Genomic DNA, 114,660 nt, shown 5'->3' on the forward strand with positions numbered 1-114,660 from the left:
GCCCCTGGACCCGCGCACGGTGGCCGACGAGGCGACGGCCCGGAGACAGATCCTGAACCGGGACATCGACGGGGCACTGGTCATCGACCCGGCCGGGACGACCGACACGCTCCTGGTCGCGAGCGGCGGCGGCACCGTCCTCGCCACCACCCTGGAGAGGTACCTCACCGCCCTGGAGGCCCCCCAGAAGCGGAGCGTCAGGACGGTGGACGTGGCCCCGGCCTCGTCCCGGGACTTCGACGGACTGTCGGCCTTCTACCTGGTCGTCGGCTGGTGCGTCGGCGGCTATCTGTGCGCCTCGATCCTGGCGATCAGCACCGGCGCCCGGCCCGCCAACCCGCGCCGCGCGGTGATCCGGCTGATCGTGATGGCGCTGGTGTCGATCGTCGGCGGACTGGGCGGCGCGGTGATCGTGGGGCCGGTCCTGGACGCGCTGCCGGGCAGCGTGCTCGCCCTCTGGGGACTCGGCGCGCTGGTCACCTTCGCGGTGGGGGCGGCGACCCTCGCCCTCCAGGCGATCTTCGGGATCATCGGGATCGGCATCGCGATCCTGCTCGTGGTGATCGCGGGCAACCCGAGCGCGGGCGGGGCCTTCCCGCTGCCGATGCTGCCGCCGTTCTGGCAGGCGATCGGCCCGGCACTGCCACCGGGCGCGGGCACCTGGACGGCCCGCTCGATCGCCTACTTCAAGGGCAACGACACGACCGCCTCCCTGCTGGTGCTGTCGGCATGGGCGGCGGCCGGGATCGCGATCACGCTGGGGATGGCGTGGCTGCGGAGGAAGCGCGAGGGCGAACCGCCGCCGGCTCGGATGCCGTAGTACGTCCCGGCGGCCACCGGCAGGAGACCGCCACGGTCGAACCCGCAGCCGCCGAGGGCACTCCACCCCCACCAGGGCCACCCGCACCCGACCACGAAAAGAAGTCCCGCCCCCGGAGGGGCGGGACTCCGACGGACCACGAACCGTCAGCCGATCGACGTCCCCGTGGCCGACAGCGCCTCGGTCACCGGCTGGAAGAACGTCTCCCCACCGGAGGTGCAGTCACCGCTGCCGCCCGAGGTGAGCCCGATCGCGCTGCTCCCGGAGAACAGCGAGCCACCGCTGTCCCCGGGCTCCGCGCAGACGTCCGTCTGGATCAGCCCGTTGACGATGTCACCGTTCCCGTAGTTCACGGTCGCGTCCAGCCCCGTGACCTTCCCGGAGTGCACCTGCGTCGTGGAGCCGCTGCGCGTGACCGACTGCCCGACCGTCGCCGCCGCGGCCCCCGTGATCGCCTGCGAGGACCCGTTGTAGAGGTTCACCTCGCTCGGGTGATCGACCCCGGCGGCGTATTTGACCAGCCCGAAGTCGTTGTCCGGGAAGCTGGACACCTCGTTCGTGCCGATCCGGGTCCCGCTCGAGTCCGACCAGGTGGAGATGGACTCGGTGCAGTGCCCGGCGGTGAGGAAGTACGGCTCCCCGCCCTTGACCACGTTGAATCCGAGCGAGCACCGTCCGCTGCCCCCGGTGATCGCGTCACCGCCGGCGACGAAGGGCTTGAACTCCCCCTTCGTGCGCTGGAGTTCGGCCGTGCCGCCGAGTCCGTCGACGACCTTGGTGAGCGTGGCCCACTCCGCGTCGGAGACCGTGCGGTCGGCGGTGACGACCACCTTGTTGGTGGTCGGGTCGGTCGCCCAGGACGTACCCGGGATCGTCGCGTCCTGCTTGAGCGTCCCGCGGGCGCTCTTCAGCTCGGCGAGGGAGTTCGCCACGACCCGCGCCTTGGCGCCGGCCGCCTCGACGGTGTCGGCCGCGGTCTCGCTGAGGACGTTCACGACGAGGTTCTTGGCCTTCGCGTCGTAATACGTTCCCGCCGCCGCGGTTCCGAGATCCTTGCCGAGCGTCGAGGCAAGCTTTCCGGCCGCCGCGACCGACAGGGTCTCGGGTGCGGAGCTCTTCGTGGGCTCGCTGGCGTTCGCAGTCTGGAAGGTGATGCCCGCGGCGACCAGTGCGGCGATTCCCGCACCTGCCAGGGCTGCCCGCCGCTTGGGTATGCGTCGGTGCTGCAACTCGGGTCCTCCTGTGGGGGGTCGGCCCGGTCGGTTATGGGGACCTCGCGGGCCGGAAGGCTGGTTGACGAGCCCTTACTCTTTCGAACCCGGCGGGGAGCGCACAAGGTTGAGTTCCGGACGCGCGTAGAACGCGGTTGCACGCCCCTCCCTGATTGACCGTGGACAGTCACACCAGGCGGCTTCGCAGTGCAAACACTACGTGCGGGTAACCAATGACCAGCCTGTGAGGTCTAGTCCTGTCCTGAATTCGACCCCTCGGAGCCCGGATCCGGACGAGGCTGGGGCGACGGCAGTTGCTCCTGCACCGGTTGCTCCTCCACAGAACGCACCGGTTGCTGCGGTTGCTGCACCGGTGCGGGCGCCGGCGCCGCCCGCTCCAGGAACCGCAGCAGCTCGACGGGGAAGGGCAGCACCAGCGTCGAGTTCTTCTCGGCCGCCACCGCCACCACCGTCTGCAGCAGCCGCAGTTGCAGCGCGGCCGGCTGCTCGGACATCTCCTTGGCCGCCTCGGCGAGCTTCTTCGACGCCTGGAGTTCGGCGTCGGCGTTGATGACCCGGGCCCGCCGCTCCCGGTCGGCCTCGGCCTGCCGGGCCATGGAACGCTTCATGGTCTCGGGCAGGGAGACGTCCTTGATCTCGACCCGGTCGATGGTGACGCCCCACTCCACGGCCGGGCTGTCGATCATCAGCTCCAGGCCCTGGTTGAGCTTCTCGCGGTTGGACAGCAGATCGTCCAGCTCGCTCTTGCCGATAATGGACCGGAGCGAGGTCTGGGCCATCTGCGCGACCGCGAACCGGTAGTCCTCCACCCGGATGATCGCCTCGGCCGGCGCGGTCACCTTGAAGTAGACGACCGCGTCGACCCGCACCGTGACGTTGTCCCGGGTGATGCCCTCCTGCCCGGGCACCGGCATCGTCACGATCTGCATGTTGACCTTCCGGAGCTTGTCGATGCCCGGAACGATCATCGTGAACCCCGGCCCGCGCACTTCCGGGCGGAGCCTGCCGAGACGGAGGACCACACCCCGCTCGTACTGTTTGACGACCCGCGCGGCCGCCATCACGTACACCGCTCCGACGGAGGCGAGTGCCGCGCCCGCTGCCACCAGCTCCTCGACCATGACGGCCCCCCAGGGTCCGAATCAGGCGCTCAAGGTGTGTACTTCGACGGTAACTCCGCGATGTACACGATGGGGAGACGGAGGACACAGGTGCTCGACGGCATACAGACCCGCGACGGCAGGTGGCTGACGGTCGAGGAGTACGGCGACCGGGACGGCACACCCGTGGTGCTGCTGCACGGCACCCCGGGCTGCCGGTCCGGGGTCGTGCCCGAGGACGTGGTCAAGGCACACCCCTGGGTGCGGTTCATCGCCTACGACCGTCCCGGCTACGCCGACTCGGACCGGCACCCGGGACGCCGGGTCGCCGACGCGGCCCGGGACGTGGCCGATCTGGCCGACGCCCTCGGGCTGGAGAAGTTCTCCGTCCTCGGGCGGTCCGGCGGCGCCCCGCACGCCCTGGCCTGTGCGGCCCTGATGCCCGCGCGGGTACGGCGGGCGGCGGCGCTGGTGTCCCTCGCGCCACCGGACGCGGAGGGGCTGAGCTGGTTCGACGGCATGGCGGCCTCCAACGTCGAGGACTACACCCTGGCGCTGACCGACACCCTCGCCTTCGCGGAGCGGCTCGCCTCCCGGGCCGCCGCCGTCCGCCGGGACCCCGCCCAGCTGCTCGTGACCATCCGCGACGGGCTCACCGACGCCGACCGGCGGATCGTCTCCCAGCCGGCCGTCGGCGACATGCTGCTGCGCAACTACCGCGAGGCGCTGCGCACTTCGGCGTACGGCTGGCTCGACGACGCCCTCGCCCTGCTGAGCCACTGGGGCTTCGACCCGGCGGCCGTCACGCGGCCGGTCCTGCTGTGGCACGGCGCCCAGGACCGGTTCTCCCCGGTGGGCCACTTCGAGTGGCTCCTGGGCCGCGTCCCGCGCGCCCGTCCCGTCCTGGACCCGGACTCCGGTCACTTCGGGGCGATCGAGGCGCTGCCCGCCGTACTGGACTGGCTGTGCCCGGCGTCATGATCCGGGGCGCTCCATCCGGGCACCCCGCATCAGGTCCATGACCCGCTCGTGGCTGTCCCCCACGGCGTCGGTGACGCGCAGCCGCAGGCGCAGCTGGTCGATCTCGCCGACGAACCGACGGCCGTAGGCCCCCGCCCGCATCCCCCCGTTGCCCAGGGGGAACCCGGCGCCGGTCAGCCGCAGGTAGTAGTCCTTGCCCTGGACGAACCCCCGGTCGGCGAGCTCCTCCAGCACCCCGGCGTGGTCGGTCCACGCGGTGGGCTCCCCGCCGCGCGGGACGAGGCAGTAGTCCACCCGCTCCACCACCGAGTGCTGCGAACCGCCGTTCACCACTTCCACATGCCAGCCGGGCTCGTCCGGACCGAGGTCGCCGACCGTCCAGGAGGAACTCCAGCCCAGTGCGGGCCGTACCGTCCGCGCGTACTGGGCTCGCCCGAACACCGCGGCGAGCGCCACCGCGAGCAGCGCGCCCAGCGGGTTCATGTCCATGAGCCGCAGCCGCCAGGGCCACTGCCGGGCCAGGTCGCCGGTGATGTTCGACCGCACGATCTCCCACAGCAGCACCAGCGTCAGCAGGATCAGCAGCACCAGCGGCGCCACGAACAACAACGGACTGCGCCGCACCTGCCGTTGCCGGTCGTCGAACTCCAACCCCTGGTCCTCTCGCCCGTGTTGACGGCGACAATAGCGAGCCCCCGCACGACAGGCGTGTGCGGGGGCTCACCACAGGTGCTGCTGCGATTCAGGCCGTTCCGGGACCTAGAAGACGCTGACGCCGTACGCGCTCAGGGCCTCGGTGACGGGCTGGAAGAAGGTCGTGCCGCCGGAGGAGCAGTTGCCGCTGCCGCCGGAGGTCAGACCGTAGGCGACGGTGCCGCCGTACAGCGGGCCGCCGGAGTCGCCGGGCTCGGCGCAGACCGTGGTCTGGATCATGCCGTACACGACGTCGCCGCCACCGTAGTTGACGGTCGCGTTGAGGGCGGTGACCCGGCCGCTGTGCGTGCCGGTGGTGGAGCCGCGGCGGTACACCGTGGTGCCGACGGAGGGCGTGGCGGCACTGGTGATGTCCTGGCTGCCCACGGTGCCCGAGATCGAGGACACGGGGTAGTTGGACGAGTACCGGACGATGCCGTAGTCGTTGGTCGGGAAGCTGGAGCCGGCGGTCGCGCCGAGCAGCGACGTACGACCGGAGTTGGACCACCAGTTGCCCGCACCGTCGGTGCAGTGACCGGCGGTCAGGAAGTAGTAGGTGCTGCCGCTGCGGACGTTGAAGCCCAGGGAGCAACGCCAGCTACTCGCATAGATTGCGTCGCCGCCGGAGATCAGCTTGTTGAACTTGCCCGGGGTCCGCTTGATCGTCAGCGCGTCGGCGTTGGCGCCGGCCTGCCGCTTGATCTTCGCGATCTCCGCCTTGGAGACCGTGCTGTCGACGGTGACGACGACACGGTTGGTCTTGCTGTCGACGGCCCAGGCGGTGCCGGGGACATCGGCCTTGAGCACCGAACTGTTGGCACTCTTCAGCTCGTTGGCGCTGAAGGTGGTCACGTCCGAGGCGTTCGCGTTGGGGATCGCGATCGCGGCGGCGGCCACGAGTCCGGTGGATACGGCGATCAGCCGGGTCCGTCTCGTAATGCCGCTGCGGGGGGTGGTGCGCTTGATCCTCACTTTTCGTTCCCTCCCAGGGAGGTTGGGGGCCCGCGTGGGGTCGGGGCCCGTGAGGCGCAGCCAGAAGCCCGCATGTCCGGATTCCGAACACGCCGTGCCCCTGACAAGCGCTGAGGGGGAGTATTCGGCCGATCGACCGGTAGCCGCAAGGGCGCCTTTCGGCCGTCAAGCTTTGAACCACCCATGCGTTCCCCGTGAGCCGGCCGCTCCTCAGAGCAGGGTGCGCTCCCCCGCCTCGATGGCGATGCCCAGCGTATTGCCCGGCGGCGGGAAGGGGCAGATGAAGTGGTCGGCGAACGCACACGGCGGAAGCAGGGCGCGGTTGAAGTCGACCGTCGTGCGCCCCTCGGCATCGGGTGCGGCGGGCCGCAGGAACCGGAAGCGGTGGCTACCGGATCCGCTCGTCGCATCGCCGAAAACCGCCCACAGCGAACCGTCCGCCTCGACCGTCACCTGGAGCGTGAACTCCTGTCCGTCGAGGGTGAACGCCAGCTCTCCGCCGAGCCCGAGGCCGCGCCGCCGTCCGTCCGCGTTCTCCACGCGGACGCTGCGCGGCGCGTCGTACGGCGTGAAGCGCCCCGGCACCGACCAGCGCGGCTCGTAGGGCGTGGCCGCGATACCGCGGAACGCGCGCCGCGCCTCGGACCCCGGGTCGAAGTCCCGTACGCCCCACGCTCCCTCGCGCACCAGCACGACCAGCCGCCGCTCGCCGTGCGCGACCCGGCTCGCGCCCACCGGCCCGGGGTCGGCGCCGAGCCGTACCGCACCGCCGAAGGGCCGCCCGTCGACGGTCAGCCCGTCCTTCTCGGCGGCCCGGAGCAGCACCGCGTCGCCGTCGGCCGACCAGGTCCCGGGAGTGTCCGGAATCCGCCCTTCCGAAAAGTCCTCCAGCCAGTGCGTGCCGGTGAGCGAGAGCGGTCCGTAGGGCGCGGAGACCGTCTCGACGCGGTGTTCGTGCCACTTCTTCCACTCGTCGAACGCGTCCGACGTCATGTGATCAACCCTTCCATACCGGTTCGGAGAGCCCGAGGTGGGAGCGGAGCGTGGTGCCCTTGTACTCGGTACGGAACACCCCGCGCTCCTGGAGCAGCGGCACCACCCGGTCCACGAACTCGTCGAGTCCGGCCGGGGTGAGATGCGGGACGAGGATGAAGCCGTCGGCGGCATCGCGCTGCACGAACTCGTCGAGCTCGGCGGCGACCGCCTGCGGGGTTCCGACGAAGGACTGCCTGCCGCCCGCCTCGATCACGGTCTCCCGGATGGACAGCCCCTTCTCCCTCGACAGCGCCCGCCATCTCTCGGCGATCTCGAGGGTGTTCCCGCGCCGGGTCCGGCCCTCGGTGAGCGTCGGCTCGGCCACCGGGTCGATGTCGGGCAGCGGGCCGTCCGGGTCGTACGAGGAGAGGTCGACGCCCCAGATCTGCTCCAGCGTGAGGATCGCGGTCTGCGGGGAGGTCTGCTGGCGGCGGATCTCGGCGGCCCTCTCCTGCGCCTCCGCGGCGGTGTCGCCGAGGACGACACCGACCCCCGGCATGATCTTCAGGTCCTCGACGGTACGGCCGTACTTCGCCAGGCGCCCCTTCACATCGGCGTAGAAGGCGCGACCGCCCTCCAGTGAGGCCTGCCGTGTGAAGACCACGTCGGCCGTGGCGGCGGCGAACTCCCGCCCCTCGTCCGAGTCCCCGGCCTGGATGACGACCGGATGCCCCTGCGGGGAGCGCGGCACGGTGAACTCGCCCGCGATGTCGAAGTGCTGCCCGCGGTGGGCGAACGGCCGGGACAGCCCGTCCGGTGTCCAGGAGTCCCACAACTCCCGTGCGGTGGCGACGAACTCGGCCGCACGTGTGTACCGGTCGGCCCGGTCGAGGAAGCCGCCGCGCCGGAAGTTCTCCCCGGTGAAGGCGTCGGAGGAGGTCACCACGTTCCACGCGGCCCGGCCCCCGCTGAGGTGGTCCAACGTGGCGAGTCTGCGGGCGAGTTCGTACGGCTCGTTGAAGGTCGCGTTGACGGTGGCGGCGAGCCCCAGGTGCTCCGTGACGGCGGCGAGCGCGTTGAGCACGGTGATCGACTCCGGGCGCCCCACCACGTCCAGGTCGTGGATGCGGCCCTTGTGCTCGCGCAGCCGCAGCCCCTCGGCGAGGAAGAAGAAGTCGAACAGGCCGCGTTCGGCCGTGCGGGCCAGGTGCTCGAAGGAGGAGAACTCGATCTGGGACCGCGAGCGCGGGTCGGCCCAGACGGTGGTGTTGTTGACGCCCGGGAAGTGCGCCGCGAGACGGATCTGTTTGAGCGGTCGTTCGGTCATGACGCTTCCCCCGCGTATTGGTTGACGGGCCGGGCCAGACCCAGGTGCTCCCGGAGCGTGCTGCCCGGGTAGAAGGTGCGGAACAGTCCGCGGTGCTGGAGGAGCGCCACCGTGCCGTTGACGAGCCGCTCCAGGTCGCGGCGTGGCTCGGCGGGCGTGAGGTGGAAGCCGTCGACGGCGCCCTCCCCGTGCCAGGAGGCGATCAGGTCCGCGAGGTCGACGGGGCCGCCGCGGTACAGCGGGCCCTGCGCGGTCTGCCGGGGGCCGCCCCCGCCGTGGCCCGGCTCGGCCGCGTGCTCCCCGTCGCCGAGGTCGACGACGAGGGCGGCGAGGACCCGCAGTGCGTCGGGGTCGCGCCCGAACCTCGCCGCGGCGGCGCGCAGTTGATCCCGTACGGCACGGGTCTGCGCGGCGCTCACGGACCGTACGAGGGCCACGTCCGCGTACCGGGCGGCGATGTCCCGGGCCTGCCCCTCGGAGGCGTCGACCACCCGGACCGGATGGCCCTGCGGAGGGCGCGGCACGATCGAGGGGCCCCGCACCGAGAACTCCGTGCCGTGGAAGTCGACATGGTGCAGCTTGTCCCGGTCGATGAAACGGCCGGTCGGCTCGTCCCGTATCTCGGCGTCGTCCTCCCAGCTGTCCCACAACTTCGCGGCCACGTCGGCCACTTCACCGGCCTCCCGCCACAGCGCCTCGGCGGGGGCGGCGTGCCGGCGGCCGAAGAGGCGGGCCTCGCCCTCGGTGGTCGACACGTCGAGCCGCCAGCCCGCCCGGCCCCGGCTGACCCAGTCGAGGGTCGCGACGGCCGCCTGGACGTGGAAGGGCTCGGTGTGGGTGGTCGTGACGGTCGGCACGAGACCGATCCGGCCGGTGGCCGGGGCCACCCGGGACAGGACGGCGAGCGCGTCGAGCCCGGGGCGGGCGAAGGTGTCGTCCAGGGTCACGAAGTCGAGGACACCGTGTTCGGCGAGCCGGGCCAGTTCGACATAGGAGCCGGCGTCGTATGCCGACGGTTGATCGACGGCGGCGGAGAGATGCAACATCACAGCACCTTCGGGAGAAAGCTCTTGGAGGTAGGGGTTGTCTTGCGGGGCCGGCGGTATCTCAGGCAGCCGCGCGGCCGGTGAGGGCGGCGAGGAACTCCAGGGCCGCCCTGGCCGTGGCGTCGTTCTGCCGGAACGCCGGGCCGCCGGTGCGGGGCCGGGTGAAGGCGCCGGAGGTACGGGCGTCGGTGAAGGGCCCGAGCGCGAAGCGCCGGGGATGCGGCCGGCCGGCCACGTCCAGGATCCGCCCGTCGCCGGGGTCCACCCGGAGCAGCCCGTCCGGGGTCTCGGCGGCCCCGTCCTCCCGCAGCTCGCGCAACAGGGCGTCCCGGGCCCGACCGACCGTCGGCTCGGGCAACCGCGCCTCGACCAGCGCGCGCGTCTCGACGAAGAACCCGGGCAGACTCGCGCTCGTGGCCCGGAAGACACCGTCCTGGGCCTCCACCGAGACGTCCGCGCCGAGAAACCTGACGACACCGGCCCGCGAGAGGGCCTGCAGCTGCCGCAGCCGTGGTCCGGGCGGGCCGGAGGCGAGATAGCTGAAGAAGCCGTGCCACCAGGGCCCGGTGCCCCCGAGCCGGACCAGCTGGCCGTAGACGGACAGCAGCCCGAGGAAGACCGACAGGTCCTGGCTGTACGAAGGGTCGTGCCGTCGGCTCAGATCCTGCTCGACATACCCGCGCAGCCCCTCCTGGAGCTCCTCGAACGACCCGTACCGCACCCCCTCCAGCGGCCTGTCCAACGCGCCCAGGTCCAGCCGGTCGGCCGGGTCGGGCACGGCGGCCTCCACGAGGGCCTCGACGTCCGCGCGGTCGCCGACCGCGAACTTCTCCTCGAAGTCGGCCCAGGGCATCGCGGTCCGCTCCCCGTGCACCGTGAACAACCGGTGGTAGTGCGCGAACCCCAACTCCTTCTCCACCAGCGGCCACACGTCTTGCCGGAAGTCGAACCCCGCCGGCCGGGCGAGCAGTTCGTCGACCTCGGCGGGCCCGAAGAACCGGGGCAGCGGCGGCCGTTCACCGGTCCAGTCGTAGCCGATCTTCGAGTGGTACGGCACTCCGCGCCGCGAGCCGACGTACAGCACCGGCTCGCGTCCGGACGGTAGGTAGGTGTCGCCCTCGTACCGTCCGCCCCGCCCCTCGGTCAGCAGCACCATCAGATCGACGAAGGCCAGCCCGAAGCCCCGGACGATGACGTGCGAGCCGGGCGTGAGCGCGGACAGGTCACTGTCGGCGGTGAAGTCGGGCGGGAGGTGGACGAGGCCGTGCTCCGCCGCGTAGGCCGCCAACGACTCTTGTTCGTCGTCGAGTTCGGCGTCGAGGTGGCCGAGCGCGAGGACGACCAGGTCGGCGAGGAGCGGGCCCGGGCGGCCCTCCAGCCACACCTGCTGGCGCCCCTCGCGCGACCCGCCGACCCGCAGGGCGCGCCGCGGATGGTGGTGCACCCGCACCGACGGAGGCAGCGCGGCCACCGCCTGCTCGTGCACCCACCGCAGATACCCGCCCTGGAGCTGCCGGTCCGCGAAGGTGGTGCCGTCGATGCCGGCCCACTCGTGCAGCGTGGGTCCGGGACGCACCGGTCCGGCCATGTCCACCGTCTCGTCGGTGAACATGGTGACGTCCTCGGCGTGCGAGTTCATCCACAGCAGCGGCGACTGCGCCTCGCGCCAGATGCGCCCGGCGCCCGGCACATGCGGGTCGACGAGATGGATGTCGAGGCCCGAGCCGTCGTGCAGCTCGGGCGCGTTGGCCGCGATCCGTTCGATCAGACCGGCCCCTCGCGGCCCGGCGCCGACGATCACCAGCGAGTGCCGGGTCATCGGAGGTGCCACTGACGAGGGTGCCGGTCAGCCGGGTCCCGGCGGGCGGCGGTTGGGGAGAGGGTGTCGGAGGACATGTGAAGGCTCCGTGGCAGCGAGTCGTTCGAACTCGGACGGGTGCCTTCACACAAGCGCGCCGCGCGGCGCGGATCGCGGCCGAGCCCCTCAGCAGGGCCGCCCCTTGAGACTACGGGGGCGTTTCCCCTCACTGTCAAGGCTGTCCATACTGTGAGCCGTACGTCTCAAGTCGGTTGACGCACAACCGGATGCCTGTTCCACTTACCCCATGCATCCACAGCAGTGGCTGGTCAAGCGCTCCCACATCGACTTCGGTCGCGTGTGGTCCTCTTCCTGTTGAGCTGACCCCCTGCGCGCCCTGATTCCCGGGCGCCCTTTCACGTTCTCCTCCCCCGCCTTCACACGCGCCTCCCCTCACCTCGCGTTGTCACAACCCCCTTCGCCCTACGGCGAATCAGCAGTCACACCCGCAGTCGCACCCGTCGCAGCAGTTCCCGCAGCAGTTCCCGCAACAGTCACAGCAGCTGCAGCAGTCACTGCACCCGCTGCAGTCGCACTGGTTGCACAGACCTTCCCGACGCTGCCCGCTCCAGGGGTCCTCGAACTCCCCGCAACACATCTGGCACGTACAGGCCAGCCCCATCCACACCGCGCACCCCGCGAGCAGTCCACGCCGGTCCCGGCGCGGCGGCTCCGGGGGCGGCGGAACTCCCGGACCGCCCGGCCCGGGAGGCGCATAGGGGTGCGACAACCCGGCCGACCCGGCCCCGTGCCCGCAGGACGACGAACCGAAGACCCGGTCCACGGACGTCCGCAGCTCATGCACGAGCAGCACATGCGCCAGCTTCTGGTCGCCGAACTCGGCTTCCCGCAGCGCGAGCCGTATTCCGTGCACCGCGTCGTCCGCGAGCCGCCGCGCCTCCTCAAGGGGCGTCCCGGTGGCCGTCAGCGGGTTCCACGCCCCGGACGCGGCGTCGGTCTCGCGGTCCTCCACGGCGTCCAGCAGATGCGCGAGCCGCCCGAAGAGCCGTCCCGCCTCGGCGAGCGGCTCGGCGTTGCCCGGCCGCCCGGCGAGGACCGCGGTGTGCGCGAAGGCCGCCGCGGTGGCCGTCTCGGTCGGCTCGGTGACGGTCAGGATCGGCGTCCCGGGCCCGGCGAGGGTCTCGATGCCGAGCTGGCGGTCCACCGCGTCGACGAGCACGGCGGTGTCGAACCCGACAGCGGACCCGCTACGGGCCCCGGCCGCGCCCCAGCTCGACGCGACCCGACGGGCGGCGAGCGCCACCGGCCTGCGGGCCAGCAGTCCGTCCCCGTCGGCGACATGGTCACGGACCTTGGCGGAGGCGAGCACCAACGAGACGGCAGCCGACAGTCGCGCGCCCTCGCCGTCGGCGACGGAGGCGGTGCGCATTCCGCGCAGCGGGCACGGTCCCGCCGTACGACGCCCCGAAGCCCCCGGCTCGGCCTGAGCCTCCGTCAGAACGGATATGAGCAAGCCGTCGTAGTTGGTGACGATGCGAGCGAACTGCCCGTGATCCTTGCGCAGCGCGAGACACAGCCCGCACAAATGCGCCATCCACTGGGTCTTGAGACTTTCACCGAGCCGATGGCGGCAGGGCCTGACGATTCCGAACACGACGATCCCCCGTGGTCAGTGCGACATTGAGCGGCGGCATCGTATCGGCCCTGCCGTTCACCCGTACGCCCCGGTCGTCACCCATACGCCGCGAAGAATCATATTTCACTCACAGTCAGCAGCCGTATGGGGAACGGCCCTTGTGAAACCCGGGCTCTCGACGAATGCGCTGTGCACCAGTACCGTCACAAACCCCCCGCGCGGCGTCTATCCACATGGCGCGTCATCCGCATCATGGATGACGATAGGGATACGTAATAGCGAGAAAGACCGCTGTGAGAGGAGGCGTCCATGGGATCGGTGCGCAAGGCGAGTGCCTGGCTGGGCCTCGTTGACGACAACGATGACGAGCGTTACTACGACGACGACGGCTACTCCGAAGGAACCGAGCCCGGGGATGCCTGGGTCACCGACCCGCGGGTCAAGGTGGCCTCGGACGTCGCCGAGGAGAAGGGCCGTCGCATCGGCACGGTCACTCCGGACAGCTTCCGGGACGCGCGCGCCATCGGCGAGCTCTTCCGGGACGGGGTGCCCGTCATCATGAACCTCACCGCCATGGAGGCAGGCGACGCCAAGCGGGTCGTCGACTTCGCCGCGGGCCTGATCTTCGGGCTGCGCGGTTCGATCGAGCGCGTGTCCACACGCGTGTTCCTGCTGACCCCCGCCAACACGGAGATCGTGAACGGCGACCCGGCCGCGCACCGCACGGACGGCTTCTTCAACCAGAGCTGAGGCAGGGCCGCTCACCGGCCCTGCCCCCGCGCAGGGTTTTCACCGGAAGGCGTCGAGCCCGGTGAGCGCCTTGCCCAGTACCAGCTGATGCATTTCGACGGTGCCCTCGTAGGTGAGCACCGACTCCAGGTTGGTCGCGTGCCGCATGACGGGATATTCGAGGGAGATCCCGTTGGCCCCGAGGATGGTGCGCGACGTACGGCAGATCTCGATCGCCTCCCGGACGTTGTTCAGCTTGCCGAAGCTGACCTGCTCGGGACGCAGACGCCCTGCGTCCATGCGCCGCCCCAGATGGTGGGCGAGCAGAATCCCCTTGTGCAGTTCGACCGCCATGTCGGCGAGTTTGGCCTGGGTGAGCTGGAAGCCCCCGATGGGCCGCCCGAACTGCTCCCGCGACTTCGCGTAGTCGACGGCCGCCTCGAAGCAGGACCGCGCCGCCCCCATCGCACCCCAGACGATGCCGTAGCGGGCGTGCGACAGACAGCTGAGCGGCCCCTTGAGCCCGACGACCTCCGGCAGCACCGCGTCCGCGGGCAGCCGTACGTCGTCGAGGACGAGTTCGCTGGTGACGGAGGCGCGCAGCGACCACTTGTGCTTGATCTCGGGCGCCGAGAAGCCGGCCGCGTCGGTCGGTACGACGAACCCGCGGATCCCCTCGTCGGTCTGCGCCCACACGACGGCGACTCCGGCGACGGACCCGTTGGTGATCCACATCTTGCGCCCGTTGAGCACCCAGTCCGTGCCGTCCCGCTTGGCGAAGGTCCGCATCGCGGCGGGGTCGGACCCGTGGTCGGGCTCGGTCAGTCCGAAGCACCCGATGACCTCGCCGGCGGCCATCCGCGGCAGCCAGGTCTGCTTCTGCTCCTCGGAGCCGAACCGGTGGACGGCGTACATGGCGAGAGAGCCCTGCACGGAGACGAGGGAGCGGATCCCGGAGTCGGCGGCCTCCAGCTCCAGACAGGCGAGCCCGTACTGCACGGCGCTGGCCCCGGCGCACCCGTACCCGTCGAGGGACATCCCGAGCGCCCCGATCCCGCCCAGCTCACGGGCGAGTTCACGGATGCCGGGCAGTTCGCCGCTCTCGTACCACCCGGCGATGTGGGGCAGCACCCGGTCCGCCGCCCACGACCGCACGGTGTCCCGGACGGCGAGGTCCTCCGGGTCCAGCAGGTCGTCGAGGCCGAGCGGGTCGGCCGGGTCGAACGGGGGCAGCTTCACGGACGCGGACATGGGGCACCCTCCGGCAACTGAAAACTAGCAGCGCTAGTTACGACTCTCCGGCCGACGTTACGGGTGCAGTGTCGCGCACGTCCAGTACCTCAGGCGGAGACGCGGGCCTCGGCGACTTCCCGGGGCGCGGGCACCTCGACCGCCATCGGCTCGCACTGCATGGTCCGCGGCAGCCGCAGCGCCATCACCGCGCCGAGCAGCAGCAGACCCGCGCTGACCAGCAGCGTCATATGCAGCCCGTGCACGAAGCAGTCCCGCGCGGTACGGCGCAGGGCCTCCCCGGCCGGGCCGCCGAGCCGGTCGGCGATCTCGTAGGCCTCGCCCAGCGAATGTCCCGCCGCGGCCGAGTCGGAGGCCGGAACTCCCCGCACCGACGACAGGCCGGGCGCGTACGCCGCGTTCATCACGCTGCCGAGGAGTGCGATGCCGATGCCGGCGCCCAGCTGGTACGAGGTCTCGCCGATCGCCGCCGCCCCGCCCGCCTGCTCCGGCGGTGCCTCGCTCAGCATCGACTCGTACGCCCCGAAGAGCGTGGTCTCCAGGCCGAAGCCCAGCAGGACGAAGCCGAAGAGCAGCAGCGGCGCGTTGTCCTCGCCGCCCATCGCCGTGAGGGTCAGTACGGCGACCGCCGTCAGCACGAACCCGAAGCAGACCATCCGACGCGGTCCGAAGCGCCGCAGCATCCGGGCGCCGGCGAGCCCGGAGGCCATCGCCGCGATGGTGAGCGGCAGCAGTCGCAGCCCGGTCTCCAGCGGGGAGAGCCCCAGCACCAGTTGCAGATACTGCGCCGCGATCAGCTCCAGGCCCACCAGCGCGAGCATGGCCAGCACGATGCAGCCGACGGAGGTGCTGAAGGCGGGGCGCGAGAACATCCGCAGGTCGACGAGCGGATGTGTGCGGCGCCTTTGCCGTCGTACGAAGAGCACCAGCAGTGCGGCGCCCACGGCCAGCGGCAGCACCGTGATCCCGTCGAGTTCCCCGCTGCCGAGCCGCTTCACGCCGAGGACCAGGCCGAACAGGGCGGCCGCGGCCATCAGCGCGCCGACCACGTCCCAGGGACCGTCGGCGGTGCCCTTCGACTCGGGCAGCAGGAGGCGGCCCACCGGCAGGCTGACCAGCATCAGCGGGATGTTGACGAGGAAGACCGAGCCCCACCAGAAGTGCTCGAGGAGGAAGCCGCCGAGCAGCGGCCCGACCGCGGCGCCCACAGCGGCCACCGCGCTCCAGATGCCGATGGCGAGGGCGCGTTCACGCCGGTCGGGGAAGACCTGGCGGAGGATCGAGAGCGTGGCGGGCATGATCATCGCGCCGCCGACGCCGAGCAGGGCCCGCGCCACGATCAGCACCTGGGCGGTGTCCGCGAGGGCTGCCATGCCGGAGGCGACGCCGAACAGGGCGTAGCCGAGAAGGAGGACCCGTCTGCGGCCGACGCGGTCGCCGAGCGTGCCGAACAGGATCAGCAGCGAGGCGCAGACGAGGGGGTAGACATCGACGATCCAGAGCAGTTCTATCGCGCCGGGCTTGAGGTCCTCGGTGACGGCGGGGACCGCCACGTGCAGCACGGTCGCGTCGACCGCGACCAGCAGCAGGCTCACACAGAGGACGACGAGGACGACCCAGCGGTTGGCACCGGCCCCGGTCGCCCGACGGCGCAGCGCAGCGGCGGCCGTGGTCGTCCCGGACATGCACGTACCTCCCAGATGTTCCCTCGCGGTCGGCGGGCACACGGGGTGGGGACTCCCCGTGATCTCGGCCGGAGAGGAGCGGTGATCTCCGGCCCGCGCAACGAAGGCGAGTGACACGTCAGCGTACGCGAGTTCACGTCTCGGCCAAGTGGTGGACCTCTCACACTCCGCGCGGAACACGTGTGGCGTACGCCACGCCCCCCGCTCCGCCGTTCTCTCCGCCGTCCTCTCGCCCGGACGCCCCCGGCGGACCGTCCGGTTCGCGGCGCGGTCGATAATCGGACCCGTGACCGATCTTGAGACGCGCCCGGCGCCACCCGGAAACGCGTTGCGCCGCGCGGCCCCGGCCCTGCTCGGGTACGCGGCCGTCCGCGCCCTGGGCCTGCTCGCCCTGGTCGTGTGGAGCTCCGCGCGCGACAAGAGCGCGTACACGCTGCTGACGGCCCGCTGGGACTCCCTCTGGTACACGAGGGTCGCCGAGCTGGGATACGGCTACGAGGTGCGGCTGCCCAACGGGGACGTCCACTCGAACCTGGCCTTCTTCCCGCTGCTGCCGTGGCTGGAGCGGGGCATCGCGGCGGTGACGCCCCTGTCCCACGCCGACGCGGGCTTCGCCGTCAGCCTGCTCGCCTCGCTCGCGGCGGCCTGGGGCGTCTTCGCGGTGGCGGACCATGTGTACGGCCGTAGAGCCGGGGTCTGCGCGGTGCTGGTCTGGGCGGTGCTGCCGGTCGGGATCGTGCAGTCGATGGCGTACAGCGAGTCGCTGTTCACGGCCCTCGCCGCGTGGTCGCTGTACGCGGTGCTGACGGGCCGCTGGGTGACGGCGGGCGTTCTGGCGTCCCTCGCGGGCCTGACCCGGCCGGTGGGACTCGCGGTGGTCGCGGCGGTGTGGGTGGCGGCGATCGTCGCGTTCAGCCGGGACCGGGCGGCCGCGGGCGGTCCCTCGTCCGAGCGGGAACGAAGCACGGCGCGGACGGACGGCGCGGGCGCCGGGGAGCGCGCCCCGGAACCGGCGACCGGCGCGCACCTCATGCCCCGCGCCCTCGCCCTGCTCATCGCTCCCCTCGGCGCCGCCGCCTACGTCCTGTGGGTCGGCCATCACACCGGCAAGGGCCCCCTCGGATATCTCGACGTCCAGGCCGGCTGGCGCAACGGGTTCGACGGGGGCTACGCCTTCGCCCGGTTCGTCGGCGAGAAGTTCACGTCGTTCCCGTCGGCGCTCGCCGGGGCGGGGCTGATCGTCGGGGTCGGGCTCGTGCTGTGGCTGTACGTCGTCGGCGTACGGCAGCGCCAGCCGCTGCCGCTTCTGGTGTACACGGGTGTCGTCACCGCGCTCGCCCTGTGCGCGTCGAGCTACTTCGGCTCGAAACCGCGCCTGCTGCTGCCCGCCTTCCCCCTTCTGTTCCCCCTCGCCCTGGCCCTGGCGAGGCTGCGGACGCCGAGGTCAGTGCTGGTGGTGTGCGCTGTCGCCCTCGGGTCGGCCACGTACGGGGCGTTCTGGCTGAACGGCTCAGGACCGCCATGATCGACTCGGGGCCCCGATGAGCACCCGGAGAATTCCGCCCCATGATTCGGTGAACGCATTCATAAGCGGCTATAAACCGGAAAGCGGAATGATCAAAGCAATTGAAGGGGGCAACCGGGCCGGATAGTGGATTCCTCGGAAATAAACGCCTCCCTGAGAGGAATCCCACATCACATCGTCATCACAAAGCCGTGGATTCGACGGGCACCGGACCTCACTCGCTGTAACGTCGATTGAGTGCGTACCGAACGAAACCTCACCCGTCTGGACCGGGTGTTCGCGAGGCTGGACCGTGAGCCGGAACGACCGGCTCACATCGACGTGCCCAGGATGTCCCGGCACCGGGTCGCCCTGATCGCCGGAGGCCTCGCCTTCTACCTGGCGATCGTGTGGCTCGTGGTCGACACATCGTGGCTGGTCCGTCTGGACTGGCAGGTCATGTTCTTCCGGCCGTACCAGCAGTGGGCGGAGATCCACTGGTTCGTGGACTACTACGTGGTGCTCGGCCAGCGCGGCCCGACCGCGGTGATGGTCGCGGCCTGGCTGGGCTGGCGCTCCTGGCGACAGCACACCCTGCGCCCGCTGCTCACCCTGGGCGCCGTGCTGCTCCTGCTGAACATCACCGTGGGCGCCGCCAAGCTCGGCATGGGCCGGCTCGGCCCGCACTACGCGACCACCATCGGCGCGAACGAGATGGGCCTGGGCGGCGATATATTTCCCAGCGGCCACACCGCGAACGCCGTGGTGACCTGGGGCATCCTGGCCTACCTGGCCTCCACGCCGAGAGCCCGCAGATGGCTGTCCGCCATCTCCGCCGTGACCTCGCTCGGCGTCGGCCTCGCCACCGTCTACCTCGGTACGCACTGGCTGAGCGACGTCGTCCTCGGCTGGGTCGCGGGGCTGCTGGTCCTGCTGGCGCTGCCGTGGTGCGAGCCGCTGATCGCCCGCACCGAGACCGCCGTCTTCGACCTGCGCGACCGCTGGCGGGCCCGCCGCAGCACACCCGCGGCCGTCAAGCCCGTCGAGGTCCCGATGCCGCTCAAGCCCCGCACCCCCGCCAGCCAGAACGAGCCCGCGGCCCGCTCGGCCCGGACGCCCGCCTATCTGGCACCGGGCCCGCACACGACCCGCTCGGAGCGCACCCCGGTCACCCCGGCCGGCCCTCGCCGGCCACCCCACCCGGACCGCGTCGCACGCGGCACCACCTCGGCGGCCCGCCCCCTGACAGGCGGCTAGCCGGCGGACAGCGGGGACGGTACGCACCCACTCACCCCGCCACGACGGCCCCGGTTCCTGCACAGGAACCGGGGCCGTCGTCGTGTTCCGGGACGGGCGTCAGCCCTTCCAGGCGCGGGCCACGCGGCCGTCCTTCACCTCGAAGTTCAGCCGCCCCGCGCGGTACTCCATCGTGATGATCGCCCCCGGTGGCAGCGAGCGCACGCTCGACCAGCCCTTCTCGCGGGCGAGTCGCTCAGCCCTGGCGGACTCCAGACCGACGTACGCGTCGGGGCTGTCGTGGGGTTCGGCGGGTGGTGTCGGTATCGGTGCCATACGGCCACGCTAGGCCCTGTCCGCGGGATGGGGCCAGGAACCAGGACACTGTGGGTCACTGATCCCTCTCCGGTCACGCTTCTGTCACAGGATGCCGACAGCCGTTTCCGTCGAACTCCGTCACACGTACGGGCGGTTCCGTAGGCCTTCCGCGCGCAATCAAACGGAATTCCCGCGTGTCGGAGCGGCTCATCCAATAAACGGACGGAAAGTTCCGGAAGACCTGCCGTCGGAGCCTTTGCATTCCGATTCGGTGGGGGGTCGCGGGAGCTGACACCGCGTAGGAAGAACACGGATCCGACACAGAATCCCCGTACGCCCCCTGTCGCGGTACGCGACGACGCGAGCATCATGACGGCGGACCCGGGACGCGACGAGCGAAGGGGCGAGCGAGCGATGGGGACCGAGACCGTGCAGACGACGGTGCGACCCGTGCGGAGCAAGAGCCACGGCCGGGTGATCGTCGACTGGCTGACCACCACCGACCACAAGAAGATCGGGCATCTCTACCTGATCACGTCGTTCGTGTTCTTCCTGACCGGCGGCCTCATGGCGCTGCTGATGCGCGCCGAACTCGCCCGGCCAGGGATGCAGATCATCGACAACCAGCAGTTCAACCAGATGTTCACGATGCACGGCACGATCATGCTGCTGCTCTTCGCGACCCCGAGCTTCGCGGGCTTCGCCAACGAGCTGATGCCGTTGCAGATCGGCGCCCCCGACGTGGCCTTCCCACGGCTGAACATGCTGTCGTACTGGCTGTTCCTGTTCGGCGGTCTGATCGTGCTGGGCTCGCTGCTCGTGCCGTCCGGGCCCGCGGCCTTCGGCTGGTTCGCCTACGCGCCGCTCAACAGCATGGAACGCTCACCCGGCATCGGCGCGGATCTGTGGATCATGGGTCTCGCGCTGGCCGGCTTCGGCACGATCCTCGGTGCGGTCAACTTCGTCACCACGATCATCGGGATGCGCGCCCCCGGCATGACGATGTTCCGGATGCCGATCTTCACCTGGAACACCCTGTTCACGTCGATCCTGATCCTGATGGCGTTCCCGGTGCTCGCGGCCGCCCTGCTCTGTCTCGAGGCGGACCGCCGGTTCGGCTCCCAGGTGTTCGCCTCGGCCAACGGCGGAGCGCTGCTGTGGCAGCACCTGTTCTGGTTCTTCGGCCATCCCGAGGTGTACATCATCGCGCTGCCGTTCTTCGGCATCATCACCGAGATCCTCCCGGTCTTCAGCCGCAAGCCGCTCTTCGGCTATCTGACGCTGGTCGGGGCGACGATGGCGATCACCGGGCTGTCCGTGGTCGTGTGGGCGCACCACATGTTCGTGACGGGGGCGGTGCTGCTCCCCTTCTTCTCGTTCATGAGCTTCCTGATCGCGGTGCCGACCGGCGTGAAGTTCTTCAACTGGACCGGGACCATGCTCAAGGGCTCGCTGTCCTTCGAGACGCCGATGCTGTGGGCGACCGGCTTCCTGGTGACCTTCCTGTTCGGCGGTCTGACCGGGGTGATCCTGGCGTCGCCGCCGCTGGACTTCCATGTTTCCGACTCGTACTTCGTCGTCGCGCACTTCCACTACGTCGTGTTCGGCACGGTCGTGTTCGCGATCTTCGGCGGCTTCTACTTCTGGTGGCCCAAGTTCACCGGGAAGATGCTCGACGAGCGGCTCGGCAAGATCCAGTTCTGGACGCTGTTCGTCGGCTTCCACACCACGTTCCTGGTGCAGCACTGGCTGGGCGCGGAGGGCATGCCGCGCCGGTACGCCGACTATCTGGCCGCCGACGGGTTCACCGCGCTCAACACGATCTCGACGATCGGCGCGTTCGTGCTGGGCATCTCGACGCTGCCGTTCCTCTACAACGTCTGGAAGACCGCCAAGTACGGCGAGAAGGTCGAGGTCGACGACCCCTGGGGCTACGGCCGTTCCCTGGAGTGGGCGACCTCCTGCCCGCCCCCGCGGCACAACTTCACGACGCTGCCGCGGATCCGCTCCGAGTCCCCGGCGTTCGATCTGCACCATCCCGAGTACGCGGCGGTGACGTCTCAGCCCGAGCCAAAGAGCGAGCAAGCCGGTCCCGAGCGGTCCTGATCGCCTCGGTCAGCTCGGCGGGCTCCAGCACCTCGAACTCGAAGCCCATCAGCATCACATGGATCACCATCACATCGAGGCTCGCGGCTCCGGTGCGCAGGATGCAGGCGTCCGGTCCGTCGGCCTCCAGCTGCCCGGCGCTCGGTGAGACCTTCTCGCTCGCCACCTCGATGGGCACCAGGAGCCGTACGACGGCCTGCGCCGCGTACGCGCGCGTGGAGACGCCCCGGGAGACGAACGCGGCCAGGTCCTCGGCCGGGGGTGTGCGCGGGGTGAAGCGGGGACCGTGCGGCGGCTTGGGGGTGATGCGGTCGACGCGGAAGGTCCGCCAGTCGTCGCGGTCGAGGTCCCAGGCGACCAGGTACCAGCGACGCTCGGTGCAGACCAGGCGGTGCGGCTCGACGGTACGGCGGGTGGAGTCGCCGTTGTGGCTGCGGTACGCGAAGCGCAGGCGCTCGGCGTCCCGGCAGAGGTGGGCGAGCTCGGTCAGCACGGCCGGGTCCACGGCGGAGGGCTGGGGGCCGCGCAGCATCGGCACGGTGAAGGCGTTCAGTGCGCCCACGCGACGGCGCAGCCGGCTCGGCAGGACCTGCTCCAGCTTGGCGAGGGCGCGTACGGAGGTCTCGCCGATGCCCTCGATGCCCTGCCCGGCGGCCGTACGCAGCCCCACGGCGACGGCGACCGCCTCGTCGTCGTCCAGGAGCAGCGGCGGCAGCTCGGCGCCCGCGCCCAGCTGGTAGCCGCCCCCGGTGCCGGGGCTGGCGTTGACCGGATAGCCCAGCTCGCGCAGCCGGTCGACGTCCCGGCGCACGGTGCGCGGGGTGACGCCGAGGCGGTCGGCGAGGTCGGCGCCGGACCAGTCGCGGTGGGCCTGGAGCAGCGAGAGCAGGCGCAGGAGTCGTGCCGAGGTCTCCAACATGAATCCGAGTCTGGCAGGCATTGCGGACAGTCGCTGTCCGCAAGGGTTCCTACCTTGGATCCATGGCAGACAACAGCGTGCACAGCTACCGGATCGACATCCCCCAGGCTCGGCTCGACGAGCTGCACACCCGCCTGGACCTGACCCGCTGGCCGGACGAACTGCCGGACGCGGGCTGGGAGTACGGCGCCTCACTGCCGTACCTCCGCGACCTCGCGGCCTACTGGCGGGGCGCCTACGACTGGCGCAAGCACGAGGCGGCCCTCAACGAGATCCCGCAGTACGTCACGGAGATCGACGGCGCCCAGGTGCACTTCCTGCACATCCGCTCGTCCGCGCCGGACGCGCTGCCGCTGATCCTGACGCACGGCTGGCCGGGCTCGATCGTGGAGTTCCTCGGCGTGATCGACCGGCTGAGCGAGGACCACCACCTGGTCGTCCCCGCGATCCCGGGCTTCGGCTTCTCCGGCCCCACCCGCGAGAAGGGCTGGAACGTCAACCGTGTCGCCCGCGCCTGGGCCGAGCTGATGCGCCGGCTCGGCTACGAGCGGTACGGCGCGCAGGGCGGCGACCTGGGCGCGCTGATCTCCCCCGCGCTGGCCCGCATCGCCCCCGAGTCGGTCGTCGGCGTCCATGTGAACGCCGCGTCGGTCGGCTTCATCCCGCTCGGCCCGGTGGGCGAGGAGGAGCGGGCGGGGCTCACCGAACGGGAGCTGCGGAGCCTGGCGAGCATCGCCGAGTTCACCACCGACGGCTTCGGCTACAACGCGCTCCAGTCCACCCGCCCGCAGACCCTCTCCTACGCCCTCACCGACTCCCCCGTCGGCCAGCTCGCCTGGATCATGGAGAAGTTCCAGGCGTGGACGCACTCCTCGGCCGCGCTGCCCGAGGACGCGATCGACCGGGACACGCTGCTCACCAACGTGATGCTGTACTGGCTGACGGGTACGGCCGGTTCGGCGGCGCGTATGTACTACGAGAACAGCCATGTCGGCGACTGGTTCCCGGTCACGAACTCCGGGGTGCCCACGGCGGTGGCGAACTTCGGGGAGGACGTGGCGATCCGACGCTGGGCCGAGCGGGCCAACACCCTCGCGCGCTGGACCGAGTTCGACCGCGGCGGTCACTTCGCGGCCCTGGAGGTCCCGGAGCTGCTGGCCGGTGACGTCAGGGAGTTCTTCGGCTCGCTGCGGTGAGCGGGGCGGGTCAGTAGGGCAGTTGCGGCACGTCGAAGCAGGTGACGTCCATGTCGCCCTGCGACACCCATCCCTTCCCGTCCTGCCACCGGGCCACCGACAGACATGTCCTGCGGGTCGTCGGTGGCCCGGCCAGCCGCTCGAACCGGACGGGAACCAGCAGCCCGTCGGCGGTGTAGTCCTCGCTGCGGTTCATGAACGCGTCCACGCACGCGCGCGTGACGCCGGCGCCGCTTCCCGCACACGACTCGGCGGCCTCCGTGAACCACATCGCGGCCGCCCAGCCCTCCAACTGCCACTGGGAGTGCGTCTCCAGCCCCTTGGTGGCGTCCCGGAACTCCCGCACCGCCTCCTGGTCGGTGTCCTCGTAATTGCGGCTGGAACCGGTGGCCCACAGGGCGTTGCGGCAGCGCGGGGCGTCCTTGTAGTCGTCGGGGACGGTGGAACTCCAGTTCTGCACATTGGTGACCTTCGCGGTGACCCGCACACCGGCGGCGTCCATCGCCTCGCACAACCGGGCGTTGCCGTGCGAGTCGATGGCGTCGAAGACCAGGTCCGCCCCCTGCTCCTTCAGATCGGCCGCGACGGCACGGAAGTTGGGCAGCGCGAAGTCGACCTGCTCGCTCACCACCTCGTAGCCCTCGGCCTCCAGCCCCCGCTCGACGAGCCGGGCGTAGGCGGCCGAGGCGGCCTGGTTGTACGAGACGACGGCGGCCGTACGGGCCCCGTGCTCCCGCTTGAAATAGCGGTAGACCTCCGTGCCGCCGTACTGCCTGCCGTTCCATCCCTTGGTGCCGTCGCGGGGCGCGAGGCTGCCGTAGATGCCGTACAGGTGCGGATAGGTGTCGTAGGCGGCCCCGATGGGCTGGCCGCCGATGTCGGGCACGCGCGCGTGCGAGACCCGGGAGGCGCCCGCGTAGTCGAGGGCGGTGGTGGCGACCAGGGCCACCACCTCGTCCTCGTCGATCAGCTGGTGCACACAGGCGTTGTTGCCGACACCGCTGCCGCCGTCGTCGCACTCGCGGACCTCGACGCGGCGCCCGTCGATGCCTCCGCGCGCGTTGAGCCGGTCGAACCACGCCTTGGCGCCGTCGCGGGGCCCGACGAAGGTGTCGCCGCCGACCGGGCTGGTGGCGCTGGTGATGACGCCGACGCGGATCGGCGTGCCGTCCGGCGCGGGACCGGCCCGCTCCCCGTGCTCGAAGTCGCTCTCCGGCAGCCGGCTGCCGCAGGCCGCGCTCAGGGCGAGCAGCAGCACCGCGGCCGCGGCCTCAGCAGCCCGGAAGGGCCGACGCCGACGCATTGCCGCTCAGTTGGACCAGAGCGCACAGCGTGCTGACGGACACCTTCCAGGTGCCGTCGTCCTCGACCGCCGTCCCGGAGGTGTCCGGCAGGGCGGTGGCGCCGTTCATGAGGAGGGTGTAGGTCACGGTCGCCTTGGTCGCTGACGTGAACTTCACCTCGGTGACCTGCGCTTCCACCTGTCCGCCGCGCTCGTCGCCGCTGAAGGCGGCCATGACCGGGCCCATCGCCTCGCCGTTCTCCAGGACGGCCTGCTTCTCCTTCGTGGAGGTCTTCGGGTCGAAGAACTTCTCCCAGTTCTCCTTGACCTCCTTCTCGGCCGCCGCCCGGTCGGCGGGCCCACTGGCCGGTGCGCTCGACTGCGGCGCACTGGTCGTCGTCTCCGGGGTCGGGGTCGTGGACGGGCTCTCGTTCCCGCCGCTGTCGTCGCTGCAGGCCACGAAGGCCGGGCCGAGGAGGAGCACCAGGGCGGCCAGTGCCGCCGTACCCCGTCCCGCCGGGCGTGGGCCGCGGCCCCGCCGTGCGTTCCCCCGCCTGAGGTCGCTCCCGAGAACCATCTGGCTCACCACCGGGTGTCGGTCCGGGCCATGTGCGCCCGGTGCTTTCAGGGTCAGCTTCCAGAAGGCATAGTGCAAGCCATTGGCTGACATGGACAGACACGTGACGTGTGGGGGCCAGAGATGCGGACAAGCCGACTGCGGACCGTGCACCCCGTTCTGTGGGCCGGCTGGGCCGCGCTCGCCGCGGGTGCGGTGCTCTGCGTCATCGGCTGGTACGGCGTCTCCGGCGAGCGCTACGCCGAACGTCAGCTGCCCTACCTGGCCTCCTGCACGGTCCCGGGCGCCGCACTGATCATCGCCGGAGCGGTGCTGCTCGCGCACGGCCGCACCACGATCGCCGCGCTGCGCGTGGAGGAGCTGTACGGCCTCCTGGTGGCCACGGAACCCGCCGACGCCGAGGAGCCCGGCCTGGCCACGGCGCCGATCGCCGTCAGCGGGGACCTGCTGATGGTGCCGGGCGGCACGCTGTGGCACCGCGCGGACTGCCCGCTGGTCTCCGGGAAGGTGGAGGCCGTGCCGGTGGACGCCAAGCTGGCGGCGAGCGGCGAGTTGGGGCCCTGCCCCATCTGCGAGCCCGCCGAAGAAGCCGACTGATGTCGTCCCTCACGTACGACCTCACCCTCGCCGGTCTCTCGGTCGGCAGCGCCGCCGCACTCACCGGAATCGGCCTGATCGTGACGTACCGCGCGACGGGGGCGCTGAATTTCGCGCACGGGGCGATCGCGATGGTGTGCGCGTTCGTGCTGCGGCAGTGCGTGGTGGAGTGGGGCTGGCCGCTGTGGGCGGGCGCCACGCTGACGCTGCTGGTCCTGGCGCCGGGCCTCGGCGTGGTGCTGGAGCGTTTCGTCTTCCGTCCGCTGTCGGTCCTGGGCAGCGACCCGGCGCAGACGCTGGTCGCGTCCATCGGGGTGTTCGTGCTGCTGGTGGGCGGGGCGGCGCTGGTGTGGGGGCAGGGGGCGCGGGACGACGCCCCGGAGCTGGTGTCGGCGGACCCGTGGGGTCAGCTCGCCGTGGTGCTGGTGCTCGCCGGGGGCGTGGGGGCGGTGATCCGCTGGACGCGCTTCGGGCGGGAACTGCGGGCCGTGGTGGACGACCGGCAACTGGCCGTGCTGGGCGGGATCGACGCGGACCGGGTGGCCGCGGCGGGCTGGGCGTTCGGCTCGTTCACGGCGGGCTTGACGGGCGTCCTGCTGGCGCCGTTCGTACGCCTGGACCCGTACGGCCTGCCGCTGCTGGTCATGGAGGTCGTCGCGGTCGCCGTGGCGGCACGGATGCGCGCTCTGCCGGTCGCCGTGGTGGTCGCGCTGGGCATCGGGGTGGCGCAGAGCCAGCTGACGCGGCTGCATCCGTCGGGCTGGAGCGAGCCGTTGCTGCAGGCGGTGGGGGCGAACCTGTTCGTCGTGGCGCTGCTGGTCGCTTCGCTCGTCCTGCCGCGGATCGGCACCCGTGACGCCCTCCCGCGCACGGCCACCGCGCGCGTGGCGACTCCGCCGGGCGCGTGGATCGTGGCGGTGGTGCTGTTCCTGCTGCCGCTCGGTTTCGCGGGCTCGGATCTGCAGACGTCGGTGCAGGTGCCGGCGCTGGGCGTGGTGCTGCTGTCGCTGGTGGTGGTCACGGGCCGCGGCGGCCAGATCTCGCTGGGGCAGGCGGCGTACGCCGGACTGGGCGCTCTGTTCACGGCACTGCTGGCGGCGGGTCGCTTCCCCGGACTGCCCCGCCTGCCCGAACTGGCCGCGCTCGCGGTGGCCGTCGTGCTGGTGGCGCCCCTGGGCCTGCTGACGGGCTGGCCCGCGATCAGCCGCCGGGGTCTGGCGCTGGCCCTGGCCACCTTCGCGGTCGGCGTGGGGGTGAGCCGTTTCGTCTTCGCCCAGCCGTACGCCACCTCGGGACTGTCGCTGGGCCGCCCGTCGGGCTTCGAAGGTGACCGGGCGTACTACGTCCTGGAGTTGGCGCTCCTGGCAGCGGCCCTTCTGGCGACGCGTCTGCTCCGCACCGGCCGTACGGGCAGGGCACTGGCGGCGATGCGCGACCACGAGGCGGGCGCGTCTGCGGCGGGCGTCCAGGTCCCGTCCCTCAAGCTCCTGGCCTTCGTGGCGGGCGCCGCGCTGGCCGCCCTCGGCGGCGGCATGCTCGGCATGGGCCTGCGCGCCTTCGACCCCGGCGCCTACGACCCCGTCCGCGGGCTGCTGTGGTTCGCGGCCGTGGTGGTCCTGGGCGCCGACAGCACCCTGGGCGCGCTGCTGGCGGCGGCGCTCCTGGTGGGACTGGACGCGGGCGCGCGGGGCGGGATGGCGGCGGCCCTGATCGGCGTCCTCGCGGTACTGGTCGGCCGCTTCCCGGGCGGCCCGTACGAGGCGCTGCGAACGACGGCGGTGAGGCTGCGCCTGCGGCGGGGAGCGGCGCTGACCCCGCTCGGGGAACGGGTGCGGGGACGGCTGCGTCCGGTGGAGCAACGCCCCGCGCGGGTAGCGGTGTCGGCCGGAGCGGCGAGCAGGGCGCAGGCAGGACGACCGCAGGCCGCCGACACGCGTGCCGCAGCCGCCAATGTCGCTCCACCTCCACAGGGGCCACCCGCACCCGCACTCACAGCCCGCGGCCTCAAGGCCCGCTACGGCGGTTTCACCGCTCTGGACGGCGTCGACCTGGACATCACACCCGGCCGCGTCACCGCGATCATCGGCCCCAACGGCGCGGGAAAGAGCACCCTGTTCCACTGTCTGGCCGGCACGCTCCGCCCCACCAGCGGCAGGATCCTCCTCGGCACCCGGGACATCACCCGCCTCCCCGCCCACGCCCGCACCCGCCTCGGCATCGCCCGCACCTTCCAGCAACTCGCTGTCTTCCCCTCGTTGACCGTGGCCGAGAACGTTCACGTGGGCGCCGAACAGGGCCGCCTCCCCGACCCGGCCGCCGCGGAGCGGACTCTCCGGCTCCTCACCCTGGACGGCCCGCTCCGGGACCTCCCCGCCGCCCACCTCCCCACCGGCACCCTGCGTCGCGTGGAACTCGCCAGAGCCCTCGCCGGCAGCCCCCGGGTCCTCCTCCTCGACGAACCCGCCGCCGGCCTGGACACGGCGGAAGTGACCGCCCTGACCCGGGTGCTGAAGGCCCTCGCCGCCGACGGCACCGCCCTCCTCGTCGTGGAACACGACCTCGACCTGGTCGCCGACCTCGCCGACGTCGTGCACGTCATGACGGCGGGCCGCATCGTCGCCTCGGGCCCGCCCGACCATGTCCTGGACACCGCGTGGGCAGCCGCCCCATGACCCTCTCCCTGCGCCACGCGCGCGTGCGCTACGGCCCCCTGGAGGCCCTGCACGGCGTCACCCTCGCCGCTCCCGGCCCCGGCATCACCGTCCTGCTGGGCCGCAACGGCAGCGGCCGTACGACCGTCCTTCGCGCCCTCGCCGGCACCGTGCCGCTGTCCGGCGGCGCCGTGGTGTGGGACGGCACCGACGTGACCCGTGTGCCCGCCCACGAGCGCGCCCGGCACGGCCTGTGCCTGGTCCCCGAGCGGCAGGCGGTGTTCGGATCGCTCACGGTGCGCGAGAACCTGGCGCTGGCCGCACCGTCGTACGACCGCGCCCTGGACGCCTACCCCCAGCTCACCGCGCTGCTCCCCCGCCGCGCGGGCACCCTCTCCGGCGGCGAGCAGCGCATGCTGGCCCTGTCCCGCGCCCTGCTGGCACGCGCGCGCGTGGTGCTCGTCGACGAGCCGACGCAGGGCATGTCGTCGACGGTCGCGGCCCGCACGTACGACCTGCTGAGCGGGCTCGACGCCTGCGTGGTCGTCGCCGAGCAGCGCTTGCCGCCCGTCCTGCACGGCCGGACGGCCGTCGTCCACGAACTGCGCCGCGGCACGGTCGTGTTCAGCGGAGAGGCCGCCGAACTGGCCCCGCCGACAGGGGCGGACCGAACACGGCCGGGCCCCGGGTATGGCTTTTCGATCCCTTCGGAATGACCAGCAGCGTGCCCACGTTCAGCCGGTCCGGGTAGTCGCCGATCATTTCCCTGTTGACCTGGTAGAGCGCTCGCCAGCCGCCCTGGATGCCGTACGCGCGGGCGATCGCCGAGAGCGTGTCGCCGGGTTTCACCGTGTGCATCCGGCCCTTGAGCCCGTACCGCTTCGCACAGACCGGCCAGGCCTCCCAGCCCTGCACGGCCAGCACCTCCTGGGCGACGGCGATCTGCTGCTCACGGGTGGCGAGATCCGCGCGCGGGGCGTACGTCAGGCCGCCGAACTCCTCCCAGGTGGGCTGCCAGAACTGCAGTCCGCCGTAGAAGCCGTTGCCGGTGTCGGCGTCCCAGCGCCCGCTGCTCTCGCACAGCGCGACACAGCTCCAGGGCCACCCGTCGCGGGCACAGTCGTACGGCACGGAGAGAGGCGACGGACCGGGGGCCGGGGGCGGTGGTGCCGCGTACGCCGGTACGGGCGCCGCTCCGGAGAGCAGACAGGCGGCGAGGAGGAGCTTGATCGGCATGCGGTACATCGGCCCACGCTAAGCAGTACCGCGCGGACGGCCGTGGATACGCGGCGGAAGGCCCAGGGGCCCCACCCGGTCGGCGCACCGAACGGGCGGGGCCCCGTGCCCGGAAAGGGGGGAGCAGCTCAGATCTCGAGACGCTGCCCGGGCACGATCATGTCGGGATCGCCGCCGATGACGGCCTTGTTGGCGGCGTGGATCGCCTGCCAGGTGGTCCCGTGCCGGGCGGCGATGCCGCTCAGCGTGTCGCCCTTGCGGACGGTGTAGTCGCCACGGGACGCGCCGCGGTCCGCGTGGCTCTGTGAACGGGCCGGCGCCTTCGACGGCTTGGACGGAGCGGCCTTCGTGGTGGCCGAGCCGGAGGAGGCCGCGGGGGCGCTGCCGGACGCCCCGGCCCGGGCGGAGCAGGTGGGCCACGCGCCCCACCCCTGAGCCCGCTGGACCTTGGTGGCCACGGCGATCTGCTGGGACTTGCTCGCCCTGTCCGCCGTCGCCGCGTAGGCGCCGCCGCCGTACGCGCGCCAGGTGGCGGCGGAGAACTGCAGACCGCCGTAGTAGCCGTTGCCGGTGTTGATGTGCCAGTTGCCGCCGCTCTCGCACTGGGCGATGCGGTCCCACACCCCGCCGTCCGCCGCCGCGGCGTTGCCGGTCGCGGCCAGCAGTCCGAGGGGGGCGAGCAGGGCCGCCCCGGCGAGAACCGCCGTGGTACGTGTCTTACGAACGTTGTCGCGAGTGGTATCAGCACATTCGGGCATGTGATTCCCTCTCGAAGAACCCGGGGCCCCCCAGGCGCTTGGTACGGCCGGCGGACGAACCCGAGCGGTGCTCGTTGCACACGGCCGAGGAATCTAGGGAGGGTGACCGCCCGGTATCAACCAATTGCTTGTCACTCCAGGCCAGTTCGCCATTACCGCGGGTAGCGAGTTTTTTCGGCCACCCACTTCATTCGCTGATTTCCTGATTTGTCGACCAGTCGCCCTGGTGATTTGTGACCCACTTCACGCAACCAACTTCCTTGGGTTTCCTAGGAATTGACGTTGAGTGCCCGATTCCGGGCCCGGCGTGACCCTGTGCGCCCGATGGTTCGATTCCGTTCGCTCTGGAGCGTGACTCCCGCCACAGATCGGCCGTTGTCTTCTTCATGAGCCCGGGACCCACCCGGGCACCGCTTCCTGAGGGAGTCACCCGTGCCGCGCATGCTCGACGTCAGCGACGAGGTCCGCGCCGAGATCGGCGACGATGAGGCCGACCGGCTGCTCGCCGGAGAGAACGCCCCCGGCAGTTACGACTGCACCTCCTGCCGCACCCCGGGCGACTCCGAAGCGGAGCGCACCAGCACCGTCCTGTTCATCGGCGACGAGACCGCCGTCCTCGCCTTCGCCCACGCCACCTGTCTGCCCTCGCAGATCGTCCAGGTCACCGAGGAGCAGCTCCAGGGAGCCGTACGCTCCATCAACGGCGACCATGTCGAGCCGGACCCCGCCAAGGCCGTACCCGAGCAGGCGGTTCTCGGCGTCACCAGCGGACTCGTGCTGATCGCCGGGGAGTTGCACCCGGCGCTCGTGGTCGAGCCGACGGCCCCCATCGTGCGCCCCGGCGCGACCGACGTCGGCGACGACTTCCTGCCGCTCCTCATCGAGCAGGGGTTCATGCCGGTGACGCAGCTGACGGAGGTGCCGCCGGTGCTGCACGGGTGGTCGGTGCTGCTGGCGGCGGGCCAGCTGCACGCGGTCCTGCAGCCGGGACCGACCGGTGGACAGCCGGTCGCGTGGTGGCAGGCGCATCAGCCGCTCCAGGTCACGGAGAGCTGGCGGGCCGCCGCCAACAAGCATCAGCAGGTGCTGATGTTCGCGGCGCCGGTGGGATCGATCGGGCGTCAGCCCCGCGAGGACCTGCTGCGGGACGCGATCGACAAGGCCGCGGCCAACGGGAAGCTGGTCGCTTCCGCGATGCCTCTCGCCGGGACCTGAGCACGCCCGACACACAGGGACGGCGCGTGCGCCCCTGAAAGCAGCCGCATCTCATGATGCCCGGGGTCGTTTGGACATACGTGCACACCTACGACGTTCCCCGCCGCCAGTCCTACCAGTCGATCCCGTCCTCGCGGCCGACTCCGGACCCGCTGTGCGGCCCATCGGTCACGCCGATCTACGACGCGCTCTACGCCGAGTACGTCAAGTCGTTCCGCTCGCTGCCGGGTGACCGCAGCGGCGAGGAGGAGCTGGGGTTCACCGCGTTCGGGAACCTTGCGCAGGACACGTACGGCGGCCACCGGCCGGGGTCGTTCAGCAGCTCGTACAGCGCCTACAGTGCGGGCGCGCAGAGTGCCCGCGTCGGGCAGCAGCAGTCGCAGTGGCAGCGCGTCGGACAGATCGGGCAGCACGGCACGATGGTGCAGCACGTGCCGGCGCTGCCGCCGGGTCAGCGCCGCGGCTTGTGACACGGTGAACAGGAAGGGCGGCCCCGACAGGGGCCGCCCTTCCTGTGTGTCCGCGCTTACTTCTTCTTGGCGCCGCGCTTCTCGCGCACCCGCACCGAGATATGGATTGGGGTGCCGTCGAAGCTGAACTCCTCGCGCAGCCGGCGCTCGATGAAGCGCCGGTAGCCCGCCTCGATGAAGCCGGAGGCGAAGAGGACGAACCGCGGGGGCTTGGTGCCGGCCTGGGTACCGAACAGGATGCGGGGCTGCTTGCCGCCGCGCACCGGGTGCGGGTGGGCGGCGACCAGTTCGCCGAGGAAGGCGTTCAGGCGGCCCGTCGGAACACGGGTCTCCCAGCCGGCCAGGGCCGTCTCGATCGCCGGGACCAGCTTCTCCATGTGACGGCCGGTGCGCGCCGAGACATTGACCCGCGGCGCCCAGGCGACCTGGGCGAGCTCGGTCTCGATCTCCCGCTCCAGGTAGTAGCGGCGCTCCTCGTCGAGGGTGTCCCACTTGTTGTAGGCGATGACGATCGCGCGGCCCGCGTCCACCGCCATGGTGACGATGCGCTGGTCCTGCACCGAGATCGACTCGGAGGCGTCGATCAGGATGACCGCGACCTCGGCCTTCTCGACGGCGGCCGCGGTACGCAGCGAGGCGTAGTAGTCGGCGCCCTGCTGGAGGTGGACGCGCTTGCGGATGCCCGCCGTGTCGACGAACTTCCAGGTGACGCCGCCGAGTTCGATGAGCTCGTCGACCGGGTCGCGGGTGGTGCCCGCGAGCTCGTTGACGACGACGCGCTCCTCGTTGGCCACCTTGTTCAGGAGCGAGGACTTGCCGACGTTCGGGCGGCCGATGAGCGCGATGCGGCGCGGACCGCCGACAGCGGTGCCGAAGCTCTGCTCGGGCGCCTCCGGCAGGGCCTCCAGGACGGCGTCCAGCATGTCGCCGGTGCCGCGGCCGTGCAGCGAGGAGACCGGGTGCGGCTCGCCGATGCCGAGGGACCACAGGGCCGTCGCGTCGGCCTCGCCGCTCTGGCCGTCGACCTTGTTGGCGCAGAGCACCACGGGCTTGTTGGCCTTGCGGAGCAGCCGGACGACGGCCTCGTCGGTGTCGGTGACGCCGACCTTGGCGTCGACGACGAAGACGACCGCGTCGGCGGCCTCGATCGCGTACTCGGCCTGTGCGGCCACGGAGGCGTCGATGCCGAGGACGTCCTGCTCCCAGCCGCCGGTGTCGACGACCTTGAAGCGGCGGCCCGCCCACTCGGCCTCGTAGGTCACGCGGTCGCGGGTGACGCCGGGCTTGTCCTCGACGACGGCCTCGCGGCGGCCGATGATGCGGTTCACCAGAGTCGACTTGCCGACGTTCGGGCGGCCGACGACGGCGAGCACGGGCAGCGGCCCGTGACCGGCCTCCTCGAGCGCGCCCTCGACGTCCTCGACGTCGAAGCCCTCTTCCGCGGCGAGCTCCATGAACTCCGCGAACTCGGCATCGCCAAGCGCTCCGTGGTCGTGCTGCTCGCCCGAGCCGTCGGAGTGGATGTGGTCGTTCATGAAGTCCGTACCTCGTCGTTCATCGTGGTGATCGGTGGACCTCCCGGTTTCTCCGGTTTGATCCACTACTTAGTGTCGCTCAGCGCCCGGTCAGGCGCCTGGCGTTTTCCAGGTGCGCGGTGAGCTGCTTCTGGATGCGCTCGGTCGCCTCGTCGAGCGCCTTACGGGTACGCCGCCCGCTGCCGTCGCCCGCCTCGAACGGGTCACCGAAGACCACGTCGACACGGCTGCGCAACGGAGGCAGCGCCTTAATCAACCGTCCGGGCCGGTCGGAGCTTCCCAGCACGGCGACCGGGACAATCGCGGCGCCGCTGCGGACGGCGAAGTACGCGAGCCCTGCGCGCAGCGCGGCGAAGTCGCCCTCGCCACGGGTGCCCTCCGGGAAGATCCCGAGGACCCCGCCGGCCGAAAGTACGTCCAGGGCCTGGGTGATGGCCGTGCGGTCGGTGCCCGACCGGTCGACCTTGACCTGCCCGATGGCGAGCAGGAACGGGTCGAGGGGACCGATGAAGGCCTCCTTCTTGATCAGGAAGTGCGTCGGCCGGGGCGCCACACCCATGACCATCGGGCCGTCGATGGCGTGGGAGTGGTTGACGGCGTAGATCACCGGGCCGGTCGCGGGCACCTTCCAGGCGCCCAGCACGCGCGGCTTCCACAGCCCGTACATCAGGCCGACGCCGATGCGCCGCCCTACCTCTGCACCCCGCTCCGAAGGCACGGTCACTTCCCGGCCCGCTTCTCCTCGACGAGGGTGACGACGCACTCGATGACCTGCGTCAGCGAGAGCTCGGTGGTGTCCACCTCGACCGCGTCACCGGCCTTGGCGAGCGGCGAGGTCTTCCGGCTGGAGTCGGCCGCGTCCCGCTTGACCAGGGCCTCGCGGGTGGCGTTGACGTCCGCGCCCTTCAGCTCACCGCTGCGGCGGGCGGCACGCGCCTCCGGGGACGCGGTGAGGAAGATCTTGAGGTCGGCGTCGGGCAGCACGGTCGTACCGATGTCGCGGCCCTCGACGACGATGCCCCGCTCCGCCGAGGCGGCGATCGAGCGCTGCAGCTCGGTGATCCGCGCCCGCACCTCGGGCACCGCGCTCACCGCGCTGACCTTGGAGGTGACCTCCTGGGTGCGGATCGGCCCGGCGACGTCGATGCCGTCGACGGTGATCGTCGGGTCGGCCGGGTCGGTGCCGGAGATGATCTCCGCCTTGCCGGCCACCGCGGCGATCGCGGTCGGGTCCTCGATGTCGATCCCGTTGGTCACCATCCACCACGTGATCGCCCGGTACTGGGCGCCGGTGTCCAGGTAGCTCAGACCGAGCTGCGCCGCGACGGCCTTCGACGTGCTCGACTTGCCGGTGCCGGAGGGACCGTCGATGGCGACGATCACGGGCTGGGCGGCGCCGTTTTCCACGGGAGGACACCTTCCTGGTGCGGTGTGGCGGGGAGTGCGGGGCGCAAGGGGGCCCCGCACAAGGGTACTGGCTCGTCGGCGGCCTCTTTACTGGCGGATGGCCCAGCCACGCTCCCGCAGGGCCGCCGTCAGGACCGGCGCCGTCTGCGGCTCCACCATCAGCTGCACCAGACCCGCCTGCTGCCCGGTCGCGTGCTCGATGCGCACGTCCTCGATGTTGACCCCGGCCCGTCCCGCGTCCGCGAAGATACGGGCCAGCTGACCGGGCTGGTCGTCGATGAGGACGGCCACGACCTCGTAGGTGCGCGGGGCGGACCCGTGCTTGCCGGGTACCCGCACCTGTCCCGCGTTCCCGCGCCGCAGCACGTCCTCGATGCCCACGGCTCCCTCACCGCGCTTGGCCTCGTCGGAGGATTGCAGGGACCGCAGCGCCCGCACCGTCTCCTCGATGTCGGCGGCGACGTCGGTGAGCAGGTCGGCGACCGGCCCCGGGTTCGCGGAGAGGATGTCGATCCACATCCGGGGGTCGGACGCGGCGATCCGGGTCACATCACGGATGCCCTGACCGCACAGTCGTACGGCGGCCTCCTCGGCGCTCTCCAGCCGTGCGGCGACCATGCTCGACACCAGGTGGGGCATGTGGGAGACCAGCGCGACGGCGCGGTCGTGGGCGTCGGCGTCCATCACGACCGGTACGGCGCGGCAGTGCGAGACCAGTTCCAGGGCGAGGTTCAGCACCTCGGTGTCGGTGTCCCGGGTCGGCGTCAGCACCCAGGGGCGGCCCTCGAAGAGGTCGCCGGTCGCGGCCAGCGGGCCGGACTTCTCGCGGCCGGACATGGGGTGCGTGCCGATGTACGAGGCGAGGTCGACACCGAGCGCCTCCAGCTCGCGGCGCGGCCCGCCCTTGACGCTCGCCACATCGATGTACCCGCGGGCCACGCCCCGGCGCATGGCGTCGGCGAGGACCGCGGCCACATGGGCGGGCGGGGCGGCGACGATCGCGAGGTCGACGGGCCCCTCGGGCTCCTCGTCGGTGCCGGCGCCGAGCGCGGCGGCGGTGCGGGCCTGCTCGGGGTCGTGGTCGGCCAGATGGACCTGGACGCCCCGGCTGACCAGCGCCAGCGCGGCGGACGTGCCGATGAGGCCGGTGCCGATGACGAGTGCGGTTCTCACTGGGCGATGTCCTTGCGCAGGGCGGCCGCGGTGCCCAGGTAGACGTGGTTGATCTCGGTACGGGGCCGGTCGGACTCTATGTGCGCGAGGATCCGCACGACGCGGGGCATGGCGCCCTCGATGTCGAGCTCCTGGGCGCAGATCAGCGGGACGTCCACGATGCCGAGCTTGCGGGCCGCGGCCGCCGGGAAGTCGCTGTGCAGATCCGGAGTGGCCGTGAACCAGATGCTGATCAGGTCGTCGGCGGTGAGGTCGTTCCGCTCCAGGACGGCGGTGAGGAGCGCTCCGACCTGCTCGTCCATGTGGCCGGCTTCGTCCCGTTCGAGTTGGACGGCGCCCCGGACCGCTCGTACCGCCACGGCTGTGCTCCTTGCTGATGTACGGCTCTTGGTACATCCAGCCTAGTCAGCCCGCGTCGGGCCGGTGTCCGCCGCCCGCACGCTGAGACACCTACAGGTTCTGCTGCCTGGCGAGCTCGTCGAGGCCGGCCGGCACCTGTCCGTCCGGCGTCAGCTTGTCCACGACCTGGGGCAGCACCTGGGCCAGCTCGTCCGCGGCCTTGTCCGGGGAGACGCCCGACTCCTCGGCGACCTGCCGGAGGGTGTCGCCGGGCAGCGCGTGCTGGATCTGCGGGCCGGTCACGGACTGGTTGGCGCCGGTGCCGACCCAGGAGTCCTTCTGCTCGGCGAGGCCCGACTTGGCGAGCGTGTCGAGCAGCCCGCCCAGCGGATTGTTGCCGTTGCCGCCCTGTTTGCCGAGTGCGGAGAGCAGCGCGCCGAGGATGTTGCTCCCGCTGGAACCGTTGCCCGAGCCGAGGAGTCCTCCCAGAAGACTGCCGACGTCGTTACCCGCCATGGTCATGCCTTTCACGAGGTCGGCCGAGCCCGGGGGGACCCGGCGCCGAACTCTGCCAATGTCACCCAGATCGCCCTATTCCGCTACTTGTGGTGAGAACGCGCCCGTGCGCCTCTGGACGCGGGGCCCCGGGTCCGCTCTCATGGCAGGAAGCTCGCCTCGGGGGAGGCCCGTAATGAAGCGTTCCGGACCACTGCTCACCCTTCTCGCGGGTCTGCTGGTAGGCCTGTTCATGCTGTCGCTGAATGCGACGACGGGCGAGAAGACCACCTCGTCCTCGGTTCAGGAGTCGCCGAGCACGAAGGCGTCACCGAGCCCGGCTCCCACGCGGACGACCCCGTCTCCGTCCCCCTCGCCGTCGAAGGTGCCCGTCCCGGACGCCGACTACGCGGGCCGCACCGACGACGACTCCTCCGCGATCGCCGTGTCCCTGCGCGACGGCCGGGCGATCGCGTACTTCTGCGACGGCCGGGACAAGGAGTCGTGGCTCAAGGGCGACGTCGAGGACGACGGCACCATGAAGCTCACCGCCAAGGACGGCTCGAAGCTGAACGGCACCCTCAAGGAGGGCAAGCGGATCAGCGGCACGGTCGACATCGGCGGCGGGCACTACACCTTCACCGCCGACAAGGCGATCAAGCCGTCCGGTCTGTACCGGGCGACGGCCACCGTGCGCGACGCGAAGTTCGACGGCGGCTGGATCGTGCTGAAGGACGGCAGCCAGGTCGGCATCCTCAAGAAGGACGGCAAGCCCTCCCCCGCACCCGAGATCGACCCGGAGACCGGCGTGGTGACGGTCGACGGACAGCAGCTCACGGCCCGCCCCGTCACCCCCTGAACTCCAGTCCGTACGAGGGAGCCGACATGACCGCCGACCCGAACGCCGCCACCCAGGGTTTCCCCTCTCCCCGGCCCGCCGAGCCGCGGCCGAGCCCGGCGCGCTATCTGGTTCCCGCACTGGTCGCCGCCGCCGTGGCGGTCGCCCTCGGGGTGTACGGCAAGGTCCACGACCCGGCGGGGACCGCCTTCAACCTCGCCGGCTTCAGCAGCACGGGCGCGGTCAAGTCCTGGATGGCGACGGTCGCGGTCTTCTTCGCCGTCGTCCAGTTCTTCTCGGCGCTGATGATGTACGGCAGGCTGCCGGGCCCGAGCTGGTCAGGGGTGCTGCACCGCTGGTCGGGGCGGGTGGCGTTCCTGGTGGCGGTGCCGGTGGCGGTGCACTGTCTGTACGCGCTGGGCTATCAGACGTACGAAACGCGCGTTTTCTGGCACTCCCTCCTGGGTTGCTTCTTCTTCGGGGTGTTCAGTGCCAAGATGCTGCTGCTCCGCTCGGAGCGACTCCCCAACTGGCTGCTGCCGATCGTCGGCGGGCTCGTCTTCACCGCGCTGACGATCATCTGGCTGACCTCCGCCCTCTGGTTCTTCCGCACCTTCGGAGTGACGACATGACGACTCACGGCCCGACGCGACGCACGGTCCTCCTCGCGACCGGGGCCGCGGCGTTCACCGTCGGCTGCGGCGAGTACGGCAACGAGGGCGACTCCGGGTCCGACACCGTCGAGGCCTCCGCCGGCCAGGAGCTTGCGAAGACCGGTGAGATCCCGGTCGGCGGCGGCAAGATCTTCAAGGACGAGAAGGTCGTCGTCACCCAGCCGAAGGAAGGCGAGTTCAAGGCCTTCACCAGCATCTGCACCCACCAGCAGTGCCCGGTGGCCAACGTCGACGGCGGCACCATCAACTGCACCTGCCACGGCAGCAAGTTCAGCATCACGGACGGCTCGGTGGAGAACCCGCCGGCGCCCCGCCCGCTGGCCGAGAAGAAGATCACGGTGCAAGGCGACTCGATCCGGCTGGCCTAGTCCCAGAGGGCGCCGAGCGTCGCCAGCTCGCTCTGGTACTCGATCCGGTCCGCCCACTCGACGGGCCATACGCCGGCCCCGTGGTACGCCCCCGCGAAGGCCCCCGCCAGACAGGCGATCGAGTCGGAGTCCCCGGCGGTGCAGGCGGCCCGCCGCAGGGCCGTCACCGGTTCGTCGACGAACAGCAGGAAGCACAGCAGCCCGGTAGCCAGCGCCTCCTCGGCGATCCACCCCTCACCGGTCGCCAGACACGGATCGGTCTCCGGGGACACGGAACGGACCGCTTCCTGAAGGCGCCCGAGGATCTCCAGGCACTCGTCCCAGCCGCGCGCGATGAAGTGCTCGGGAGTCGGGTCCTGGCTGCGGGTCCACAGGTCGCCGAGCCAGTGGTGGTGATAACGGGTGCGGTTCTCGAGGGCGTACGACCGCAGCAGCCCCACCAGTCCGGTCGGCTCGGCACCCTGCGCGAGCAGCCGTACGGCGTGCGCGGTGAGGTCGGACGCGGCGAGCGCGGTCGGGTGCCCGTGCGTGAGCGCGGACTGCAACTGGGCGGCGCCGGAGCGCTGTTCGTCGCTCAGACCGGGGACCAGTCCGACGGGGGCGACGCGCATGTTGGCGCCGCAGCCCTTGGAGTGGATCTGGCTGGCGTCCTGCCACAGGCGCCCTTCGGTCTTCAGCAGGTTGCACGCGACGAGACAGGTCCGGCCCGGCGCGCGGTTGTTCTCCGGCGACTGGTACCAGTCCACGAACTCCTCGCGCACCGGACGCTCCATCCGCTTGGGCGCGAGCAGCCCGCGGTCCATGGCCGTGCGCAGCCCTCGCCCCAACGCCAGCGTCATCTGCGTGTCGTCCGTGACGATCGCCGGCTTCGGCAGCTCCATCTCCCGCCACGGCCCGCACTTGGCGAGGATCGACGGCACGTCGTTGAACTCGGTCGGGAAGCCCAGCGCGTCCCCCAGGGCGAGCCCCAGCAGGGCTCCCGTGGCGGCGCGCTTCCTGACGGTCGTGGCGGTCATGCGGGACGTCCTTCCCGAGGCGTTCGGAGCAGAGGCGGATGGAGCGTCGTGGCCGTGCCCGCGCGGTAGAGCGCGGCCGGTTTGCCGCGGCCGCCGGTCAGTCGCGCGGCGCCCGGGACCGGTTCGACGAAGCCGGGGGTGGCAAGCACCTTGCGCCGGAAGTTGGGGCGGTCGAGGGCGGTGCCCCACACGGTCTCGTAGACCTGTTGCAGCTCGCCGAGCGTGAACTCCGTCCCGCAGAAGGCGGTGGCGAGGCAGGTGTACTCGAGCTTGGCGCCGACGCGTTCCCGGGCGTCGGCCAGGATCCGGTCGTGGTCGAAGGCGAGCGGTCGCGCTGCGCCGTACGGCACCCAGCGGGCGTCCGCGGCGTCGCTGCCGCCGTGCGGCTCGGGCGGGTCCGGCAGCAGCGCGGCGAAGGCGACGGACACGACGCGCATCCGGGGGTCGCGGTCGGGCTCGCTGTAGGTCCGCAGCTGTTCCAGGTGCAGCCCGGAGACGTCCGACAGCCCGGTCTCCTCGGCGAGTTCACGCCGGGCGGCCGTCTCGGCGGACTCGTCGGGCTGCACGAAACCGCCGGGCAGGGCCCAGTGGCCGGCGTACGGCTCCTGTCCGCGCTCCACGAGCAGGACGTGCAGGGCGCCCTCGGTGACGGTGAGGACGGCGAGATCGACGGTGACGGCGAAGGGCTCATAGGCGTGCTTGTCGTATGCGTCCACGCACCCCCACCCCCTTAATAGTCACTACGACTATAAAGTTGCCGGATGGGATCGCACAACCCGGGTAACCGCACCGCATGAGCGAGATCCTGGTGGGCACGTGTTCGTGGACGGACCGCGCGTTGACCGGTAGCGGCTGGTATCCGCCGGGCCGACGCGACGCCGAGGGACGGTTGCGGCACTACGCCGAGCAGTTCCCGGTCGTCGAGGTCGACTCGGCGTACTACGCGCTGCCCGGTGCCCGCAACAGCCGGCAGTGGGCCGAGCGGACGCCACCGGGCTTCGTCTTCGACGTGAAGGCGTTCTCGCTGCTCACCGGGCATCCGACCCGGAGTTCCACGATGCCGGACGGGCTGCCCGCCGACCCCGGGAACCCGGCGGTGCTGGACGAGGTGTGGGCGCGGTTCACCGAGGGGATCGAGCCGCTTCGGGCGGCCGGACGGCTCGGCAGCGTGCTGTTCCAGTTCCCGCCGTGGTTCCGGCCCGGACAGCGGGCCGGGGAGTTCCTGCGGGAGTGCGCCGAACGGACCGCCGGGTGGCCGGTCGCCGTGGAGTTCCGGCATCCCGGCTGGTGGCGCAAGGAGTGGGCGGACGTGACCTGCGCGCTGCTCGCCCGTTACGGCATGTCCGCCGTGGCCGTCGACATGACCCAGACGCTCCCCTCCTCGATCCCGCCCGTCGCTCCCGTCACCTCACCGCGGCTGTCCGTCGTCCGCTTCCACGGTCGCAGCACCGCCTGGGGATCGGGGAGCAAGGAGGACCGCTTCCGGTACGAGTACGGCGAGGACGAACTCGCCGAGTGGCTGCCCCGGTTGCGCTCGCTCGCCGGGCGGGTCGAGCAGCTCCACGTCCTGTTCAACAACTGCTGCGGCACCGCGTCCGTCCGGGCCGCGGAGACGATGCGGCGCCTGCTGGCCGGCACCGGCCGGTCCCCGGCGCTCGAGGGGCAGGCGGCCCGGGAGCCCTAGCCGCCGCGGAACCCGGCGGACTCATCCCGGAAAGGAATCGCGCCGCCCCAGAAAGGCCAGCAGCCGGGCGTCGGGCGGCGCGCAGGACGGGACGGCGACCGGCTCCGCGAACCGCACCCCGCGGTCCTCCTCGGTGACCACGCACCGCGCGATGGGCAGCAACTCGGCCGCAAGGGCGACCGGGAAGGGCCGCGAGCGTCCACAGGCCCGCGCCACGTCCCAGCCGTGCACGGCGATCTCGACGGCGCCGACCGCACCCATCACCCGTACGTCCAGCGGCCGTTCCCCGACGTGGACCAGATCAGGAGGCCCGGCCGCCCAGGCACCGAGCACCGCACACGCGCGCGTACGGAAGCCGCACACGCGGTCGCTCTGCGGCAGCGGTCCGATCCGCCCGCCGGTCAGCCCCTCGTGCAGCGCGTCCAGGGAGTCGTCGAGATGTTCGAGCAGCTCCCCCAGATCCCACCCGGCGCAGGGCGTCGCCCGGCCGAGTCCGGCAGCCCCCGCCACGGCCACGCTCCCCAGCGCGTACGCGAGCGACCGCTCCAGCAGCTCCCCCGGGTTCACGACAGCCCCCCGGCCGGCCACGGCGCCCACGCAGGGGCTCTCAGTGACCTCTCAGGCGCCTCTGACGGCCCTCCGGACCCGCAGGCCATCGGATGCCGCGCGCGGCTCTCCAGGGCCGTGAGGCACGTGCCGGCGGCGATCCGGCGCGGCCCGGTCCGCGAGGGCGCCCGGTCCTCGCCCCCGTCGTGGCCCCGCCGGGCCCGCGAATCCGTCGTCCTGGTCATGCCCGCTCCCCTCGTCCGTGTGGGATGCAGACCGGCGGGAGGGCGAAAACACATCGGCCGGCCCCGGAGAAGAATCCGGAACCGGCCGACGCACGCACGAAACGGGGAGACCTAGAGGTCGACTTCCTTCATCAGCATCCCGACCTCCGTGTTGGACAGCCGCCGCAGCCAGCCCGACTTCTGGTCGCCCAGGGTGATCGGGCCGAAGGCGACCCGCACCAGCTTGTCGACCGGGAAGCCGGCCTCCGCCAGCATGCGGCGCACGATGTGCTTGCGGCCCTCGTGGAGGGTCACCTCGACGAGGTAGTTCTTGCCGGTCTGCTCGACGACCCGGAAGTGGTCCGCCTTCGCGTACCCGTCCTCCAGCTGGATGCCGTCCTTCAGCCGCTTGCCCAGGTCCCGCGGGATCGGACCCACGATGTGCGCGAGGTAGACCTTCTTCACGCCGTACCTGGGGTGGGTCAGCCGGTGCGCCAGCTCGCCGTGGTTGGTGAGCAGGATGACACCCTCGGTCTCGGTGTCGAGCCGACCGACGTGGAAGAGCCGCGTCTCACGGTTGGTGACGTAGTCGCCGAGGCACTGACGGCCCTCGTTGTCCTCCATCGTGGAGACGACGCCGGCCGGCTTGTTCAGCGAGAAGAACTGGTACGACTGCGTCGCGACCGTCAGGCCGTCGACCTTGACCTCGTCCCGCTCCGGGTCGACACGCTTGCCCTGCTCCAGGACGATCTCGCCGTTGACCTCGACCCGCGCCTGCTCGATGAGCTCCTCGCAGGCCCGCCGGGAGCCGTAGCCGGCGCGCGCGAGGATCTTCTGCAGCCGCTCGCCCTCCTGCTCGGCGCCCGGGAAGGTCTTGGGCAGCTTGACGTCCTTCTTGTTCGCGTACCGCTCGCGGTTGCGCTCCTCGGCCCGCGCCTCGTACTCGCGGGAGGTCGCGGGGACCCAGCGGCCACGCCCGGTGCCGCTCTGGCCCTGCTTGGGGCCGCCCTTGGCGCCGCCGCGCGCGGAGGCACCGCGCCCGGACTTCGGGCCCTCATGGGTGCCGCCCGGCCCTACGTCGTAGCGGCGCTCCTCGGGACGGGGCTTGCCCGCGCGCTTCGGCTTGTCGTCGCGCCCTCCCCCGCCCGTCGGCTGGGAGCCGCGTCCGCCCGTCCCGCGGGGGTTGCCGCCGCCACCGGTTCCCCGGGGCTTGCCGCGCCCGCTGTTGTTGCCACTGCCGCTGCCACTGCTTCGCATCAAAGTTCCGTCGTCGTCGTGTCGTCTGCATCTGCATCCGGTACGTCCGGATCGAACGACGGGACCCCTTCCAGCGTCTCGGCCTCGATCGCCTCCGCCTCGGGGAGAAAGGGCGCGAGCTCCGGGAGCTCGTCCAGGCCTCGCAGGCCCATCCGCTCCAGAAAGTAGTTCGTCGTCACGTACAGGATCGCACCTGTTTCGGGTTCCGCGCCCGCCTCCTGGACCAGACCGCGCTGGAGGAGGGTCCGCATGACCCCGTCACAGTTGACTCCTCGTACGGCCGAGACCCTGCTGCGGCTCACCGGCTGACGGTAGGCGACGACGGCCAGGGTCTCCAGCGCGGCCTGGGTGAGCCGGGCCTGCTGGCCGTCCAGCACGAAGCCCTCGACGGCCGCCGCGAACTCGGGCCGGCTGTAGAAACGCCAGCCCCCGGCGATCAGCCGCAGCTCGAAACCGCGCCCCTGGACGGTGTACTCGTCGGCCAGTGCCCGCAGCGCGTCCGCGATCTGCCGTCTGGGCCGCTGGAGGATCTTCGAGAGGTGTTCCTCGGTGGCGGGCTCGTCCACGACCATGAGGACGGCCTCCAGGGCGGGCCTGAGATCGAGGTCGGCGACGGTGCGCGGCCCGGCCGGGACGTCGGTGGTCTCCTCGCTCACGCCTTCTCCTCCTTGGGCGGCTCGGGCGGTCGGTCGAACTCGTCGGTCACCATCGGCTCGGCGTCGCCCTCCCCGCCGGTCCACCGCACCACGAGGTCGCCGAGGGCCGTCTCCTGGTCCAGCGCAACGGCCTTCTCCCGGTACAGCTCCAGCAGCGCCAGGAATCGCGCCACGACGGTGAGGGTGTCCTCGGTGTCCTCGACCAGCGTCCGGAAGCTGGCCTCGCCGAGCTCCTTCAGCCGGGCGACGACGATCCCGGCCTGCTCCTGCACGCTGACCAGCGGCGCGTGGATGTGGTCCACGTACACCTGGGGCTTGGGCCTGGGCTGCATCGCCTTCACGGCGAGCTTCGCGAACCCCTCCGGGCCGATGCTGATGACGACCTCGGGCAGCAGTTCGGCGTGGTGCGGTTCGAGGCCGACGGTACGGGGGTAGCGGCGGGCCTCCTCGTCGAGGCGGTGGTTGAAGATGTCGGCGATCTGTTTGTACGCGCGGTACTGCAGCAGTCGCGCGAACAGCAGGTCACGTGCTTCGAGGAGGGCGAGGTCGGCCTCGTCCTCGACCTCGGCGGAGGGCAGCAGCCGGGCCGCCTTGAGATCGAGGAGGGTGGCGGCGACGACGAGGAACTCGGTCGTCTGGTCCAGGTCCCAGTCCGGCCCCATCGCCCTGATGTGCGCCATGAACTCGTCGGTCACCTTGGACAGGGCGACCTCGGTCACATCCAGCTTGTGCTTGGAGATCAGCTGGAGGAGGAGATCGAAGGGACCTTCGAAGTTGGAGAGCCGGACCTTGAAGACACCGTCGCCGGGTTCCTGAGGTTCGGAGGGGGTCTCAGGCGGCGGGGCCTCGGGTTCCGGATCAGGTTCCGGTACGACGGTCTCGGGCTCCGCGACCTCCGGCTCCGGTGCCACCGGCGCGGGTGGGGGCAACGGCCCACCGGCCTCGGCGGGAGACTCGGCCTCGGCCACCGGCTCGACCCGCAGAGCGCCCCGCCCCAGCACACGCCGACGGCCGGCAGGTGCGCCGGGGGTGGGAGCGTCGTTCGAGGTCATGGCCCTCGCAGGCTACCGCTACCGCCCGCGCAGTCGGCGTACGAGGATGCTCGCGTCTCCCCGGGACTCCAGATCGGCCAGCACCACGGCGACCGCCTCGCGGACGATGCGCCCGCGGTCGACGGCCAGCCCGTGCTCGCCGCGGAGCACCAGCCGGGCGTGCTCCAGATCCATGAGCTCCTCGGCGGAGACGTACACGGTGATCTTCTCGTCGTGCCGCTCACGCCCGCTGGGCCGGCGTGAGGCCGCCCGGCCACCGCCGCGCTGCTTGCGCGGCGCGGCAGAACCTTCCTGCGCGTCCTGACGTCGCCCGGAGCGCTCCGCGTCCCGGCTGCGGGACTCGCCGGCCGCGGCCGGCTCCGTGGCCACATGCTCGGCCCCGTCGCCGTCACCGCCCTGCGCGGGCACCGACTGCGGCGCGTCCTCGGACGACCCGGCCGCGGCTGCGTCGCTGTCCCCCGCGGGCGCGGGCACCCGGGCTTCGCCGTTGGCCCCCCGCCGCGGAGTGGACGGCTGGAGCGCCATTCCCCCTGTCGTACGGAAGAGTTCGTCGGCCCCCGGCAGACTCACTCGGCGTGACACCGGGCGAGCACCTCCCTGGCGAGCTGGCGGTAGGCGGCGGCGCCGACGGAGTTGGAGGCGTACGTGGTGATCGGCTCACCGGCGACCGTGGTCTCCGGGAAGCGGACCGTGCGCCCGATGACCGTGTGGTAGACGTGGTCGTCGAACGCCTCGACGACACGCGCGAGCACCTCACGGCTGTGCACGGTGCGCGAGTCGTACATCGTGGCGAGGATCCCGTCGAGCTCCAGCTCCGGGTTGAGCCGCTCCTGGACCTTCTCGATGGTCTCCGTCAGCAGGGCGACACCACGGAGGGCGAAGAACTCACACTCCAGTGGCACTATCACCTTGTGCGCGGCCGTCAGGGCGTTGACCGTGAGCAGACCCAGTGAAGGCTGACAGTCGATCACGATGTAGTCGTAGTCGGCCATGAGCGGCTTCAGGGCCCGCTGCAATGTCGACTCGCGCGCGACCTCGGAGACCAGCTGGACCTCCGCCGCCGACAAGTCGATATTGCTCGGCAGCAGGTCCATGTTGGGGACCGCGGTCTTCAGCAGGACCTCGTCGGCCGCCATGCCCCGCTCCATGAGCAGGTTGTAGACGGTGAGGTCGAGCTCCATCGGGTTGACACCGAGGCCCACCGACAGCGCGCCCTGCGGGTCGAAGTCCACGAGCAGCACGCGACGTCCGTACTCCGCGAGCGCGGCACCCAGGTTGATGGTCGACGTCGTCTTGCCGACGCCGCCCTTCTGGTTGCACATCGCGATGATCTTCGCGGGTCCGTGATCGGTCAGCGGACCCGGGATCGGGAAGTACGGCAGCGGGCGTCCGGTCGGGCCGATGCGCTCACGGCGCTGGCGTGCAGCGTCGGGAGCGAGCGTGGCCGCGTACTCGGGGTCGGGCTCGTATTCGGCGTCGGGGTCGTAGAAGTGCCCCTCGGGCAGTTCGTCGTAGTCGGCGAACTGGCTGTGGGGCGCGCCACTTCCGTCGCCGGCCATGGCGTTCACGTGATGGCCATCCATGCTCTGGTGTGCTGACAGAGTCACCCTCCGGTTCAGGTGGCTCTGGTGGGCTGCGAAGGTGCGCACCGCGACGGAGCCGACAGCCTCGAACCCCTCGGGGCCCTCAGCCCGTGCAGGCGTTCCTGGTTGACCACCTCCGGGAGTAAATGTCGACTCATTCACAAGTCGTCTTACCTCCTTGGTGACCAGGAAACTTCTAGACAAGGTCAGCGTGGCACCATGCCGACGGTTGGCGACTCTATGGCGTGTCGGGTGTTCACAGCAACACAATCCGCCGGACCCGGCAGGATGTGTCGGCAATCAAACATCGCGCTGTCAAGGGCGTACGGCCGTCGCACGGCAGGTTTCACCGGTGTGCGAATCGACCAAAGGGTTACGTTCGAGGCGAGTTGACCGAGCGTCGCAAAGTGACCATACACACATGTGGCCGGACCTTGTCGGGCAAGGTCCGGCCGCCTGCGAGTCGTTGACGCGCCTTGTTGACGTATCGCCTTTACGAAAAGGTGACTTAGCCGATCAGGGTCTCGAGCTCCACGTGCTCCAGGCCGTGCGCCTCGGCGACCTCCTTGTAAACGACCTTGCCGTCATGGGTGTTGAGACCCCTGGCGAGCGCGGCGTCGCGGCGCAGCGCCTCGACCCAGCCGTGGTCGGCGAGTTCGACGATGTACGGCAGCGTCGCGTTGGTGAGCGCGTAGGTGGAGGTGTTGGGCACCGCGCCGGGCATGTTGGCGACGCAGTAGAAGACCGAGTCGTGGACCTTGAAGGTCGGCTCGGCGTGGGTGGTCGGCCGGGAGTCCTCGAAGCAGCCGCCCTGGTCGATCGCGATGTCGACAAGGACACTTCCGGGCTTCATACGCGACACGAGCTCGTTGGTGACCAGCTTCGGGGCCTTGGCGCCCGGGATGAGCACCGCGCCGATGACGAGGTCGGCGTCCAGGACGGCCTTCTCCAGCTCGAAGGCGTTGGACATGATCGCCCGGACCTTGGTGCCGAAGACCTTGTCCGCCTCGCGCAGCTTGTTGATGTCGCGGTCGAGCAGCGTGACGTGGAAGCCCATGCCGACGGCGATCTGGGTGGCGTTCCAGCCGGAGACACCGCCGCCGATGACGACGGCCTTCGCGGGCTGGGTGCCGGGCACGCCACCGGGGAGCACGCCACGGCCGCCGGCCGAGCGCATCAGGTGGTAGGCGCCGACCTGCGGGGCGAGCCGGCCCGCGACCTCGGACATCGGGGCGAGGAGCGGCAGCGCGCGCGAAGGCAGCTCGACCGTCTCGTAGGCGATCGCCGTGGTGCCGGACTCGATGAGCGCGTCGGTGCACTCCTTGGAGGCGGCCAGGTGCAGGTAGGTGAAGAGCGTCTGGTCCTTGCGGAGGCGGTGGTACTCCTCGGCGATGGGCTCCTTGACCTTGAGCAGCAGGTCGGCGGTGGCCCACACCTCGTCGGCCGTGGCGAGGATCTGCGCGCCGGCGGCGACGTACTCCGCGTCCGGGATCGACGAGCCGAGACCGGCGTTCTGCTCGACGAGGACCTGGTGGCCGTGGCGCACCAGTTCGTGCACGCCGGAGGGGGTGATGGCCACCCGGAACTCGTTGTTCTTGACTTCGCGGGGGATGCCGACCTTCACGTCGATCACGGTCCTTGGCTCAGGGGTATGGGGCAATACAACACATACCCGGGCACGCATGAGCACACCGGGATGCACCGCAGGAGAAGGTGCGGCAGAGCCAGTCTAATGAAGGTGTTCCCGCTGTCTAGCCTTTCATTGCATCAATCTTCAGTGGATGTACTACGGATTTCGCAGGCATCAGGATCCTGTTTCGCAGGATCAGCCTGCTCAGGTTCCGGTTCCGCCTCCGAAAGCTCCTCTCCCAGCAGCCGCTCGGCGGCCCCCCGGTGCAGCCCTGCCGCGGCCGGATCGCCCAGGTGTTCCAGCGTGTCGGCGAGCCTCAGCTGGAGCGCGGCCTGCAGCCGTACGTCCTCGGCACGCCGCGCCCACTCGACGGCCTCCTGGCAGGTGCGCAGCGACTCCTCGGGCCGCCCCGCGTACTCCTGGACACGCGCCAGTTCGCTCAACGCCCGTGCGTGGGCGGCCACATCCCCGTTCTTGCGGTACCCGGCGACCGCGGCCCGCCATCCGCGCATCGCCTCCCCGTAGCGGCCCGCGTAGGTGTGCGCCGCGGCGATACGGCCGTACAACCGCGCGGCGTCCGCGCGCTCGTCCCGGGCCAGCCGCTGGGCGAGGGCGCGACCGAACCAGTCGGCGGCCCGGTCGTAGTCCCCGAGCTCCAGATGCGCACCGCCTACGGATTCCATCGCGCGACCGGTCGCATACGGGTCATTCGCTTCGCGCCCGGCGTCCAGCGCGGCCCGGTAGCGGGCCAGCGCCTCCTGCGTGCGACCGGTCTGCGCGTCCAGGTCGCCGAGGTTCAGCAGCGCCGCCGCCTTCTCCCGGGGCAGCTCCCGGCGCTCGGCCACATCCAGGACGAGCCGGTGCAGGCCGTACAGGTCGGCTGCCGCCGCCTGGGTGCCGAAGTGCGCGACCATCGCCCGGACCAGCTGGGACATCAGACGGCGGGCGAGGTTGTCGAGCTCCCCGTCGGCGACGGCCAGACGGGCCGAGGCCAGCAGCGCGGACCTGCGGATGCGCAGCCAGTCCTCGGCGGCCCGGGGGCTGGGGTAGCGCAGCGAGCGGGGCATGCCCTGGAGCTTCTCGCGGGCCTCGGGACTGTCGGTCTCGGTGATCGCACGGGACGACTGCAGCAGCCGTACGGTCCGCTCCAGCATCCGGGCGCGGGCCAGCTGGAGTTCGCCGGGGCGGTCCTGGGTCTCGGTGAGCGCCTTGAGCAGAGGGTGCAGACAGCCCGGCACCACGTACTGCGGCAGCGGCGACTCCACGGCGTGCAGCAGACCGAGGGCGACGAAGTCGTCCAGGGTGGTGCGGGCACCGCCCACCGAGCAGCCGGCGAGGGCGGAGGCGGTGTGCGGGTCGACCAGTCCCGCCGGGGCGAGGGAGAGCAGCCGCAGTATCCGGGCAGCGGGGCTTGGCAGGGCGGAGTAGGCGAACCGGAAGACGCGGCTGAGCGGCGTTCCCTCGTCACCCTCCGTGCGCAACTGCTTGGCGAGGTCGGCGACGGCGGCCTTGGGCCGGGCGGCGAGCCAACCGCCGGCGAGCATCATGGCGGCGGGCTGTGCCTCGCACACCTCGACGAGGCCTTCCGCCGCCCGCGGGTCGACGGTGATGCGGACCGAGCCGGTGGAGCGGCTCAGCAGGTCCAGCGCGGACTTGGTGTCGAGGCCGCCGAGTGTGCAGGGCCGGACGTCGGAGATACCGGTGAGCGGGCCACCGGAAACGGCCACGACCAGGCACTCCGGGGTCTCCGGCAGCAGGGCGTCGACCTGCTCCGCGCTCACCGCGTCGTCGAGCAGAAGCAGGGCACGCCGGCCGGCGAGGGCGTCGCGGAGGGCTGCGGTCAGGTCGTCCTCGGAGGCACCGGCCGGCGTCGGACGGTCCAGGGCGGTGAGCAGTTCGCGGGCGGTGTGCTCGACGGGGACGGGGGTGCCGTCGGGCTCGCTGAGCCGGGCGCGCAGCACTCCGTCGTCGTAACGCTCCGCGACCTGCCGTACGAGTTCCTCGGCGAGCGCGGTGCGGCCGGAGCCGGGTCTGCCCGCGATGAGCAGCACGCGCGCGCGGGGGGCCTTCTTCCCGGAGAGGGTGTCGAGGCCCGCTCGCTCGATGTCGGCGAGCAGCTCCTTCAACTCCCGTGTCCGGCCCAGGAAATGACCCTCGACCGACAGCTGAACGCCGCCTGTGTCCACCGCCTGGTCCGTCACGGGCCACACTCCCGTCCCACCGCACGCGCAAGCCCGCCGGGACTCCGGTTCGGGCAGTTTCAGAGCCTAGTTCACGCTCTGCAACGTTCCGTGAGGTACGCGGCGGTGACGGACGGAGACTCCCCCGATCGGATCAACGGATCATAGGACCGACGGTTTTCGCGACGCCGCTCAGGGCGCGGGACAGCACCTATGTGCGGCCGCCGCGTGGGCACTACGCCTCGAAGGGGCGGGCAGGCCACTGCGCGTCCGCCGGGCGCAGCGTGTCCAGAGCGCCGAAGGCACGCGCGGCGACCAGCGAAAGCACGCCCACGACCAGGCAGTTGTTGTGCAACTCACCGGCGAGCACACCCCGTACGAGCTCGTCGAGGGGCACGCGCGCGTACTCCAGGTCGATCTCCTCGTGCTCGACCTCGAAGCGCTCGCCCACGGCCTCCGACAGATCGCGGGCGAGGAAGATCCGGACGGCCTCGTCGCAGCCGCCCGCCGTGGTGTAGACGTCGGTCAGCACCCGCCAGTCCTCGGCCTTGACGTGCGCCTCCTCGTACAGCTCGCGCTGCGCGGCGTGCAGCGGGTTCTCGCCGGGCACGTCGAGCAGACCGGCCGGGATCTCCCACAGCTTCTGGCGTACGGGGTGGCGGTACTGCCTGATCAGCAGGACCCGGTCCTCGTCGTCCAGGGCGAGGACTCCGACCGAGCCCGGATGGACCTGGTAGTCGCGGCGGACGACCTTGCCGTCGGGCATGACCACGTCGTCCGTGCGGACGGAGGTCTTGCCGCCCACGAAGGGGGTCTCCGTCGCCCGGATCTCCCATTCCTCGGGGGTGTCCTTGATCGTCATGCCCTGTCCCTTCCACACGTTCAAGAAAAAACCGGGGTGCGACCTTGAAGGTACGCACCCCGGCAACCGTACAACTGGTGTGTTACTTGGAATTCTTCCGTTCGACCGAGGCCTTCACGAGGCCGGCGAACAGCGCGTGCGGTCGCGTGGGACGCGAGCGCAGCTCGGGGTGCGCCTGCGTGGCCACCAGGTAGGGGTGGACGTCGCGCGGGTATTCGACGTACTCGACGAGCTTGCCGTCCGGCGAGGTGCCGGAGAACAGGATGCCCGCCTTCTTCTCGAGCTCCGCGCGGTAGGCGTTGTTCACCTCGTAGCGGTGCCGGTGCCGCTCCTCGACGTACTCCTTGCCCTCGTACACCTCGCGCACGATCGAGCCCTCGGCCAGCTTGGCCGGGTACATGCCCAGGCGCATGGTGCCGCCCATGTCGCCGTCGCCGGCCACGATGTCGAGCTGCTCGGCCATGGTGGAGATGACCGGGTGCGAGGTCGCCGAGTCGAACTCGGTGGAGTTGGCGTCCGGGATGTCGGCCAGGTTGCGCGCGGCCTCGATCACGATGCACTGCAGGCCCAGGCAGAGACCGAGCAGCGGGATCTTGTTCTCGCGGGCGTACTTGATCGCGCCGACCTTGCCGAGCACACCGCGGTCGCCGAAGCCGCCCGGGATGCAGATGCCGTCGACGTCAGCGAGCTGCGCCGCGGCGCCGGCCGGGGTCTTGCAGTCGTCGGAGGTGACCCACTTGATCTTGACGCGGGCCTTGTTGGCGAAGCCGCCCGCGCGCAGCGCCTCGGTGACCGAGAGGTAGGCGTCGGGCAGGTCGATGTACTTGCCGACCAGGGCGAGGGTGATCTCGTGGTCGGGGTTGTGGACGCGGTCGAGCAGGTCGTCCCAGGTCGTCCAGTCCACGTCGCGGAACGGCAGGTCCAGCTTGCGGACGACGTAGGCGTCCAGGCCCTCGCCGTGCACGGTCTTGGGGATGTCGTAGATCGACTTGGCGTCGGGGCAGGCGACCACGGCGGCCTCGTCGACGTCGCACATCAGCGAGATCTTGCGCTTGATCGCGGTCGGCACCTCGCGGTCGCAGCGCAGCACGATCGCGTCCGGCTGGATACCGATGTTCCGCAGCGCCGCAACCGAGTGCTGGGTCGGCTTCGTCTTCAGCTCCCCCGACGGGCCGATGTACGGCAGGAGGGAAATGTGGACGACGAAGACGTTGTCACGACCGACCTCGTGGCGGACCTGGCGGACGGTCTCCAGGAACGGCAGGGACTCGATGTCGCCGACGGTGCCGCCGACCTCGGTGATGACGACATCGACCTCGTCGGTCGCCATACGCCGGATGCGGTGCTTGATCTCGTTGGTGATGTGCGGGATGACCTGCACGGTGTCACCCAGATACTCGCCGCGCCGCTCCTTGGCGATCACCGTCGAGTACACCTGGCCTGTAGTGACATTGGCGCTGCCGTCCAAGTCGCGGTCCAGGAAACGCTCGTAGTGTCCGATGTCCAGGTCGGTTTCGGCGCCGTCGTTGGTGACGAACACCTCACCGTGCTGGAAGGGGTTCATCGTGCCCGGGTCGACATTCAGATACGGGTCGAGCTTCTGCATCACGACGCGCAGGCCGCGCGCCTTGAGCAGCATGCCGAGGCTGGAGGCCGTCAGGCCCTTGCCGAGAGAGGAGGCGACACCCCCGGTGACGAAGATGTGCTTGGTCGTCGTAGATTTCGGCGGCATGGCCAAGACGGGGCTCCCGTGGTCGCGATCTGGGGTGCGGGGCGGCGCTGCATCCGGAGATCTCCGGCTTCGCCGTCGCTGCGGTCGGGGGTTTTATCCACCACCGGTCCACGGGCTACCAGGGTATCAGCGCCTCGACGGGATGGCTTCCGGCCACGCTCCGCGCACACGCCGACACAGACGCGTACACGTCTCATGGTTCTCACCCGTCGCTCACCCGATCGGCCCATCCACGTTGCCCGGAGCGGCACACAGATCATCTACGTGCGTCGTATCCTGCTCGGACATTCGCTGCCGAGCCCGGCCGGCCACACGGCACCACCCCCCGCCCGTAAGCACCGGAACAACGTGAGCTCGACAGTTCGTTGAGTACAGATTGTCGTTTTGCCTCACAGCCGAACGGCTGCTTTGCTTCACCGCTCAACGACGCATTACAACGACCCCTTGACCGCAAGAGCGACAGCCCCCCTTTTTTGCTCGGGGGGCGACGTGGCCGTTCGACTGGAGTTGCACGTGGCCGGGCGCATCGAAGACTACGCACTCATCGGAGACATGCAGACCGCTGCTTTGGTCTGCCGGGACGGCACGGTGGACTGGCTCTGCCTGCCCCGCTTCGACTCCCACGCCATCTTCGCCGGTCTGCTGGGCACCGAGGAACACGGCTTCTGGAGACTGGGCCCGGCGCACGCGGCCGACGCCGAGCCGCCCACCGCGGCCCGGCGCACCTACCGCGGCGACTCGCTGATCCTGGAGTCCGAGTGGGACACCCCGCGCGGCACGGTCCGGGTCACCGACTTCATGCCCCCACGTGACGGCGCACCGCAGCTGATCCGGATCGTGGAGGGCGTCTCGGGCCGCGTCCCGATGCGGTCCGCGCTGCGGATGCGTTTCTCCTACGGCCGGGTGGTGCCGTGGGTGCACAAGCACGACGGCCGTACGGTCGCCGTCGCGGGCCCGGACTCGGTCTGGTACGACACCGAGTGCGAGACCTACGGCAAGTCGCTGACCACGTACTCCGACTTCACGGTCGCCCCGGGTGACCGGATCGCGTTCACCATCTCGTGGGAGCCCTCGCACAAGCAGCCGCCGCCGCTGCCGGAGCCGGAGCAGTCGCTGGAGGCGACCGAGGAGTTCTGGCGGGACTGGGTCGATCACTGTACGTACCACGGCCCCTACCGCGAGGCCGTCGTCCGCTCCCTGATCACACTCAAGGCCCTCACGTACGCGCCGACCGGCGGCATCGTCGCCGCCCCCACCACCTCGCTGCCCGAGGACATCGGCGGTGTCCGCAACTGGGACTACCGCTACACCTGGCTGCGCGACGCCGCGATCACACTGTCCTCGCTGCTGCGCACCGGCTACCGCGAGGAGGCCCGCGCCTGGCGCGAGTGGCTGCTGCGCGCGGTCGCGGGCGACCCCGAGAACCTGCAGATCATGTACGGCATCGCGGGCGAGCGGGAGCTGGGCGAGGCCGAGCTGGACTGGCTGCCCGGCTACGAGAACTCCGCCCCGGTCCGGGTCGGCAACGGCGCCGCCCACCAGCTCCAGCTGGACGTGTACGGCGAGGTCACCGAGGCCCTGCACCTGGCCCACATGACGGGCCTGGCCCGCAACGACTACGCGTCCCTGCTCCAGCTCAAGCTCATCCGCTACCTGGAGGACCACTGGGACGAGCCGGACGAGGGCATCTGGGAGGTCCGCGGCCCGCGCCGGCACTTCGTGCACTCCAAGGTGATGGCCTGGGTCGCCGTCGACCGCACCATCAAGCTCATCGAGTCCGGCGACGCGGACGGCCCCCTGGAGCGCTGGCGCGAGCTGCGCGACGACATCCACCGGGACGTGTGTGAGAAGGGTTACGACAAGGAGCGCAACACCTTCACCCAGTCGTACGGCTCGAAGGAGCTGGACGCCTCCCTGCTGCTCATCCCGCAGATGGGCTTCCTGCCGCCGGACGACAAGCGCGTGATCGGCACCATCGAGGCGATCCAGCGTGAGCTGTCCACGTCGGACGGCTTCATCCTGCGCTACCCGACCGAGGGCCAGAGCGAGGGCGTCGACGGTCTGCCCGGTGACGAAGGGGCCTTCCTGGCCTGCTCGTTCTGGATGGCGGACGACCTCGCGATGATCGGCCGCGTGGACGAGGCCCGCAAGCTGTTCGAGAAGCTGCTGGCCCTGCGCAACGACCTCGGGCTGCTCGCGGAGGAGTGGGACCCGGTGGCGCAGCGCCAGGTCGGTAACTTCCCGCAGGCCTTCAGCCACGTTCCGCTCATCGACACCGCCCTGCGGCTCACGGCGTCGGGAGCCTACGGCGGCTGAGCGCGCTGTGCGAGCCGAGCCCGCCTAGGCTGGGACCAATAGCCCCTGCGAGAAAGGGGGCGCCCCATGGCATCCCCGTCGAAGGCGGGCACGGCACTCGCCGCGCTCCGCGAAGATCTGGTGGGCGACGTGTTCGCCCCGGTGGATCCGGGCTACGACGAGAACCGGACCGTCTACAACGCGATGATCGACCGCCGTCCCGCGGTGATCGCGCAGTGTGTGTCCGAGGACGACGTCGTGCGGTCCGTGCGCTTCGCCCGTGACCTGGATCTGCCGATCGCGGTACGCGGCGGCGGGCACAGCGTGGCGGGGATGGCGCTGAACGACGGCGGTCTGGTCGTCGATCTGCGCCATATGCGCGGGGTCACCGTCGATCCGGCCGCCGCGGCGGTACGGGTCGCGGGCGGCGCCACGATGAGCGACCTGGACCGCGCCTGCCAGCCGTTCGGTCTGGCCACCACCGGCGGACGCGCCTCGACCACCGGAGTGGGCGGCTTCGTGCTGGGCGGCGGCAGCGGCTGGCTGGAACGCTGCTGGGGACTGGCAGCCGACAACCTCCTCGGCGTCGAGCTGGTCACCGCCGACGGCTCGACGGTCCATGCGAGCGCCGACGAGAACCCGGAGCTCTTCTGGGGCCTGCACGGCGGCAGCAGCAACTTCGGCATCGCCACCGCGCTCACCCTCAAGCTGCACGAACTGCCGGCGTTCTCCATCGCCCTGCTGCTGTATCTCCCGGAGTTCGGCCGTGAGGTCGTGCGCACCTACCGCGACGTCATCGAGTCCGGTCCCCTGGAGGCGGGCGGCGCCGTCATCTATCTCACCGGCCAGGCGGAGGAGTTCATGCCGCCCCAGCTGGTGGGCACGATGCTGTGCGGTGCGCTGCTGACGTACGCCGGCACCGAGGAGGACATGCGTAAACTCGCCGAGCCGCTGCTGGCCCTGCCGCACGAGGTGGAGATCGTCGGCCAGATGCCCTACGCCGACGTCCAGTGCATGCTCGACGATCCGCCCGGCCTGCGGAACTACTGGTCGGCGGAGTATCTGACGGGCCTGCCCGACGACTACGTGGACGTCTTCTGCGCCCGCGCCGACTCCATGCCGGTCCCGAGCAACACGCTGCACGTGCTGTTCCCGGAGGGCGGGGCGGTCGCCGACGGCCCGTCCGAGTACCCCGTGCCGTACCGGGGCGCGCCGTGGGGCGTGCACCCCTTCGCGGCCTGGGAGGACCCGGCCGACGACGACCGGTGCGCGCAGTGGGTGCGCGAGGTCCGCGCGGACGCCCGCCCGTGGCGCACCGGTGACGTCTACCTCAATTTCATCGGCGACGAGGGCACGGAACGGGTGGTGGCCGGGCTGGGAGCCGAGAACACCGGGCGGCTGGCGGCCCTCAAGCGGGAGTACGACCCGGACAACGTCTTCCGGTTCAACCACAACATCAGACCGGCGTGAGGTCCGGGGCCCGGCGGAGGGCGGCCGGTCGGCGGCGGCCGGGGGCGAGCGCCGTCAGGGTCCGCCGCCCGGAGATGTGCCCGGGGCTCGGGCGCGGGTAGCGTCCGGCTCATGGACAGCAGATTCGACAGCCAGGCCGCCGCCATCACCGTGCAGCGGGCGCTGGAGCTGCCCGGCCTGCGCAGCGGCCTCCCCGAGATCCTCGCGGGCGCCGACCGGCTCCAGCGGCCGGTGCGCTGGGTGCACGCGGGTGAGGTGCCCAACATCGCCTCCCTGCTGAAGGGTGGCGAACTGCTGCTGACCACGGGCTACGGGCTCGGTACCCGTCCGGCCGAGCAGCGCGCGTTCGTCCGCACCCTGGCCGAGCGGGGCATCGCGGCCCTGGTCGTCGAGCTCGGCCCGCGCTTCACGCGCCTCCCGGCGGCGCTGGTCGACACGGCCCGCGCGACCGGGCTGCCACTGGTCCAACTGCACCGCGAGGTGCCCTTCGTGACGGTGACGGAGGAGATCCACACCGAGATCGTCAACGGCCACTACGCCCTGGTCCAGCGGGCGGAGGAGGTCCATCGCCGCTGTACGGAGGCCCTGCTGGGCGGCGGCGGGGTGCCCCAGGTGCTGGGCATCCTGGCCGACTTCAGCGACAACCCGGTCTTCCTGGAGACGACCGACGGCCAGCTGCTCTACGCCGCCGGGGCGGGCCCCGAGGGCGCGGATCCGCTCCAGGTGTGGGAGGGGCTGCGCAGCCAGCACAAGGACACCCCGCCGGCCGGTTCCGTGCTGGTGGACGTGCCCGGGGGCGGCCCGGGCACCGGTTCGGTGCGCGCGCGGCTGGTCCTGCTCCCCGTACGCGCTCCCCTGGTCCCTGTGCACCGGATGGCGGCCGAGCGGGCCGCGGGCATCCTCGCCGTGGTGCTGATGCAGGCCCGGCAGGAGGAGGAGCTGGCCGCGCGGGGCCGGGGCGACTTCCTGACCGACCTAGCCGAGGGCCGTATCGCCGCCGAGGACGCGCCCGCGCAGGCGCGCGTGCTGGGCTTCAAGCCGGGCGCCAGTCCGTTGCTGCCGGTGGTGATGCGGCTCGGCGACGCCCTGTCCCCCGGCGGCGGCTGGGCGGTGCTGGCGCGGGCGGTGTCGGAGGAGCTGGCCGCCGTGGGGGTGCCGGTCCTGCTGGGCGTACGGCCGGTCGAGGGCCGCGTCCTGGTGCTGCTGGGGCTGCGCTCGGAGTCGGAGCGGGCGGCGGTCGCGGACCGGGTCGCGGCGGCGCTGCGGGCGGGGGTGGAGCGGGCGGGGATGCAGCGGCCGGGGGCACAACCGCCGGTGGTCGTCGTCGGGGTGGCGGGCGGCTGGGCGGCGGCTTCGGCGGGGCTGCGGCACGCCGCGGAGACGGCGACCGCCGCGCAGGGTCTGTCGGACCGGCCCTGGTACGACGCCCGCCGCCTAGACATCGACCTGCTGCTGTGGCGGCTGCGCGACCATCCGGACCTCGCGGCCTTCGTCGACCGTGCGATCGGCCCGGTCCGCGACCACGACCACCGCTCCAAGCCACCGCTGCTGCCCACCCTGGAGACCTACCTCGCGCACGCGGGCCGCAAGGCGGAGACGGCACGCGAACTGCATCTGAACCGGCAGACGCTCTACAACCGCCTCGCACGCATCGGCGAGTTGCTGGGCACCGACCTCGACGACCCGCAGACGGTCCTGGCGTTGAGCCTGGCCCTGAGAGCCCGCAGGCACGTCGTCTAGGTCCCTCAGACGAGGGGCCGCGGCTGCGTCAACTCGTCGTAGACGCTGAGCACTTGGGCGACGGTCTCGTCCTCGGACGGCCAGGTGGCGGCCTGCCGTACACCCTTCTCCCGCAGCTCCTCGCACCGCTCGGGATCGCCGAGAAGGCGTACGACGGTGTCGGCGAGGGCCTCCGCGTCGCCGTACGGCACGAGTTCGGCGGCGTCGCCCACGAGCTCGGGCATGCTGCCGACGTCGGTCGCGACGAGCGGCACGCGCGCGTGGAGTGCCTCCTGGGCGAGGACGGAACGGGACTCCCAACTGCTCGACAGCAGCGCGAGATCGGCCGCCGCGAGCAGCTGGGCCACATCGTCGCGCCGCCCGATGAGCCGCACCGGCAGCCCCTCGTCCTCGATCCGGCGCTGCAACTCCGCACGCAGCGGACCCTCCCCCGCGATCACGACGAGCGGCACGGGGTCGAGCTCCCGCCACGCGCGCGAGGCGTCCAGCAGGGTGTCGTACCCCCGATGGCTGTCGAGGGAGCCGACGGCCATCAGCAACGGGCGCCCGGTGGCGCCGAGTTCGGCCCGCACCTTGGGCCGCGGCCGGTCGGGGTCCTCGAGCCGCGCGGCCTTGCGGGCCCCGGGCAGCGCGACGGCGGCGAGCCGCGCGTCCCGCGCGCCCGTCGCCCGCGCCCGGTCGACCAGCGTCGAACTGGCCCCGAGGACCACGGAGGCGGCCTTCACGACCCGCCGCTCCAGCAGCCGCACCAGATGGGCCCGCGCACCCTCGGCACGCGCCCGGTCGTGCCAGGTGACGACGAGCGGGGTCCGCCGCCCGCTGAGCGCGAGCACCGCACGGAACGAGGCGTGCAGCCCGTGCGCGTGGACGAGGTCGGCGTCCGCGCAGGCGGCACGCAACGCGGCGACGGCCCCCGGGTCGCTGCTGCGCGGCACGTGCACATGGTCGGCGCCGGCACCACTGAAGTCGTAGGTGCGATCGGCGTCGGCAGGGGCGCACACGGTCACCCGCACGCCCCTCGCGACCAGCCCGGAGGCCAGGGACCGCACATGCGCGCTGCTGCGGGCGTTGCCACCGCCGAGCACCTGAACGGTGCGCAGCGGCGACTGGCCGTGCGGTGAGTGGCTGCTCACGGGGGTCACGTGGCCGGGGCTCCTGGTTCGGGTCGGGCGGTCACGAGGAAACGTACAGAAGGTGTCGGGCGGAGGGGTGTACCGCGCGCTTCCTACGCGTACTGCGTTCTAGGCCAAGGATGCCAGCACGTACGGGTGTTCCGGGAACGCCGGGGGTGTGGGGGTTCTGGAAGGAGAGGGGGTGGGTCACTCACACGGGTGAGAAACGGGGCGCGCTCGGAGTGAGCGGGGTCACTCGGGAGCCCGAGCGGCCCCGAACGGCAGCGACCGCGCGACCTCACTCACCCTGTCCCCGTACACGGCGGCGGCCACGACAGCGACGGCATGGGCCACCAGCCCAGCCCGCCCGTTGCCCGCCACCACAGCGGCGCCCAGGGCCGCGCCCAGCGCGTGCGCGCCGGTGTCGCCGATCATCGTGCGCTCACCGAGATCCTCCGGCAGCACGGCAGCGGCGGCGCCCACGACCGCGGCGGCCAGTCCTCCCCCGGGCCCCTCGCGCAGCATCCCCGGCACCCCGAACGCGACGACCGAACCGGCCGCCCGCCCCGGCCGCACATCCACCAGGTTGACGAAGTGCGCGGCCCCGGCGATCACCACACCCGCCAGCACCTTGTCGACGAGCCGCCCCTTGAGGAACGCCCCCGCGACGAGCCCGGCGGCCGAGATACCGAACAACTTGACGGCTCCGCTGGTGACTTCGCCTTCCCGCAACGCGCGGAGATGCGCACGGAAGCCGCGGCGCGGATCGCCGGCGCCGACGACATCGTCGTACGCCCCACAGACCCCGGCGGCCGCCACGGCGAGCCCGGCTGCGGGGTGGACGCGAGCGGCGATGAGCGCGGCGCCCGCCGCGGAGGCGGGGCCGGCGTACAACTCGACGGTGCGCCCGGCGTAGTTCTTCCGCTCCCAACGGTCACGTCCGCCAGGAGCGGCGGCCCGCAGGGCGCTGGCGGCGGCGCGGGTGAGGACGGCGGCGAGAGCGAGGGAGAGGGGGCGGCCGATCATCCGGCCACCCTAGTCCGCACCTCCCCTGAAGGGCCCTTGTACGCGAAACGCCTTGCGCGTGAAGAACCCTGCGCGTGCAGAGCCCTACGCGTCCGCCCGAGCCGCCTCCAGCAACTCCTCCGCATGCGCCCGCGCGGTCTCCGAGTCCTCCTGCCCGGCGAGCATCCGGGACAACTCCCGTACCCGCTCCTCGCCTTCGAGGACCTTCACACCGGAGCGCGTGACAGAACCGTCGTTGGTCTTCTCGACCAGCAACTGCCGGTCGGCGAAGGCGGCCACCTGCGGCAGATGCGTCACGACCACGACCTGCGCGGACTTCGCCAGCTTGGCGAGCCGTCGCCCGATCTCGACCGCGGCCTTGCCACCGACGCCGGCGTCGACCTCGTCGAAGAGATAGGTCGGCACGGGATCCGTCCCCGCGAACACGACCTCGACGGCCAGCATCACGCGGGAGAGCTCACCACCGGAGGCCCCCTTGGCGATGGGCCGCGGCGGCGCCCCGGGATGCGGAGCGAGCAGCAGCTCGACCTCGTCGGCACCGGACGGCCCGTACGCGACGGCTCGCCCGCCGACTTCGACGCCTTCCGGATCCTCGGCCTGCCGGATGTCGAAGGACACGCGCGCGTGCGGCATCGCCAGCGAGGCCAGCTCCGCGGTCACGGCGGCGGCGAACCGCGAGGCCGCCTCCACACGCGCATCCGTCAACGCCTGCGCCAGCCCGCCCAGTTCCGCCCGCAGCGCGTCCCGCTCGGCGGTCAGCTCGTCGATCCGCTCGTCGTCGCCGTCGAGTTCGGTGAGCCGCGCGGCCCCCTGCTCCGCCCAGGCCAGCACGGCGGCGACATCCTCGCCGTACTTCCGGGTGAGCGCCGTGAGGGCCGCCCGCCGCTCCTCGACGGCAGCCAGCCGCAGCGGATCGGCGTCGAGGTCGTCGGCGTACCCCGCCAGCTCCCCCGCGACATCGCCCAGCAGGATCCCGATCTCCCCGATCCGGTCGGCGAGCGCGGACAGCGCCGGGTCGTGCGACCGTACGGCCTCAAGGGCCCGCTGGGCGCCCGCGACGAGCGTGGCGGCGTCGATGCCCTCGGGGTCCTCGGGATTCCCGGCGAGAGCGGCGTGCGCGACCGTGGCGGCGGACGACAGGGCCTCCGCGTGCCCGAGCCGCTCGGCCTCCTCCGCCAGTTCGACGTCCTCCCCGGCACGTGGCTCGACGCCGGCGATCTCGTCGAGGCCGTAGCGCAGCATGTCGGCCTCCTGGGCCCGCTCACGCGCACGTGTGGTGATCTCGTCGAGCTCCACGACCACGGCCCGCAGCCTCCGATAGGCCTCGGTGTACTTGGCCAGCGGCACGGTGACGGCGTCCCCGGCGTACCGGTCGAGCGCCTGCCGCTGCCGGGACAGCTTCAGCAGCCCCTGCTGATCCGTCTGCCCGTGCACCGCCACCAGTTCGTCGGCGAGCTCGGCCAGCACCCCGACGGGCACGCTCCGCCCACCGACATGCGCCCGGGACCGCCCCTCGGCGGAAACGGTACGGCTGATGAGCAGCGCCCCGTCATCGAGCTCCGCCCCGGCCTCCTCCGCCCGCACCACGACCGAAGAGCCCGCGGGAACGCTGATCCGCCCCTCCACGACCGCCTTGTCGGCCCCGATCCGCACGAGCGCCGGGTCCGCCCGCCCGCCGAGCAGCAGCCCCAGGCTGGTGACCACCATGGTCTTGCCCGCACCCGTCTCACCCGTGACAGCGGTGAACCCGGGCGACAGCTCGACGACCGCGTCGTCGATGACTCCGAGCGACCGTATCCGCATCTCTTCCAGCACGGTGAAGACCTTACGAGGTAAGAGCGGCCAAGTGCGAGGCACCCTGTCACCCAGGGGAGGGAAGCGCCCCGAAGGGGCGCGGGGAACTGCGCGAGCAACCACAATGCACCCGCACCCGCCGACGCTCCCCGGACACCCCCCGCAGCCGGCTAGTGCGGCGCCCCCCGCCACCCGGACACCGGCAGCGCGAATTTCGCCACAAGCCGGTCGGTAAAGGACGCATGATGCAGTCGAGCCAACCGCACCGGCACAGCCCCCCGCCGCACCTCGACCCTGGCCCCGGGCGGCAGCTCAACCGTCCGCCGCCCGTCGCACCACAGCACCCCCGGCGGAATATGTGGCAGAACCTCCACAGCCAACACAGAATCCGGCGACGTCACCAACGGCTTCGCGAACAGCGCGTGCGCACTGATCGGCACCATCAGCAACGCCTCCACCTCGGGCCACACCACAGGCCCACCGGCGGAGAAGGCGTACGCGGTGGACCCGGTCGGAGTCGACAGCACGATCCCGTCGCACCCGAACCCCGTCACCGGCCGGCCGTCGATCTCCAGCACGACCTCGAGCAGCTTCTCCGCGCCGGCCTTCTGCACCGCCGCCTCGTTCAGCGCCCAGTCCGTGTGGACAATGTCCCCGTTGCTGTGCACGACGACATCGACGGTCATCCGCTCCTCGACCTCGTACGACTTCGTGACCACCCGGTCGACGACCTTGTCGAGATCATCCCGTTCGGCCTCGGCGAGGAACCCGACGCGCCCGAGGTTGACGCCGAGCATCGGCACCCCGGAGGCCCGGGCGAACTCGGCCCCCCGCAGCAGCGTCCCGTCCCCGCCCAGCACGATCAGCAGCTCGCACCCGTCGAGGCACAGCGGAGTCGCCTCCTTGACCAGCTCCACCTCGTCCGGCAACGGCAGGTCGGCGGCCTCGTACTCGAGCACGCGCACGCCGATGCCCTCGCGCAGCAGGCCCTTCACCACCAGCTCGGCGCTGCGGATGGCCGCCGGCCGCCCGGTGTGGGCGAGCAGGAAAACAGTACGAGCTCGGTTCTGGGTCAACGCGGCCCCTCCGCCACTGCACGGTCAACGTCGGCCGGATCCAGGGCGGGTGCCCCGGCGTGCAGCCACAGAAAGTATTCGACATTGCCCGAGGGTCCGGGCAACGGGCTTGCCGTGACCCCCTTCACCCCGAGCCCGAGTTCCCATGCCTTCTCGGCCACACCGCGCACGGCCTCCGCCCGCAGCTGCGGACTCCGTACGACTCCCCCACTGCCCAGCCGTTCCTTCCCCACCTCGAACTGCGGCTTGACCATCATCACCAGGTCGGCGTCCGGCTTCACGCACCGCTCCAAGGCGGGCAGCACCAGCCCGAGCGGAATGAAGGACAGATCCCCCACTACAAGATCCACGGGCTTCCCATCGATCGCTTCAAGCGTCAACTCGCGTACGTTCGTACGGTCCTTGACGGTGACGCGTTCATCGCTCTGGAGAGTCCACGCGAGTTGCCCGTACCCGACGTCGACGGCGACGACGTGCGCGGCCCCCGACCGCAGCAGCACATCGGTGAACCCGCCGGTGGACGCGCCGGCGTCCAGCGCCCGCCGCCCCTCGACCACGAGCCCCCGCGGTACGAACGCCTGCAGCGCGCCCGCAAGCTTGTGCCCGCCCCGCGACACATAGCCGGGGTCGCCGTCGTCGTCCGAGACCACGATCGCCGCCGCGGTCTCCACCTGCGTGGCCGGCTTGGTCGCGACGGTCTTGCCGACACTGACCCGTCCGGCGGCGATCAGCTGACTGGCGTGCTCGCGCGAGCGCGCGAGCTTCCGCCGGACCAGCTCCGCGTCGAGACGTTGGCGTGCGACTCCTGCCACGTTCGGTTCAGCTCCTATTGCCATACGAGGGTGAAGGCGCCCTCTGCTCATACGACGACGGGGGCGCCGGAGTTCCCGGGCGGGCGTCGAGCGCGGTGAGCGCGTCGCGCAGCCCCCGGTGTACATCCTCGTACACCTCGACGTGTCCGTCGGTGGCGAGGTGGTCGGCGTCGCCCAGCCGCTCCAGGTGGGCGTCCACCTCGGCGTTGCCGGTGGGGGTGCGGGAGACGTCCAGCGGGGCCGGGGCGGCGGGTTCGTGCCCCGGCTCCACCGCCTCCTCGAGGGTCTGCGTCTCCGGTGCTGCGTCGCTCATGCCCAGACGCTACCCCGAAGGGCTGGGGTACCGTCGATCTCGATGGCCACGATCGAGGAGTGCCGCGCCGCACTCGAAAAGCTCTCCGACACCATGCAGCGCACCGAGGGGGACGTCCGCACCGCGGCGGCCATGGACCGCTCGGTCAGCTGCCGGATCACCGACCTCGACACCACCTTCGTCGGCCGGATGACGAACGGCCGGATCGTGGTGCACGACACGGTCCAGGGCCCGCCTCCCGAGAAGGCCCAGATCAGACTGACCATGAAGAGCGACGACCTGGTGGCCCTGGTCGACGGCGAGCTGAACTTCGCCAAGGCCTGGGGCTCGGGCCGGGTCAAGCTGGAGGCGGGCCTGCGCGACCTGCTCCAGCTGCGGAAGCTCCTGTAGCTCAGGAGGCCTCGGCGGCGGCCACCTTCCGCACGTCCGTCTTCCTGTCCTCCACCCGCGCCTTCCGCGCCGCCGGCACCACCAGCGGCGTCGCCGTCTCCGGGTCGTCGATGACCTGGCAGCGCAGCCCGAAGACCTCCTCGACCAGCTCGGCCGTGACGATGTCGTTCGGCGCCCCCTCGGCGATGACGCTGCCGTCCTTCAGGGCGATCAGATGCGTGGCGTACCGGGCGGCGTGGTTGAGGTCGTGGAGCACGGCCACCAGCGTGCGGCCCTGTTCCTCGTGCAGCTCGGCGCAGAGGTCGAGGACGTCGATCTGGTGCTGGATGTCGAGATAGGTCGTCGGCTCGTCCAGGAGCAGCAGCGGGGTCTGCTGGGCGAGCGCCATGGCGATCCACACCCGCTGGCGCTGACCGCCGGACAGCTCGTCGACGTACCGGTCCGCGAGCTCGGCGACCCCGGTCTGCGCCATCGACTCCTGCACGACCCGCTCGTCCTCGGTCGACCACTGGCGCAGGATGCCCTGGTGCGGGTAGCGGCCGCGGCCCACCAGGTCGGCGACGGTGATCCCGTCGGGCGCGATGGACGACTGCGGCAGCAGGCCCAGCGTCCGCGCGACCTTCTTCGCGGGCATCGACTGGATGACCTGACCGTCGAGCAGCACCCGCCCCTGGTTCGGCTTCAGCATCCGCGACAGCGCCCTCAGCAGGGTGGACTTGCCGCACGCGTTCGGGCCGACGATCACGGTGAAGGAGTTGTCGGGGATCTCCACCGACAACTGCTCGGCGATGACGCGCTGGTCGTAGGCCAGGGTGACGTTCTCGGCGGAGAGGCGGTTCACGGTGCTCCTTCGGGTGTTCCGGTTCGCCCGGGTGTTGTTGGTCGCCGAGCCGCTCACGTCCGGCTTGCGCGAGCCGCTCATATCCGGCCCGCCTTCCGCTCGGTGACCAGCAGCCACAGCAGATAGACACCGCCGAGCACACCGGTGACCACGCCCACCGGCATCTGGTCGGCGCCGAAGACCTTCTGCGAGATCCAGTCGGCACCGACCAGCAGGGCGGCGCCCATGCACAGCGAGGGCAGCAGGTTCGGGCCGGGCGAGCGGGTCAGGCGCCGGGCGAGCTGCGGCGCGGTGAGCGCCACGAAGCTGACCGGACCGGCGGCGGCCGTCGCGGACGCGGTGAGCAGGACGGCGGCGATCATCAGCAGCCCGCGCACCCGCTCCACGCGCACCCCGAGGGCGTACGACACGTCGTCGCCCATCTCCATCATCCGCAGCCCGCGCGCATTGGCGAGGACGAGCGGTACGAGGACGGCACACAGCCCGAGCAGCGGCCACACCTGCTCCCAGTCACGGCCGCTGAGCGACCCGGTCATCCAGACCATCGCCCGGGCCGCGTCGGTGATGTCGGACACGGTCATCAGATAGCCGTTGACCGCCGTGAGGATCGCGGACACACCGATGCCGACCAGCACCAGCCGGTATCCGTGCACACCCTGCTTCCACGCGAGCAGATAGATGGCGAGCCCCGCCACCAGACCGCCCACCAGCGCCCCGACGGTGACCTCGGCCGCGCTCCCGGAGAACAGCACGATCATCACGAGCGCACCGGCCGTCGCCCCCTGTCCGAGACCGAGGATGTCCGGGCTGCCCAGCGGGTTGCGGGACACGGCCTGGAATAGCGCGCCGCCGAGCCCGAGCGAGGCGCCGACCAGCAGCCCGACCAGGACCCGGGGCAGCCGCAGCTCGTTGACGATGAACTCCTGGCCCGCGTTCCCGTTGCCGAGCAGCGTCTTGAGCACGTCGCCGGCCGGGATCGGGAAGTCGCCGGTGCCGATGAGCACGACACTCGCGGTGAGCGCGGCCGCCAGCAGCAGGAGGACGACGGTGAAGGCACGGACGTCGAGGCGGACCGACAGCCCGCCCGGCGTCCTGATGGCACGGTTGGTCTTCACAGCTGCGCCGTCCTCCGCCGTCGTACGAGAAAGATGAAGACCGGGCCACCGAGGATCGCGGTGACGATGCCGACCTGAAGTTCGGAGGGCCGGGCGACGATCCGGCCGATGACGTCGGCGCCGAGCAGCAGCACGGGCGACAGGACGGTCGCGTACGGCATGATCCAGCGCAGGTCGGGCCCGGTGAAGGAGCGCACGACGTGCGGCACCATCAGGCCGACGAACACGATCGGTCCGCACGCGGCGGTCGCGGCCCCGCACAGCACGGTGGCGGCGAGCATCGACAGCGCCCGGGTGCGGTTGAGGTTGGCACCGAGGGCCTTGGCGGTGTCGTCGCCCATCTCCATGGCGTTGAGCGGCCGGGCGAGCGCGAGGGCGAGGAACGTGCCGACCGCGAGGAACGGCAGGACCTGGAGGATGGTCGACTCGCTGGCCGAGGAGAGCGAACCCACCGTCCAGAAGCGCATCTTGCCGAGCGCGGCCTCGTTCGTGATCATCACGGCCTGGAGATAGCCGTAGAGCGCGGCACTGATCGCCGTGCCGGCGAGCGCGAGCCGCACCGGCGTCGCCCCCCGGCTCCCGCCGAGGAACCACACGAGCGCCCCGACCGCGGCCGCGCCGAGGAAGGCGAACCAGACATAGCCCGTCAGGCTCGTGACACCGAAGTACGTCATGGCGGTGACGACCGCCGCGGACGCACCCGCGTTGATGCCGAGCAGCCCGGGGTCGGCCAGCGGATTACGGGTGAGCGCCTGGAGGACCGCACCCGACAGACCGAGCGCGGCACCTGCCAGCAGACCCAGCAGGGTCCGCCAGAGCCGCTCGGTGACAACGACATCGCCGTATGTCCCCGAGTCCTCGAACAGACCGTGCCACACCTGCCCCATCGACAGCTCTTTCGCCCCGATCGCGATGCTCGCCAAGGCGACGAGCACCAGGATCGCGACGGACACGAGCAACCCAAGGGCACGTATCGCCCGGCGGGTTGGGGGCGCGGGGGCGGTCTCCGCGCGCTGTTCGGGAGGACTGTCGACCAACACGCAGTTAGGTTAGCCTACCCTCGGATTAAGCCACGATCCCGCTGCACGGGTTCACAGGGTGGGCGCCAGGCGCACCCCTCACAGACCCAGCCGCGCGAGCGCCTTTCCTCCGTCCAGCTCGCACGTTCCCGCACCGGCCGCCGTCCACGCCGCCGCGCACAGCGCCCGCAGCCCGTCCAGGGCCTCCCCCTCACCAGCCAGTTCCAGCCGCTCGGCACCGGCCGTCGCCGTCCAGCCGCCGCACCGGAACCCCCCACCCGCCTCGGTGACTTCGGGCTGCCCCGTCAGCATGCCGCGCAGATCGGCGTCGACATACGTCGGCCGGTGCTGCGGCGGCGCGGCCAGCAGCTGCGCCCCGTCGGTCACCCCGGTCAGAACGAGCAGCGAGTCGACCTCCCCGTTGAACGCGCCCTCGATGTCCGTGTCCAGCCGGTCCCCGACCACCAGCGGCCGCTCGGCACCGGTCCGCAGGATCGTCTCCCGGTGCATGGGAGGCAACGGCTTGCCCGCGACCTGCGGCTCCGCACCGGTCGCGATCCGCACGACCTCCACCGCCGCCCCGTTGCCCGGCGCGATCCCACGCCCGCTGGGAATCGTCAGATCGGTGTTGGACGCGAACCACGGCACCCCGCGCGCGACGGCGTACGAAGCCTCGGCGAACCGCCCCCACGGCAGATCCGGGCCCCCGAACCCCTGGACCACCGCGGCCGGATCGTCATCCGCCGACTCGACGGGCTCCAGCCCCCGCTCCCGCAGCGCGACCCGCAGCCCCTCCCCGCCGATCACCAACACCCGCGCCCCCGCGGGCACCTGCTCACTGATGAGCCGCGCGACGGCCTGAGCCGAGGTGATGACGTCACCGGCTTCCGTCGGTATCCCCAGCTCGGTCAGATGCTCGGCGACGGTGTCCGGCGTCCGCAGCGCGTTGTTGGTGACGTACGCGAGATGCATCCCGCCGGCCCGAGCCGTGGCCAGCGACTCGACGGCGTGCGCGATCGCGTTCCCGCCCGCGTACACCACCCCGTCGAGGTCGAGCAGCGCGGTGTCGTACGCCTCGCTCAGGGCCTGGCCACTGCCCTCGGGCCTCGTCCTGACGCTCTGGCTCATTCCACATCGCTCCTCGCTCGACGGCTTTCCCCCGATCATCCCTCACGCCACTGACACACGTACGATGCCGGGATGAACACCGCAGGTCACTCGGAAGCAATGGCGCGCCGGGGCCTGGAACTCACCCCGTTCCGAGGCCTTCGTTACGACCCCGACCGGGTCGGCAGCCTCGCGGCCGTGACGTCCCCGCCGTACGACGTCGTCGTACGCCCCGACGGCGTCGTCCACCTCCAGTCCGCGGACCCGTACAACATCGTCCGGCTGATCCTGCCCCAGGCGATCACCTCCACCGCCCGCAACGAACAGGCCGCCGACACCCTGCGCCGCTGGCTCGCGGAGGGCGTCCTGACCGCCGACCCCGACCCCTGCCTGTACGTCTACGAACAGCGCGCGACCGACGGCATGCTCCAACGCGGCGTCATCGGCACCCTGCGGCTGTCGGATCCGTCCGAAGGCGTGGTCCTGCCGCACGAGGACGTCATGCCGCACGTGGTCGCCGACCGCGCCGCCCTCATGCGCGCCACCTCCGCGAACCTGGAACCCCTGCTCCTGACCTACCGCGGCAACGGCTCCCCTGCCGACACGACAGCCGTCGTCGAACGCACGGCGGAGCAGGAGCCGCTCCTGGCCACCACCACCGAGGACGGCTACCGCCACCGCCTGTGGGCGATCACCGACCCCGCCGACATGGCCACGATCCAGCACGACCTGGCCGGTCACCAGGCACTCATCGCCGACGGCCATCACCGCTGGGCGACATCCCTCCGTCTACGCGCGGAGCACCCCTCCCCCAGCCCTTGGGACCACGGCCTCGTCCTCCTGGTCGACACGGCCCGCTACCCCCTGCGCGTCCGCGCCATCCACCGCCTCCTGCACGGCCTGCCCGTAGCGGACGCCCTGGCCCCGCTCGAGGGTCTGTTCCGCATACGCCGTCTCGACGTCCCCTTGGCCGAGGCCCTGGACACCCTCGCCGACGCGGCCTGCGCGGGCAACGCGTTCCTGCTCGCCGGAGACGGCGCCTTCCACCTCGTCGACCGCCCGGACCAGGATCTCCTCGCCCGTACGGTCCCCACGGACCGCCCTGCGGCCTGGCGCACCCTGGACGCGACGGTCCTGCACGCCACGCTCCTCGACCACGTCTGGCACGTCCCCGAGGACGACCCCACCCGCATCGCCTACATCCACGACACCGCCGCCACGGTCCGCAAGGCGGAGCGCGACGGCGGTACGGCCGTCCTCATGCACCCGGTCCGCGAGGAGGTCGTCCGCGACCTGGCCCGCCAGGGCGTCACGATGCCCCGCAAGTCGACGTCGTTCGGCCCCAAGCCGGCGTCCGGCCTGGTGCTGCGCGCGCTGGAACTCTGAGCCGTCGTCAAACGACAAAGGGCGGGATCCCGTTGAGGGGATCCCGCCCTTCTGTCACTTACCGACGTCAGTCCTTGTCGTCCTCGTCCGCTTCCACGTCGTCCGCTTCCACGTCGTCTGCCTCGGCGACGTCCGCTTCCGCATCCGCCTCGGCTTCCACCTTCTCGGAAACGCCCTCGGCCTCGGCGTCGCCCTCCTCACCGAGCGCGTCGACGAAATCGACACCATCCATCTCGGCGAGCCGGTCCGAGGCGTCCGTGCTGCCGTCCTTGTCGGACTCCACGGCCTTGGCGAACCACTCCCGTGCCTCGTCCTCCCGGCCGGCGGCGAGCAGGGCGTCGGCGTACGCGTAGCGCAGACGCGCAGTCCACGGCTGTACGGAGTTGGAGGCCAGCTCGGGGCTCTGCAGCGTCACGATGGCCGCGTCCAGCTGCCCCAGGTCACGCCGGGCACCTGCCGCGACGAGCCGCATCTCGACCTGGCCGGCCTTGTCCAGCTTGTTCACGTCGGGCGCCCCGGCCATCTCCAGCGCCTTCTCCGGCCGTCCGAGTCCACGCTCGCAGTCGGCCATGAGGGGCCACAGCTCCACACCGCCGCTCATCCGCCGCGCGGCCCGGAACTCGGCGAGCGCCTCGGAGTACTTCTGGTTCGCGTACGCCGCAAATCCGGCGGCCTCCCGTACGGCGGCGACACGCGACGCCAGCCGCAGAGCGATCTTGGAGTAGGCGTACGCGCCCTCGGGGTCCTCGTCGATGAGCCGGGCGACCATCACCAGGTTCTTGGCGACGTCCTCGGCGAGCGTCTTCGGCAGGCTCTGCAGCTCCTGCCTGACGTCCTTGTCGATCTCGTCGCCCGTGACGTCCTCGGGGATCGGCAGCCGCTTGATCGGCTCCCGGTCCCGGTCCCGCTCATCACGGAAACCGCCGCCACCGCGCCGGTCGTCACGACGCTCGTATCCACCACGGCTGTCGTCACGCCGGTCGTCACGCCCACGGAACCCTCCGGGGCGGCCACCACGGTCATCCCCACGGGCCCCTCCAGGACGGCCACCTCGGTCATCCCGACGCGGTCCGCGGTCGCCCCGGTCGTCCCGGCCACGGAAGCCACCGCGCTCACCGCGGCTGTCGCCTCCCCGGCTGTCGTCACGGCGGAACGCCGGACGGGGGCCACGGTCATCGCCACGGTTGTCGTCTCGGCGGAACGCCGGACGAGCGCCGCGGTCATCGCCACGACGGTCATCCCGCCGGTCGTCGCGACGCTCGAAGCCGCCACCACGGTTGTCGCCACCACGGTTGTCATCGCGACGGAAACCGCCACGGTCACCACCGCGGTCGCCCCGGTCGTCGCGACGGAAGCCGCGGTCATCGCCACGGTTGTCGTCACGGCGGAACGCCGGACGGGGGCCACGGTCGTCACCACGGTTGTCGTCTCGGCGGAACGCCGGACGGGAGCCACGGTCGTCACCACGGTTGTCGTCTCGGCGGAACGCCGGACGGGAGCCACGGTCATCGCCACGACGGTCATCCCGCCGGTCGTCACGACGCTCGAAGCCGCCACCACGGTTGTCGCCACCACGGTTGTCATCGCGACGGAAACCGCCACGGTCGCCACCGCGGTCATCCCGGCGGAAGCCGCCACGGTCGCTGTCACGCCGGTCGGAGCCGCCACGGTTGTCGTCGCGACGGAACGCCGGACGGGGCCCGCGGTCGTCGCCACGGCGGTCGTCACGCCGGTCGTCGCGTCGGGGGTAGCCACCGCCACGGTTGTCGCCACCGCGGTTGTCATCGCGGCGGAACGCCGGACGAGGCCCGCGGTCGCCCTCACGGCGCTCCCCACGGTCCCGGTCGTCACGGCGGACGGCGGGACGCGGCCCGCGATCGTCATCCCGGCGGAAGCCGCGGTCACGGTCGTCCCGACGCGGCCCAGTGGGACGGTCGTCCCGGCGGAACGCCGGACGAGGCCCGCGGTCGTCGCCACGGCGGTCATCACGCCGATCGTCGCGTCGGACGTAGCCGCCACCACCGCGGTTGTCGCCGCCACGGTTGTCGCTACTGCGGTTGTCATCACGGCGGAAACCACCGCGGTCGCCACGGTCGTCGCGTCGGGGGTAGCCAGCGCCACGGTTGTCGCCACCGCGGTTGTCGCCGCCACGGTTGTCGTCCCGGCGGAACGCCGGACGGGGCCCACGGTCGCCGCCCCGGTCGTTACCGCGGTCACCGCCGCGGTATCCGCCACGGTCACCGCGATCGTTGCGGTCACCACTGTCCCGTCGCCGCTGGTCGCGCTCCGGTCGGTCGTCGGGAGAGTTGGTGGACATGGGTGACTCCTGTCTCGGTACTGCAAATCTCGGTACTGCAAACATTGTAAAAACAAAAGGACCCCTGGTCCCAGCTGAACGCTGGGACCAGGGGTCCTTCCAAAGATTGTTCGGCGGCGTCCTACTCTCCCACAGGGTCCCCCCTGCAGTACCATCGGCGCTGTAAGGCTTAGCTTCCGGGTTCGAAATGTAACCGGGCGTTTCCCTCACGCTATGGCCACCGAAACCCTAATGGTTTCGAGCGAACAAGCACACTTTTCTGTTATGCGTTCTGCTCTAAGCCGGCAACAGTCGTTGCCTCAGAACTAACACAGTGGACGCGAGCAACTGAGGACAAGCCCTCGGCCTATTAGTACCGGTCACCTCCGCACGTTACCGTGCTTCCAGATCCGGCCTATCAACCCAGTCGTCTACTGGGAGCCTTAACCCCTCAAAGGGGGTGGGAATACTCATCTCGAAGCAGGCTTCCCGCTTAGATGCTTTCAGCGGTTATCCCTCCCGAACGTAGCCAACCAGCCATGCCCTTGGCAGAACAACTGGCACACCAGAGGTTCGTCCGTCCCGGTCCTCTCGTACTAGGGACAGCCCTTCTCAATATTCCTGCGCGCGCAGCGGATAGGGACCGAACTGTCTCACGACGTTCTAAACCCAGCTCGCGTACCGCTTTAATGGGCGAACAGCCCAACCCTTGGGACCGACTCCAGCCCCAGGATGCGACGAGCCGACATCGAGGTGCCAAACCATCCCGTCGATATGGACTCTTGGGGAAGATCAGCCTGTTATCCCCGGGGTACCTTTTATCCGTTGAGCGACGGCGCTTCCACAAGCCACCGCCGGATCACTAGTCCCGACTTTCGTCCCTGCTCGACCCGTCGGTCTCACAGTCAAGCTCCCTTGTGCACTTACACTCAACACCTGATTGCCAACCAGGCTGAGGGAACCTTTGGGCGCCTCCGTTACTCTTTAGGAGGCAACCGCCCCAGTTAAACTACCCATCAGACACTGTCCCTGATCCGGATCACGGACCCAGGTTAGACATCCAGCACGACCAGACTGGTATTTCAACGACGACTCCCCCTGAACTGGCGTCCAGAGTTCACAGTCTCCCAGCTATCCTACACAAGCCGAACCGAACACCAATATCAAACTGTAGTAAAGGTCCCGGGGTCTTTCCGTCCTGCTGCGCGAAACGAGCATCTTTACTCGTAGTGCAATTTCACCGGGCCTATGGTTGAGACAGTCGAGAAGTCGTTACGCCATTCGTGCAGGTCGGAACTTACCCGACAAGGAATTTCGCTACCTTAGGATGGTTATAGTTACCACCGCCGTTTACTGGCGCTTAAGTTCTCAGCTTCGCCAAGACGAATCTTGACTAACCGGTCCCCTTAACGTTCCAGCACCGGGCAGGCGTCAGTCCGTATACATCGCCTTACGGCTTCGCACGGACCTGTGTTTTTAGTAAACAGTCGCTTCTCGCTGGTCTCTGCGGCCACCCCCAGCTCACCGAGTAAATCGGATCACCAGTGATGGCCCCCCTTCTCCCGAAGTTACGGGGGCATTTTGCCGAGTTCCTTAACCATAGTTCACCCGAACGCCTCGGTATTCTCTACCTGACCACCTGAGTCGGTTTAGGGTACGGGCCGCCATGAAACTCGCTAGAGGCTTTTCTCGACAGCATAGGATCATCCACTTCACCACAATCGGCTCGGCATCAGGTCTCAGCCTTGATGAGCGGCGGATTTACCTACCACTCGGCCTACACCCTTACCCCGGGACAACCACCGCCCGGGATGGACTACCTTCCTGCGTCACCCCATCACTCACCTACTACCACCGTGGTTCGGCGGCTCCACCACTTTCCATTCCCCGAAGGGTCCGGAACGGCTTCACGGCCTTAGCATTAATGGGTTCGATGTTTGACGCTTCACAGCGGGTACCGGAATATCAACCGGTTATCCATCGACTACGCCTGTCGGCCTCGCCTTAGGTCCCGACTTACCCTGGGCAGATCAGCTTGACCCAGGAACCCTTAGTCAATCGGCGCACACGTTTCTCACGTGTGTATCGCTACTCATGCCTGCATTCTCACTCGTGAACCGTCCACCACTAGCTTCCGCTGCGGCTTCACCCGGCACACGACGCTCCCCTACCCATCCATACGGGCGTTGGCCCTATTGTATGAATGACACGACTTCGGCGGTACGCTTGAGCCCCGCTACATTGTCGGCGCGGAATCACTAGACCAGTGAGCTATTACGCACTCTTTCAAGGGTGGCTGCTTCTAAGCCAACCTCCTGGTTGTCTGTGCGACTCCACATCCTTTCCCACTTAGCGTACGCTTAGGGGCCTTAGTCGATGCTCTGGGCTGTTTCCCTCTCGACCATGGAGCTTATCCCCCACAGTCTCACTGCCGTGCTCTCACTTACCGGCATTCGGAGTTTGGCTAAGGTCAGTAACCCGGTAGGGCCCATCGCCTATCCAGTGCTCTACCTCCGGCAAGAAACACACGACGCTGCACCTAAATGCATTTCGGGGAGAACCAGCTATCACGGAGTTTGATTGGCCTTTCACCCCTAACCACAGGTCATCCCCCAGGTTTTCAACCCTGGTGGGTTCGGTCCTCCACGAAGTCTTACCTCCGCTTCAACCTGCCCATGGCTAGATCACTCCGCTTCGGGTCTTGAGCGCGCTACTAAATCGCCCTATTCGGACTCGCTTTCGCTACGGCTTCCCCACACGGGTTAACCTCGCAACACACCGCAAACTCGCAGGCTCATTCTTCAAAAGGCACGCAGTCACGACTGTATGTGCAAGCACATACAGCGACGCTCCCACGGCTTGTAGGCACACGGTTTCAGGTACTATTTCACTCCGCTCCCGCGGTACTTTTCACCATTCCCTCACGGTACTATCCGCTATCGGTCACCAGGGAATATTTAGGCTTAGCGGGTGGTCCCGCCAGATTCACACGGGATTTCTCGGGCCCCGTGCTACTTGGGTGTCTCTGAAACGAGCCGTACAGATTTCAGCTACGGGGGTCTTACCCTCTACGCCGGACCTTTCGCATGTCCTTCGCCTATCCATACGGTTTCTGACTCGTCTCACAGCCGGCAGACTGTGAAAGAGAGATCCCACAACCCCCACGACGCAACCCCTGCCGGGTCTCACACGTCGTAGGTTTGGCCTCATCCGGTTTCGCTCGCCACTACTCCCGGAATCACGGTTGTTTTCTCTTCCTGCGGGTACTGAGATGTTTCACTTCCCCGCGTTCCCTCCACATACCCTATGTGTTCAGGTATGGGTGACAGCCCATGACGACTGCCGGGTTTCCCCATTCGGAAACCCCCGGATCAAAGCCTGGTTGACGGCTCCCCGGGGACTATCGTGGCCTCCCACGTCCTTCATCGGTTCCTGGTGCCAAGGCATCCACCGTGCGCCCTTAAAAACTTGGCCACAGATGCTCGCGTCCACTGTGCAGTTCTCAAACAACGACCAGCCACCCATCACCCCCAACCTGAGCTGGAGTTCACTGGGGCCGGCGTCGAGGGGGTTCATTCCCTCAGACACCCAACAGCGTGCCCGACACCCTCGCCACTCTGGTCAGCTTTCCACGCTCCGAAGAGCAGTACTTGCAGCCCGAGATGACTGAGAGTGCCGAATAATCAACGTTCCACCCTTGAGCAACCACCGCAGAACATTTGCCTGCGTAATGGTCTCTGAGCCTGTCCCGAAGGACCGACTAAGAAGTGCTCCTTAGAAAGGAGGTGATCCAGCCGCACCTTCCGGTACGGCTACCTTGTTACGACTTCGTCCCAATCGCCAGTCCCACCTTCGACAGCTCCCTCCCACAAGGGGTTGGGCCACCGGCTTCGGGTGTTACCGACTTTCGTGACGTGACGGGCGGTGTGTACAAGGCCCGGGAACGTATTCACCGCAGCAATGCTGATCTGCGATTACTAGCAACTCCGACTTCATGGGGTCGAGTTGCAGACCCCAATCCGAACTGAGACAGGCTTTTTGAGATTCGCTCCACCTCACGGTTTCGCAGCTCATTGTACCTGCCATTGTAGCACGTGTGCAGCCCAAGACATAAGGGGCATGATGACTTGACGTCGTCCCCACCTTCCTCCGAGTTGACCCCGGCGGTCTCCTGTGAGTCCCCATCACCCCGAAGGGCATGCTGGCAACACAGGACAAGGGTTGCGCTCGTTGCGGGACTTAACCCAACATCTCACGACACGAGCTGACGACAGCCATGCACCACCTGTACACCGACCACAAGGGGGGCACCATCTCTGATGCTTTCCGGCGTATGTCAAGCCTTGGTAAGGTTCTTCGCGTTGCGTCGAATTAAGCCACATGCTCCGCTGCTTGTGCGGGCCCCCGTCAATTCCTTTGAGTTTTAGCCTTGCGGCCGTACTCCCCAGGCGGGGAACTTAATGCGTTAGCTGCGGCACCGACGACGTGGAATGTCGCCAACACCTAGTTCCCACCGTTTACGGCGTGGACTACCAGGGTATCTAATCCTGTTCGCTCCCCACGCTTTCGCTCCTCAGCGTCAGTAATGGCCCAGAGATCCGCCTTCGCCACCGGTGTTCCTCCTGATATCTGCGCATTTCACCGCTACACCAGGAATTCCGATCTCCCCTACCACACTCTAGCTAGCCCGTATCGAATGCAGACCCGGGGTTAAGCCCCGGGCTTTCACACCCGACGTGACAAGCCGCCTACGAGCTCTTTACGCCCAATAATTCCGGACAACGCTTGCGCCCTACGTATTACCGCGGCTGCTGGCACGTAGTTAGCCGGCGCTTCTTCTGCAGGTACCGTCACTTTCGCTTCTTCCCTGCTGAAAGAGGTTTACAACCCGAAGGCCGTCATCCCTCACGCGGCGTCGCTGCATCAGGCTTTCGCCCATTGTGCAATATTCCCCACTGCTGCCTCCCGTAGGAGTCTGGGCCGTGTCTCAGTCCCAGTGTGGCCGGTCGCCCTCTCAGGCCGGCTACCCGTCGTCGCCTTGGTGAGCCATTACCTCACCAACAAGCTGATAGGCCGCGGGCTCATCCTTCACCGCCGGAGCTTTCAACCACCACAGATGCCTGCGGTAGTGGTATCCGGTATTAGACCCCGTTTCCAGGGCTTGTCCCAGAGTGAAGGGCAGATTGCCCACGTGTTACTCACCCGTTCGCCACTAATCCCCACCGAAGTGGTTCATCGTTCGACTTGCATGTGTTAAGCACGCCGCCAGCGTTCGTCCTGAGCCAGGATCAAACTCTCCGTGAATGTTTACCCGTAATCGGGTGCACACATCACGAGAGCGGAACCACCGGCGGAATAAGCCGATGGTTCACAGCGTCCTCGCTGTGTTTTTCTTCAAAGGAACCTCATCTACGACCATGACGGCCGGAGACGGGGTATCAACTAATCTGGCGTTGATTTTTGGCACGCTGTTGAGTTCTCAAGGAACGGACGCTTCCTTTGTACTCACCCTCTCGGGCTTTCCTCCGGGCTTTTCCCTTCGGTCTTGCGTTTCCGACTCTATCAGACCCTTTCGGCGTCCGATTCCCTGTCGGTTGGGATTGTCTAGGGATTTGGGCTTTCGCCTGTCGGCCTTTCGACATTCACTACGTTAGCCCATCCGCTCGGCAACTCATAATCGAGTTCCGCGAGTTCGAATTCAGGCATGCAGGCACGCCGAATTGACCCTCGCTGAGAGGAAGTCGTAGGTAGTGGTTTGGCCGCCTCCGGCTGCTGACGAACGCAGTACCCGGTTCAAGCGGCTCGGGCTACATTACGCACCCCGCAAGGGCGCGTCAACTTGACCGACGCCTCGGCGTATGGGCCCGATAAGGGCTCACCGTCGGGTCGTTGGCGACCCAGAAGCGCCAGGGGTGGACGCCCCCGTCGCCGGACACCCCGGTGCGGGGACCGTTGAGTACCTGGTCGGGGGCGATCGGGGTACCGGCAAGGACCCTCAGCGGGGTGTCGCCCACGGCGCACGCGTCCGTGCCGTCCAGGGGACGGGCCACGTCCAGTGCTGTGGCCAGGCGGGCGGGGCCTTTGGCCAGTTCCTTGTCGTTTCGGGCCGAGAGTCGACGTTTACGGGCGAGCTCGGCGCCCTCGACGATCTCGCCGGCGCGGAGCAGGACCGCGCTCGCCCAGCCGTCCGGACCGCACACCAGGTTCATGCAGTGCCACATGCCGTAGGTGAAGTAGACGTACACATGACCGGGCGGGCCGAACATCACGTCATTGCGGGCCGTGCGGCCGCGATAGGCGTGGGAACCGGGGTCGTTCTGACCGTCGTAGGCCTCCACCTCTGTAAGTCTGAGGGCGATCGGACCGTCCGGGGTGGTGCGTACGAGGATGCGGCCCAGGAGGTCGGGGGCGACTTCCAGCACGGGCCGGTCGAAGAACTCGCGTGGCAGGGGCGTACGGTCGGGGGTCGCGATCATGCCGTCCGAGGGTAGTGCAGACGGGTGGCTGCCACGGGGTGGTCAGGGGGCGTTCGCCTTGCAAGGGTGAGGACGCGGAACCGGCCACGGCCGGATCGCGTTTGTATGGATCAAGGATCCACGCACAAGAAGCAGGACGACGTAAGAGGGAGAGTCATGGCGTTCAAGAAGCTGCTCGCGAGCCTGGGGGCCGGCGGGGCTTCGGTCGAGACGGTACTGACCGAGGGCAATGTCGTTCCGGGTGGTGTCGTCCAGGGCGAGGTGCGGATCCAGGGTGGGTCCGTGGACCAGCAGATCGAGGGGCTGTCGGTCGGGCTGCAGGCCAAGGTCGAGGTCGAGAGCGGCGACCAGGAGTACAAGCAGGACATCGAGTTCACCAAGCAGCGGCTCGGCGGTGCCTTCGAGCTGAAGGCGAACGCCGTGCACGCGGTGCAGTTCGGGCTTGAGATCCCGTGGGAGACGCCGATCACGACGATCGACGGTCAGCCGCTGCGCGGTATGCACATCGGTGTGACCACGGAGCTGGAGATCGCGCGTGCGGTGGACTCCGGTGACCTGGACCCGATCAACGTGCACCCGCTGCCCGCGCAGAAGGCGATCCTCGACGCCTTCATCCAGCTGGGCTTCCGGTTCAAGAACGCGGACATGGAGCGCGGTCACATCCGGGGTACGCGGCAGAAGCTGCCGTTCTACCAGGAGATCGAGTTCTTCCCGCCGCAGCAGTACCGCGGTATCAACCAGGTCGAGCTGAGCTTCGTGGCCGATCAGAACGCGATGGACGTCGTGCTCGAGATGGACAAGAAGCCGGGGCTCTTCAGCGAGGGCAGCGACACGTTCCGTTCCTTCCAGGTGGGTCTGCACGACCACCAGGGCACCGACTGGGCGGCCTACCTCAACCAGTGGCTGTCCGAGGTCGGCAGCAAGCGCAACTGGTTCTAGGCTCGGAACTGCTGATTCCGTAGATCGATCAGGAGGTACCGAGGTGACCGAGCTGAAGCGGCGGCCTCTCCCCCATGACTTCCACCCGCCCGTCCCGTCGTTCACGGTGACGAGCGAGGACATCGAGGAAGGGGCGACACTCAAGGAAGCCCAGGTGTACGCGGCGGGCAACACCTCGCCGCAGCTGCGGTGGGAGGGCTTCCCGCCGGAGACCAAGAGCTTCGCCGTGACCTGCTACGACCCCGACGCGCCGACGGGCAGCGGGTTCTGGCACTGGGTGCTGTTCGACATTCCGGCCTCGGTGACCGAGCTGCCGGTGGGCGCGGGCAGCGGCAAGTTCGAAGGGCTGCCCGAGGGTGCCGTACAGGCACGTAACGACTACGGCAGCAAGGACTTCGGTGGGGCCGCGCCGCCTCCTGGGGACGGACCGCACCGGTACGTCTTCACGGTGTACGCGGTCGACCAGGAGAAGCTCGGGCCGGATGCCGACGCCTCTCCCGCCTTCGTGGGCTTCAATCTGAGGTTCCACACGATCGCGCGTGCGCAGCTGATCGGTGAGTACGAGATCCCCGAACAGAGCTGAACGAGCCCACCGTTCGTGGAACGTTTGCCCGCCCCTGGTCTTGGAAGTGATCAGGGGCGGGCACTTTTATTTCGTTGTCCATCTCGGCGTGCCCGGCCAGAGTTGATCCCAGTCCGCCGAGGGGTGGGCGGGTGCACACGGGAGGTGGGCTGGTCATGCGGGACACGTTGGTGCTGAACGCGAGCTTCGAGCCGCTGTCGACGGTGACGTTGAACCGCGCCGTCGTTCTGGTGCTTCAGGACAAGGCCGTCGTCGAGCAGTCCCACCCCGAACTGCGCATGCGCGGAGCCGCGGTCGACATACCGGCGCCCCGGGTGATCAGGCTGTGCAGGTACGTGCGGGTGCCGTTCCGAAGACAAGCACCGTGGTCGAGGCGGGGTGTACTGATCAGGGACCGGCACCGGTGCGCTTACTGCGGGCGCAGGGCGACGACGGTGGACCACGTGGTGCCGAGGGCGCAGGGTGGTCAGGACTCCTGGCTGAACACGGTGGCTTCCTGCGCGGAGGACAATCACCGTAAGGCGGACCGGACTCCGGAGCAGGCGGGTATGCCGTTGCTGCGGGCGCCGTTCGAGCCCAGTCCTGCGGATGCGATGTTGCTGTCGCTGGGGAGCGAGGAGTTTCAGGCGCTGCCTGACTGGTTGGCTCGGGATGCCGCGTAGCGCCTGAGCGTCTGCCGGGATCAGTTCGGATGCGGGTGCGCGTTCGTCGTGGCTTGTCGCGCAGTTCCCCGCGCCGCTGAAAAGCCAAAGACTTTGGGGCTCCCCTCGTTACGAAGGGAGCCCCATTGTCGTACAACGACTTTCGCGTCAGTCGATCGACGGCTTCTCCCGGCGTTCCGATCCGCCGTTGCCCTGGCCGCCGCCTCCTGAACCGCCGCCCAGGTTGCCGAAGTTGCCCATGGCGCCGGAGAGGCCCTTGAGGGCGTCGCCGATCTCGCTGGGGACGATCCAGAGCTTGTTGGCGTCGCCTTCGGCGATCTTGGGGAGCATCTGGAGGTACTGGTAGGAGAGGAGCTTCTGGTCGGGGTCGCCGGCGTGGATGGCCTCGAAGACCGTGCGGACGGCCTGGGCTTCGCCCTCCGCGCGCAGGGCCGCGGCCTTGGCCTCGCCTTCCGCGCGCAGGATCTGGGACTGCTTCTCACCCTCGGCGGTGAGGATGGCCGCCTGGCGCGTGCCCTCCGCCGTGAGGATCGCGGCGCGCTTGTCACGGTCGGCGCGCATCTGCTTCTCCATCGAGTCCTGGATGGAGGTCGGGGGCTCGATGGCCTTCAGCTCCACGCGGTTGACCCGGATGCCCCACTTGCCCGTCGCCTCGTCGAGGACGCCGCGCAGGGCCGCGTTGATCTCCTCGCGGGAGGTCAGGGTGCGTTCGAGGTCCATGCCGCCGATGATGTTGCGGAGCGTGGTGACCGTCAGCTGCTCAATTGCCTGGATGTAGCTGGCTACTTCGTAGGTCGCGGCCCTCGCGTCGGTCACCTGGTAGTAGATGACTGTGTCGATGTTGACGACCAGGTTGTCCTGGGTGATCACCGGCTGCGGCGGGAACGGGACGACCTGTTCACGCAGGTCGATGCGGTTGCGGATGGTGTCGATGAACGGGACGACGATGTTGAGGCCCGCGTTGAGTGTCCGCGTGTAGCGGCCAAAGCGCTCGACGATCGCGGCGCTGGCCTGTGGGATGACTTGGATGGTCTTGATCAAGGCGATGAAGACCAACACCACCAGAATGATCAAAACGATGATGACCGGTTCCATCGTCGCTTCCCCGTACCTCTCTCCGCCTCGGCGCTTTCGGAAGATCTTATGTTTGTTGAAGATCTTGATGGTCGAGTCTGACAGACCGTCGTGTACCTCGTGGGGTGTTCGCGCCACTTGCATCGTGCGAGGTCACATGATGATCGCCGTGGCCCCCTCGATATCCACGACGTCCACTTCCTGGCCTACTTCGTAGGCATGGTCGGTGTCGAGAGCGCGGGCCGACCAGACCTCTCCGGCGAGCTTGATCCGGCCACCGCCGGTGCCGTCTACGCGCTCCAGCACTACGGCCTGCTTTCCCTTCAACGCCTCGATACCTGTGGCGAGTTGGGGCCGTTGTGAGCGATGCCTCGCCGCGACGGGTCGTACGACGGCGATGAGGGCCACCGAGACGACCACGAAGGCGAGGACCTGGACCACCATGCCGAAGCCGAGTCCGGCCATGATCGCGGCCGCGACGGCGCCGACGGCGAGCATTCCGAACTCCGGCATGGCTGTGACCACGAGCGGGATGCCCAACCCTGCCGCGCCGATGAGCCACCACACCCATGCGTCGATGTCGTTCACATGGTCATGGTAGTTCCGCAGGTCCCGCCGCGGACAGGGCGCAGTGGGGGTCTGCACGGGCTTCTTACCCGTGAACTCCCTTGCCGCGAAGGTGAGAAGGGCTCAGGACAGCGGCAGGCCCTGTGCCGTCCAGCGCTCGCCGACCTGCTCGACGACGAGCGGGAGGCCGAAGCAGAGGGAGAGGTTGCGGGAGGTGAGTTCGAGCTCCAGCGGACCCGCGGCGAGGACCTGGCCCTGGCGGATCATGAGGACGTGGGTGAAGCCGGGGGCGATCTCCTCGACGTGGTGGGTGACCATCAGCATCGAGGGGGCGATCGGGTCGCGGGCGAGGCGGCCGAGCCGGCGTACGAGGTCCTCGCGGCCGCCGAGGTCGAGGCCGGCTGCGGGCTCGTCGAGGAGGAGCAGCTCGGGGTCGGTCATCAGGGCGCGGGCGATGAGGGTGCGCTTGCGCTCGCCCTCGGAGAGCGTGCCGAACTTGCGCTCCAGGTAGTCGCTCATGCCGAGACGGTCGAGGAAGGCGCGGGCGCGCTGCTCGTCGATCTCGTCGTAGTCCTCCTGCCAGGTGGCCGTCATGCCGTACGCGGCCGTCAGCACGGTCTCCAGGACGGTCTGGCGCTTGGGGAGCTTGTCGGCCATGGCGATGCCGGCCACGCCGATGCGCGGGCGGAGCTCGAAGACGTCGGTGCCGGGCTTGCCGAGGGTCTCGCCGAGGATCGTCGCGGTGCCCTTGGTGGGGTAGAGGTAGCTGGAGGCGACGTTCAGGAGGGTGGTCTTGCCGGCGCCGTTGGGGCCGAGGATGACCCAGCGCTCGCCCTCCTTGACCGACCAGGAGACCTGGTCCACCAGAGCCCGGCCCTCACGGACCACGGATACGTCCTCAAGCTCCAGAACATCGCTCATGAGCGCGTTGTCTCCCCTTGCAGTCTGACCGGTTCGGCGTCTCGGCTGTCGCGTGCGCGTTTGAGCGCAGCCCTCGACGAAATCTACGCCACCGGTCGGCCGGTCCATTCCATCGGTCCGGTCCTTAGGGTGGGGGGATGCTCTCGGAACCACGCTCTGGACGCCTCGCCGCTTGGGGAAATGGCCTTCTTGCCGGACTTGTGTCGCCTGACGACGCCGTGCTCGCGATGGTGGGTGAGGACGCTGTGCACCGGGTGGAGGGGCTGCCGGGCGAGTCGGCGCCCGTCGGTCTCACACTCGCGCTCGGGCGGTTGCGGACGCTCGGCGTGACGGGGTTGCGCATCGCGCTGCCGGCGCCCGGACATCCGCTCGGGCTGAGTGGGCCGCCGGAGTTCAACGCGCGGGCGCTGGAGGCCGAGGAGGCGGTGATCTGCCACGGGGCCGCGCTCGGGTTGGTGCCGGAGGTGTACGAGGCCGGGCCGTCCGGCGATGTGCATGTCGAGGTGATGTGGCACGTGCTTCCGGTGCGGGAGGCGCCGCCCGCGGATGTGCCCTCCCTGGGCGAGGCCGAGCGGGAGCTCGCGGAGGCGTTGCGGGAGGCGACGGATGTGCTGACGCGGCTGGACGTGGCCGGGTCGGGGCCGGTGGCCGCGGCGGCGATCGAGGCGTACCGGGCTCGGTCCGAGCGGGGGCGGGAGGTGCTGGCGCCGGGGTATCCGCCGCGGGCGGTGCGGGTGCTGGAGCTTGCACAGCGGGTGGGGTTGTTGATCTCCGTGGCTTACGAGAACGGGCCGGGCGGTGCGGTGAGCGCCGGCGAGATGGCGGCGCGCTCCGAGGCGTTGCGGCCTGTCGAGCGGACGGCTCGGCGGGCACAGGTCGCCGCGTACAACGCGTATGTGGAGGAGCGGGAGCGGGGCGTGCGGTAGCGGGTGCGGCGGGGCGGGTGCACGACTGATCGCGGGGCTGCGCTGAGCAACGTGAGGTGCGAACACGACAAAGGACCCCGCGAATCGCCCTTGATTCGCGGAGCCCTCGTCGGTCGGAGCCGACGTCAGTCGTTCACGCCCTGGTTGCCGAAGGCGGGGTTGAGCAGGCCGATGACGTCGACGGCGTTGCCGACGACGTTGACGGGGACGTGGACGGGGACCTGGACCAGGTTGCCCGAGACGACGCCCGGCGACTTCACGGCCGCGCCGTCGGCACCCGCGTCGGCGACAGCGGCACCGGCGGCGGCACCCGTGGCGATACCGGCGACGGTGAGGGCCACGGCAGCCTGCTTGGCGATGTTCATGAGAAGCGTTCCTCCTGCGTTTGCGTATCCGACCCGGCCGCGGGTCGTGCGCTGATCAACGCGGAAGCGTGGGGGAACGGTACGGAAAGGGGACCGCGAGTGCCCGTTCGGGTCATTGGGCCGACAAACTGACCGGCCCCCCAGGAGTGAGTGCCTGGGAGGCCGGAGGTCACTGCCGCTCCGTGGCGGAGGTCAGCGGTTGATGCCCAGGTTGCCGAACGCCGGGTTCAGCACACCGATGACGTTCACGCTGTTGCCGACCGCGTTCACCGGAACGTGCACCGGGGCCTGGACGAGGTTGCCCGAGATGACGCCGGGCGAGCCGACGGCCTTGCCGTCGGCGTGCGAGCCGTCGGTGGCGGAGGCCATACCGGCACCGGCGGCGACCAGCCCGCCGGCCACCATCGTCACGGCCGCTACCTTCTTCAGGTTCTTCACTTCTGAGCCCCTCCTAGCGATTGCCGCGGCAGTCGCCGCAGCACGCACTGGAGAACGGCGGAGATCCACGAAGGATGCGCCATCCGGGGGACATTCCCACGACGGTATGAATCTCAGTCCGGAGCGGAACCCTCCGAGTTGCCATGGGTCCCATGGATCAACCGGTCACTCCATGACGTACCGCCCACAGAGCGGCCTGCGTGCGGTCCGCCAGGTCGAGTTTCATCAGGATGTTCGAGACATGGGTCTTGACGGTCTTCTCGGACAGGACGAGGGCGCGGGCGATCTCGCGGTTCGAGCGGCCGTCCGCTATCAGGCCGAGGACCTCACGCTCGCGTTCGGTGAGCGAGCCGCCTCTTCCCTGGCCGTTGTTGGCCTCCTCCTGGGAGAGCAGCGCCCCCGCGACCTCCGGCTGGAGCAGGATGTGCCCGGCGTGGACGGAGCGGATGGCGCCGGCGAGGGCGTCGGGGTCGACGTCCTTGTAGACGTACCCCGCGGCGCCCGCGCGCAGCGCCGGGACCACCGTGCGCTGTTCGGTGAAGCTGGTGACGATCAGCACGCGCGCGGGGTTGTTCAGTTCGCGGAGCTTGCGCAGCGCGTCGACGCCGTCCATGCCCGGCATCTTGACGTCCATGAGGACGACGTCGGGTTTGAGTTCCTCGGCGCGGGCGACTCCTTCGGCGCCGTCGGCGGCCTCGCCGACGACCTCGATGTCGTCCTGCACTTCGAGGAAGGTACGCAGTCCGCGGCGGACCACCTGGTGGTCGTCGACGAGCAGCACCTTGATTGCGTCAGCCACCAGGGACCTCCATCTCGATCGTGGTGCCCTTGCCGGGCGCCGATTCCACGGTCAGCGCGCCGCCGACCCCGCCGGCCCGGTCCCGCATGGAGACCAGTCCGAGGTGACGGCCCGCGCGGCGGGTCTGCTGCGGGTCGAAGCCGCTGCCGTCGTCGGTGACCCGCAGCACGACTCCGCCGTCGCGCCGGGCCAGTGTCACGTCGACGTGTTCGGCTCCGGAGTGCCGCAGGGCGTTGTGCAGGGCCTCCTGGGCGACCCGCAGGACGGCCTCCTCCTGGGAGGCGGGCAGGGCGCGGACGCCACAGCTGTCGAAGGTCACGTGTGCGGTGTGGGCGCGGTCGAGGACGTGGACCTGGGTGCGGAGGGTGGCGACGAGGCCGTCCTCGTCGAGGGCCGCGGGGCGCAGCTCCACGACGGCGGCGCGCAGTTCGTCGGCGGCCTCGGCGGCGAGCGCGGCGACCTGTTGCAGCTCGCCCTTGGCGCGTGAGGGGTCGCGGTCGACGAGGGCGGCGGCGGCCTGGGCGGTGAGGCGAAGGGAGAAGAGTTTCTGGGCGACCGCGTCGTGCAGTTCGTGTGCCAGGCGGGAGCGTTCCTCGGCGATGGTCAGTTCGCGGCTGCGCTCGTACAGCCGGGCGTTGGTCAGGGCGATCGCGGCGTGCTGGGCGAGGATGGAGAGCAGTTCCTCGTCCTCCGCGGTGAAGCCGCAGCTGCCGTCCGGTTTCGGGCAGTTCTTGTTGGCCAGGAAGAGGGCGCCGATGACCTCGTCGCCGTCGCGGATGGGCAGACCCAGGAAGTCGGACATGTCGGGGTGGGCCGCGGGCCAGCCCTCGAAGCGGGGGTCCTTGCGCACGTCGGCGAGGCGCTCGACCTTCGCCTCCTGCAGCATCGCGGCGAGGATGCCGTGCTGGCGCGGGAGCGGGCCGATGGCCTTCCACTGCCGGTCGCTGACGCCGTCGACCACGAACTGGGCGAAGCCTCCGTGGTCGTCCGGGACGCCGAGCGCCGCGTACTGCGCGTCGAGCAGCTCACGGGCCGAGGCGACGATCGTCTTGAGGACGTCGCGCACCTCGAGATGCCTGCTCATGGCCAGCAGCGCGGAGCTCACCGCTGCGAGGCCGGACCTGGGTCCTTGACTCATGTCCTCACGGTACCGGCGGGCTGTGACAGTCCGTATCGGACCTGTGGCGGCGCCCGCCTAGGGCGCTGGGCCTAGGGCAAAGGGCCCCGCCGTCTCGCGACCCGCGTCCGACGCGGCCGGGGCGGTCCGGTTCCTACGGTGGGAGCACGCCGATCGGAAGGCGTCGGAAACGGCGAGGGGACATGGTCATGTCGGTAGCGATCATCACGGGGGCCTCGAAGGGGCTGGGGCGGGCGCTCGCCGAGGCGCTGGCCGCGCGCGGCTGGGATCTGGTGCTCGACGCCAGAGGCGCCGAGGCCCTTCGGGAGGCGGCCGAGGGGCTGGAGAAGTACGGCGGGCGCGTGACGGCACTTCCGGGGGACGTCACGGACGCCGGGCACCGGGCCGGGCTGGTGGCGGCCGCGCGGCTGTTCGGCGGGGTCGATCTGGTGGTGAGCAATGCCAGCGCGCTGGGCGCCGAGCCGCTCGTACGGCTGGACGCGTTGCCCCTGGAAGGGCTGCGGCGGGCGCTGGAGGTGAACGTCGTGGCCGCGCTGGGCCTGGTCCAGGAGGCGCTGCCGCTGCTGCGGGCGTCCGGCGCCGGGGCGGTGATCGCGGTCAGCTCGGACGCGGCCGCCGAGGCCTACGAGACCTGGGGCGGCTACGGGGCGTCGAAGGCGGCCCTGGACCACCTCGTGGCGGTACTGGGCGAGGAGGAGCCCGGGCTGCGGGTCTGGGCGGTCGACCCCGGGGACATGGCCACGGAGCTGTACGCGGCGGCCGTACCGGACGACGACGAGCCGCGGCCCGACCCGGCCGACGTGGTCCCCGGCTTCCTGCGGCTGCTGGACGAGCGGCCGGCGAGCGGCCGGTACACCGCGCCCGCGCTGGTGGAGGGGCGATGACGACGGCCCTGCGCGTCCCGGAGGAGCTGTCCGCCCGGATCCCGGTCGAGCAGCGTGGGCCGGGGCTGGACCGGGACGCCGTACGGCTGCTCGTGTCGCGCGGTACCGAGGCGTCGCACCACGCCTTCACGGAGCTGCCGCGGGTGCTGCGCGCCGGGGACCTGCTCGTCGTCAACACGTCGCCGACGCTCGCCGCGGCCGTGGACGGGCGGGTCGGGCACACGCGCGTGGTGGTGCACTTCTCCACGCGCGGGGACGACGGACGGTGGGCGGTCGAGCTGCGGGATCCCGACGAGCGGGGCACCACGCGTGCGCGTGCGGGTGGCCCCGCGGGTACGGAGGTGCGGTTGCCCGGGGGTGTGCGGCTGCGGCTGGAGGAGCCGCTGAGCGCGGCGAGCGGGCGGCTGTGGTGGGCGCGGGTGCCGGGGGCCGGGGGCGGAGCCCGGATCGTCGGGCTGTTGCGGGAGTACGGGCGGCCGATCCGTTACTCCTACACCGAGCGCGACCAGCCCCTCTCCGTCTATCAGACGGTGTTCGCGCTGCCCTCCCCCGACGGGAACGGCAGTGCGGAGATGCCGAGTGCCGCTCGGCCCTTCACGGCGCGGCTGGTGGCGGAGCTGGTGAGCCGCGGGGTGCAGTTCGCGCCGGTGACGCTGCATACCGGGGTGGCTTCTGGGGAGGTGCACGAGGCGCCGTATCCGGAGCGGTTCGCGGTGCCGGAGGCGTCGGCGCGGCTGATCAACGCCGTGAAGGCGGGGGACGGCCGGGTGATCGCCGTCGGGACGACCGCCGTCCGGGCCGTGGAGTCGGCGACCGGCGCCGACGGGGCCGTACGCGCGCGTGCAGGGTGGACGGACCTCGTGGTGACCCCGGAGCGCGGGGTGCGTGCGGTGGACGGGCTGCTGACCGGGCTGCACGAGCCGGAGGCCTCGCATCTGCTGATGCTGGAGGCGGTGGCCGGACGGGCGGCGATCGACCGCGCCTACGCGGAGGCGCTGCGGGGGCGGTACCTGTGGCACGAGTTCGGGGACGTCCATCTCCTCCTCCCGGAGGAGGGCCCTCACGCAGAGCATTGCTGGCGCAACTGCCGGTGAGACCGCCAAGCCTCCGATGTGAGCCCGCGCATAGGGCGCACATCACGTACGAAGGTGCATAGGAGATAAACCGGCCCGCGGTGAGCGGGGAAGACGCTCCGATCTGTCCCGTTTTGCCCTTCCCCGATCCACTACCCGGGATCGTACGTCACACCTTTGCCACACATTTTTGCGACCGCTAAGAATGGCAGCCGTCGCTCAGCGCCGCGGGTCCCGCCCGCGGCGTTCGTGCCGGAAGTACCGGGTGCCGGAAGCACCGGTGCCCCCCGCCGGACGAGGAGCGACCTCCGCGCTATTCGAAGAGGTCCATCCGCATGTCCAAGAAGAGCCACAGTCGCGCGCTGACCAAGCGCCACAAGGTCGCCATCGCCGGTGTCGCCACGCTCGGTGCCGCCGCCCTCGCGTTCTCCGCGGTTCCCGGCAACGCGGAGACGACCACGAGCGAGGCCGCCTCCTCGGCGAAGGTCGCGTACAGCTCCGAGCAGCTCAAGGGGCTGCGGTCGGACGTGACCGAGCAGCTCGCCGGCGTCAGCCTGCAGAGCCAGGCCGCCGAGGCCGTCGCGAAGAAGAAGGCAGCCGCCAAGGCCGCCGCCGAGGCTGCCGCGAAGAAGAAGGCGGCCGCCGAGGCCGCGGCCAAGAAGAAGGCCGAGCAGACGCGCAAGGCGAAGGAGGCCGCGAGCCGGTCCGCCAAGCGCGCCGTGGTCAAGGCCGCCGCTCCGAAGTCCTACGCCAACAACCTCGACGGCTGGATCAAGGAGTCCCTGGACATCATGAAGTCCAAGGGCATCCCGGGTACCTACAACGGTCTGTACCGCAACATCATCCGGGAGTCCTCGGGCAACCCGAACGCGATCAACAACTGGGACGTCAACGCCGTCAACGGCACCCCGTCGATCGGTCTGCTGCAGATCATCAAGCCGACCTTCGACGCGTACCACGTCTCCGGCACCCCCTTCAGCCAGTACGACCCGGTCGCCAACATCGTCGCCAGCGCCAACTACGCCGCCGACAGGTACGGCTCGATCGACAACGTCAACAGCGCGTACTGAGGCCGCGCGGACCTCTCGTACGCCTGCACAAGGCGAAGCACGCCGAAGGGCGGCACCCTCACCGGGGTGCCGCCCTTCGGCGTCGTACGAACGCGACTACTTGCGCATGACCTCGGGCTCGTGGCGGCGCAGGAAGCGGGCCACGAAGTAGGCGCAGACGGCGCCGAGGGCGAGCAGGACGAGCATGTCCAGACCCCACGCCGCAGCCTCGTGGTTCCAGAGCGGATCCGTGTCGGTCGTGTTGTGCGGGTTGATCTTGTTGAAGTCCAGCGTGGCGCCGGACGCGGCGACCGCCCAGCGCGACGGCATCAGGTACGAGAGCTCGTTCACGCCCACGTTGCCGTGCAGCGGGAACAGGCAGCCGGTGAAGACGACCTGGATGATCGCGAACATGACCAGCAGCGGCATGGTCTTCTCGGCGGTCTTCACCAGCGAGGAGATGACCAGGCCGAACATCATCGCGGTGAAGCCGAGCGCCATGATCGGAATCGAGAGCTCCAGCATGACGGCCGCCTTGCCGCTGCCGAAGATCAGCGACTCGTCGGGGATCGTCCGGCTGGAGAAGCCGATCACGCCGACCATGGCGCCCTGGAGTGCCGTGATGACACCCAGGACGATCACCTTGGACATCAGGTAGGCGGAACGCGACAGGCCGGTCGCGCGCTCCCGCTCATAGATGACCCGCTCCTTGATCAGCTCGCGGACGGAGTTCGCGGCACCCGCGAAGCAGGCACCGACCGCGAGGATCAGCAGCACGGTGGCGGCCGTGCTGTTGGGGATGGGCAGTCCGTTCGGACCCAGCTGCTTGTTCACCAGCAGTGTCTTGTCCGGCTCGATGAGCAGGCTCACCGCGCCGAGCACCGCCGGCAGGATCACCGTCAGCGCCAGGAAGCCCTTGTCGGAGGCGATGACCGACACATAGCGCCGGATCAGCGTGCCGAGCTGCGATCCCCAGCCCTGCGGCTTCGGCGGCCTCATCGCCTGCATCGGCGGCATCTGTACGGACTGCGGCGCAATCGCGTCGATGTCCGCGGCGTACATCTGGTAGTGCTGCGAGCCCTTCCAGCGTCCCGCCCAGTCGTAGTCGCGGTAGTTCTCGAAGGCGGAGAAGACATCGGCCCAGGTGTCGTAGCCGAAGAAGTTCAGCGCCTCCTCGGGCGGGCCGAAGTAGGCGACCGCACCGCCGGGAGCCATCACGAGGAGCTTGTCGCAGATCGCCAGCTCGGCCACCGAGTGGGTGACGACGAGGACCGTACGGCCGTCGTCGGCGAGGCCGCGCAGCAGCTGCATGACATCGCGGTCCATGCCCGGGTCGAGGCCCGAGGTGGGCTCGTCCAGGAAGATCAGCGACGGCTTGGTGAGCAGCTCCAGTGCCACGGAGACGCGCTTGCGCTGGCCACCGGAGAGGGAGGTGACCTTCTTCTCCTTGTGGATGTCCAGCTTCAGCTCGCGCAGCACCTCGTCGATACGGGCGTTGCGTTCGGCGCCGGTGGTGTCGGCGGGGAAGCGCAGCTTGGCCGCGTACTTGAGGGCCTTCTTGACGGTCAGTTCCTTGTGCAGGATGTCGTCCTGCGGGACCAGACCGATGCGCTGGCGCAGCTCGGCGAACTGCTTGTAGAGGTTCCGGTTGTCGTAGAGGACGTCGCCCTGGTTGGCGGGGCGGTAGCCCGTCAGCGCCTTGAGCAGCGTCGACTTGCCGGAACCGGACGGTCCGATGACCGCGATCAGCGACTTCTCCGGGACGCCGAAGGAGACGTCCTTGAGGATCTGCTTGCCGCCGTCGACCGTGACGGTCAGATGGCGGGCCGAGAAGGAGACCTCACCGGTGTCGACGAACTCCTCGAGACGGTCGCCCACGATCCGGAACGTCGAGTGACCGACGCCGACGATGTCCGTCGGGCCGAGCAGGATCGAGCCGCCCTTGGCGATCGGCTGACCGTTGACGTAGGTGCCGTTGTGCGAGCCGAGGTCGCGGATCTCCATGCGCCCGTCGGGCGTCGAGTGGAACTCGGCGTGGTGACGAGAGACCTGCAGGTCGGAGACGACCAGTTCGTTCTCCAGGGCACGACCGATCCGCATCACGCGGCCGATCGAGAACTGGTGGAACGTGGTCGGGCTGCGGTCGCCGTAGACCGGCGGCGCCCCCGCGCCGACGCCGGGACCCTGTTGCTGCGGAACCTTCCCGGCAGAGGGCTGCTGCTGCGGCTGCTGCCAGCCGGCCTGCGGGGCCTGCTGGTGCGGCGGAGCCTGCTGGGCCCAGCCGGGGTTCGCCGCCGGAGCGGCCTGCGCTCCCCCGCCCTGAGCGCCCTGGGCCGCGTACGGCTGCTGCTGAGGCTGCGCGGCCGGGGCCGCGGTGCCGGAGAGGCTCACCCGCGGACCGTCGGTCGCGTTGCCCAGGTGCACCGCCGAGCCGGGGCCGAGCTCCAGCTGGTGGATCCGCTGGCCCTGCACGAAGGTGCCGTTGGTGGAGCCGTGGTCCTCGATGACCCAACTACGGCCGCTCCAGCTGATAGTGGCGTGCCTCCAGGACACCCTGGCGTCGTCGAGCACGATGTCACCCTGCGGATCGCGTCCGAGGGTGTAGGGCCTGGACGCGTCTAGCGTCCAGGTACGTCCATTCAATTCCAGTACGAGTTCCGGCACTCCATGCCCCATGAGTAGTCCCCCGAGTTACCCCCAACACAGGGAGTCTAGGGATGTCGAACATCGTCGGGAACTATTTCAGGCTCTGCCCCCTGACCGAAAGCCGGGCCTTGTGAAGACCACGCACACACGCTTCGACCGGTTCCGTTGACGGGGTTGAAACCGACCCGGAGAGTGGTAATCCACGCGAGGGGGACATGCGCGGCGATCGCCGCACCGCGGATCGGGGGGTCTGCCATGAGTACGTCCATGGGCGTCGACACCACCAAGCACGGCTCGAAGATGCCGTGGGGAGACATCCTGCTGTCCGCGATCGCCGCCGTGAGCTGGGCGTTGATCGGGATGGCGGGCGTCGCCGCACTCGGCCTGCATCTGCTGGAGGCCGACTCGACGGCATCGCTGGGCCCGATGACCGCGGCGGTAGTGGCGCTCGGGGCGGGTGGTTCGGTGACACCGTCCGGCGACGTGTCCGCTTTCGGGCTCACGGGCGCGGAGGCCGCGACGGCCATCGAGATCACGCCACTGGGTGTCAGTCTGGTCGGTGCGCTCCTTTTGTCATGGTTTTTCCTACGGTCCTTACGGGCGGCCGGAGTTGTCGTCGCACCGGCCGAACTCCTCGCGCGCGCGGGTGTGGTGGTCGCGCTCTTCGTGGCCACGCTGGGCGGGCTGGCCTGGGCGGGTCACGACGTCATCACGATCGACGGCAGCGCGCTTGGTCTCGACGACCTGCCCGGCGGCGGTGGCGGAGGCGGGGGTCTGGAGATTCCGGGCCTCGGCGATGTCGGGGACATCGGTGGACTGCTCCCGGACCAGCTCGGTGACCTGGCCGACGCGAAGGCGGCGGTCGGCTTCACGGTGGACACGGTGCCGACGCTGCTCGGGGGTCTGGTCTGGTCGGCCGGCGTCCTGCTGATCGCGCTCCTCGCCTCGCGCCGCACGCCGTTGCCCCGCGGCTGGGAAGCGGTGCATCGCGTCGTACGCCCGGCGGTGTCCGCCCTCGTGACCGTGCTGCTGGTCGCCGTGGCGGCGGGGCTCGCGGCGGCGGCGTACGCGTCGATCGGCGACGATCATCCGAAGCGGATCGCGGGCGCGGCGCTGCTGGGCACGCCCAACGGCACGTGGCTGGGCATCCCGATCGGCCTGTTCGTGCCGTGGGACGGCCGGGCGACCGGTCCGCTGGCCGGTTTCCTCCCGGATCCCCTGGACGACCTCCTGAGCTCCGAGCGCGACCAGTCCGTGTCGCTGTCGAAGCTCGCGGAGCTGGACGGACGGGTGTGGCTGCTGGGGGTCGCGGCGGCGATGATGCTGCTGCTGGCGGGCGTTCTGGCGGCGGTGCGGACGCCGGTGGGGGTACGGGGCTCCGGGGGCGGCGCGGGGAGTGCGCAGGTACGGGATCCGGGTGCCCTCGGTTTCGCCGGGCGCTGTGCGTTGCGGCTGGGGGTCGTGACGGCGTTGGCGTTGCCGTTGCTCGCCTGGATGACGGAGGTGTCCGTGAACGCCTCGCTGTCGGTGCTGGGCTTCGACGCATTCGGCGCCGGTATCGAACTCCACGGGCAGCTCGGCATGGCGCTGCTCCTCGGCGCCCTGTGGGGAGCGGGCGCGGGCGCCGTCGGGGCGCTGCTCGCCCGTGCGACCGGGGCGGCGGGCAACCGGGCGGCACCGCTGGCACTGAGTGGCGTGGGCGCGGCTCCGGGCAACGGGGCGCCGGACGCCGGGCAGCCGCCGTATGCGGGCGGGGCGGGGGCGTATCCGGGGGCGCCCGGACGGTACCCGGGCGAGTCCGGGCGCTACCGGGGTGAGTCCGGGTCGGCGCCGCATGCGGGGCCTTCGCGGGGGGCGCCGTATGCGGGGGCGTCGGGGGCGGATCCGTACGCGGGGGCGTCGGAGGCGGATCCGTACGCGGGGGCGTCGGAGGCGGATCCGTACAGGGGTGACTCCCGGGGCGCGCCGCGCGGTGGTGAGGCCGGGGCGACGCCCGCGGGTGGCGAGTCCGGGCCGTACACGCCGGGTGCGCCGTACCGGCCGCCGAACCCCGCGACCAATCCGTATCTGCAGGTGCCGGACGAGCTGCGGGAGCCCGAGGATGCGCGACCGTCCGACGCGGGACCACCTCGACGCGGGAGGCCACCGGGCGGGGTGCCGCCAGGGCGAGGGGCGCAGCCCGCGGAAGGCGGCAGGCGAGCGGGGACACCTCCCCCCGGGCAGGGCTACTCACCTTCGGGACAGCCGCCGGGGCAAGGGGCTCCGCCCAGCGAGAGCAGCCGGCGACCGGGGCGGGGCGCCCAGCCGACCGAGGGTGCTTGGCGGGCGGGGACACGCCCCCCGGGGCAGGGCCGCTCCCCCTCGGGACAACCTCCGGGGCAAGGAGCCCCACCCGGCGAGAGCAGCCAGCGACCGGGGCAGGACGCACCGGCGTCCGAAGGTGCCTGGCAGGCCGGGACATGGCCCCCGGGGCAGGGCCGCTCGCCCTCCGAACCACCGCCAGGGCAAGGACCCCAGCCCGGCGAGAGCAGCTATCGACCAGGACAGAGCGCCCGGCAAGGAGCCCCGCCCGGCGAGAGCCGCCGGCGACCGGGGCAGGACGCACCGGCGTCCGAAGGTGCCTGGCAGGCCGGGACGCGGCCTCCGGGGCAGGGCCGCTCGCCCTCCGAACCGCCTGGCGGGCCCGGGGGTCGACCCGGCGAGGGCGGCTGGCGGCCTGGGGCGCCTCCTCCGGGGCAAGGTCGGCCGTCCGCACCGCCGGGGCAGGGGGCGCGGCCCGGTGAGGGTGCCTGGCGGGGTGAGGTGGGTCCGTCTGCCGGGCCGCCGCCTGGGGGCGACGACGAGTCGCCGCCGGCCGGTGACGACCTGTACGGCGCTCCCACCGTGGTGCGTCCGATCGAGCCGCCGCCCCGGCGTATGCCCTCGGGGCGCGAGCCGTCCACGCCCGACGACGGTCCGCCGCCGCCACCGCCGCCTCCTCCCCCGCCGGGGAGGCCGCCGAAGGGTCGGAGGTGATCCGGGCGCGGTGATACGGGCGAGGGCGTTTCGGGGCACGGCAGCGGGGCGAAGCGCTCACGGCTTCCGTCGTCCTCGGGTCCCGGCGTGCCGACCAGGTGGCCGGTATCCGTCGGTCCGGTCTCCCGACATGTGCCCATAGAGCCGTGGCCACCACGTAAGGCCCCCGTCACTCGAGCGACGCTCAGTGTTCCCTGTCCGTCAGGCGGACCTCAGGGGCGGAAGGCACTGGGTGCCGGATACGGTGGGTACACCATGAGCGCTTCGCAGACCTCCGACGTCCCCACTCTTCTCGTCAAGATCTTCGGCAAGGACAGGCCGGGCATCACCGCCGGACTCTTCGACACTCTCGCCGCCTACTCCGTCGACGTGGTCGACATCGAGCAGGTCGTCACCCGTGGCCGCATGGTGCTGTGCGCGCTCGTGACCGAGCCGCCGCGCGGGTTGGAGGGCGACCTGCGCAAGACCGTCCACAGCTGGGCGGAGTCGATGAAGATGCAGGCCGAGATCATCTCCGGCCTGGGCGACAACCGGCCCCGTGGCCTCGGCCGTTCCCTCGTCACCGTGCTCGGACATCCGCTCACCGCGGAGGCCACCGCCGCGACCGCCGCCCGGATCACCAAGGCCGGCGGCAACATCGACCGTATCTTCCGGCTGGCCAAGTACCCGGTGACCGCGGTCGAGTTCGCGGTGTCCGGTGTGGAGACCGAGCCCCTGCGGACCGCCCTGGTGACCGACGCCGCCGCGCTCGGCGTGGACGTCGCCGTCGTCGCGGCCGGGCTGCACCGGCGCGCGCAGCGGCTCGTCGTGATGGACGTCGACTCGACGCTCATCCAGGACGAGGTCATCGAGCTCTTCGCCGCGCACGCCGGCTGCGAGGACAAGGTCGCCGAGGTGACGGCGGCCGCGATGCGCGGGGAGCTGGACTTCGAGCAGTCGCTGCACGCGCGTGTGGCCCTCCTCGAAGGGCTCGACGCCTCGGTCGTGGACAACGTGCGCACCGAGGTGCGGCTGACCCCCGGCGCCCGCACCCTCATCCGTACGCTCAAGCGCCTCGGCTACCAAGTCGGGGTCGTCTCGGGCGGGTTCACCCAGGTCACCGACGATCTCAAGGAGCGCCTTGGCCTGGACTTCGCCCAGGCCAACACCCTGGAGATCGTCGACGGGAAGCTGACCGGCCGGGTCACCGGCGAGATCGTGGACCGGGCGGGCAAGGCGCGGCTGCTGCGCCGGTTCGCCGCCGAGGCGGGGGTGCCGCTGGCGCAGACCGTGGCCATCGGCGACGGTGCCAACGACCTGGACATGCTCAACGCGGCCGGCCTCGGGGTCGCCTTCAACGCCAAGCCGGTGGTGCGGGAGGCGGCGCACACCGCGGTGAACGTGCCGTTCCTGGACACCGTCCTGTATCTGCTGGGCGTGACCCGCGAAGAGGTCGAGGCGGCGGACACCCACGACGACATCGACTGAGCCGGCGCGTACCGAGCCGTCGCGTACGGCAGGAGTCGTACGGCGTGCGAAGGGCCCGGCACCGTCACGGTGCCGGGCCCTTTCACAGGGTTCTCACATCGGTCGGATCATTCGGACGGGGCCCAGTAGTCCAGGAGCGTGGCCGCGCCCGGCTCCAGCGCCTTCCAGGGGCCGGGGAACGACAGGACGGCGAAGGCGGCGGCCGGGAAGCCGCGGCGGCCCATCCGCTCGCCGGCATCCCCCTCGGCCGAGCCGGCCAGGATGTCGGCGAGGCCCTGCACGCCCGGGTTGTGGCCGATCAGGACGATGTTCTGCGCGTCGTCGGGGGTCTCGTTGAGCACGGCGATCAGCTCGCCGGGTGAGGCCTCGTAGACCCGCTCCTCGTAGACGGTTTTCGGCCGGTGCGCGAACTCGTGCACGGCGAGCTTCCAGGTCTCACGGGTCCGGGTCGCGGTGGAGCAGAGGGCCAGGTCGAAGGGGATTTCGGTGTCGGCCAGCCTGCGTCCGGCTTCTGCGGCATCCTTGCGGCCCCGGTCGGCGAGCGGCCGCTCGTGGTCGGTCACCTGTGGCCAGTCGGCTTTCGCATGCCGGAAGAGGACGATCCTGCGGGATTCTGCGACGCTCATGAGACCCAGCTTCGCATGAAATAGGCCATAAGGCGCAGGGAGTTGACATGCGGCTCCACGGGTGTGTGGAGGTGGTCGAGAGCCGGTGCCGCAGGGGTGCTCAGCGCGTGACCAGCTGCTGTATGCGCTCGAAAAGCTGGGTGATCAGCGGATCGTCCGCGGCGGCGTGCGCGTCGGACGGATTCAGGATCAGCGCGAGCAGCGTGATGAAGGCGAGTGTCGGCAGGGCGAGGGCCCACCAGGGCAGCCGGATGTCGACGCGTCCCCGGGTCGCCGGGTGGGGCGGGGTGTGCGTAGGGGCCGACATGGTTGCCTCCGCGTCGTCGAGTGGGCCGGTGGTCCGCTGTGCCGCGGTCACATCTCGAAGTTACGGAAGCGCGGGCTCTCAACCCATCCGGTGATCCACCCAGTTGACCCTGAGACTCGCCCCCTAGGGGATGGTGGGGCTAGCCCCACCCCCACCGGTTCAGGGTGAGGCGAGCGACGCGATGACGGCGATGATCACGAAGATGGCGAGGAACGCGCCGAAGACGAGCAGCATCTTCTTCTGGCCGTTCTGCGGGTTCGGGTCGAGCACTGGCATACGGCCAGTCTCCCACCCGCGACCGCCATCGGATCCGCCGGGGTGGCGTCAGCGGGCCGCCTCTGCCTCGACCGTCCTGTCGCGTCCCGCGAGGACGCCCACGGCCATCTGCGGGACCATCAGGGCGGCCATGAGGGCGATCGGCAGGCCCCAGCCGCCGCTGTGCTGGTAGAGCACGCCGACCAGGAGCGGGCCCGGGATGGAGATCAGATAGCCGGTGCTCTGCGCGAACGCGGACAGCTGGGCGACGCCGGCGCCGGTCCTGGCCCGCATCCCGACCATCGTCAGGGCCAGCGGGAAGGCGCAGTTGGAGACGCCGAGCAGCAGGGCCCAGGCCCAGGCTCCGGAGGCGGGCGCGAAGTAGAGGCCGGCGTATCCGGCGAGGCCGCAGACGCCGAGCACGAGGACGATCGGGCCCTGGTGCGGCAGGCGGGTGGCCACGCGCGGGATGACGAAGGCGAGCGGTACGCCCATCACCATCGTGACGGCGAGCAGCAATCCGGCCGTGCTCGCGGGCACGCCCGCGTCCCGGAAGATCTGCGCCATCCAGCCCATGGTGATGTAGGCGGCGGTGGCCTGGAGCCCGAAGAAGACGGCGAGCGCCCAGGCGGTACGGCTGCGGGTGATGCGCAGCGCGGGCTGCTCCTCGCGCGCGGGTGCCTCCGCGGCGGACGCCGTGCCCCGCTGCCGTATCGACGGGATCCACGGCAGTACGGCCGCGGCGGCCAGCCCCGACCAGACCGCGAGCCCGGTCTGCCAGCTGCCGCCCAGCCTGTCGGTCACCGGCACGGTCACGGCGGCCGCGGTGGCCGTGCCCAGGGCGAGGGCCATCGAGTAGAGGCCGGTCATGGTGCCGACGCGGTCCGGGAACCAGCGCTTGACGATGACGGGCATCAGGACGTTGCTGACGGCGATGCCCATGAGGGCGAGAGCGCTGGCGGCCAGGAAGCCGACCGTGCTGCCCGTGTACGGCCGTATGAGCAGGCCTGCCGTGATGGCGACCATGCCGGCGCACACCACCGCTCCGGGTCCGAAGCGGCGGGCCAGGCGCGGGGCCATGACGCCGAAGAAGGCGAAGCAGAGCGGGGGCACGGAGGTCAGGAGCCCGGCCATGCTGCCGCTCATGCCCAGTCCGTCGCGGACCTCCTCCAGGAGGGCGCCGAGGCTGGTGATGGCGGGGCGCAGGTTGACGGCGGCCAGGACGATGCCGAGCACGAGCAGCCGTGTCGGCCACGCGCGCGGGGTGGCCCCCGGGGGCTCGCTCGGTGCCGAGCTGCGGATGTGCGGGGACGTCGTCGTCCGGGTTTCCTCGCGTGCCATGCGACCCATCATAGAATCATGGGATGATTGGTTGTCCATCCCCCGGCTGCCCCGGGTCGGCGATCCCATGCGAAGGTGTGCCATGCCTCTGAGCCACCCCCGTCGATCGGCACTGTCCGAGCAGGTCATCGCGGCGCTGCGGCAGCAGATCACGTCGGGAGAGTGGCCGGTCGGCTCGCGCATCCCGACGGAACCGGAGCTCGTCGAGCAGCTCGGGGTGGCCCGCAACACGGTCCGCGAGGCCGTCCGCGCGCTCGCGCACAACGGCCTGCTGGACATCCGCCAGGGCTCGGGCACCTATGTCGTGGCGACCAGCGAGCTGGCCGGTGTGATGCACCGCCGGTTCGCCGACGCCGATCCCCGGCACATCGCCGAGCTCCGCGCCACGCTGGAGTCCTCCGCGGCGCGGCTGGCCGCCGAGCGGCGTTCGGAGAAGGACCTCAAGCAGCTCGACGCGCTGCTCGTACGGCGCGAGGAGGCGTGGGAGTCGGGTGACGCGGAGGCCTTCGTGACGGCGGACTCGTCCTTCCACCTGGCGGTGGTGGCGGCTTCCCACAACGACGTGATGTCGGCGCTGTACGCGGACCTGGGCGAGGTGCTGCGGGACTGGCTGCGCGAGGACGTGGGCGAGGAGCTGACGCCGGAGACGTACATGGACCACGCGCGGCTGGTCGACGCGATCCGCGCGGGCGACGCGGAGACGGCCGCGACGGAGGCGGCGGGCTATCCGTTCCTGTGCCGGCCGGGCCGGTTCACCGCTTCTGGTGGCTGACCCACACCGAGCGGACTTCCTTCCAGCAGCGGCCGTCCAGCCGTACGGTCTGCGCGGGCCCGGCCTCGACCGGGGCGCCGTCGCTGTCGACGTCCCACCAGCGCTCGCACTCGATGTGCAGCCGGACGCGGTCGACGTCGGGATACGGGTTGTGGCAGTACGCGGTCACATGGGAGCCGGTGACCCTGTTGTGGCAGGCGGCACCGAACAACTCGGGTTCATCGGCCCTCGGTCGCTCCACGCGTGCGTGCGGTGATGCGTCGTGCGGCAGGCACAGCAGGAGGGCTACGGCGACGGCTGCTGAGGCGAGGCTGCGGGACAGGCGCACAAGGGGACCTCCTCGGCCGTGCTGGGGAGGGAAGCGTGGTGAACGCGTAATCCAGAGTGCCCAGTTGTGCGCCCCGCCCGCCCGGCCGGATGGGCCGAACGGGTGACCCCGCGCGGACGCGCCGAGAGGCCGCACCCCCTTTTGCAGCGGGTGCGGCCCCTCAAGGCCGGCCGAGGCTCGGCGGCAGTGTCACGCGCCGATGGCGTGCAGACCGCCGTCCACGTGGACGATCTCGCCGGTGGTCTTCGGGAACCAGTCGCTCAGCAGGGCGACGACGCCCTTGCCGGCCGGCTCCGGGTCCTCCAGCTTCCACTCCAGCGGGGAGCGGCTGTCCCACACCGACGCCAGTTCGGCGAAGCCGGGGATCGACTTCGCGGCCATGGAGCCGATCGGACCGGCCGAGATCAGGTTGCAGCGGATGTTGTGCTTGCCCAGGTCACGGGCCATGTAACGGCTGGTGGCCTCCAGGGCGGCCTTGGCCGGGCCCATCCAGTCGTACTGCGGCCAGGCGAACTGTGCGTCGAAGGTGAGGCCGACGACGGAACCGCCCTCGGTCATCAGCGGCAGCAGCGACATCGTCAGCGACTTCAGCGAGAAGGCGGAGACGTGCATGGCGGTGGCCACGGACTCGAACGGCGTGTTCAGGAAGTTGCCGCCGAGCGCGTCCTGCGGCGCGAAGCCGATGGAGTGCACGACACCGTCGAGCCGGTCGCCCAGGTGCTCACGGACCTGGCTCTCCAGGCGGGCCAGGTGCTCGTCGTTGGAGACGTCGAGCTCCAGGACCTTGACCTTCTCCGGCCGGGGCAGCTTCTTGGCGATGCGCTCGGTGAGGGTCGGACGCGGCCACGCGGTGAGGATGATCTCCGCGCCCTGTTCCTGGGCCAGCTTGGCGGTGTGGAAGGCGATGGAGGACTCCATCAGCACACCGGTGATGAGGATCTTCTTGCCCTCGAGGATTCCAGCCATGGTGTTCAGTGACCCATTCCCAGTCCGCCGTCAACCGGGATGACGGCTCCAGTGATGTACGAGGCGTCGTCCGAGGCGAGGAACCGCACCGTCGCGGCGATCTCCTCGGGCTGCGCGTAACGACCGAGCGGCACCTGCTTCACGATGTTCTCGCGCTGCTCGTCGGTGAGCACCTTGGTCATGTCGGTGTCGACGAAGCCGGGCGCGACGACGTTGAAGGTGATGTTGCGCGAGCCCAGCTCACGGGCCAGGGAGCGCGCGAAGCCGACCAGACCGGCCTTGGAGGCGGCGTAGTTGGCCTGGCCGGGGCCGCCCATCAGTCCGACGACCGACGAGATCAGGACGACACGGCCCTTCTTGGCGCGCAGCATGGCGCGGTTGGCGCGCTTGACGACGCGGAAGGTGCCGGTGAGGTTGGTGTCGAGGACGGACGTGAAGTCCTCCTCGGACATGCGCATCAGGAGCTGGTCCTTGGTGATGCCGGCGTTGGCGACCAGGATCTCGACGGGACCGTGCGCGTCCTCGATCTCCTTGTAGGCCTGCTCCACCTGCTCGGTGTCGGTGATGTCGCACTTGACGGCGAGGCAGCCCAGTTCCGCCAGGGCGGCCGGTGGCTCACCCGAGCGGTACGTGATCGCGACCTTGTCGCCGGCTTCGGCGAAAGCCCGGGCGATGGCGAGGCCGATGCCCCGGTTGCCTCCGGTGACGAGAACCGAGCGGCTCAACGGATCACCCTTTCCATAGCGGTCTGAACTCATCCGCCCGGCACCCGGAGGGCAGGCGGCTCCCTTCGAAACCTATCGGTCTGCCCCGGCGTGCGGACATTCGGGCACCGACAGTGGCTCGGGGGCCGCACTGTCGGGTCCCTACAGAAGACGGCGACCACGCACCGAAACGTATGGTCCCCGGAGCTGCGCACACGACATGATCGGAGTCCACAGGTCACGAGAGCAGGGAGATACCTCGGTGCCTCATACCATCGACGAAGCCTTCACAGCGCTTCCCCTACGCGCCCTGGCCGACGCCGCGCTGGCACGCGCGCGTGCGCTGGGCGCCGAGCACGCGGACTTCCGGTTCGAGCGGGTGCGCAGCGCGTCCTGGCGGCTGCGGGACGCCAAGCCCGCCGGGACGTCGGACACCACCGACCTCGGGTACGCGGTGCGGGTCGTGCACGGTGGCACGTGGGGTTTCGCGTCGGGCGTGGATCTGAACATGGACGCGGCGGCGCGGGTCGCCTCGCAGGCCGTGGCGATGGCGAAACTGGCCGCGCAGGTGATCAAGGCGGCGGGTTCGGACGAGCGCGTCGAGCTCGCCGACGAGCCGGTGCACTCCGAGAAGACATGGATCTCGTCGTACGAGATCGATCCGTTCACCGTGCCCGACGAGGACAAGGCCGGGCTGCTGACGGACTGGAGCGCGCGGCTGCTGGCGGCGAACGGGGTCAACCACGTCGACGCGTCACTGCTGACCGTCCACGAGAACAAGTTCTACGCCGACACCGCCGGGACCGTGACCACCCAGCAGCGGGTGCGGCTGCACCCGTCGCTGACCGCGGTGTCGGTCGACGAGTCGAGCGGCGAGTTCGACTCCATGCGGACCATCGCGCCGCCGGTCGGACGCGGCTGGGAGTACCTCACGGGCACCGGCTGGGACTGGGACAGCGAGCTCGAGCAGATCCCGGAGCTGCTCGCCGAGAAGATGCGGGCGCCCAGTGTCGAGTCGGGGGTGTACGACCTGGTCGTCGACCCCTCCAACCTGTGGCTGACGATCCACGAGTCCATCGGCCACGCCACCGAGCTGGACCGTGCCCTCGGCTACGAGGCGGCCTACGCCGGCACCTCCTTCGCCACCTTCGACCAGCTGGGCACGTTGCGGTACGGCTCCGACCTGATGAACGTGACCGGTGACCGCACCGCCGAGCACGGTCTGGCGACCGTCGGCTACGACGACGAGGGTGTGGCGGGCCAGTCCTGGGACCTGGTGAAGGACGGCACGCTCGTCGGCTACCAGCTGGACCGGCGGATCGCGAGGCTGACCGGCTTCGAGCGGTCCAACGGGTGCGCGTTCGCCGACTCCCCCGGCCATGTGCCCGTACAGCGCATGGCCAACGTCTCGCTCCGGCCGGACCCGGCCGGGATGTCGACGGAGGACCTGATCGGCGGCGTCGACCGGGGCATCTACGTCGTCGGTGACCGGTCCTGGTCGATCGACATGCAGCGCTACAACTTCCAGTTCACCGGCCAGCGGTTCTTCAGGATCGAGAACGGTCGGATCACCGGGCAGCTGAGGGACGTCGCCTACCAGGCGACCACCACCGACTTCTGGGGCTCGATGGCCGCGGTGGGCGGTCCGCAGACCTACGTCCTCGGGGGCGCCTTCAACTGCGGCAAGGCCCAGCCGGGGCAGGTGGCGGCGGTGTCGCACGGCTGCCCGTCGGCCCTGTTCAAGGGCGTCAACATCCTCAACACGACGCAGGAGGCCGGTCGATGAGTCCTCGTACGAACAAGCCGCACGAGATCGTCGAACGTGCCCTGGAGCTGTCGACGGCCGACGGGTGTGTCGTCATCGCCGACGAGCAGTCCACGGCGAACCTGCGCTGGGCCGGCAACGCGCTCACCACCAACGGCGTCACCCGCACCCGTACCCTCACCGTGATCGCGACGGTCGACGGCAAGGAGGGAACCGCCTCCGGAGTCGTCTCGCGGGCCGCGGTGACCGTGGACGAGCTGGAGTCCCTGGTCCGGGCCGCCGAGGCCGCAGCGCGCGGTGCGGCGCCCGCCGAGGACGCGCAGCCGCTGGTGACGGGCGTACCGGCGTCCCCCGACTTCACGGACGGGCCCGCCGAGACCTCCTCCGCGGTGTTCGCCGACTTCGCGCCGGCGCTCGGCGAGTCCTTCGCACGCGCGCGTGCCGGCGGCCGCGAGCTGTACGGCTTCGCCAACCACGAGCTGGTCTCCAGCTACCTCGGTACGTCGACGGGTCTGCGCCTGCGGCACGACCAGCCCAACGGGACGCTGGAGCTGAACGCCAAGTCGCCGGACCGTACGCGCTCGGCGTGGGCCGGCCGCTCCACCCGGGACTTCAAGGACGTCGACCCGGCCGCGCTGGACGCCGAGCTCGCCGTACGCCTGGGATGGGCCGAGCGCAAGCACGACCTGCCCGCCGGGCGGTACGAGACGCTGCTGCCGCCGACCGCCGTGGCGGACCTGCTGATCTACCAGATGTGGTCGGCGTCCGGCCGGGACGCTGCCGAGGGCCGGACCGTGTTCTCCAAGCCCGGCGGCGGCACCCGGCTCGGCGACCGGCTGACCGAGCTGCCGCTGACCCTGCGCAGCGACCCGAACGAGCCGGGCCTGGAGTCCGCGCCCTTCGTGCTCACGCACTCCTCCGGCGGCGACTCGTCGGTGTTCGACAACGGGCTGCCGCTGACCGCCACCGAGTGGATGCGGGCCGGCGAGCTGAGCAGCCTGCTGACCAGCCGGCACAGCGCCGGGCTGACCGGACTGCCGGTGGCGCCCGGCATCGACAACCTGATCCTGGACGGCGGCGAGGACCGCTCCCTGGAGGAGATGGTCGCGAACACCCGGCGCGGGCTGCTGCTGACCTGCCTCTGGTACATCCGCGAGGTCGACCCGGCGACGCTGCTGCTGACCGGCCTGACCCGAGACGGCGTCTACCTCGTCGAGAACGGCGAGGTCACCGGCGAGGTCACCAACTTCCGGTTCAACGAGTCGCCGGTGGACCTGCTGGGCCGGGCCACGGAGGCCGGGCGCACGGAAAAGACGCTGCCGAGGGAGTGGAGCGACTGGTTCACTAGGGCTGCGATGCCGGCCCTGAGGGTGCCGGACTTCAATATGAGCTCTGTCAGTCGGGGCGTATAACCTCGTAGCTGGTTGTCACCCGACCGCCGCAGATCATCCAAGGAGATACGAGAACCGTGACGGACATCGTCGACGAGCTGAAGTGGCGCGGGCTGATCGCCCTCTCCACTGACGAGGACGCATTGCGCAAGGCGTTCGCGGACGGCCCCGTCACGTTCTATTGCGGGTTCGACCCGACCGCACCCAGCCTCCACCTCGGCAACCTCGTGCAGATCCTGACGATGCGCCGGATCCAGCAGGCGGGCAACCGTCCACTGGGCCTGGTGGGCGGTGCGACGGGTCTGATCGGCGACCCCAAGCCGACCGCGGAGCGGACGCTGAACTCGCCGGACGTCGTGGCCCAGTGGGTCGAGCGGCTCCGGGCGCAGATCACCCCGCTGCTCGACTTCGAGGGCCCGAACGCCGCGATCATGGTCAACAACCTGGACTGGACCCAGGGGCTGTCGGCCATCGAGTTCCTGCGGGACGTCGGCAAGTACTTCCGGGTCAACAAGATGATCGCGAAGGAGGCCGTCGCCCGGCGGCTCAACTCCGACGCGGGCATCGGCTACACGGAGTTCAGCTACCAGATCCTCCAGGGCATGGACTTCCTGGAGCTGTTCCGCAGGCACGGCTGCACGCTGCAGACCGGCGGCAGCGACCAGTGGGGCAACCTCACCTCGGGCACCGACCTGATCCACCGGGTCGAGCCCGACGCCGTGGTGCACGCGCTGGCCACGCCGCTGATCACCAAGGCGGACGGCACCAAGTTCGGCAAGACGGAGTCCGGCACGGTCTGGCTCGACCCGGAGATGACCACGCCGTACGCCTTCTACCAGTTCTGGCTGAACGCGGACGACCGGGACGTCTCCAAGTTCCTGCGCATCTTCAGCTTCCGCTCCCATGACGAGATCGTGGAGCTGGAGAAGCAGACCGAGGAGCGTCCGCAGGCCCGTGCCGCCCAGCGCGCACTGGCGGAGGAGCTGACGACGCTGGTGCACGGCGCCGGTCAGACCGCCGCCGTGGTCGCCGCGAGCCGTGCGCTGTTCGGTCAGGGCGAGCTGGCGGACCTGGACGAGAAGACGCTGACGGCGGCCCTCTCCGAGGTGCCGCACATCCAGGTCGCCGAGCTCGGCCCCGTCGTGGACCTGCTCGCCGAGGTCGGCCTGGTGGCCAGCAAGTCCGCCGCGCGGCGGACCGTGAAGGAGGGCGGGGCCTACGTGAACAACGTGAAGGTCGCGGCCGAGGACGCGGTTCCCGCCAAGGAGGACCTGCTCCACGGTCGCTGGCTGGTGCTGCGCCGGGGCAAGAAGAACCTGGCGGCGGTCGAGGTCACGGGCGCCTGAGCACACGGCGAGAGGGGCGGTCTCCCGTGCGGGAAGGCCGCCCCTCTCGGCGTGGACGCTCTCAGGTCCGCTGTTTGCGCTTGCCCAGCGTCGCCATGTACGCCATGTCGCCGACGCCCACGATGATGATCGCGGCGACGAGCTGGAAGGCGTGGCGGCTCCAGTCGATACCGGAGGTCTCGTCGACGCCTGCGGCACGCGCGATCGCGTTGCCCGCGATGGCGCCCAGCATGCCGAAGATGGTCGTCAACCACAGCGGGCTGTGCTGCTTGCCCGGGAGGATCGCCTTCGCGATCAGACCCAGCACGAATCCCACGATGATCGCCCACAACCAGCCCATGGCTGCCTCCTAGTACGGCTCGACGTGAGCATTACGGCCAGTGTCGGCGCATGCGCTGTACGGCGCATGTCGAGTGGGCCGTACGCGCTACGGCGCAGGTCGTTCGCCCGGGCGGGAGGTGCCCCGGTCTCGTAGGCGGCGCAGACGCGGCGTAACGTAGGACGTGTCCGGGCCCGGAACCTCTGCCGGGGGCGGAGTGGGTACGGGCCGGGGAGAGTCCGATGCGGGCGGATGGTGGAATGTGATGCGGAAGCAGCATGCGGCAGGCAACGCCCAGGTGTTCCGGATCACCGGAGCCCGTCAGGGGCTTCAGGACGATGTGCGCGGCCGGCAGCGGCGGTATGTGATCTCGATGGCCGTGCGTACGGCGTCGGTGATCCTCGCGGTCTCGCTCTGGAACGTCGAACGGCACGTCGCCATCGTCGCGTTGGTGCTGGGGGCTCTGCTCCCCTACGTCGCGGTGGTGATCGCCAACGCGGGGCGGGAGAACGCGCCGTCCCTGCCGTCGACATTCGTGACCGCGCCGCTGCCTCCGATGATCACGCCGCCGAGCGCTCCGAGGGGCTCCGCGGAACCGTTCCCGGAAGACGCCGTGGGCGGTTCGGAGGCGGGCGTACGGGGCGAGCCGCGCGAGCGGACGTGACCTTGGCGGAGGGCCCGAATCCGGAAGTTTCCTCCCTACCAAGCTCAAGAAAAGCTCAGATCAATCATGTTGTTCCAGTGCCGGGCGACGGGTTACCCGTGACATACTTCCTACGCGCTCCGCATCCCCCGTCGGAGCGACAGACCGACGCCGGGCAGCTCCCCCCGTGGCTGCTCGGCGTCGCCTTGTTCACGGCACTTTGTGAGACGAAACAGTGAGCGAAGAGACCACCCCGATCTGCTCCGCGAAGGGCTGCCGCCTGGACGCCGTGTGGGTGCTCGCGTGGAACAACCCGAAGATCCACACGCCGGAGCGCCGGAAGACATGGCTGGCGTGCGAGGAGCACCGGGAGCACCTGTCCCAGTTCCTCGGCGTACGGGGGTTCCTGAAGGACGTCGTCCTGCTGAAGGAGTGGGAAGCGCGGGGGCAGGTTCCCTAGCCGCCGATCGCGGACATCGGGCGGTCCGGCTGGACGAAGGTCGGGTCGTCCAGGCCCGCGCCCGCCTTCTTGCCCCACATCGCGACCTTCCAGATGCGGGCTATCTCCTGGTCCGGGGCGCCGGAGCGCAGGGCCGCGCGCAGGTCGGTCTCCTCGGTGGCGAACAGGCAGGTGCGGACCTGGCCGTCGGCGGTGAGGCGGGTGCGGTCGCAGGCGGAGCAGAACGGGCGGGTGACCGAGGCGATGACCCCCACGACGTGCGGGCCGCCGTCCACCAGCCAGCGTTCGGCCGGGGCCGAGCCGCGCTTTTCGGAGCCTTCCTCGGTCAGGTCGAAGCAGGTGCGCAGGGAGGTGAGGATGTCGCCCGCGGTGATCATGCCGTCGCGCTTCCAGCCGTGCTGGGCGTCCAGCGGCATCTGCTCGATGAAGCGCAGTTCGTAGTCGTGCTCGACGGCCCAGGCCAGCAGGTCGGGGGCCTCGTCGTCGTTGAGGCCCGGCATCAGGACCGAGTTGACCTTGACCGGGGTCAGGCCCGCCTCGCGGGCCGCGTACAGGCCCTCGATGACGTCCTTGTGGCGGTCCCGGCGGGTGAGGGTCTTGAAGACGTCCGGGCGCAGGGTGTCCAGGGAGACGTTGACCCGGTCCAGGCCCGCCGCCTTCAGGGCACTCGCGGTGCGCTTGAGGCCGATGCCGTTGGTCGTCAGCGACATCTGGGGACGGGGCTCCAGGGCCGCGACGCGCTCCACGATGCCCACCAGACCGGGGCGCAGCAGCGGCTCGCCGCCGGTGAAGCGGACCTCCTGGATGCCCAGCGAGGTGACCGCGATGTCGATCAGGCGGACGATCTCGTCGTCGGTGAGCAGATCGGGCTTGGCCAGCCACTGCAGGCCCTCCTCGGGCATGCAGTACGTACAGCGCAGATTGCACCGGTCGGTCAGCGAGACTCTCAGGTCGGTGGCCTGCCGGCCGTAGGTGTCGATGAGCACGTGGGCCCCCTCCCTCGTCTGCGGAACACTGTCGGAGTACTCGAGGAGCACTCGTTTGCCGTCACCTGCGAGCCTACGTGACCCGACTGACATCGACAGTGCCCGATCCCACGAGGTAAGACGCGGCCGCGTCGTAGAGACCTACGACGCGGCCGGTCACAGAGCGCTGCCCGGCGGACTCAGTGGGCGCCGGTGCCGGTCAGGGACCGGACCTCCAGCTCCGCGTACTTGCCGGCGTCGGGCTCCTCCTTGGACAGGACGGTGCCGAGCCAGCCCATCGCGAAGCCGAACGGGATGGAGATGATGCCCGGGTTCTTCAGCGGGAAGTAGGCGAAGTCGACGTCCGGGAACATCGCCTTCGGGTCGCCGGAGACGACGGGCGAGAACAGCACCAGGCCGACGGCGACGATCAGACCGCCGTAGATCGACCACAGTGCGCCCTGGGTGGTGAACTTCTTCCAGAACAGGCTGTAGAGGATCGTCGGCAGGTTGGCGGACGCGGCGACCGCGAAGGCCAGCGCGACCAGGCCGGCCACGTTGAGGTCACGGGCGAGGGCGCCCAGGCCGATGGCCGCGGCACCGATGAAGACGGTCGCCACGCGGGCCGCTCGGACCTCTTCCTTGCCGGACGCCTGGCCCTTGCGGATGACGTTGGCGTAGATGTCGTGCGCGAACGAGGACGACGAGGCGAGGGTCAGGCCGGCGACCACGGCGAGGATCGTCGCGAAGGCCACCGCCGAGATCGTCGCCAGCAGGATCGCGCCCCACGTGGAGTCGACGCCGCCCAGGTGCAGGGCGAGCAGCGGGGCCGCCGTGTTGCCGGACGGGTTGGATTCGATGATCTCCTTCTGGTCGATCAGCGCGGCGGCGCCGAAGCCGAGCGCGATCGTCATCAGGTAGAAGCCGCCGATGATGCCGATGGCCCAGTTCACGGACTTACGGGCGGCCTTGGCGTTGGGCACCGTGTAGAAGCGGATCAGGATGTGCGGCAGACCCGCCGTGCCGAGCACCAGGGCGATGCCCAGGGAGATGAAGTCCAGCTTGGAGGTGCCGGTCGCGCCGTACTGGAGGCCGGGCTCCAGGAAGGCGGAGCCCTTGCCGCTGTTCTCGGCGGCCGTGCCGAGCAGGTCGGAGATGTTGAAGTCGAACTTCAGCAGCACCAGGAACGTGATCAGGATCGTGCCGCTGATGAGGAGGACGGCCTTGACCATCTGGACCCAGGTGGTGCCCTTCATGCCGCCGATGGAGACGTACACGATCATCAGGATGCCGACCAGGGCGACGATGCCGACCTTGCCCGCGTCGGAGGTGATGCCGAGCAGCAGCGAGACCAGGACACCCGCGCCGGCCATCTGGGCCAGCAGGTAGAAGATCGAGACGACGATCGTGGAGGTGCCGGCCGCGGTGCGGACCGGCCGCTGGCGCATGCGGTACGCCAGTACGTCACCCATGGTGTAGCGGCCGGAGTTCCTGAGCGGCTCGGCGACCAGGAGCAGCGCCACCAGCCAGGCGACCAGGAAGCCGATGGAGTACAGGAAGCCGTCGTAGCCGAAGAGGGCGATGGCGCCGGCGATGCCGAGGAACGAGGCGGCCGACATGTAGTCGCCGGAGACCGCGAGACCGTTCTGGAAGGCGCTGAACTGGCGTCCGCCGGCGTAGAAGTCGGCGGCGTCCTTGGTCTGGCGGCCCGCCCAGACCGTGATGACCAGGGTCGCGACGACGAACACCGCGAAGAGGCTGATGATCAGTGGTCGGTGCTCGCTGGCCTCTCCGGCCGCGAGGACACTCTGCTGCGCGATGCTCATGCGTCGCCCTCCATACGGGACTTGATCGCCTCGGCCTTGGGGTCGAGCTTCGCGGCGGCGTGCCGGGAGTACCACCAGGCGATGATGAACGTGGTGACGAACTGGGCGATGCCGAGGACGAAGGCAACGTTGATGTTGCCGAACAGCTTGGTGCCCATGAAGTCGCCGGCGAAGTTCGACAGCAGGACGTACAGCAGGTACCAGGCGATGAAGCCGACGGTCAGGGGAAAGGCGAAGGAGCGGTAGGAGTGGCGTAGTTCACCGAACTCCGCACTCTCCTGCACCGCGGTGAACTCCTCGGTGCTGGGGAGTTTGTGTTGCTCTTTCGAGGGGGGCGGTGCGTCGGTAGCCACGGAGTCTCCTCGCGTTGCGGGTGCTGTTGCCAGGGTGGACGGGGACGGGTCCGGGTCCGGGGACGGGTTCGGTACGACGGGCATGTGACGGCTCTGTTCCTCACGGTGACCAGGGGGCACGATCGCGCTCGCGCTCCCTGTTCAACGTCACGGCGGCACGCGAGGAGCGGTTCAACTGCGCGGGCTTCTTTCCGAAGTCACCTCGGGTAGGTCATTGCTGGCCAGCGACTTCGCGAGATAGCTTCGCCACTGCACCACCCGTCATGTACCTGCCCGAGCACCACCTGTGTTCGGGCGGTTCTCGTTTCCGGATGATGTGGAGACCCCATGCCTCATCTGCGTTCCAGACGTCGGCTCGCGCTCGCCGTGCCCGTCGTTCTCTCGCTGACCGCCTCGCTCGGTTTCCTGCCGTCGGCCGCCTCGGCGGCCCCGTACGCGGCGCCGGCCGCGCAGGCCGCGGACGCGCCCAACCTGTCGTACGTGGTCAACACCAAGGTGGACCGCAAGACGATCGCGTCGGTGAAGAAGGCCGTCGTCGCCAAGGGCGGCACGATCGTCATCACGTACGAGAAGATCGGCGTGATCGTCGTCCACTCGGCCAACCCCGACTTCGGCGCACAGATACGCACGGTGCGCGGCGTTCAGTCGGCGGGTGCGACGCGGACCTCGGCGCTCACTCCCGCGAGCACCACGGACGAGGGCGCGGCCCAGATCCTGACGAAGGCGCAGGCCGAGAAGATCGAGAGCGCCTCCGCGGCCGACGCGGAGAGCGAGCCCCTCGAGGCCGACCAGTGGGACCTGCGGGCGATCGGCGCCGACAAGGCCGCGCAGATCAACCCGGGCAGCAAGAAGGTCACCGTCGCCGTCATCGACACCGGCGTCGACGACACCCACCCGGACATCGCGCCGAACTTCTCGGCCTCGCAGTCGGCCAACTGCGACGGCGGTGTCCCGAACACCACCGAGGGCGCCTGGCGGCCGTACACCGCGGACGACTACCACGGCACGCACGTGGCCGGTGAGATCGCCGCCGCCCGCAACGGCATCGGTGTGGCCGGTGTCGCGCCCGGCGTGAAGGTCGCGGCCATCAATGTGACCGACCCGAGCAACGGCCTCTTCTACCCGGAGAGCGTCGTCTGCGCGTTCGTGTTCGCCGCCGACCACGGCGTCGAGGTCACGAACAACAGCTACTACGTGGACCCGTGGCTGTACAACTGCCTCGACGACCCCGACCAGCGGGCCATCGTCGACGCGGTCAACCGGGCCTCGCTGTACGCCCAGAAGAAGGGCACACTCAACCTGGCCTCGGCGGGCAACTCCAACGACGACCTCGACTCGGACGCCCTGGTCGACGACAGCAGCCCCGACGACTCCACGCCGGTGACGCGCACCATCGACCCGCACGAGTGCTTCGACGTGCCGACCCAGCTGCCCGGTGTCGTGACGGTCAGCGCCACGGGCGTGCAGAACCTGAAGTCGTACTACTCCTCGTACGGTTACGGCGTCGTCGACATCGCGGCCCCGGGCGGTGACCGGCTCTACCAGATCCCGGACACGCCGTCGAAGAACGGCCGCATCCTGTCGACCCTGCCGAACAACTCGTACGGCTTCCTGCAGGGCACCTCGATGGCCTCCCCGCACGCCGCGGGCGTCGCCGCGCTGCTGAAGTCGACGCACCCGAAGGCGTCTCCGGCGCAGTTGCAGGCGCTGCTGAAGGCGCAGGCGGACAACCCGGGCTGCCCGGCCTCCTACGACCAGGACGGCGACGGCACGCAGGACGCGACCTGCGTCGGGGGCAAGCGGGTGAACGGGTTCTACGGCTACGGCATCGTCAACGCGCTGCGCGCGGTCAAGTAGCCCGCGGAGCACCCGCACGATCCGCTCGTACCGCTCGTAC

The 114,660-nt window shown here is 70.3% G+C and carries 102 protein-coding genes, 3 rRNA genes and 2 pseudogenes (1 of these 107 running past the window's edge); 37 read left to right on the top strand and 70 right to left on the bottom strand.

Translation table 11 applies throughout. From position 1 onward, the window contains the following. A protein-coding gene (locus OG381_RS12490) for a DUF3533 domain-containing protein (protein WP_327716177.1) crosses the window boundary here: on the top strand, nt 1-820 show its 3' portion. It extends 215 nt beyond the left edge of the window; 820 of the gene's 1,035 nt are visible here — the last part of the coding sequence; its start codon lies off the left edge, out of view; it ends in the stop codon at nt 818-820. A gap of 146 nt (nt 821-966) precedes the next feature. Here OG381_RS12490 and OG381_RS12495 read toward each other — a convergent pair whose 3' ends face one another. Further along, complete coding sequence (locus OG381_RS12495; RefSeq protein WP_327716178.1) at nt 967-2,049, bottom strand: S1 family peptidase; 1,083 nt, start codon at nt 2,047-2,049, stop codon at nt 967-969. Between the two features lie 233 nt (nt 2,050-2,282). Further along, nucleotides 2,283-3,173 carry a slipin family protein gene (locus OG381_RS12500; protein WP_327716179.1) on the bottom strand — a complete coding sequence of 297 codons (891 nt, stop codon included), beginning with the start codon at nt 3,171-3,173 and terminating at the stop codon, nt 2,283-2,285. Between the two features lie 90 nt (nt 3,174-3,263). On the opposite strand from OG381_RS12500, the gene OG381_RS12505 reads away from it, so the two are divergent. Beyond that, nucleotides 3,264-4,133: an alpha/beta fold hydrolase gene (locus OG381_RS12505; RefSeq protein WP_327716180.1), complete on the top strand. Its 870-nt coding sequence runs from the start codon at nt 3,264-3,266 to the stop codon at nt 4,131-4,133. On the opposite strand, the gene OG381_RS12510 is transcribed toward OG381_RS12505, so the two are convergent. The 7 genes from OG381_RS12510 to OG381_RS12540 all read right to left on the bottom strand — a co-directional run bounded on the left by OG381_RS12510 (nt 4,128) and on the right by OG381_RS12540 (nt 12,619). Then, the gene (locus tag OG381_RS12510) at nt 4,128-4,784 is read right to left on the bottom strand and encodes a hypothetical protein (protein WP_327716181.1); all 657 of its coding nucleotides are present in this window, start codon (nt 4,782-4,784) and stop codon (nt 4,128-4,130) included. The genes OG381_RS12505 and OG381_RS12510 overlap by 6 nt on opposite strands. Nucleotides 4,785-4,892: 108 nt before the next feature. Next, the gene (locus tag OG381_RS12515; RefSeq protein ID WP_327716182.1) at nt 4,893-5,798 is read right to left on the bottom strand and encodes a S1 family peptidase; all 906 of its coding nucleotides are present in this window, start codon (nt 5,796-5,798) and stop codon (nt 4,893-4,895) included. Nucleotides 5,799-6,008: 210 nt separating this feature from the next. After that, entirely contained in the window at nt 6,009-6,791 is a 783-nt protein-coding gene (locus OG381_RS12520; protein ID WP_327716183.1) for a DUF1684 domain-containing protein, read from the bottom strand. 4 nt (nt 6,792-6,795) lie between these two features. Then, nucleotides 6,796-8,100, bottom strand: coding sequence for an NtaA/DmoA family FMN-dependent monooxygenase (locus tag OG381_RS12525; protein ID WP_327716184.1), 1,305 nt, complete (start codon nt 8,098-8,100; stop codon nt 6,796-6,798). Next, entirely contained in the window at nt 8,097-9,146 is a 1,050-nt protein-coding gene (locus OG381_RS12530) for an LLM class flavin-dependent oxidoreductase (protein WP_327716185.1), read from the bottom strand. Before OG381_RS12530 ends, OG381_RS12525 begins: the two co-directional genes overlap by 4 nt. A 61-nt stretch (nt 9,147-9,207) precedes the next feature. After that, nucleotides 9,208-10,965: an FAD/NAD(P)-binding protein gene (locus OG381_RS12535; protein WP_327716186.1), complete on the bottom strand. Its 1,758-nt coding sequence runs from the start codon at nt 10,963-10,965 to the stop codon at nt 9,208-9,210. A gap of 472 nt (nt 10,966-11,437) precedes the next feature. After that, nucleotides 11,438-12,619 carry a DUF5685 family protein gene (locus OG381_RS12540; protein ID WP_327716187.1) on the bottom strand — a complete coding sequence of 394 codons (1,182 nt, stop codon included), beginning with the start codon at nt 12,617-12,619 and terminating at the stop codon, nt 11,438-11,440. Nucleotides 12,620-12,910: 291 nt separating this feature from the next. Here OG381_RS12540 and OG381_RS12545 point away from each other — a divergent pair, with 291 nt between their 5' ends. Next, entirely contained in the window at nt 12,911-13,351 is a 441-nt protein-coding gene (locus OG381_RS12545) for a cell division protein SepF (protein WP_037715589.1), read from the top strand. A gap of 39 nt (nt 13,352-13,390) precedes the next feature. Here OG381_RS12545 and OG381_RS12550 read toward each other — a convergent pair whose 3' ends face one another. Both OG381_RS12550 and OG381_RS12555 read right to left on the bottom strand, forming a co-directional pair. Beyond that, nucleotides 13,391-14,581, bottom strand: coding sequence for an acyl-CoA dehydrogenase family protein (locus tag OG381_RS12550; protein ID WP_327716188.1), 1,191 nt, complete (start codon nt 14,579-14,581; stop codon nt 13,391-13,393). An 89-nt stretch (nt 14,582-14,670) separates the two neighbouring features. Continuing rightward, nucleotides 14,671-16,266 carry an MFS transporter gene (locus OG381_RS12555; protein ID WP_327716189.1) on the bottom strand — a complete coding sequence of 532 codons (1,596 nt, stop codon included), beginning with the start codon at nt 16,264-16,266 and terminating at the stop codon, nt 14,671-14,673. Between the two features lie 286 nt (nt 16,267-16,552). Here OG381_RS12555 and OG381_RS12560 point away from each other — a divergent pair, with 286 nt between their 5' ends. Together OG381_RS12560 and OG381_RS12565 are read left to right on the top strand one after the other, a co-directional pair. Continuing rightward, entirely contained in the window at nt 16,553-17,791 is a 1,239-nt protein-coding gene (locus tag OG381_RS12560) for a mannosyltransferase family protein (protein ID WP_327716190.1), read from the top strand. 237 nt (nt 17,792-18,028) lie between these two features. Then, the gene (locus OG381_RS12565; protein ID WP_327716191.1) at nt 18,029-19,027 is read left to right on the top strand and encodes a phosphatase PAP2 family protein; all 999 of its coding nucleotides are present in this window, start codon (nt 18,029-18,031) and stop codon (nt 19,025-19,027) included. 99 nt (nt 19,028-19,126) lie between these two features. Here OG381_RS12565 and OG381_RS12570 read toward each other — a convergent pair whose 3' ends face one another. Further along, entirely contained in the window at nt 19,127-19,342 is a 216-nt protein-coding gene (locus tag OG381_RS12570; RefSeq protein ID WP_046256722.1) for an I78 family peptidase inhibitor, read from the bottom strand. Between the two features lie 396 nt (nt 19,343-19,738). On the opposite strand from OG381_RS12570, the pseudogene ctaD reads away from it, so the two are divergent. Further along, nucleotides 19,739-21,310 (top strand): annotated as a pseudogene (gene ctaD, locus OG381_RS12575) (aa3-type cytochrome oxidase subunit I); the annotation flags it as partial. Here ctaD and OG381_RS12580 read toward each other — a convergent pair. Beyond that, the gene (locus tag OG381_RS12580) at nt 21,309-22,349 is read right to left on the bottom strand and encodes a helix-turn-helix transcriptional regulator (RefSeq protein WP_327716192.1); all 1,041 of its coding nucleotides are present in this window, start codon (nt 22,347-22,349) and stop codon (nt 21,309-21,311) included. The pseudogene ctaD and the gene OG381_RS12580 overlap by 2 nt on opposite strands. Before the next feature lie 62 nt (nt 22,350-22,411). Here OG381_RS12580 and OG381_RS12585 point away from each other — a divergent pair, with 62 nt between their 5' ends. Then, nucleotides 22,412-23,545, top strand: coding sequence for an epoxide hydrolase family protein (locus OG381_RS12585; protein WP_327716193.1), 1,134 nt, complete (start codon nt 22,412-22,414; stop codon nt 23,543-23,545). Nucleotides 23,546-23,555: 10 nt separating this feature from the next. Here the strand turns inward: OG381_RS12585 and OG381_RS12590 are convergent, their stop codons facing one another. Further along, nucleotides 23,556-24,848 (bottom strand): ABC transporter substrate-binding protein, encoded by a 1,293-nt coding sequence (locus tag OG381_RS12590; protein ID WP_327716194.1) that lies wholly within the window; start codon nt 24,846-24,848, stop codon nt 23,556-23,558. After that, a complete protein-coding gene (locus tag OG381_RS12595) occupies nt 24,817-25,404 on the bottom strand; it encodes a hypothetical protein (RefSeq protein ID WP_327716195.1) in 588 nt (195 codons plus the stop codon). The genes OG381_RS12590 and OG381_RS12595 overlap by 32 nt, the downstream gene beginning before the upstream one ends. 123 nt (nt 25,405-25,527) lie before the next feature. On the opposite strand from OG381_RS12595, the gene OG381_RS12600 reads away from it, so the two are divergent. Genes OG381_RS12600 through OG381_RS12610 form a run of 3 tightly spaced genes read left to right on the top strand, consistent with a single transcriptional unit; the run spans nt 25,528 to nt 29,368 of the window. After that, a complete protein-coding gene (locus OG381_RS12600) occupies nt 25,528-26,001 on the top strand; it encodes a hypothetical protein (protein ID WP_327716196.1) in 474 nt (157 codons plus the stop codon). After that, nucleotides 26,001-28,673 (top strand): ABC transporter permease subunit, encoded by a 2,673-nt coding sequence (locus tag OG381_RS12605; RefSeq protein WP_327716197.1) that lies wholly within the window; start codon nt 26,001-26,003, stop codon nt 28,671-28,673. Before OG381_RS12600 ends, OG381_RS12605 begins: the two co-directional genes overlap by 1 nt. Next, the gene (locus OG381_RS12610; protein ID WP_327716198.1) at nt 28,670-29,368 is read left to right on the top strand and encodes an ATP-binding cassette domain-containing protein; all 699 of its coding nucleotides are present in this window, start codon (nt 28,670-28,672) and stop codon (nt 29,366-29,368) included. The genes OG381_RS12605 and OG381_RS12610 overlap by 4 nt, the downstream gene beginning before the upstream one ends. Here the strand turns inward: OG381_RS12610 and OG381_RS12615 are convergent. Both OG381_RS12615 and OG381_RS12620 read right to left on the bottom strand, forming a co-directional pair. Further along, nucleotides 29,277-29,897, bottom strand: coding sequence for a transglycosylase family protein (locus tag OG381_RS12615; RefSeq protein ID WP_327716199.1), 621 nt, complete (start codon nt 29,895-29,897; stop codon nt 29,277-29,279). The genes OG381_RS12610 and OG381_RS12615 overlap by 92 nt on opposite strands. Nucleotides 29,898-30,016: 119 nt before the next feature. Next, complete coding sequence (locus OG381_RS12620; RefSeq protein ID WP_327716200.1) at nt 30,017-30,646, bottom strand: LysM peptidoglycan-binding domain-containing protein; 630 nt, start codon at nt 30,644-30,646, stop codon at nt 30,017-30,019. Between the two features lie 432 nt (nt 30,647-31,078). Between OG381_RS12620 and OG381_RS12625 the strand changes: the two genes are divergently transcribed. After that, nucleotides 31,079-31,861 carry a hypothetical protein gene (locus OG381_RS12625; protein ID WP_327716201.1) on the top strand — a complete coding sequence of 261 codons (783 nt, stop codon included), beginning with the start codon at nt 31,079-31,081 and terminating at the stop codon, nt 31,859-31,861. 80 nt (nt 31,862-31,941) lie between these two features. Further along, the gene (locus tag OG381_RS12630; RefSeq protein ID WP_327716202.1) at nt 31,942-32,331 is read left to right on the top strand and encodes a hypothetical protein; all 390 of its coding nucleotides are present in this window, start codon (nt 31,942-31,944) and stop codon (nt 32,329-32,331) included. A 56-nt stretch (nt 32,332-32,387) separates the two neighbouring features. On the opposite strand, the gene der is transcribed toward OG381_RS12630, so the two are convergent. The 6 genes from der to OG381_RS12660 all read right to left on the bottom strand — a co-directional run bounded on the left by der (nt 32,388) and on the right by OG381_RS12660 (nt 37,307). Then, a complete protein-coding gene (der, locus tag OG381_RS12635) occupies nt 32,388-33,866 on the bottom strand; it encodes a ribosome biogenesis GTPase Der (RefSeq protein WP_327716203.1) in 1,479 nt (492 codons plus the stop codon). Nucleotides 33,867-33,945: 79 nt separating this feature from the next. After that, entirely contained in the window at nt 33,946-34,533 is a 588-nt protein-coding gene (locus tag OG381_RS12640; RefSeq protein WP_266830159.1) for a lysophospholipid acyltransferase family protein, read from the bottom strand. Nucleotides 34,534-34,586: 53 nt separating this feature from the next. Beyond that, the gene (gene cmk / locus OG381_RS12645; RefSeq protein WP_327716204.1) at nt 34,587-35,273 is read right to left on the bottom strand and encodes a (d)CMP kinase; all 687 of its coding nucleotides are present in this window, start codon (nt 35,271-35,273) and stop codon (nt 34,587-34,589) included. A gap of 87 nt (nt 35,274-35,360) precedes the next feature. After that, on the bottom strand, nt 35,361-36,446 hold the full coding sequence (locus OG381_RS12650) for a prephenate dehydrogenase (RefSeq protein WP_307032683.1): 1,086 nt from the start codon (nt 36,444-36,446) through the stop codon (nt 35,361-35,363). Then, a complete protein-coding gene (gene aroH, locus OG381_RS12655; RefSeq protein ID WP_327716205.1) occupies nt 36,443-36,805 on the bottom strand; it encodes a chorismate mutase in 363 nt (120 codons plus the stop codon). Before aroH ends, OG381_RS12650 begins: the two co-directional genes overlap by 4 nt. A 91-nt stretch (nt 36,806-36,896) precedes the next feature. Next, the gene (locus OG381_RS12660; RefSeq protein WP_327716206.1) at nt 36,897-37,307 is read right to left on the bottom strand and encodes a YidB family protein; all 411 of its coding nucleotides are present in this window, start codon (nt 37,305-37,307) and stop codon (nt 36,897-36,899) included. Nucleotides 37,308-37,476: 169 nt separating this feature from the next. Between OG381_RS12660 and OG381_RS12665 the strand changes: the two genes are divergently transcribed. The 3 genes from OG381_RS12665 to OG381_RS12675 are packed head-to-tail and all read left to right on the top strand — an operon-like array spanning nt 37,477 to nt 39,160. Then, nucleotides 37,477-38,139, top strand: a complete 663-nt coding sequence (locus tag OG381_RS12665; RefSeq protein WP_327716208.1) for a hypothetical protein — start codon at nt 37,477-37,479, stop codon at nt 38,137-38,139. A gap of 26 nt (nt 38,140-38,165) precedes the next feature. Continuing rightward, nucleotides 38,166-38,750 carry a DUF6529 family protein gene (locus OG381_RS12670; RefSeq protein WP_327716209.1) on the top strand — a complete coding sequence of 195 codons (585 nt, stop codon included), beginning with the start codon at nt 38,166-38,168 and terminating at the stop codon, nt 38,748-38,750. After that, complete coding sequence (locus OG381_RS12675) at nt 38,747-39,160, top strand: Rieske (2Fe-2S) protein (protein ID WP_327716210.1); 414 nt, start codon at nt 38,747-38,749, stop codon at nt 39,158-39,160. The genes OG381_RS12670 and OG381_RS12675 overlap by 4 nt, the downstream gene beginning before the upstream one ends. Here OG381_RS12675 and OG381_RS12680 read toward each other — a convergent pair. Both OG381_RS12680 and OG381_RS12685 read right to left on the bottom strand, forming a co-directional pair. Next, entirely contained in the window at nt 39,157-40,176 is a 1,020-nt protein-coding gene (locus OG381_RS12680) for an ADP-ribosylglycohydrolase family protein (RefSeq protein WP_327716211.1), read from the bottom strand. The two genes, OG381_RS12675 and OG381_RS12680, sit on opposite strands and share 4 nt — an antisense overlap. Further along, complete coding sequence (locus OG381_RS12685) at nt 40,173-40,892, bottom strand: NUDIX hydrolase (RefSeq protein ID WP_327716212.1); 720 nt, start codon at nt 40,890-40,892, stop codon at nt 40,173-40,175. Before OG381_RS12685 ends, OG381_RS12680 begins: the two co-directional genes overlap by 4 nt. A 77-nt stretch (nt 40,893-40,969) precedes the next feature. On the opposite strand from OG381_RS12685, the gene OG381_RS12690 reads away from it, so the two are divergent. Continuing rightward, nucleotides 40,970-41,860, top strand: a complete 891-nt coding sequence (locus OG381_RS12690; RefSeq protein WP_327716213.1) for a DUF72 domain-containing protein — start codon at nt 40,970-40,972, stop codon at nt 41,858-41,860. Between the two features lie 21 nt (nt 41,861-41,881). Here the strand turns inward: OG381_RS12690 and OG381_RS12695 are convergent, their stop codons facing one another. From OG381_RS12695 to OG381_RS12740, 10 genes are all read right to left on the bottom strand, one after another. Then, nucleotides 41,882-42,427, bottom strand: a complete 546-nt coding sequence (locus OG381_RS12695) for a TIGR03086 family metal-binding protein (RefSeq protein WP_327716214.1) — start codon at nt 42,425-42,427, stop codon at nt 41,882-41,884. Between the two features lie 335 nt (nt 42,428-42,762). Next, nucleotides 42,763-43,887: a pseudouridine synthase gene (locus tag OG381_RS12700; protein WP_327716215.1), complete on the bottom strand. Its 1,125-nt coding sequence runs from the start codon at nt 43,885-43,887 to the stop codon at nt 42,763-42,765. Next, complete coding sequence (gene scpB, locus OG381_RS12705; protein ID WP_327716216.1) at nt 43,887-44,543, bottom strand: SMC-Scp complex subunit ScpB; 657 nt, start codon at nt 44,541-44,543, stop codon at nt 43,887-43,889. The genes OG381_RS12700 and scpB overlap by 1 nt, the downstream gene beginning before the upstream one ends. Then, on the bottom strand, nt 44,540-45,595 hold the full coding sequence (locus tag OG381_RS12710; RefSeq protein ID WP_327716217.1) for a segregation and condensation protein A: 1,056 nt from the start codon (nt 45,593-45,595) through the stop codon (nt 44,540-44,542). The genes scpB and OG381_RS12710 overlap by 4 nt, the downstream gene beginning before the upstream one ends. 18 nt (nt 45,596-45,613) lie before the next feature. Beyond that, nucleotides 45,614-46,177, bottom strand: coding sequence for a hypothetical protein (locus OG381_RS12715; RefSeq protein WP_327716218.1), 564 nt, complete (start codon nt 46,175-46,177; stop codon nt 45,614-45,616). Then, complete coding sequence (locus OG381_RS12720; RefSeq protein ID WP_327716219.1) at nt 46,162-47,340, bottom strand: ParA family protein; 1,179 nt, start codon at nt 47,338-47,340, stop codon at nt 46,162-46,164. The genes OG381_RS12715 and OG381_RS12720 overlap by 16 nt, the downstream gene beginning before the upstream one ends. Nucleotides 47,341-47,686: 346 nt before the next feature. Next, entirely contained in the window at nt 47,687-48,811 is a 1,125-nt protein-coding gene (gene ald, locus OG381_RS12725; RefSeq protein ID WP_327716220.1) for an alanine dehydrogenase, read from the bottom strand. A gap of 134 nt (nt 48,812-48,945) precedes the next feature. After that, nucleotides 48,946-51,009 (bottom strand): tetratricopeptide repeat protein, encoded by a 2,064-nt coding sequence (locus OG381_RS12730; RefSeq protein WP_327716221.1) that lies wholly within the window; start codon nt 51,007-51,009, stop codon nt 48,946-48,948. A 214-nt stretch (nt 51,010-51,223) separates the two neighbouring features. Next, nucleotides 51,224-51,850 carry an NUDIX hydrolase gene (locus OG381_RS12735; RefSeq protein ID WP_327716222.1) on the bottom strand — a complete coding sequence of 209 codons (627 nt, stop codon included), beginning with the start codon at nt 51,848-51,850 and terminating at the stop codon, nt 51,224-51,226. A gap of 82 nt (nt 51,851-51,932) precedes the next feature. Next, nucleotides 51,933-53,582, bottom strand: a complete 1,650-nt coding sequence (locus OG381_RS12740; protein WP_327722448.1) for a CTP synthase — start codon at nt 53,580-53,582, stop codon at nt 51,933-51,935. A 513-nt stretch (nt 53,583-54,095) separates the two neighbouring features. Between OG381_RS12740 and OG381_RS12745 the strand changes: the two genes are divergently transcribed. The 3 genes from OG381_RS12745 (at nt 54,096) to OG381_RS12755 (ending at nt 59,087) form a co-directional block, all read left to right on the top strand. Further along, nucleotides 54,096-55,898, top strand: a complete 1,803-nt coding sequence (locus OG381_RS12745) for a glycoside hydrolase family 15 protein (protein ID WP_327722449.1) — start codon at nt 54,096-54,098, stop codon at nt 55,896-55,898. A gap of 66 nt (nt 55,899-55,964) precedes the next feature. Beyond that, nucleotides 55,965-57,347: an FAD-binding oxidoreductase gene (locus OG381_RS12750; RefSeq protein WP_327716223.1), complete on the top strand. Its 1,383-nt coding sequence runs from the start codon at nt 55,965-55,967 to the stop codon at nt 57,345-57,347. A gap of 111 nt (nt 57,348-57,458) precedes the next feature. Further along, entirely contained in the window at nt 57,459-59,087 is a 1,629-nt protein-coding gene (locus tag OG381_RS12755) for a PucR family transcriptional regulator (RefSeq protein WP_327716224.1), read from the top strand. Nucleotides 59,088-59,092: 5 nt separating this feature from the next. Here the strand turns inward: OG381_RS12755 and OG381_RS12760 are convergent, their stop codons facing one another. The 6 genes from OG381_RS12760 to OG381_RS12785 form a co-directional block, all read right to left on the bottom strand. Next, nucleotides 59,093-60,229 (bottom strand): glycosyltransferase family 4 protein, encoded by a 1,137-nt coding sequence (locus tag OG381_RS12760; RefSeq protein WP_327716225.1) that lies wholly within the window; start codon nt 60,227-60,229, stop codon nt 59,093-59,095. 222 nt (nt 60,230-60,451) lie between these two features. Continuing rightward, nucleotides 60,452-61,225: a hypothetical protein gene (locus tag OG381_RS12765; protein WP_327716226.1), complete on the bottom strand. Its 774-nt coding sequence runs from the start codon at nt 61,223-61,225 to the stop codon at nt 60,452-60,454. Nucleotides 61,226-61,309: 84 nt separating this feature from the next. Beyond that, nucleotides 61,310-63,028, bottom strand: a complete 1,719-nt coding sequence (recN, locus tag OG381_RS12770) for a DNA repair protein RecN (protein ID WP_327722450.1) — start codon at nt 63,026-63,028, stop codon at nt 61,310-61,312. 161 nt (nt 63,029-63,189) lie between these two features. Beyond that, nucleotides 63,190-64,095, bottom strand: coding sequence for an NAD kinase (locus OG381_RS12775; RefSeq protein WP_307032639.1), 906 nt, complete (start codon nt 64,093-64,095; stop codon nt 63,190-63,192). Beyond that, nucleotides 64,092-64,907, bottom strand: a complete 816-nt coding sequence (locus tag OG381_RS12780; protein ID WP_327716227.1) for a TlyA family RNA methyltransferase — start codon at nt 64,905-64,907, stop codon at nt 64,092-64,094. The genes OG381_RS12775 and OG381_RS12780 overlap by 4 nt, the downstream gene beginning before the upstream one ends. 7 nt (nt 64,908-64,914) lie before the next feature. Next, on the bottom strand, nt 64,915-65,220 hold the full coding sequence (locus OG381_RS12785; protein WP_327716228.1) for a hypothetical protein: 306 nt from the start codon (nt 65,218-65,220) through the stop codon (nt 64,915-64,917). A 42-nt stretch (nt 65,221-65,262) separates the two neighbouring features. On the opposite strand from OG381_RS12785, the gene OG381_RS12790 reads away from it, so the two are divergent. Continuing rightward, a complete protein-coding gene (locus tag OG381_RS12790) occupies nt 65,263-65,610 on the top strand; it encodes an alkyl sulfatase C-terminal domain-containing protein (protein ID WP_327716229.1) in 348 nt (115 codons plus the stop codon). Between the two features lies 1 nt (nt 65,611). On the opposite strand, the gene OG381_RS12795 is transcribed toward OG381_RS12790, so the two are convergent. From OG381_RS12795 to OG381_RS12810, 4 genes are all read right to left on the bottom strand, one after another. Beyond that, nucleotides 65,612-66,532, bottom strand: coding sequence for an ABC transporter ATP-binding protein (locus tag OG381_RS12795; RefSeq protein WP_327716230.1), 921 nt, complete (start codon nt 66,530-66,532; stop codon nt 65,612-65,614). Next, nucleotides 66,529-67,566, bottom strand: coding sequence for a FecCD family ABC transporter permease (locus OG381_RS12800; protein ID WP_327716231.1), 1,038 nt, complete (start codon nt 67,564-67,566; stop codon nt 66,529-66,531). Before OG381_RS12800 ends, OG381_RS12795 begins: the two co-directional genes overlap by 4 nt. Continuing rightward, nucleotides 67,563-68,606, bottom strand: coding sequence for a FecCD family ABC transporter permease (locus OG381_RS12805; protein ID WP_327716232.1), 1,044 nt, complete (start codon nt 68,604-68,606; stop codon nt 67,563-67,565). The genes OG381_RS12800 and OG381_RS12805 overlap by 4 nt, the downstream gene beginning before the upstream one ends. Nucleotides 68,607-68,684: 78 nt before the next feature. Then, nucleotides 68,685-69,713 (bottom strand): HAD hydrolase-like protein, encoded by a 1,029-nt coding sequence (locus OG381_RS12810; protein ID WP_327716233.1) that lies wholly within the window; start codon nt 69,711-69,713, stop codon nt 68,685-68,687. 72 nt (nt 69,714-69,785) lie between these two features. On the opposite strand from OG381_RS12810, the gene OG381_RS12815 reads away from it, so the two are divergent. Beyond that, a complete protein-coding gene (locus OG381_RS12815) occupies nt 69,786-71,078 on the top strand; it encodes a DUF1015 domain-containing protein (protein ID WP_327716234.1) in 1,293 nt (430 codons plus the stop codon). 67 nt (nt 71,079-71,145) lie between these two features. On the opposite strand, the gene OG381_RS12820 is transcribed toward OG381_RS12815, so the two are convergent. From OG381_RS12820 to OG381_RS12845, 6 genes and pseudogenes are all read right to left on the bottom strand, one after another. Continuing rightward, entirely contained in the window at nt 71,146-71,955 is an 810-nt protein-coding gene (locus OG381_RS12820) for a tetratricopeptide repeat protein (protein WP_327722451.1), read from the bottom strand. A gap of 210 nt (nt 71,956-72,165) precedes the next feature. Beyond that, a pseudogene (locus OG381_RS49625) lies at nt 72,166-72,777 on the bottom strand (tetratricopeptide repeat protein); the annotation flags it as partial. Nucleotides 72,778-73,503: 726 nt separating this feature from the next. Continuing rightward, nucleotides 73,504-73,620, bottom strand: a 5S ribosomal RNA gene (rrf, locus tag OG381_RS12830). 104 nt (nt 73,621-73,724) lie between these two features. Continuing rightward, nucleotides 73,725-76,848 (bottom strand): 23S ribosomal RNA (locus tag OG381_RS12835). Between the two features lie 304 nt (nt 76,849-77,152). Beyond that, nucleotides 77,153-78,678, bottom strand: a 16S ribosomal RNA gene (locus tag OG381_RS12840). Together the 16S, 23S and 5S rRNA genes form the textbook arrangement of a ribosomal RNA operon. Nucleotides 78,679-79,208: 530 nt before the next feature. Then, a complete protein-coding gene (locus tag OG381_RS12845) occupies nt 79,209-79,850 on the bottom strand; it encodes a DNA-3-methyladenine glycosylase (RefSeq protein WP_327716235.1) in 642 nt (213 codons plus the stop codon). Nucleotides 79,851-80,006: 156 nt separating this feature from the next. On the opposite strand from OG381_RS12845, the gene OG381_RS12850 reads away from it, so the two are divergent. The 3 genes from OG381_RS12850 (at nt 80,007) to OG381_RS12860 (ending at nt 82,034) form a co-directional block, all read left to right on the top strand. Beyond that, on the top strand, nt 80,007-80,789 hold the full coding sequence (locus tag OG381_RS12850; RefSeq protein ID WP_327716236.1) for a sporulation protein: 783 nt from the start codon (nt 80,007-80,009) through the stop codon (nt 80,787-80,789). A 43-nt stretch (nt 80,790-80,832) separates the two neighbouring features. Further along, nucleotides 80,833-81,372, top strand: coding sequence for a YbhB/YbcL family Raf kinase inhibitor-like protein (locus OG381_RS12855; RefSeq protein WP_327716237.1), 540 nt, complete (start codon nt 80,833-80,835; stop codon nt 81,370-81,372). A gap of 155 nt (nt 81,373-81,527) precedes the next feature. Further along, nucleotides 81,528-82,034, top strand: a complete 507-nt coding sequence (locus OG381_RS12860) for an HNH endonuclease (RefSeq protein ID WP_327716238.1) — start codon at nt 81,528-81,530, stop codon at nt 82,032-82,034. 147 nt (nt 82,035-82,181) lie between these two features. Here OG381_RS12860 and OG381_RS12865 read toward each other — a convergent pair whose 3' ends face one another. The 3 genes from OG381_RS12865 to OG381_RS12875 all read right to left on the bottom strand — a co-directional run bounded on the left by OG381_RS12865 (nt 82,182) and on the right by OG381_RS12875 (nt 84,596). Then, entirely contained in the window at nt 82,182-83,129 is a 948-nt protein-coding gene (locus OG381_RS12865) for an SPFH domain-containing protein (protein WP_046257770.1), read from the bottom strand. Nucleotides 83,130-83,261: 132 nt separating this feature from the next. After that, complete coding sequence (locus tag OG381_RS12870; protein ID WP_327716239.1) at nt 83,262-83,696, bottom strand: NfeD family protein; 435 nt, start codon at nt 83,694-83,696, stop codon at nt 83,262-83,264. Nucleotides 83,697-83,798: 102 nt separating this feature from the next. Continuing rightward, the gene (locus OG381_RS12875; protein WP_307032614.1) at nt 83,799-84,596 is read right to left on the bottom strand and encodes an ABC transporter ATP-binding protein; all 798 of its coding nucleotides are present in this window, start codon (nt 84,594-84,596) and stop codon (nt 83,799-83,801) included. A 137-nt stretch (nt 84,597-84,733) separates the two neighbouring features. Between OG381_RS12875 and OG381_RS12880 the strand changes: the two genes are divergently transcribed. Next, nucleotides 84,734-85,522, top strand: coding sequence for a hypothetical protein (locus tag OG381_RS12880; protein ID WP_327716240.1), 789 nt, complete (start codon nt 84,734-84,736; stop codon nt 85,520-85,522). A 125-nt stretch (nt 85,523-85,647) separates the two neighbouring features. On the opposite strand, the gene OG381_RS12885 is transcribed toward OG381_RS12880, so the two are convergent. The 4 genes from OG381_RS12885 to OG381_RS12900 form a co-directional block, all read right to left on the bottom strand. Then, on the bottom strand, nt 85,648-85,887 hold the full coding sequence (locus tag OG381_RS12885) for a chaplin (protein WP_327716241.1): 240 nt from the start codon (nt 85,885-85,887) through the stop codon (nt 85,648-85,650). A gap of 192 nt (nt 85,888-86,079) precedes the next feature. Continuing rightward, nucleotides 86,080-86,325 carry a chaplin ChpE gene (gene chpE, locus OG381_RS12890; RefSeq protein ID WP_307032609.1) on the bottom strand — a complete coding sequence of 82 codons (246 nt, stop codon included), beginning with the start codon at nt 86,323-86,325 and terminating at the stop codon, nt 86,080-86,082. A gap of 157 nt (nt 86,326-86,482) precedes the next feature. After that, nucleotides 86,483-87,124 (bottom strand): response regulator, encoded by a 642-nt coding sequence (locus OG381_RS12895; protein WP_307032607.1) that lies wholly within the window; start codon nt 87,122-87,124, stop codon nt 86,483-86,485. Beyond that, nucleotides 87,117-88,262 carry a GAF domain-containing sensor histidine kinase gene (locus OG381_RS12900; protein ID WP_327716242.1) on the bottom strand — a complete coding sequence of 382 codons (1,146 nt, stop codon included), beginning with the start codon at nt 88,260-88,262 and terminating at the stop codon, nt 87,117-87,119. Before OG381_RS12900 ends, OG381_RS12895 begins: the two co-directional genes overlap by 8 nt. A 188-nt stretch (nt 88,263-88,450) precedes the next feature. Here OG381_RS12900 and OG381_RS12905 point away from each other — a divergent pair, with 188 nt between their 5' ends. The 3 genes from OG381_RS12905 to OG381_RS12915 all read left to right on the top strand — a co-directional run bounded on the left by OG381_RS12905 (nt 88,451) and on the right by OG381_RS12915 (nt 91,289). Then, nucleotides 88,451-89,146: an SDR family NAD(P)-dependent oxidoreductase gene (locus OG381_RS12905; protein ID WP_327716243.1), complete on the top strand. Its 696-nt coding sequence runs from the start codon at nt 88,451-88,453 to the stop codon at nt 89,144-89,146. Beyond that, nucleotides 89,143-90,240 (top strand): S-adenosylmethionine:tRNA ribosyltransferase-isomerase, encoded by a 1,098-nt coding sequence (locus OG381_RS12910; protein ID WP_327716244.1) that lies wholly within the window; start codon nt 89,143-89,145, stop codon nt 90,238-90,240. The genes OG381_RS12905 and OG381_RS12910 overlap by 4 nt, the downstream gene beginning before the upstream one ends. A gap of 314 nt (nt 90,241-90,554) precedes the next feature. Beyond that, the gene (locus OG381_RS12915; protein WP_327716245.1) at nt 90,555-91,289 is read left to right on the top strand and encodes a transglycosylase SLT domain-containing protein; all 735 of its coding nucleotides are present in this window, start codon (nt 90,555-90,557) and stop codon (nt 91,287-91,289) included. Between the two features lie 96 nt (nt 91,290-91,385). On the opposite strand, the gene OG381_RS12920 is transcribed toward OG381_RS12915, so the two are convergent. Next, nucleotides 91,386-93,944: an ABC transporter ATP-binding protein/permease gene (locus tag OG381_RS12920; RefSeq protein WP_327716246.1), complete on the bottom strand. Its 2,559-nt coding sequence runs from the start codon at nt 93,942-93,944 to the stop codon at nt 91,386-91,388. Nucleotides 93,945-94,169: 225 nt separating this feature from the next. Here OG381_RS12920 and OG381_RS12925 point away from each other — a divergent pair, with 225 nt between their 5' ends. Both OG381_RS12925 and serB read left to right on the top strand, forming a co-directional pair. Then, a complete protein-coding gene (locus tag OG381_RS12925) occupies nt 94,170-96,929 on the top strand; it encodes a streptophobe family protein (protein WP_327716247.1) in 2,760 nt (919 codons plus the stop codon). Between the two features lie 255 nt (nt 96,930-97,184). Beyond that, a complete protein-coding gene (serB, locus tag OG381_RS12930; RefSeq protein WP_327716248.1) occupies nt 97,185-98,396 on the top strand; it encodes a phosphoserine phosphatase SerB in 1,212 nt (403 codons plus the stop codon). A gap of 107 nt (nt 98,397-98,503) precedes the next feature. On the opposite strand, the gene OG381_RS12935 is transcribed toward serB, so the two are convergent. The 4 genes from OG381_RS12935 to OG381_RS12950 form a co-directional block, all read right to left on the bottom strand. Then, nucleotides 98,504-99,022 carry a SixA phosphatase family protein gene (locus OG381_RS12935; protein WP_327716249.1) on the bottom strand — a complete coding sequence of 173 codons (519 nt, stop codon included), beginning with the start codon at nt 99,020-99,022 and terminating at the stop codon, nt 98,504-98,506. A gap of 100 nt (nt 99,023-99,122) precedes the next feature. Then, on the bottom strand, nt 99,123-99,329 hold the full coding sequence (locus tag OG381_RS12940; RefSeq protein ID WP_046257754.1) for a hypothetical protein: 207 nt from the start codon (nt 99,327-99,329) through the stop codon (nt 99,123-99,125). 159 nt (nt 99,330-99,488) lie between these two features. Continuing rightward, entirely contained in the window at nt 99,489-99,605 is a 117-nt protein-coding gene (locus OG381_RS12945) for an SGM_5486 family transporter-associated protein (protein ID WP_095046370.1), read from the bottom strand. Nucleotides 99,606-99,653: 48 nt separating this feature from the next. Further along, on the bottom strand, nt 99,654-100,937 hold the full coding sequence (locus OG381_RS12950) for a CynX/NimT family MFS transporter (protein ID WP_327716250.1): 1,284 nt from the start codon (nt 100,935-100,937) through the stop codon (nt 99,654-99,656). A gap of 70 nt (nt 100,938-101,007) precedes the next feature. Between OG381_RS12950 and OG381_RS12955 the strand changes: the two genes are divergently transcribed. Beyond that, entirely contained in the window at nt 101,008-101,697 is a 690-nt protein-coding gene (locus OG381_RS12955) for a FadR/GntR family transcriptional regulator (protein WP_327716251.1), read from the top strand. Here the strand turns inward: OG381_RS12955 and OG381_RS12960 are convergent. The 3 genes from OG381_RS12960 to fabG all read right to left on the bottom strand — a co-directional run bounded on the left by OG381_RS12960 (nt 101,678) and on the right by fabG (nt 103,716). Beyond that, nucleotides 101,678-102,025, bottom strand: coding sequence for a hypothetical protein (locus OG381_RS12960; protein WP_327716252.1), 348 nt, complete (start codon nt 102,023-102,025; stop codon nt 101,678-101,680). The genes OG381_RS12955 and OG381_RS12960 overlap by 20 nt on opposite strands. A 189-nt stretch (nt 102,026-102,214) precedes the next feature. Then, a complete protein-coding gene (gene fabI, locus OG381_RS12965; protein ID WP_266829110.1) occupies nt 102,215-102,991 on the bottom strand; it encodes an enoyl-ACP reductase FabI in 777 nt (258 codons plus the stop codon). A 5-nt stretch (nt 102,992-102,996) separates the two neighbouring features. Then, nucleotides 102,997-103,716: a 3-oxoacyl-[acyl-carrier-protein] reductase gene (gene fabG / locus OG381_RS12970; RefSeq protein WP_266894307.1), complete on the bottom strand. Its 720-nt coding sequence runs from the start codon at nt 103,714-103,716 to the stop codon at nt 102,997-102,999. Nucleotides 103,717-103,957: 241 nt separating this feature from the next. On the opposite strand from fabG, the gene OG381_RS12975 reads away from it, so the two are divergent. From OG381_RS12975 to tyrS, 3 genes are read left to right on the top strand one after another with little or no spacing between them, the layout of a single operon-like run. Then, complete coding sequence (locus OG381_RS12975) at nt 103,958-105,481, top strand: TldD/PmbA family protein (RefSeq protein ID WP_327716253.1); 1,524 nt, start codon at nt 103,958-103,960, stop codon at nt 105,479-105,481. Then, complete coding sequence (locus tag OG381_RS12980; protein ID WP_327716254.1) at nt 105,478-106,872, top strand: metallopeptidase TldD-related protein; 1,395 nt, start codon at nt 105,478-105,480, stop codon at nt 106,870-106,872. The genes OG381_RS12975 and OG381_RS12980 overlap by 4 nt, the downstream gene beginning before the upstream one ends. Before the next feature lie 56 nt (nt 106,873-106,928). Further along, nucleotides 106,929-108,197: a tyrosine--tRNA ligase gene (gene tyrS, locus OG381_RS12985; RefSeq protein ID WP_327716255.1), complete on the top strand. Its 1,269-nt coding sequence runs from the start codon at nt 106,929-106,931 to the stop codon at nt 108,195-108,197. Nucleotides 108,198-108,258: 61 nt separating this feature from the next. Here the strand turns inward: tyrS and OG381_RS12990 are convergent, their stop codons facing one another. Beyond that, entirely contained in the window at nt 108,259-108,537 is a 279-nt protein-coding gene (locus OG381_RS12990) for a GlsB/YeaQ/YmgE family stress response membrane protein (RefSeq protein WP_327716256.1), read from the bottom strand. Between the two features lie 244 nt (nt 108,538-108,781). Here OG381_RS12990 and OG381_RS12995 point away from each other — a divergent pair, with 244 nt between their 5' ends. Together OG381_RS12995 and OG381_RS13000 are read left to right on the top strand one after the other, a co-directional pair. Continuing rightward, nucleotides 108,782-109,180 (top strand): DUF3099 domain-containing protein, encoded by a 399-nt coding sequence (locus OG381_RS12995; protein WP_327716257.1) that lies wholly within the window; start codon nt 108,782-108,784, stop codon nt 109,178-109,180. A 214-nt stretch (nt 109,181-109,394) separates the two neighbouring features. Continuing rightward, on the top strand, nt 109,395-109,619 hold the full coding sequence (locus OG381_RS13000; protein WP_327716258.1) for a hypothetical protein: 225 nt from the start codon (nt 109,395-109,397) through the stop codon (nt 109,617-109,619). Here OG381_RS13000 and moaA read toward each other — a convergent pair. The 3 genes from moaA to OG381_RS13015 form a co-directional block, all read right to left on the bottom strand. After that, nucleotides 109,616-110,605, bottom strand: coding sequence for a GTP 3',8-cyclase MoaA (gene moaA / locus OG381_RS13005; protein WP_327716259.1), 990 nt, complete (start codon nt 110,603-110,605; stop codon nt 109,616-109,618). The genes OG381_RS13000 and moaA overlap by 4 nt on opposite strands. 179 nt (nt 110,606-110,784) lie before the next feature. Beyond that, nucleotides 110,785-112,410 carry a solute symporter family protein gene (locus OG381_RS13010; protein ID WP_327716260.1) on the bottom strand — a complete coding sequence of 542 codons (1,626 nt, stop codon included), beginning with the start codon at nt 112,408-112,410 and terminating at the stop codon, nt 110,785-110,787. Then, entirely contained in the window at nt 112,407-112,763 is a 357-nt protein-coding gene (locus OG381_RS13015) for a DUF485 domain-containing protein (RefSeq protein WP_327716261.1), read from the bottom strand. The genes OG381_RS13010 and OG381_RS13015 overlap by 4 nt, the downstream gene beginning before the upstream one ends. 327 nt (nt 112,764-113,090) lie before the next feature. Between OG381_RS13015 and OG381_RS13020 the strand changes: the two genes are divergently transcribed. After that, a complete protein-coding gene (locus OG381_RS13020) occupies nt 113,091-114,620 on the top strand; it encodes a S8 family peptidase (RefSeq protein WP_327716262.1) in 1,530 nt (509 codons plus the stop codon). Nucleotides 114,621-114,660: the final 40 nt, after the last annotated feature.

Origin of the sequence: Streptomyces sp. NBC_00490 (genome assembly GCF_036013645.1) — a bacterium.
GTDB classification, from domain to species: domain Bacteria; phylum Actinomycetota; class Actinomycetes; order Streptomycetales; family Streptomycetaceae; genus Streptomyces; species Streptomyces canus_F.

Excerpts from the sequence above, each read along its gene's own strand:
- OG381_RS12900 (WP_327716242.1), bottom strand. The coding sequence starts at position 88,262 with ATGAGTCAAGGACCCAGGTCCGGCCTCGCAGCGGTGAGCTCCGCGCTG.
- OG381_RS12585 (WP_327716193.1), top strand. The coding sequence starts at position 22,412 with ATGGCAGACAACAGCGTGCACAGCTACCGGATCGACATCCCCCAGGCT.
- OG381_RS12640 (WP_266830159.1), bottom strand. The coding sequence starts at position 34,533 with ATGTACGGGCTGTGGAAGCCGCGCGTGCTGGGCGCCTGGAAGGTGCCC.
- OG381_RS12660 (WP_327716206.1), bottom strand. The coding sequence starts at position 37,307 with ATGACCATGGCGGGTAACGACGTCGGCAGTCTTCTGGGAGGACTCCTC.
- OG381_RS12845 (WP_327716235.1), bottom strand. The coding sequence starts at position 79,850 with ATGATCGCGACCCCCGACCGTACGCCCCTGCCACGCGAGTTCTTCGAC.
- OG381_RS12750 (WP_327716223.1), top strand. The coding sequence starts at position 55,965 with ATGGCATCCCCGTCGAAGGCGGGCACGGCACTCGCCGCGCTCCGCGAA.
- OG381_RS12935 (WP_327716249.1), bottom strand. The coding sequence starts at position 99,022 with ATGAGCGTCGCAGAATCCCGCAGGATCGTCCTCTTCCGGCATGCGAAA.
- OG381_RS12905 (WP_327716243.1), top strand. The coding sequence starts at position 88,451 with ATGTCGGTAGCGATCATCACGGGGGCCTCGAAGGGGCTGGGGCGGGCG.
- OG381_RS12940 (WP_046257754.1), bottom strand. The coding sequence starts at position 99,329 with ATGTCGGCCCCTACGCACACCCCGCCCCACCCGGCGACCCGGGGACGC.
- OG381_RS12740 (WP_327722448.1), bottom strand. The coding sequence starts at position 53,582 with ATGCCGCCGAAATCTACGACGACCAAGCACATCTTCGTCACCGGGGGT.
- OG381_RS12550 (WP_327716188.1), bottom strand. The coding sequence starts at position 14,581 with ATGTCCGCGTCCGTGAAGCTGCCCCCGTTCGACCCGGCCGACCCGCTC.
- OG381_RS13010 (WP_327716260.1), bottom strand. The coding sequence starts at position 112,410 with ATGAGCATCGCGCAGCAGAGTGTCCTCGCGGCCGGAGAGGCCAGCGAG.
- OG381_RS12600 (WP_327716196.1), top strand. The coding sequence starts at position 25,528 with ATGCGGACAAGCCGACTGCGGACCGTGCACCCCGTTCTGTGGGCCGGC.
- OG381_RS12785 (WP_327716228.1), bottom strand. The coding sequence starts at position 65,220 with ATGAGCGACGCAGCACCGGAGACGCAGACCCTCGAGGAGGCGGTGGAG.
- serB (WP_327716248.1), top strand. The coding sequence starts at position 97,185 with ATGAGCGCTTCGCAGACCTCCGACGTCCCCACTCTTCTCGTCAAGATC.
- OG381_RS12920 (WP_327716246.1), bottom strand. The coding sequence starts at position 93,944 with ATGGGGCATGGAGTGCCGGAACTCGTACTGGAATTGAATGGACGTACC.
- OG381_RS13020 (WP_327716262.1), top strand. The coding sequence starts at position 113,091 with ATGCCTCATCTGCGTTCCAGACGTCGGCTCGCGCTCGCCGTGCCCGTC.
- OG381_RS12880 (WP_327716240.1), top strand. The coding sequence starts at position 84,734 with ATGCTCTCGGAACCACGCTCTGGACGCCTCGCCGCTTGGGGAAATGGC.
- OG381_RS12530 (WP_327716185.1), bottom strand. The coding sequence starts at position 9,146 with ATGTTGCATCTCTCCGCCGCCGTCGATCAACCGTCGGCATACGACGCC.
- OG381_RS12925 (WP_327716247.1), top strand. The coding sequence starts at position 94,170 with ATGAGTACGTCCATGGGCGTCGACACCACCAAGCACGGCTCGAAGATG.
- OG381_RS12815 (WP_327716234.1), top strand. The coding sequence starts at position 69,786 with ATGAACACCGCAGGTCACTCGGAAGCAATGGCGCGCCGGGGCCTGGAA.
- der (WP_327716203.1), bottom strand. The coding sequence starts at position 33,866 with ATGAACGACCACATCCACTCCGACGGCTCGGGCGAGCAGCACGACCAC.
- OG381_RS12580 (WP_327716192.1), bottom strand. The coding sequence starts at position 22,349 with ATGTTGGAGACCTCGGCACGACTCCTGCGCCTGCTCTCGCTGCTCCAG.
- recN (WP_327722450.1), bottom strand. The coding sequence starts at position 63,028 with ATGCGGATACGGTCGCTCGGAGTCATCGACGACGCGGTCGTCGAGCTG.
- OG381_RS12915 (WP_327716245.1), top strand. The coding sequence starts at position 90,555 with ATGTCCAAGAAGAGCCACAGTCGCGCGCTGACCAAGCGCCACAAGGTC.
- OG381_RS12795 (WP_327716230.1), bottom strand. The coding sequence starts at position 66,532 with ATGAGCGGCTCGCGCAAGCCGGACGTGAGCGGCTCGGCGACCAACAAC.
- OG381_RS12980 (WP_327716254.1), top strand. The coding sequence starts at position 105,478 with ATGAGTCCTCGTACGAACAAGCCGCACGAGATCGTCGAACGTGCCCTG.
- OG381_RS12690 (WP_327716213.1), top strand. The coding sequence starts at position 40,970 with ATGAGCGAGATCCTGGTGGGCACGTGTTCGTGGACGGACCGCGCGTTG.
- OG381_RS12665 (WP_327716208.1), top strand. The coding sequence starts at position 37,477 with ATGAAGCGTTCCGGACCACTGCTCACCCTTCTCGCGGGTCTGCTGGTA.
- OG381_RS12790 (WP_327716229.1), top strand. The coding sequence starts at position 65,263 with ATGGCCACGATCGAGGAGTGCCGCGCCGCACTCGAAAAGCTCTCCGAC.
- OG381_RS12850 (WP_327716236.1), top strand. The coding sequence starts at position 80,007 with ATGGCGTTCAAGAAGCTGCTCGCGAGCCTGGGGGCCGGCGGGGCTTCG.
- OG381_RS12670 (WP_327716209.1), top strand. The coding sequence starts at position 38,166 with ATGACCGCCGACCCGAACGCCGCCACCCAGGGTTTCCCCTCTCCCCGG.
- OG381_RS12590 (WP_327716194.1), bottom strand. The coding sequence starts at position 24,848 with ATGCGTCGGCGTCGGCCCTTCCGGGCTGCTGAGGCCGCGGCCGCGGTG.
- OG381_RS12765 (WP_327716226.1), bottom strand. The coding sequence starts at position 61,225 with ATGATCGGCCGCCCCCTCTCCCTCGCTCTCGCCGCCGTCCTCACCCGC.
- OG381_RS12990 (WP_327716256.1), bottom strand. The coding sequence starts at position 108,537 with ATGGGCTGGTTGTGGGCGATCATCGTGGGATTCGTGCTGGGTCTGATC.
- OG381_RS12710 (WP_327716217.1), bottom strand. The coding sequence starts at position 45,595 with ATGACCTCGAACGACGCTCCCACCCCCGGCGCACCTGCCGGCCGTCGG.
- OG381_RS12955 (WP_327716251.1), top strand. The coding sequence starts at position 101,008 with ATGCCTCTGAGCCACCCCCGTCGATCGGCACTGTCCGAGCAGGTCATC.
- OG381_RS12755 (WP_327716224.1), top strand. The coding sequence starts at position 57,459 with ATGGACAGCAGATTCGACAGCCAGGCCGCCGCCATCACCGTGCAGCGG.
- OG381_RS12615 (WP_327716199.1), bottom strand. The coding sequence starts at position 29,897 with ATGTACCGCATGCCGATCAAGCTCCTCCTCGCCGCCTGTCTGCTCTCC.
- OG381_RS12735 (WP_327716222.1), bottom strand. The coding sequence starts at position 51,850 with ATGACGATCAAGGACACCCCCGAGGAATGGGAGATCCGGGCGACGGAG.
- OG381_RS12570 (WP_046256722.1), bottom strand. The coding sequence starts at position 19,342 with ATGGCACCGATACCGACACCACCCGCCGAACCCCACGACAGCCCCGAC.
- OG381_RS12865 (WP_046257770.1), bottom strand. The coding sequence starts at position 83,129 with ATGGAACCGGTCATCATCGTTTTGATCATTCTGGTGGTGTTGGTCTTC.
- OG381_RS12700 (WP_327716215.1), bottom strand. The coding sequence starts at position 43,887 with ATGCGAAGCAGTGGCAGCGGCAGTGGCAACAACAGCGGGCGCGGCAAG.
- OG381_RS12995 (WP_327716257.1), top strand. The coding sequence starts at position 108,782 with ATGCGGAAGCAGCATGCGGCAGGCAACGCCCAGGTGTTCCGGATCACC.
- OG381_RS12875 (WP_307032614.1), bottom strand. The coding sequence starts at position 84,596 with ATGAGCGATGTTCTGGAGCTTGAGGACGTATCCGTGGTCCGTGAGGGC.
- OG381_RS12555 (WP_327716189.1), bottom strand. The coding sequence starts at position 16,266 with ATGTCCGGGACGACCACGGCCGCCGCTGCGCTGCGCCGTCGGGCGACC.
- OG381_RS12860 (WP_327716238.1), top strand. The coding sequence starts at position 81,528 with ATGCGGGACACGTTGGTGCTGAACGCGAGCTTCGAGCCGCTGTCGACG.
- OG381_RS12520 (WP_327716183.1), bottom strand. The coding sequence starts at position 6,791 with ATGACGTCGGACGCGTTCGACGAGTGGAAGAAGTGGCACGAACACCGC.
- OG381_RS12500 (WP_327716179.1), bottom strand. The coding sequence starts at position 3,173 with ATGGTCGAGGAGCTGGTGGCAGCGGGCGCGGCACTCGCCTCCGTCGGA.
- OG381_RS12605 (WP_327716197.1), top strand. The coding sequence starts at position 26,001 with ATGTCGTCCCTCACGTACGACCTCACCCTCGCCGGTCTCTCGGTCGGC.
- fabI (WP_266829110.1), bottom strand. The coding sequence starts at position 102,991 with ATGGCTGGAATCCTCGAGGGCAAGAAGATCCTCATCACCGGTGTGCTG.
- OG381_RS12545 (WP_037715589.1), top strand. The coding sequence starts at position 12,911 with ATGGGATCGGTGCGCAAGGCGAGTGCCTGGCTGGGCCTCGTTGACGAC.
- OG381_RS12595 (WP_327716195.1), bottom strand. The coding sequence starts at position 25,404 with ATGGTTCTCGGGAGCGACCTCAGGCGGGGGAACGCACGGCGGGGCCGC.
- OG381_RS12680 (WP_327716211.1), bottom strand. The coding sequence starts at position 40,176 with ATGACCGCCACGACCGTCAGGAAGCGCGCCGCCACGGGAGCCCTGCTG.
- OG381_RS12950 (WP_327716250.1), bottom strand. The coding sequence starts at position 100,937 with ATGATGGGTCGCATGGCACGCGAGGAAACCCGGACGACGACGTCCCCG.
- OG381_RS12885 (WP_327716241.1), bottom strand. The coding sequence starts at position 85,887 with ATGAACATCGCCAAGCAGGCTGCCGTGGCCCTCACCGTCGCCGGTATC.
- OG381_RS12675 (WP_327716210.1), top strand. The coding sequence starts at position 38,747 with ATGACGACTCACGGCCCGACGCGACGCACGGTCCTCCTCGCGACCGGG.
- OG381_RS12620 (WP_327716200.1), bottom strand. The coding sequence starts at position 30,646 with ATGCCCGAATGTGCTGATACCACTCGCGACAACGTTCGTAAGACACGT.
- OG381_RS12945 (WP_095046370.1), bottom strand. The coding sequence starts at position 99,605 with ATGCCAGTGCTCGACCCGAACCCGCAGAACGGCCAGAAGAAGATGCTG.
- OG381_RS12810 (WP_327716233.1), bottom strand. The coding sequence starts at position 69,713 with ATGAGCCAGAGCGTCAGGACGAGGCCCGAGGGCAGTGGCCAGGCCCTG.
- OG381_RS12525 (WP_327716184.1), bottom strand. The coding sequence starts at position 8,100 with ATGACCGAACGACCGCTCAAACAGATCCGTCTCGCGGCGCACTTCCCG.
- OG381_RS12610 (WP_327716198.1), top strand. The coding sequence starts at position 28,670 with ATGACCCTCTCCCTGCGCCACGCGCGCGTGCGCTACGGCCCCCTGGAG.
- OG381_RS12910 (WP_327716244.1), top strand. The coding sequence starts at position 89,143 with ATGACGACGGCCCTGCGCGTCCCGGAGGAGCTGTCCGCCCGGATCCCG.
- OG381_RS12535 (WP_327716186.1), bottom strand. The coding sequence starts at position 10,965 with ATGACCCGGCACTCGCTGGTGATCGTCGGCGCCGGGCCGCGAGGGGCC.